This is a genomic window from Serpentinimonas maccroryi (assembly GCF_000828915.1).
GTDB classification, from domain to species: Bacteria; Pseudomonadota; Gammaproteobacteria; order Burkholderiales; family Burkholderiaceae_C; genus Serpentinimonas; species Serpentinimonas maccroryi.
On the sequence record NZ_AP014569.1, the window covers coordinates 1,632,390 to 1,745,605 of the forward strand.

A 113,216-nucleotide genomic window follows, 5' to 3' on the forward strand; every position below is an offset into this window, starting at 1 on the left:
AGCGCCTCGGCGCCAAGCCGCTGCAGATCGGCCTGCTGGGCGCAGTCGGCCACGATCCACTGCGCCTCGACCCCTTGCGCCTGGAGCCGCTGCGCCGCTTCGTCGAGTTCATCGCGCTTGCGCGCCACCAGCAGCACGCGCGCACCGGCCTCGCCTAGGGCTTGGGCCATTTGCAGCCCGAGGCCGCGCGAGCCCCCGGTTACCAGCGCCGTCTGGCCGCTGAGGTCGAACAGTTGTTGCACCGTGCGTGTCATGGGTGGAGTCTCCTGGGTCGTTGATCGAGGCTCCGACCCTAACCCAATCAGGCGCCGGAAGCTGACACCTGCACGACACGGCGCACCCGCACCTCGTCGATGCGGCGCCCATCGAGCCGCTGCACGGTGAATTGCCAGCCGGCCACCTGCACCGCTTCGCCCTCGTTGAGCAGCTCGCCGGCCACGGTCTGCATCAGGCCGCCGACGGTGTTGTAACGCTCTTTGTCCTCGTCGGGCAGCGCGTCGATGTCTAGGCGCACCTTGAGCTCGTGCGCCGGCATGGCGCCATCGACCAGCCACGAGCCGTCCGGCTGCGGCGTGGCCCAAGCCTTGAGCGGCGTCTCGGGCGAGAGCTCGCCGGTGATGGCTTCGAGCAAGTCCAGCGGCGTGAGCACGCCCTGCACCTCGCCATACTCATCGACCACAAAGGCCATGCGGGTGGCGCGCGCACGGAACTGCTCGAGCATTTCCATGCCGCTCAGGGTTTCGGGCACGAACACCGGCGCGCGCGCTTGGCTGGCCCAGTGCGGCGCCGCAGCAGTCGCACCAGCCGCACCCGCCGCAACGGCTTCATCCCCCCCCCCTCCAGCGCCCAAACCCAGCTCGGCGAAGGCCAGCGCCACCAGTTGCGGCAGGTGGATCACGCCCAGCACCTCGTGCAGGCCGCCGCGGCAGACCGGGTACCACGAATGGCCGCCGCGTTGCGCCGCATCGAGCGCTGCGGCCAGCGGCGCGGCCGCGTCGAGCCAGAGCACGTCCGGGCGCGGCACCATGATCGAGGTCAGTGGCCGGTCGTCGAGCAAAAAGACGTTGCGCACCATCTGGTGCTCGTTGACCTCGATGATGCCCGCCCCCACGCCCTCTTGCAGGCTGGCGTCGATCTCGGCCTCGGTGACTTGCTGCACGGCGGCGTTGTCGATGCGCAGCAGCTTGAGCGTGGCCTGGGTGGTGTGAGTGAGCAGCCAGACGAAGGGCTTGGTCGCTTGGGCCACCAGCGTCATCGGGCGCGCGATCCAGCGCGAAACGGTTTCGGGGTAGATTTGGCCGATGCGCTTGGGCACCAGTTCGCCAAAGACGATGGTGATGAAGGTGATGACCAAGACCACCAGCACCGTCGAGGTGACGCTGGCCGTGCCCTCGGACAAGCCCCAGCCGAGCAGGACGGCGGCCAAGTCGTCGCTGTACGCGGCCTCGCCCACGATGCCGTTGAGCATGCCGATCGAGGTGATGCCCACCTGCACCGAGGACAAAAACTGGGTCGGGTTGTCCATCAGGTTGAGCGCGGTCTGGGCGCCGCGGTCGCCGCTTTCGGCCAGCGCCAGCAGGCGCGCCTTGCGGCTCGAGGCCAAGGCCAGCTCCGACATGGCAAAAGCGCCATTGAGCAGAATCAAAAACAGGATCAGCAGGGCGTCCATAATCGCGGTTTATGCCTAATTACTTGATCGGCGACGTACAGGGCTGCGACGCCGCCTTGCAGCGCTTGCTGCACAAAATCGATTTTTCGCCCAGCCGCGACACGCTCTACCTGCTGGGCGATCTGGTCAACCGCGGCCCGGCCTCGCTGGCGGTGCTGCGGCGCCTGCGCGCCCTCGAAGGCGCCGCGCACTGCCTGCTGGGCAACCACGACCTGCACCTGCTGGCGGTGGCGCACGGGGTGCGACGCGCCAGCCGCCATGACAGCTTTGGCGACGTGCTGCAAGCCAGCGACGCGCTCGCCCTGCTGCACTGGCTGCGCCAACGCCCGCTGGCCCTGCAGGTGCAGGGCTGGCTGCTGGTGCACGCCGGCGTGCTGCCGCAGTGGACGGCGGCGCAGACGCTGGCCCTGGCCGCCGAAGTGGCGCAGCAGCTGGCCGGGCCCGAGTTCGGGCATTTTTTGCAGCACATGTACGGCGACCAGCCCGAGCGCTGGAGCGAGGGGCTGCAAGGCACTGAGCGCTGGCGCGTGGTGGTGAACGCGCTCACGCGGCTGCGCTTTTGCCGCGCCGACGGCAGCATGGAGTTCGCCAGCAAAGACAGCTCCGCCGCCGCGCCTGCCGGCTACCTGCCATGGTTCGAGGTGCCGGGCCGCCTGACGGCTGGCACCCCGATCGCTTTTGGTCATTGGTCCACGCTGGGGCCGCTGAAGCGGCCCGATTTGCTGGCGCTCGACACCGGCTGCGTCTGGGGCGGCTGCCTGAGCGCGGCCCGGTTGCCCGCAGCCGCTTCGACGCATACGCCGCAAATCATCAAGGTGCAATGCCCGCAGGAACAAAAGCCGGGGCGCTGAAAACCCGGCCGCTCAGGAAACCGGCTCGGGATTGGGCAGTTGCTCGCATGCAGCGCCAGACTCGACCACAACCGCAGCCTTGAACAAAGCCGCCACCTTGCGTTTGGAGCGGATGAACGGCGAACCGGTGCGCGCCCCCGTGCCTGCCTTGGCAGACTGCAGCTCCCACTCGGGCTTGGCCTCGGGTGCCAGCTTGGGCTGGTAGGGCTGCTCAAAGAACGGGTCGGCGGCCGGTCGCGCTGCCCGCTGCAGGCGCAGGGTGCGCACCTCGCTGCTGCCACGCGGGTCGTGCCAGAGGCGCTGGCCGTCGTTGATGCGGCCCGGCTCGCCACCGAAGCGGCGCCGGTCAGATTCGAGCTCCAGCGGCTCGATTTCGATCTTTTTTCCGAGCAGTTTTTCGATGTCGGCCAGCGACTTGGCATCGCGCCCACTGACAAAAGAAAAAGACTGCCCAGACGACCCAGCACGACCCGTGCGGCCAATGCGGTGCACGTAGTCTTCGGCGTTGAAGGGGATGTCGAAGTTGAACACCGCCGGCACGTCTTTGATGTCCAGCCCGCGTGCCGCCACATCGGTGCACACCAGCAGCTGCACCGCGCCGCTTTTGAAGGCCTCGAGCGCTTTGAGGCGCTCGTCTTGGCTCTTGTCGCCGTGCAGCGCCGTGGTCACGAAGCCGTCGCGCTCGAGTGTGCGCGCCAGCCGGGCACAGCCGAGCTTGCTGTTGACGAACACAAACGATTGGCCGATCTCGCGCTCGCGCAGCACCTGTTTGAGCGCCTGCAGCTTGTCGTTTTCTTCGATGCGGTAAAAGCGCTGCTCGATGGTGGCAGCGGTGGCGTTGGAGCGCGCGACCTCGATGGTCACCGGGTCTTGCAGGTAGCTCGAGGCCAAGCGCTTGATTTCGGTCGAGAAAGTGGCCGAGAACAACAAGGTGGTGCGCTGCTTGGGCAAATACGACAGGATGCGCTGCAAGTCGGGTAAAAAGCCGATGTCGAGCATGCGGTCGGCTTCGTCGAGCACCACGTATTCCACTTGGTTGAGCACGCAGTTTTTGGCCTCGATGTGGTCCAGCAGCCGCCCCGGCGTGGCCACCAGCACCTCGACGCCGCGCTTGAGTTCGGCGGTTTGCGGCTTCATGTCCATGCCACCAAACACCACCGTGCTGCGCAGATCGGTGTATTTGGCGTAGAGCTCAATCTGTTGCGCCACCTGCACCGCCAGCTCGCGCGTGGGCAGCAGCACCAGTGCGCGCACCGGGTGCCGCGCCGGCGACGTGGAGGCGCTGGCATGCTTGAGCAAGCGCTGCAGCAGCGGCAAGGAGAAGGCCGCCGTTTTACCGGTGCCGGTCTGGGCGGCGCCCATCACGTCGCGGCCTTGCAGCACCACCGGAATGGCCTGCGCCTGGATCGGCGTCATGGATGTGAAGCCGAGTTCGGCTACGGCACGGGCCAGCGGCTCGGCCAGCGAGAGTTCAGAAAAAGCAGGATTCATCTAAGGCGGATTGTCGCACCACATCGTGACAAAGCAAGAAACGCAAACGGGCGAGCTGTTGCGCGGCCGCAACGCGATAGGACGATCAATCCCAACCCAACCGGCACTGAGCCGCGCCAGAGAAGGGGCTCAAGAAAACGGCGGCTCGGCTCAAACGGCGTACGAAGGCGCCTGCGCGCTGGTCGGGCGGCCCTGGAAGTCGGTCCAGCAGCGCTGGGTGAAGTCGTAGAGCTTGCACTTGCGCGCGGTCTCGAAGTACCAGCGCCAGCTGAACTGCTGCACGATGATGCGCCCGGGCAGCATGTCTTCGAGCTTTTGCTGCGCCTCTTTGAGCTTGTACAGCGGCACGCTCATGTCCACATGGTGCGCGGTGTGCTCCATGATGTGGTGCACCAACGCACCGATTTGGTAGGGAAACTTCAGGTGCACGGTGGTTGAAACGAAGGGTGCGGCCTTGGCCCAGAGGTGTTTGTCGTCGTGCCACTGCACGCTGGTGTGGGTGTGGTGCACATAGACCACGAAGCCGATCATGGCGTTCCAAAACAGGAACGGCACCACGAAACCCATGACGACCAGCAGCCACACCGCCTGCCCGGTGGCCAGCGCCGCCCACACGAGGCCGGCGATCCACAGCAGCGCCACCGCCGAGACGAAGACCCCATCCCAAATGAACTCGCGCCGCTGCGTGCCCATGTAGGTTTTGCGCGGGAAAAACATGCGCAGCCACCACATTTCGATCAGGTAGTACAGCGCCGGGCCCCAGCCGCTGCGGTAGATGCGCTCGAGGGCGCGGCGGCCAGGCGAGAGCGCTTCGAACTCGGCTTTGGTCAGCGGCGCCCAGACGAAATCGACGCCCTTGAGGTTGGTGTAGCCATGGTGCACCACGTTGTGACCCACCTCCCACAGGCTGTAGGGGGTGAGCGAGGGGATCATGGCGATGCGCCCCAGCACCCGGTTCAGGCCGCGGTGCGGGGTGTAGCTCTGGTGGCAGGCATCGTGCCCGATGATGAACAGGCGCCCGATCACGAAACCCGCCGCCAGCGCGCACAGCAGCTTGGCCCACCAAGCCTGGAGCAAAATGGTGCCGGCGATCAGGGCAGCAAAAATGGCCCAATCGAGCACCAGCAGCGCCACCGCGATGGCGGTGCGGCGCTCGGCCAACGGCGTGATCCAGCCGCGGATGACCTTGCGGTGTGGCAGCGGAGCCCCGGCAGGAACCGGGCGCTCAGGGGCAGCAGAGGCTGCGGCTGGGTGCGGCTGCACGCCGCTCAAGGGGTCTGGTGTGGTGTGCATCGAGGACAGCAAGGGATAAAAATGTCAGCACGCAGGCCGTGCCAGACACATTTGCAGGCAGTCAAAAACTGCACCAGAATATTCTATCCTGCCCGCCCTTACAGCAGCTTGACCGCGATCAAAGACTGCAAAAAACAGCAGTCTATTCCTAGCCCCAAGCGGCGGCAGACGTCTATAATGCAGGGTTTTGCTGGCAACATCCACAAACAACCCAAGGAACCCACACATGGCCACCAAGCCGAAGAAAAAGAACCCCCGTCTGGCCTCAGGCCGCAAACGCGCGCGCCAGGACGTCAAACTCAACGCCGCCAACACCTCGCTGCGCTCCCAGTACCGCACCGCCGTCAAGAAGGTCGAAAAGGCCGTGCTGGCCGGCGACACGACCCAAGCCAGCGCGCTCTTTGCCCAGATGCAAAGCGTGGTGGACACGGTCGCCGACAAAGGCATTTTCCACAAAAACAAGGCCGCTCGCGACAAGAGCCGCCTGTCGGCCAAGGTCAAGGCCCTAGCCACCAGCGCCGCAGCGGCCTGAGCACCAGCCAGACCGACCGCCCAGGCTCGGGGGCTGCTTAACCCCCGCACAGCCTGCCGTTTGAACCGGGTGCGCTGCCAGCAAATCCCGATCTCAAAAATATAAACCGCCTCTCGGGGCGGTTTGTTGTTTTTGAACGAGCCTGCTCACCATAAGCCAACAGCGCTGAAGCACTCAAAACCAAGCTTATGGGGTTGAAGCACCTGGTGCAGGGTTGATCGAACCCCCATCGGGAAGCAAACACGCCTCCACCACCTCCAGCTCGTTGTCGCGTGCGAAACCGATCACGAAGTCCCAAGCCATGGGATCGTAGTCGCGCAAGGCGGTGTTGAGCACCACGCACTTGACGCCGTTGATCACCTTCGGATTGCACCAAGGCGAGTAGCCCAAGTGCGCACCCGGCATCCGCCCTGCTGGGTGAAAAGGGCTCATCACCCCGGACAAGCGCTCGGCCCAGTCGCTGGGGCGAAAGGGTTTGCCGCTGCGGGTGCGGCCCTGAATGAAGACTTCATTGGCGCTCGGGGAGACCATGGGGGTTCAGGCCTTAAAGGGTGGCTCGCCAGCGGCCGCCGAGGATCGCTCGCTGCACATGGTGAACCGGTAGAGACCGATGGGTGGATAAAGTATTCTATCTTATAGAAGACTTGCGCGCGGCTTCCCCGCCCCCGCCCCTCGAGCTGCGCCTACAATGTTCGCTTTAACCCTTGGCGGCGCCGAGGGTCAGACATCGCCCTTCTCCCTTCCCATCACCCACTTTTCGATCAGGACTCGATCCATGCTGCCAGCCGCCCCGGTGCAACCGCACGTCATGAACACCTACGGGCGCTTGCCGATCGAGCTCTCGCACGGCAAGGGTTGCCGCGTCTGGGACGTGCACGGCAAGGCCTACCTCGATGCGCTGGGCGGCATTGCCGTCAATACGCTCGGGCACGCGCACCCCAAGCTGGTGCCAGCCTTGCAAGAGCAGATCGGCACCCTGATGCACATCAGCAACTACTACCACCACCGCTACACCGAACAACTGGCGCAGCTGCTGGTCGAGCGCTCTGGTTTGAGCAATGTGTTTTTCTGCTCCAGCGGGCTCGAGGCCAACGAGGCCGCGCTCAAGCTGGCGCGCAAGTTTGGCCATAACAAAGGCATCGCACGGCCCGAGGTCGTGGTCTATGAAAAGGCTTTTCATGGACGCTCCATCGCCACGTTGAGCGCCACCGGCAACCCCAAGGTGCAGGCCGGCTTTGAACCGCTGGTCGAGGGCTTCATCCGCGTGCCGCTCAACGACGCCGAGGCCATCCGCCGCGCCACCGCTGGCAACCCGAACGTGGTGGCGGTGTTCCTCGAGGCCATTCAGGGCGAAGGCGGTGTGCACCCGGCCAGCGCCGACTACCTGCAGCAGGTGCGCGCCCTGTGCGACGCCAACGACTGGCTGCTGATGATCGACGAAGTGCAGTGCGGCATGGGGCGCACCGGCAAGTGGTTTGCGCACCAGTGGGCCGGCATATTGCCCGACGTCATGCCGCTGGCCAAGGGGTTGGGCTCGGGGGTGCCGATCGGCGCCGTGGTGGCGGGCCCCAAAGCCGCGCAGCTGTTCCAGCCCGGCAACCACGGCAGCACCTTTGGTGGCAACCCGCTGGCGCTGCGCGCCGGCATCGAGACCATCCGCATCATGGAAGAAGACGGCCTGCTCGAGCACGCGGCCAAGGTCGGTTTTCAGTTGCAGACCCTGCTCAGCACCCAGCTCATGCACGAGCCCGGCGTGCGCGCGGTGCGCGGCAAGGGGCTGATGGTCGGCATCGAGCTCGATCGCCCCTGCGCCGTGCTGGTCGAGCGCTGCGCCGAAGCCGGGCTGCTCATCAGCGTCACCGCCGAGCGCGTGGTGCGGCTGGTGCCGCCGCTGATTTTGAGCGGCGCCGAGGCCGACGAGATCGTGGCCCTGCTCGTGCCCCAGATCAAGCGACTGCTGGCTGAGCCCCTGGCCGCCTAAACCCACCCACCCTTCAGAGCGCCCTCCATGTCAGCCACCGCCATCAAGCACTACCTACAGTTCAAGGATTTCACGGCCGCCGAGTACGCCTACCTGTTTGAGCGCGCCTGGCTGATCAAGCACAAGTTCAAAACCTACCAAAAGCACCACAGCCTGTGCGACCGTACCCTGGCCATGATTTTCGAGAAGGCCAGCACGCGCACCCGCGTCAGTTTCGAGGCCGGCATGTACCAGCTGGGCGGCAGCGTGGTGCACCTGACCACCGGCGACAGCCAGCTTGGGCGCGCCGAGCCGATCGAAGACAGCGCGCGCGTCATCAGCCGCATGACCGACTTGGTGATGATCCGCACCTACGAGCAGAGCAAGATCGAGCGCTTTGCCGCGCACTCGCGCGTGCCGGTGATCAACGGCCTGACGAACGAATTCCACCCCTGCCAGATTCTGGCCGATCTGTTTACCTGGCTCGAGCACCGCGGCCGGCGCGCCGACGGCACGCTCGACGTGGGCGCGCTGCGCGGCATGACGGTGGCTTGGGTGGGCGACGGCAACAACATGGCCAACACCTGGCTGCAGGCGGCACAGATTCTGGGCTTTGGCGTGCGCGTGAGCACCCCCAGCGGCTACGAGGTCAAACCCGAAATCGCGGGCGTGGCCGCTGCGGCCAACTGCTGGCAGGTGTTTGACGACCCGCTGCAGGCCTGCGCCGGCGCCGATCTGGTGACCACCGACGTCTGGACCAGCATGGGTTTCGAAGCCGAAAACGCCGCCCGCCAGCACGCCTTTGGCGCTTGGTGCGTGACCCCACAGCTGATGGCGCAAGCCCACCCCGAGGCGCTGTTCATGCACTGCCTGCCCGCGCACCGCGGCGAAGAAGTGGCGGCCGAAGTGATCGACGGCCCGCAGAGCGTGGTTTGGGACGAGGCCGAAAACCGCATGCACGTACAAAAAGCCCTGATGGAATACCTGCTGCTGGGCCGGCAGTGAGCCCAAAGCCCGCGCACCCCCGACTGCTTGCATGACCCCGGTTTTTGACGTCGTCATCGTCGGCGCGGGCGCGGCGGGCCTGTTTTGCGCCGGCATCGCCGGCCAGCGCGGCTTGCGCGTGCTGCTGCTCGATCACGCGCCCAAGGTGGCCGAAAAAATCCGTATCTCGGGCGGCGGGCGCTGCAACTTCACCAACCGCGAGCTCGACCCGCGCCAGCCGCAGCGCCACTTCCTGAGCCAGAACCCGGCCTTTTGCCGCTCGGCGCTGGCGCGCTACACCCCGGCCGACTTCATCGCCTTGCTGCAGCGCCACGGCGTGGCCTTCGAAGAAAAACACAAAGGCCAGTTGTTTTGCAGCCGCTCGGCGCAAGACCTGATCGCTCTGCTGCTGCACGAATGCGGCGCCGGCGGCGTGACGCACTGGCAGCCCTGCGGCGTGCGCGCCGTGCACTGGCACGACGGCGCACCGGGCAGCGCCTCCTACCGGCTCGAAACCGAGCGCGGCGCGGTGGCTGCACACGCTGTGGTGGTGGCTACGGGCGGCCTGCCGGTGCCCAAGATCGGCGCCAGCGACTGGGGCTTGCGGCTGGCGCAGCAGTTTGGGCTGCCCATCGTCGCACCCCGGCCAGCGCTGGTGCCGCTCACCTTCGAACCCTCTGGCTGGGCCCCCTTCGCGCACTTGGCGGGCTTGGCGCTGCCGGTGCACATTGCAACCGGCAACAAAAAACAGGGCATGGCTTTTGACGAAGACCTGCTCTTTACCCACCGCGGTTTGAGCGGCCCGGCAGGGCTGCAAATCTCGAGCTACTGGAACCCCGGTCAGCCCTTGCGCATCGACCTGCACCCCCAAGCCCCGCTCGAAGCCACGCTGCTGGCGGCCAAGGCAGCGGGCGTGCGCAAACGGCTGCCCAACCAGCTGGCCCAGCAGCTGCCGCAGCGCCTGTGCGACACCTGGACCGAACACCGCCCCGACTGGCAGCGCCCCGTGAGCGATTGCAGCGACAAGGCGCTGGCGCAGCTGGCGGCCAGCCTGCACCAGTGGGCACCCACGCCCCACGGCGACGAGGGCTGGGCCAAGGCCGAAGTTATGCGTGGCGGCGTGGACACGCGCCAGCTGCGCTCGCAAAGCATGGAATCCACCCAACCCGGGCTGTACTTCATCGGCGAAGTGGTGGACGTGACCGGCTGGTTGGGCGGCTACAACTTCCAGTGGGCCTGGGCCAGCGCCCACGCCTGCGCACTGGCGTTGCCCCAAGCCAGCCACTGCAGCCCGTAGGGTTTTAGGCGCTGCAGAAAAACAGGAGCTGAGGGATAATCCGTCACTTTTCAAGCCTTCCCCTTGCCATCCCACCCACCCCCATGAGCGACACCCAACAACGCATCGACAGCCTAGTCAAAACGCACGACGTCGTGCTGTTCATGAAAGGCACCGCCACCTTTCCCATGTGCGGCTTTTCGGGCCGTGCGCTGCAAATTCTCAAAGCCTGCGGCGTCGAATCCAGCGCCGTCAAGGCCGTGAACGTGCTCGAAGACCCCGAAATCCGCCAAGGCATCAAGGACTACAGCAACTGGCCCACGATTCCGCAGCTGTTCGTGTGCGGCGAATTCATCGGCGGCTCCGACATCATGATGGAGATGTACGAATCGGGCGAACTGCAGCAGGTGCTTGCCGCCTCCAGCGCCTCCAAGGCCTGAAACCCGGCGGTTTAGTCCCAGCGCTTTTAACCGATCTGCCAGCGCCGCTGCGCCGCAAACACGGCGTTTGGGTAGGGGCTGCGCCCGCGGCTGCCGTTGTAGCGCCCCAGCGCCATAAACAGGTCGCCGCGTTCGCGGTCTAGGTAGTGGCGCATAATCACGCAGCCAAAGCGCAGGTTGGTTTTGAGGTGGAACAGGCCGCCCACGTCGCCATCGCCGATCAACCGCGCCCAAAAGGGCATGATCTGCATATAACCGCGAGCCCCCACGACCGAGATCGCAAACTGCCTGAAGCCGCTCTCGACCTGGATCAGGCCCAGCACCAGCGACTCATCGAGGCCGGCGCGGCGGCTCTCGTACCACACGGTCTGCAAAAACTCCACGCGCTGGTTCAAGTCGGGCTTGCGCCGCGCCAGCCGCGGGCTGATTTGCGTCAGCCAGCGCAGGTAGGCCATGCGCGCCTCGGTGCTGGCAAACTCGGGCTCGAGCGGGTCGGCGTGCTCGACCGCTGCGCGCAAGGCGTGGCGCACCGAATCGGCCAGCGGCTCCTCGAGCTGGCTGGCAGCCGCCGGGCGCGGCGGCCACGCGGCGGCTGTGGCTGCAGCAGCGCCAGCCATGGCCACCGTCCAGCGGCGGCGGCTCCAGCAGCCCTTGGCTTCGCACGCTGCCATCACCCGCTCACACCCCCAGCCGCTCGCGCAACCATGGCAATGCCTGCGCCAGCTCGAGCTTGCTCGCTTGCGCCTCGCGCCGGTGCTGGTACTCGATCTGGCCGTCTTTGAGGCCCTTGTCGCCCACCGTGATGCGGTGCGGCACACCGATCAGCTCCCAGTCGGCAAACATCGCCCCCGGGCGCTCGCCGCGGTCGTCGAGCAGCACATCGACCCCCAGCGCCTTGAGCTCGGCGTAGAGCCGCTCGGCCGCCTCGCGCACCGCCGGGCTGCGCTCCATGCCGATGGGGCAGATCACTGCCGTGAACGGCGCGATGGCGTCGGGCCAGATGATGCCGCGCTCGTCGTGGTTTTGCTCGATCGCCGCCGCCGGCAAGCGCGTGATGCCGATGCCGTAGCAGCCCATCTCGAACGGTTTGGGTTTGCCGTCTTCGTCTAGAAAAGTGGCGTTCATGGCGCGGCTGTACTTGGTGCCCAGATAGAACACATGCCCGACTTCGATGCCGCGCTCGATCAGCAGTTCCCCTGCGCCGTCGGGCGAAGGGTCGCCGGGCAGCACGTTGCGGATGTCGGCCACTAGGTCGGGCTCGGGCAAATCGCGGCCCCAGTTGACACCGGTGAGGTGGTGGTCGGCCTGGTTGGCGCCGCAGACCCAGTCGGCCATCAGCGCCACTTCGCGGTCGGCCAGCACCTGCACCGGCCGCTTGAGCCCGATCGGCCCTAGGTAGCCCGGGCGGGTGCCAAAGTGGGCCATGATTTCGGCCTCGGTGGCAAAGCGGTAGCCCAGGTTGAGCCCCGGCAGCTTGCCCACCTTGACCTCGTTCATGTCGTGGTCGCCGCGCAGCAGCAGCAGCCAGATGCGGCTGCCCACGAGTTCATCGCGCTCGTTGATCTCGTCGGTGGCCAGCACCAGCGATTTGACGGTGCGCGCCAGCGGCAGCCCGAGCAGCTCGGCCACGTCGGCGCAGGTGCTGCGGCCCGGCGTGGGCGTGAGCGTCAGCGGCTGGCTCGGGGCCGGGCGCGGGCCGGCTGGAGCCAGCGCCTCGGCTTTTTCGAGGTTGGCGGCGTAGTCGCTGTGCGGGCAATAGACGATCGCGTCTTCGCCGGTGGCGGCAATCACCTGAAACTCCTCGCTCAGGTCGCCGCCGATGGCGCCGCTGTCGGCGGCCACGGCGCGGTAGCGCAGCCCGAAGCGCTCAAATATGCGCCGGTACGCCGCCGCCATGGCCTGGTAGCTGGCCTGGGCCGCGTCGCGGTCGCGGTCGAAGCTGTAGGCGTCTTTCATGGTGAACTCGCGCCCGCGCATGAGGCCAAAGCGCGGCCGGCGCTCGTCGCGAAACTTGGTCTGAATCTGGTAGAAGTTTTTGGGCAGCTGCTTGTAGCTGCGCAGCTCTTGGCGCGCGAGGTCGGTCACCACCTCTTCGCTGGTGGGTTGCACCACAAAGTCGCGCTCGTGCCGGTCTTTGATGCGCAGCAGCTCGGGCCCCATCTTCTCGAAGCGCCCGGTTTCCTGCCAGAGCTCGGCCGGCTGCACCACCGGCATGGTGAGCTCGATCGCGCCAGCGGCGTCCATCTCCTCGCGCACGATGCGCTCGACCTTGCGGATCACGCGCAGCCCCATGGGCAGGTAGGTGTAGATACCGGCCCCGAGTTTTTTGATCAGCCCGGCGCGCAGCATCAGGCGGTGGCTGGCGACTTCGGCGTCGGTGGGGGCTTCTTTGAGGGTGGAGATAAAGAACTGAGAGGCTTTCATAGGCGTGCGTGCGTTCCCGACTGGCACCCGCAAGCCCACTGGGGCCACCCTGGGCGCCGCTGACGCTTGCGCCCAAGGCCGCAGAGACCCCACACGAGGCCCCCAAAAGGGCGCAGACCGTGCATAATCGGGACAGTTTAAAAATTGGGGTTGATTATGCTTGACAGAGACGGCTTTAGGCCGAATGTCGGCATCATTCTGCTCAACCAGAAAAACCAGGTGTTCTGGGGCAAACGCATACGCACCCATTCGTGGCAGTTTCCGCAAGGTGGCATCGACCGGGGCGAATCCCCCGAGCAAGCCATGTACCGCGAACTGCACGAAGAAGTCGGGCTCAAGCCCGAACACGTGAGCGTCGTGGCCCGCACGCGAGACTGGTTGCGCTACGAAGTGCCGGACCGCTACATCCGCCGCGATGCACGCGGCCACTACAAGGGCCAGAAACAGATCTGGTACCTGCTGCGCCTGCTCGGCGGCGACTGGCTGCTCAACCTGCGCGCCACCGCGCACCCCGAGTTCGACGCTTGGCGTTGGCACGACTACTGGGTGCCCCTAGACGTGGTGGTCGAGTTCAAGCGCGGCGTCTATGAAATGGCGCTCACCGAACTGGCACGCCACCTGCCCGCCGACACCCGCCACCGCAGTGGGCGGGGTTTGCTGCACCCGCGCCCCAGCTTGGCCAGCGTAGGCCGGCCCACCCCACCTAGCACGGCCAGCGGTGCCGGCGCGGCCTCGCACCCAATGCCCGTGCACATGCCTGTGAATATGCCCGCACACATGGAACTGCCCCCAGGCGCCACCTTCGAGCCCAATCCCCAGTTTGACACCGCGGTGCAAACGCCTGTTGCGCCTGCCACGCCGGCTCGCCCTACCCCCCCATGATCAAACTGCGCCCTTCAACCCCTGTTGCACGCCAGCTAGGCGCCCTGGCGCTGGCCGTGGCCCTGCACGCTGCCGTGGCACCCGCCACCGCGCAGTCCCTGTTTTTGACCGATGGCGAGCAGTGGCAGGAAGGGCCCGTCCCGGCGCCGCCGGCCTTCAGCACCCAGGGCCTGGTGCCCTTCGAGGTGGGCGTGGACTCGCCGCTGCGCTTTGCGCTCGTGCCCGCTACGCTGCAACTGGGGGCCGATGGCGTGATTCGCTTCGTGGTGGTGGCGCAAAGCGCCAGCGGTGCCGTGAACGTGATGCACCAAGGCCTGCGCTGCCGCAGCAACGAGTCGCGCACCTATGCGCGCTGGTCGCCGGCGCAACTGCCGCTGAACAACCCCTTCAACTCCGACGCCGGACTATGGATCAGCGCCGGCCAAACCCCCTGGCAAGACTGGCGCGACCACGCCGCCGGCCGCCCCGCGTGGGCGCTGGCCCGCGCCGGCCTATGCGACGGCGCCGCCCCCAACGGCAACCCAGCGCAGATGCTGCGCGCCCTGCGGGCGCAGGGGCAGCAGCGCTAGGGGCGGGTGGGTGTGTAGACTTGGCTGCTTGATGAAGCGACAAGTTGCTTGACATGTACCGGTTTTTGCTACAACCCAAGCAACGCCACGGCTGCGTCCATTTGCTCGTGTTCAAAGGCCGGGGCGAAGTCGTCCAGTTCTGCCGCAGCCAAGCCCACCTCTGCGCCAAGCGCCAGCTGACGCCAGCGCAGCACGGCGGCCACCACTTCGCCCAGCACGGCCAAGGCCTGTTGCGACTTGAGGGCGAAGCTTGATGAACGGGCCAGCAACTGGCGCACGTCGGTGATCGGGCCGTCCTGTTCGGACAACCAAGTTTTGGATTCGCGCTCCTTGTCGGGGAAGGGGTTGAGGTCAAAGGCGGGGGCGAGGCGCCACTGGCCATGCGCCACGTGCAAGAACCCGTGGTTGCGCAGATGGTCGTCCACGTTGGTGATCAGCAGGTTGAACACCAACCGGCGCCAGAGTTGCTGAAGGTCTGGGATTGGGGCTTGGCCGTGGGTGCGGATCGCGTCGGCGATCTCGGTGTAGCTGCGATCGTGCTCGCGTTGGGCTTGCAACAGCGAGGCCGCAGACTGGTAGGGGATGCGGCCCCCGGCCGCGTCGCGGTCGAAGCGCTGGATCACGGCCACCGGCACGTCGCTCCCACTTGGCCCCAAGCACACCAAGCGCGCTGGGGCGGCGTCGATTCCGGCCAGCGCCGCCAGCTTCAGAGCCAGCACTTCGCCGCGGCTAACGCTGCGCGCATCACCCACGCTCGGGAACTTGCCGATGGCCAGTTTGCCGTCTTCGTCCAGCAGCGTGCATTTGGGCCGCATACCGCCCAGCGAGGTGCCCTTGCCCTGCAGGTAGCGTAGGTCTTCGGCGGTCTCGAGGCCGCGCTCCACTGCGCGGCTGGCTTCAAACACGCGTTCCAGTTCGATCAGTGGTGGCGTGCTGCGCCGCCCAGCTTGGGCGCTGCCCTGCCAAGTGCCGTCGGCGTGGCGCAGGCGCAGCGCGCCCACGCGGCTAAAGTCGTCCACCGCCAGCAGGTAGTCCAGTTCGGTCAGGGCCGGCAGATGCGGGTCGAGCTGGCGACGCTTGGCGTGCTCGCGCGCGATCACGCGCCGGCCCCAGGCATCGGGCGCGGTATCGGCGATTGCACCGTGAAACACCGAATCGTGCGCCGAGGGGGCCTTGTGCGTCTGGTAGCCAGCCAGCAGTTGCAGATCGGCCGACACATTGAAGCCTGCCGGGCTGGCCAGCCAGCTTTCGGCGTAGGCGACCGCGCTGTACTCGCGCCGCCCTTGGCGCACGTACACCAGCGCCCCGACGGCCAGCCCGGCCTTGCCCAAGCACAGTTGCACCTGCTGGCGAAGCGGCATTGCAGCGGCCATCAGAGCGCCCCCGAGGTGCCGGGCTTGGTGCGAACGCGCTTGGGCAGGCGCGCGTCCATCAGCGTCAGGCCGATGTCGTCATGGGCGCTATCGAGCAGGTTCTCGAGTGCCTGGATCTCGCCAAAAACGTGCAAGGCCCGGGCGATAAAGTGGATAGGCACGCGCGCATCGCCTTTTTCGATGCGGCGTACGGTGCTCAGGGAGGCGCCCATGCGCTCGGCCAACGACGCCTGCGTGAAGTGGCGCCGACGACGCGCCAGCGAGATGTCGGCGCCGAGCTTGTGCATGGCACGCTGGACCGGAAGGGGCAACGGTGCGTCCATATAAAAGCTCCATGAGGATGTTTACGGAGTTTAAATGCTTTCGTCGGAGCTATTATATTTCCACAAGAGTGCGCCAGGGTACAAAAACCTGGGCCGGCCACACCTACCCATGCTTTCCCCACGCCGCCCTCACCCCCCGCGCTGCGTCAGCACCAGGTTGTCGCGGTGGATCATTTCGGGTTCGGCGGCGTAGCCGAGCAGGCGCTCGAAGTCGGCCGAGGCTTTGCGGCACAGCAGGCGCGCTTCGGCGGCGCTGTAGTTGGCCAAGCCGCGTGCGAGCTCGCTGCCATCGGGCCCGCGCAGGGCGATCACGTCGCCGCGTGCAAACTCGCCCTCGACCGCCGTCATGCCGATGGGCAGCAGGCTCTTGCCTTCCTGCACGATTTTGGCGGCGGCGCCGGCGTCTAGGCGCACCGCGCCGCGCAGCTGCAGGTGGTCGGCCATCCACTGCTTGCGCGCTTGCAGCTTGGGCGTGTCGGCCAACAGGCAGGTGCCGATGGGCTCGCCCGCGAGCAGGCGCAGCAGCGCATCGGGCTCGCGTCCCCAAGCGATCACGGTGCTGGCGCCCGAACTGGCGGCGCGCTTGGCGGCCAAAATTTTGGTGATCATGCCCCCGGTGCCGATGCGCGAGCCGGCCCCGCCGGCCATGGCTTCGAGCGCCGGGTCGCCGGCGCGCGCCGCCTGCACGAAGCGGGCTTGCGGGTCGCGGCGCGGGTCGGCGCTGTAGAGCCCTCTTTGGTCGGTGAGGATGACGAGCAAATCGGCCTCGACTAGGTTGGCCACCAGCGCGCCCAAGGTGTCGTTGTCGCCGAACTTGATCTCGTCGGTGACCACGGTGTCGTTTTCGTTGATCACCGGCAGCACCCGGTGTGCCAGCAGCGTGAGCAGGGTCGAGCGGGCGTTGAGGTAGCGCTCGCGGTCGGCCAAGTCGGCGTGGGTGAGCAGCACCTGCGCGCTGCCCAGCCCCAACTGGCGCAGCTTGGTTTCGTACATCTGCACCAGCCCCATCTGGCCCACGGCGGCGGCGGCCTGCAGCTCGTTGATGGCTTTGGGGCGCACGGCCCAGCCCAAGCGCTTCATGCCCTCGGCAATGGCGCCGCTGCTGACCACGATCGCCTCGCGCCCCTGCCCCACCAGCACGCTCAGCTGCGCGCTCCACTGCCCGATGGCGGCTTCGTCGAGGCCGCGTCCTTCGTTGGTGACCAGGCTGGAGCCGACCTTGACCACAATGCGCCGCGCCGCACGCAGCCGCTCGGCCACAGCGGCCTCGGGGACGCGCCATTCAGGCGCCAAGCTGGCTGGTTGATCCATGTGCAAAAAAAGGATGAGCGGGCAGGATGGGGCGGCGCAGCGCGACAGCTTTTAAGGCTCGAAGCGCGGATCGATCTCGGCTGGCGGCCGTTCGGCCTGCTGGCTGGCCGCGATGTGCTGGTAGATTTGCTGAACCAGTCGCTCGCAACCCTCGCGGGTGAGGGCCGAGATCTCAAACACCGGCCCCTTGTGGCGAAAGCGGCGCACAAAGTCGCGCACGCGCTGCGCCCGTTCGGCTTCGGGCACCATGTCGAGCTTGTTGAGCACCAGCCAGCGCGGCTTGGCGTGCAGCGCCGGGTCGTATTTTTTGAGTTCTTTGACGATCGCGCGCGCCTGCGCCACCGGATCGACCGCGTCGTCAAAGGGGGCCAGATCGACCACGTGCAGCAGCAGCCGGGTGCGCTGCAGATGACGCAAAAACAGGTGCCCCAGCCCAGCGCCTTCGGCCGCGCCTTCGATCAGGCCCGGCAGGTCGGCGATCACAAAGCTCTTTTCGGGCCCCACGCGCACCACGCCCAAATTGGGGTGCAAGGTGGTGAAGGGGTAGTCGGCGATCTTGGGCCGGGCGTTGGACACCGCGGTGATGAAGGTCGATTTGCCGGCGTTGGGCAGGCCCAGCAGGCCGACGTCGGCCAGCAGCTTGAGCTCGAGCTGCAGATTGAAGCGCTGCCCAGGGTGGCCTGGGGTTTTTTGGCGCGGGGCGCGGTTGATCGCGCTCTTGAAGCGCAGGTTGCCAAAGCCGCCGTCGCCGCCCTTGGCCAGCAGCACCAGTTGGCCCGGTTGCAGCAGCTCGTGCAACAGGGCACCGGTCTCGGCGTCGCGCACCAGGGTGCCAACCGGCATTTTGAGCACGATGTCCTCGCCCTTGTGGCCAAACATGTCGGAGCCCTTGCCGTGCTCGCCGCGCTGGGCCTCAAACTTGCGCGTGTAGCGAAAGTCCACCAGCGTGTTCAGGTTTTCGTCGGCCAAGGCATAGACGTGGCCGCCACGGCCGCCGTCGCCGCCGTCGGGGCCGCCGAATTCTTTGTACTTTTCGTGCCGGAACGAGGCGCAGCCACTGCCACCATCGCCCGCCGCCACCTCGATCGTGGTTTCGTCAACAAACTTCATGGGGGCAATTGTGAGGCCAATGTGGGGTCAACAGAGCCTAAGTAGGCAACATGATGGGCAAAAAACAAAGGCCCGCAAGCGGGCCTCTAGGTGGCTGTGGAGGGATTGCGAGTCAAATGCTGGCTGCAAGCCCGCCGTGGCCGTTGGCTTGATCCGATCAAGCCGATCAGGCCGTCTCGGGCGCTGCGGCGGCCTCGACGCTGATCACCTTGCGGTTCAAGGCGCCCTTGACGGCAAAACCCACCGTGCCATCGACAGTGGCAAAAATGGTGTGGTCTTTGCCGATGCCGGTGCCGGTGCCGGGGTGGAATTTGGTGCCGCGCTGGCGCACGATGATCGCACCGGCCGAGACTTCTTGGCCACCAAAGACCTTGACGCCCAGCATCTTGGGTTGTGAATCGCGGCCGTTGCGGGTTGAGCCGCCGCCTTTTTTCTGTGCCATGGTGTGCCGCTCCTTATGCCTGGATCGAGCCGATTTGCAGCTCGGTGAAGTTTTGCCGGTGGCCCTGGCGCTTCTGGTAGTGCTTGCGACGGCGCATCTTGAAGATGCGGATTTTGTCGCCACGACCGTGCGAGACCACGGTGGCTGTGACCGTTGCGCCGCTGACCAAGGGCGTGCCAACCTGGATGCTGTCGCCGCTGCCGACGGCCAACACCTGGTCGATCACGATTTCTTGGCCCACGTCCGCAGCAATCTGTTCTACTTTAAGTTTTTCGCCAACGGCAACGCGATACTGCTTGCCGCCGGTTTTTATGACCGCGTACATTGGAAACCTCAAATGGTGATTTCCTTGGGCTGATTCCCAAAGAATCGCGCATTGTACCAAAAACGGGGGTGATGGTGCCGCCTGTCAACCCAAAGTAGAAATGTCCCCTATTTGCACAAAGTAGAAATGTCCCCTTGCTGTGAGGCCAAGCGTGCTCAAGACTCAGCCGCTGGGGCAGGCTGGCGCAGGGCGTAGCCCGTAGCGGGCCTGCCCCAGCGGGGGCGGGCTGATGTGGGTGTCGGGCTGCAAGATGCCCTGCTGGCGCATGGCGTCTTGCATCTCGACTTGCGCCCTGACCTTAAGCGCTCTGCGATCCTCTGCGCTCAACGCATCCACACGCTGGTTGACCTCCTTGTCGTCGGCCACCTTCTTGTGGCGCAGGTGCTCGTGCACCAAGTAGCCTTGGTAAGCCAAGGGCTGGCCGCGGTAGAGCAGCTCCAGCCGCCCGTCGCCGTACTGGGCGATATCCACCTTGGCCTTGGCTTTGGGCGCATGGGCCTGCCCCGGGGTGATCCACAACTGACTGCCCTCGAACTGGCACGACAACTGCGCACTGAGCTGGCGCTGGTGGTGCCGCGCACATATGCGCGCCAACGCCTCTGGCGTCCCTGTATAGGGCCGGTGGGCGTCTTCAGGCGCTTGGGGCTGGATGGCAAAGCGTGCGTTGTGCTGGGCGATGTAACCACCCAGCCACGCATTGGCGTCTTGCATGGTGCTGATGCCCGCCAACCGCATGGCTTTGCACAACCGGTCTTGCAAGGTCTGGAACAACCGCTCCACGCGGCCTTTGGCCTGTGGGCTGTGGGCGCAGATGGGCTCGATGCGCAGTTGCAGCAGCGCACGCTCGAACTGGGTCGGGTCGGGGTCTTCGCTGTCGTGTTTGGGTGTTGATGCTGTGGCGGTCGCTGTAGTAGGCCAGCGGCGCACCCAAGGTGCCTACGTGCTCTTGCAGCAGCGCCAGGTACGCCTGCGTGGTCTCGGCCGCTGAAAAGCGCGCGGCCAGCACCCGCCCGGTGGCGTCGTCGATGAAGGCGATTAGGCAGCATTTGTCGCAGCGCCCCTCGAACCAGTCGTGGTGGCTGCCGTCGATTTGCACCAGCTCGCCTAGGCGCTCTCGGCGCGCACGTGGGCTGTGCTGGCGCACTGGCCGGCGCTGCTTGGCCCTCCACAAGCCCGCTTCGATCATCCAGCCTCTGAGGGTCTCGGCGCTGATGCGCTGGCTGTGCTGGCTGAGCAGGTACTCGCTGGTCAGCTGCGGGCCAAAATCAGCATAGTGCTCGTGCACCAAGCTCATGATGGCGTCTTTGCGCTCAGGACCTATGCGCCGCTTGCTGGGCTGTCCGCGCAGCTTGTTGACCACGGCCTGCACGCCTTGGCTGCGCACGCCTTGGCACAAGCGCTTGACTTGGCGCACCGATAAACCCAGCTGCTGCGCAGCCAAACCCTGCGTCAGCTCTCGCCCTAATACCCGCCGTATCACCAGCAACCGTTCGGCTTCCTGCACACTCATCATCACCCTCGCTTGCACCACCATCCGCTGCCCCTTCACACATGAAAGGGGACATTCTTATCTGGGGCAAAGGGGACATTACTACTTTGGGCTGGCAGGTGATGGTGCCGCCTGTCGGATTCGAACTGACGACCTACCGCTTACAAGGCGGTTGCTCTACCAACTGAGCTAAGGCGGCGATGGGTGCGTATTCTACTTCACGCGCTCTACTTCACGCGCTTGAGCACGGGCTGGCGCGGCTTGCTCGGCTTGGGGCCAGACGGGGGGGGGCCAGAACCCTCGCTGGGTGCAGCGCCTTCGGGCTCAGGCACAGACGAGGGCACCAGCTTGAGCCCGGACACCGAGCCTGCAGGTGCGGCTTGATCTTCGGGCTCAGGCTCGGGCGGATCAAAAGCCATCCCGCTGCCGTTTTCGCGCGCGTAAATCGCCAGCACGTGGTCGATCGGCACCCACACGTCGCGCGGCACCCCGCCAAAGCGGGCTTTGAACTCGATCGTGTCGTTGCCCAGTTGCAGGTGGCTGGTGGCCTCGTAGCTGGTGTTGAGCACGATCTGCCCGTCTTGCACAAACTCTTGCGGCACCCGCACCCTAGAGTCCACCGCCACCACCAGGTAGGGAGTGAAACCGTTGTCGCTGCACCACTCATGCAGGGCCCGAATCAGGTAGGGCCGGGTTGAGGGCAGCGGTGGGTTGTCCTGGCTCATAGCGAAGGGCGCTTACTTGCGCATCACTTTTTCGGAGGGCGTGAGCGCCTCGATGTAGGGCGGACGCGAAAAAATGCGCTCGGCGTACTTGAGCAGCGGCGCGGCATTTTTGCTCAGCTCGATGCCGTAGTGGTCCAGCCGCCACAGCAGCGGCGCGATCGCCACGTCGAGCATCGAGAAGTTGTCGCCGAGCATGAATTTGTTCTTGAGGAACACTGGGGCCAATTGGGTCAGGCGGTCGCGGATGTGGTTGCGGGCTTTGTCGATTGACTTGTCGCCCGCCTTGAGGCTGCGATTTTCGAGCACCAAGACGTGGCTGAACAGTTCTTTCTCGAAGTTGAGCAAAAACAGGCGCACACGCGCGCGCTCCACCGGGTCGCCGGGCATCAACTGCGGGTGTGGGAAGCGCTCGTCGATGTACTCATTGATGATGTTGGACTCGTACAGGATCAGGTCGCGCTCGACCAATATGGGCACCTGCGCGTAGGGGTTCATGAGTGCGATGTCTTCGGGCTTGTTGTACAGATCGACGTCACGGATCTCAAAGTCCATGCCCTTTTCGAACAACACGAAACGGCAGCGGTGAGAGAAAGGGCAGGTGGTGCCCGAGTACAAAACCATCATGGTTGTCAGCTCCTAGATACAAAAAACAAACAGTGGCGTGCCCGTTAAAGCCCCAAGGGGGCAAGGCAGACCACTGTCACAAGCAGGCCCGGCAGTGGGCGGCGTGCATTCAGGAGTTACTTGATGTCTTTCCAGTATTCCTTGTTCAGCTTCCACGCCAGAACGGTGAAGCCGGCGAGGAACAGCAGCACAAAAATCCCGAGCTGCTGGCGCTGGTCTTGGTGCGGCTCGGCCAACCAGTCGAGGAAGGCCACCAGTTCGGCTACCGAGCGATCGAACTCCTCGGGGCTCATGGTGCCGGGCGTGACCTGCTCCCAGCCGCGCAGCACTTGCGTGCTGCTGCCGTCGGCGTTGGCCACGGTTTCGATGATCGGACGGCGCTCGCCTTGCAGGTACCACAGCGGGTTGGGCATGGCGATGGTCGGGAAGGCGAGGTTGTTCGAACCATGGGCGATCATGTCGTCGCGGTAGTACGAACGCAGCAGGGTAAAGATGTAGTCGGTACCGCCCGAACCTGCGCGCGAGCGCGTGATCATGGTCAAGTCAGGGGCGGCTTTGCCCCAAAACACCTTGGCGTCGGCCGGGCTGATGGCGGCCTGCATCAAGTCGCCGACGCGGCCGTCGGTGAACAGGAAGTTCTCGCGAATCTGGCGCTCGGTCAGGCCCAGCTCTTTGAAGCGCTTGTAGCGCTCGAACGAGGCCGAATGGCAGCTCAGGCAGTAGTTGACGAACAATTTGCCGCCGCGTTGCAAGGCCTCGACGTCGTTGCTCAGGTCAGGGGCACGGTCCAGCGGAAAGGCACCTTTGGCCGCCACCGCACCCGAGACCAGACCAAACGCCAACAGGCCAGCCACAATCCATTTTTTCATATTCGTTGACTCCAGCGTATGCGTACGGATCGGCGGATCAGTGTGGGGTAAAGCTGACGCGGCTAGGCACCGGCTTGAACTCACCCAAGCGGCTCCACCACGGCATCAGCAAGAAAAAGCCGAGGTAGAACAAGGTGCCGAACTGCGAGAAGCGGGTGCTGATGACCGACGGCGGCAACACCCCAAAGTAGCCCATGATGGCAAAGTTGACGACAAAGGCGCCATACAGGTATTTGTTCCAGGTCGGGCGGTAGCGGATCGAGGCCACGGGCGAACGGTCGAACCAAGGCAAGAAACACAGGATCACCACCGCCGCGCCCATCACCACCACGCCCCAGAACATGGCGTCGAGGCCGAGCATGGCCAGCGTACCGACCACGGCGCCACCCAGCACCAAGCCCTTGCCCAGCGTGCCAAAGCCCGAGCGGAAGATGCCGATGAAGGCCGCCAACCAGACGCCGGCCACGAGCACGTACATGAACTCGGTGGTGACGGCGCGCAGCATCGAGTAGTAGGGCGCAAAGTACCAGACCGGAGCGATGTGCGCCGGCGTGACCAGCGGGTCGGCCGGGATCAGGTTGGTGTACTTGAGGAAGAAGCCGCCGCCCGAGGGCGCAAAGAACACCACGGCCGAGAAGATCATCAGGAACACGCCCACGCCCATCAGGTCGTGCACCGAGTAGTAGGGGTGAAACGGGATGCCGTCGAGCGGCTTGCCGTTGGCGTCTTTGTGCTTCTTGATCTCGATGCCGTCGGGGTTGTTGGAGCCGACTTCGTGCAGCGCGATGATGTGCGCCACCACCAAGCCCAGCAGCACCAGCGGCAGCGCGATCACGTGCAAGCTGAAGAAGCGGTTGAGGGTGGCGTCGCCGACCACGAAGTCGCCGCGGATGAGCAGCGCCAGATCGGGGCCGATGATGGGGATGGCGGCAAACAGGTTGACGATCACCGCCGCACCCCAGAACGACATCTGGCCCCAAGGCAGCAGGTAGCCGGTGAAGGCGATGGCCATCATCACCAGCAAAATGCCGCAGCCAAAGAGCCAGATCAGCTCGCGCGGCTTACGGTACGAGCCGTAGATCAGGCCACGGAACATGTGCATGTAGACCACGATGAAGAAGAACGAGGCCCCGGTGGAGTGGATGTAGCGGATCAGCCAGCCCCACTCGACTTCGCGCATGATGTACTCGACCGAGGCGAAGGCCACCGGCACCCCGGCGGCGTTGAGCGTGGCGTCGGGCTTGTAGTGCATCACCAAAAAGATGCCCGAGATGATCTGGATCACCAGCACCAGCAGCGCCAGCGAGCCAAAAAAGTACCAAAAATTGAGGTTTTTGGGCGCGTAGTATTCAGACAGGTGCTCTTTGTAGAGCTTGGTTAGCGGAAAGCGGTTGTCGATCCAGTTGAGCAACTGCTCGCCCGCCGGGGCGTTGGGGGAGATTTCTTTGTATTCGGCAGCCATGATCTTCCTTGTGCGCGCCTTCAGGCTTGTTGGTCTTCGCCCACCAAAATCATGGTGTCGCTCAGGTACATGTGGGGCGGGATTTCGAGGTTGTCGGGCGCCGGCATGTTGGCAAACACGCGCCCGGACAAATCAAAGGCCGAACCGTGGCAGGGGCAGAAAAAACCGCCCGGCCAATCGGCCGGCAACCCCGGCTGGTCGCCCGTGGCAAAACGCGAGGTGGGCGAACAGCCGAAGTGTGTGCACACGCCGACAGCCACCAGAAACTCGGGCTTGATCGAGCGGTGCCGGTTGAGTGCGTATTCGGGCGTGGGGAAGACGCGGCGCTCGGATTCGGGGTCGGCCAGACGCGGCTCGACGACCTCAAGCGAGGCGATCATTTCGGGCGTGCGGTGCAGCACCCAAACCGGGCGCCCACGCCACTCGACCACCATTTTTTCGCCCGGGGCCAAGCGGGAAATATCCACCTCAACCGAGGCCCCGGCCGCTCGCGCACGCGCAGAGGGTTGAAAGGAACTGACGAAGGGGACGGCGACCGCAGCTGCCCCCACGCCGCCCATGGCGCAGGTGGAAATCAGCCAAACACGGCGACCGTTGTCTACGGCGGCTTCGCTCATGGGAATCTTTCTGTGACGTGAGGACTCGGGAGTCGGGGCGAAAAACCAGCGCAGCCGCTTCAACGCCCCAAAACACACCGGATTGTAAGGGATTGAAACCAGCCCACACCCAAGACCCTTGGCAGCACTAGGTGACCGACCGCCTATGGCACGGCCCCGCCTACGGGAGGCCGTCTGGGTGCGCCAGCGCGGCGCGCAGCGCGGCCAGCAGGCTGGACGGGTCGGCGTTCCCATTGCCGGCCAAATCGAAGGCGGTGCCGTGGTCTGGGCTGGTGCGCAAAAAAGGCAAGCCCAAGGTGGTGTTGATGCCCTGCTCCAGCCCCAGGTACTTGACCGGGATCAGCCCTTGGTCGTGGTACATGGCCAGCACCACGTCGAACTCGCCACGGCGTGCGCGCATGTACACGGTGTCGGGGGCAAAGGGGCCTTGGGCGTCAATGCCCTCCGCCTGCGCGGCCGCGATGGCCGGCGCGATGTGCTCGATCTCTTCGCGCCCAAACAGCCCGCCCTCGCCCGCGTGTGGGTTCAGGCCCGCCACCGCGATGCGGCACCGCGGGCGAGACAGCACCTGCACAAAATGCCGGTGCGTGAGCTGCAGGGTTTGCAACACCTGCGCGTGGGTCACGGCGTCAATGGCGGCGCGCAAGGGCAGGTGCACGCTCACCAGCACGGTGTGCAGCTCGGCGTTGGAGAGCATCATGCGCACCGGCAGCTGCTCCACGGTGCAGCCCACATGCGCCGCCGCCAGCGCCTGCAGCATCTCGGTGTGGCCGGGGTGGTGGATGCCGGCGGCGTGCCACGCCCCTTTGTGGATGGGGGCGGTGACCAGCGCCGCCGCTTCGCCTTTCAACACCGCCGCCGTAGCCACTTCGACAGCGCTGGCCGCAGCGCGCCCGGCCGCAGCGCTCACTTGGCCCAAGGGCGGCAGTTCGGCCATGGCTGGCAAGGGCAGCAGCGGCACACAGCGCGGTGGCAGATCGGCCGCCTGCTGCCAGTGCTCCAGCACGGCCAGCGGCAACAGGCCACCGCTTTGGGCCACAGCGCGGCGCATCACGGCCAAGTCAGCCACCACCACGCAGCGGCTGGACCAGCTAGGCTGCAAGCGAAACACCTGAGCGATCAGCTCCGGCCCCACACCGGCCGGGTCGCCCATGCTGATGGCGATGGGGCGCGGCGCGTTCATGCCGGGTTGTCGATGTCGATGAACTGGTGCGTCAGGCCCAGCTCGGCCGCCACGGCCGCCCCCAGCGCCGGGGCGCCGTAACGCTCGGTGGCGTGGTGGCCGCATGCCAGATAGGCCACCCCGCACTCGCGCGCCAGGTGGGTTTGCGGCTCGGACAGTTCGCCGGTGATAAAGGCATCGGCCCCGGCGGCGATGGCCGCCTCGAAATAACTTTGCGCCCCGCCGCTGCACCACGCAATGCGGCGCAAGGGGCGACCGGGGGCGGCGTCGATGAGCGTCACGGGCCGCCCCAGTTGCTGCTGCACGTGTGCCGCCAAGGAAAGGGCGTCGGGGCAATCGGTGTGGCCCACAAAGCCCAGATCTTGTTCGCCAAAGCGGCCCCAGCCGTCGGCCAGGGGGCTAAAGCCCAAGCGCTGCGCCAACTGGGCGTTGTTGCCCAAGCTGGGGTGGGCGTCGAGCGGCAGGTGGTAGGCCAGCAGGCTCACGTCGTGCGCCAGCAGCAGCGCCAGCCGCTGCTTCATCCAGCCGGTGACGCAGGCGCTTTGGCCGCGCCAAAACAGGCCGTGATGCACCAGAATGGCGTCGGCCCCGGCCGCGATGGCGCGCTCAATCAACTCGCGGCTGGCCGTAACGCCACTCACCAAATGGCGCACCTGCGCCCGACCCTCGACCTGCAAGCCGTTGGGGCCGTAGTCTTGAAAGCGCTCGGGTTGCAGCGTGGCGTCGAGGCGCTGCAGCAACACGCTGCGCTCGACGGCCGGTGCAGCGCAAGCGCTGGGAGCTAAAGATGTAAGCATGGCGCAACCCGCTAGGACACACAAGGTGCCCGATTGTCGCACCAGCCGCGCACGGGCTTAAGACTGCCCAGACGGGCGGCCCAGCGGGCTTTGTTTTTGGCGCTGCTTTTCTTCGCGCTCCGACTCGTCCATCTTGGTGACAAAATAGCGGTAAAACCACGCCGCCATGACGATCACACCGACGATGGTGACGATGCTAAGCAAACCGTAGGTGGTAGAGAACAGTTCATTCCAAGCCTCCATGACCCCTCCTTTCATGCGGGATTAACAGACAGCTTCGATTGGAAGCCAGCTCGATCGCCGGCGCCTTGACGCAGGTCAAACTGTACGCAAAAGACAAACCGATTCCAATATGAAACAAACCTGGCTGTTGTTTTCCCAAACCGTGACCGTGCTGCTGGCGGCTTGGTTCGTGGTGGCCACCTTGCAGCCGCAGTGGTTGCAGGGCCAGGCGCAGCTACGCACCGTGCCGCTGCTCGAAGCCGCCCCCGGCGCGGCCCGCAGCGAAGCGGTGGCCGCTGCCAGCCTGAGCGCTGCGGCCCAACTGGCGGCGCCGGCGGTGGTGAGCATCAGCGCCCGTCAGGCCCCACAGCGCCACCCGCACGCCGACGACCCGTGGTTTCGCTTCTTTTTTGGCGAACAGGCGCCGCGCTCGCCCCAAACCGGGCTGGGCTCCGGGGTGATCGTCAGCAGTGCCGGCCACGTGCTCACCAACCACCACGTGATCGACGGGGCCGAGGAAATCGAAATCCAACTCAGCGACGGCCGCCAGGCTCTGGCGCGGGTGGTGGGCACCGACCCCGACACCGACTTGGCGGTGCTGCAGATCGATCTGCCCGAGCTGCCGGTGGCGGTGCTGGGCGACTCCGACGCGCTGCGCGTGGGCGATGCGGTGCTGGCGATCGGCAACCCCTTTGGCGTCGGGCAGACCGTGACCAGTGGCATCGTCAGCGCATTGGGGCGCACGCAACTGGGCATCAACATCTTCGAGGACTTCATCCAGACCGACGCCGCCATCAACCCCGGCAACTCGGGCGGCGCGCTGGTCGACGTGCAAGGCCACCTGATCGGCATCAACACCGCCATCTTCACGCGCTCGGGCGGGTTCATGGGCATCGGTTTTGCCATCCCCACCTCCACCGCGCGCGAGGTGCTCCAGGCGATTGTGCGCGACGGCGCGGTGACGCGCGGCTGGATCGGGGTCGAGCCGCAAGCCATCACGCCAGACTTGGCGCAGCACTTTGGCTTGCGGCACCAGCGCGGCGTGATCATCATCGGCGTGCTGCGCGATGCCCCTGCGGCGCAGGCCGGGATTCGACCCGGCGATGTGGTGTTGAGCGTGGCCGGTCAGCCCGTACCCGATGTCGCGGCCCTGCTGGCGGCGGTGGCCGCCTTGCCCCCGGGGCAGCCGGCGCAGTTGGAAATCGAGCGCCGGGGCGAGCGCCTGGCGCTGCAGGTGACGCCGGGGCGGCGCCCTCCACCGCCCGCTTCGAATGCACCGGACAATGCGCGCTAGCTGCGGCGCTCTAAGTACCGCTCGCTTGGTTCAAGTTTTGTCCGCCGCCTCGGGTTCTTCGGGCGCCCGGCTGAACCGGCTGAACCAGCTTGCCCCCCAAATGCCCACCTGATACAGCAGGCACATCGGTATGGCCAGCGCCAGTTGCGAGATCACGTCGGGCGGCGTGACGATGGCGGCGATGACGAAGGCCAAGACGATGAAGTAGCCGCGAAAATCCTTGAGCTGCTGAATGGTCGCGAGGTTGAAGCGCACCAGCAGCATGACCACCACCGGCACCTGAAACGCCAGCCCAAAGGCCAAGTAGAGCGACAAAATCGCCTGCACGTAGGAGGCGATGTCGGGCGTGGCGGCGACGCTGTCCGGGGTGAAGCCCTGGATGAAAAAGAACATCTGGTCGAGCACAAAAAACTGCACGAACGCGATGCCCACGTAGGCCAGCATGCTGCCGATGAAGATCAGCGGCAGGGCAAAGCGCTTTTCGTGGCTGTACAAACCCGGAGCCACAAAGGCCCACATCTGGTACATGAGCCAAGGCAAGGCGACGATCATGGCCGACATCAACAACACCTTGAGCGGCACAAAGAACGGGCTGAAGACGCCGACGGCGATCAGCTTGGCGTCGGGCGGCATGTGGTTGCGGATGGGAACGGCGATGAAGTCGATCAAGCCACCCGGTCCGGGCCAGATCGCCAGCCCGATGGCACACAGCACCACGCCGGCCAAGCCGTAGAGGATGCGGTCGCGCAACTCGACCAGGTGCTGCACGAAGGGTTGCTCGGTGCCGGCGAGCTCATCGGCCTTGGGTGTGGGGTCTGCCATGGGGTGCTCGAGTGGGATCAACGCGAGGGCGTCATGGCGCTGGGGGCGACTGGGTAGGTTTTGGGCCGGTGGCGCGCCACCCGCGCCGCGCCCGACTGCACGAAGCTGCGCTGGCCGGTGCGCGCCTTGTACCACTTGGGCACCGCTTGCTGGCGCAACCTGAAGCTCTTTTTGGGGCGCGAAAACGGCGGATAGACCGAGTGCCCGAGCGAGTAAGCGGTGTGGGGGTCGATGCGCGGCGTGGTCTCGGATGCTTCAGGCGCACCGGAGCCCTCGAGCCCCGCCGTGGCCTCCATCCAATCTTTCTCGAAGCTGCCGACGCCGGATTGCACCTCGCGCGCCGCACCCTCGACCGATTCTTTCATTTTTTTCAGCTCTTCGAGGTCCATCGAGCGGTTGACCTCGGCCTTGACATCAGCCACGTAGCGCTGCGCCTTGCCCAGCAGGGTGCCCACGGTGCGCGCCACGCGGGGCAGCTTTTCGGGCCCGATGACCACCAACGCCACGACCGCAATCAGGGCGAGCTCTGAAATTCCAAAATCCAGCATGCAGGGCTTTCAGTGCAGCCGGCCGCAGCCCCAAGCCGACGGCAGGCGCGGCGCTTTGATCAAAGCTTGGTCTTGGCTTCGACGTCGATGGTGTTTTTGTCGGTTGCAGCCGGGGCCTGCCCGACCTGCGCAGTGGTCGTCGAGGCGGCAGCGCCTGCCCCGTCTTCGGAGGCCGGCCCATCCGCCTGCTGCTGCTTCATGCCATCCTTGAAGCCTTTGACGGCCCCACCGAGGTCGGAACCGATGTTTTTGAGCTTTTTGGTGCCAAACACCAAGATCACCACCAGCAAAACGATCAGCCAGTGCCAAATCGACAAGGTACCCATAGCAAACTCCTGCGTCGGGGCCAAAAAATGCCCCGGATTTGATTGATTAGAAGGCCGGCCGATGGTTCACCACCGGCCCAAACGGCTATTGTCGCCGATCGGGGGCGACCAAGCCCAGACCACAAGGTCACACGGTGTAAATCTTAGCTGAATGCGCTGACGGTCGGAGCCCTGCTGCTCAACCCTTGCGCCAAGGGCGCGGCCCACCCATGACGTGCACGTGCAGGTGCTGCACCTCTTGCCCGCCCTCAGCGCCGTTGTTGCAGACAATGCGAAAGCCGCCTTCGGGCCAGGGGCGGCAGCCTTGCTCGAGCGCCAGCTTGGGGGCCAGACACATGATTCTGCCCATCAGGCGCTCGTGCTCGGGCCCGAGCTGGGCCATGGATGGCAGGTGCAGCTTGGGCACGATCAAGAAGTGCACCGGGGCCCAGGGGTGGATGTCGTGGAAGGCGTACAGGTCGTCGTCTTCATAGACCTTGCGGCTGGGGATCTGGCCGGCGATGATTTTGCAAAAAAGGCAGTTGGGGTCGTGGCTCATGGGGCTTGGGTGCAAAGGTGGGGCGTAGGCTTCAAAGCGGCAACGGTTTGCGGTCGTTCCAGTATAAAAGCCCTTTGACCAGCCGGTAAATAACCCAGACGGTGGCCACAAACAGGATGGCAAAACCCACCAACAACACCATCGTCAAAGCACCCAGCACGAACCAGAACAGGCCCCACCAGAAGGTGCGGATTTGCCAGCGGAAGTGGCTCTCGTACAGGGTGCCAAAGGTGTCTTCGCGCTTGACGTAGTTGATGACGATGGCGATGATCGCCGTCACCCCCAGCAACCACGACAGGGCGTAGAGGACGTAGATGATGAGCGTGAGCTGGCGCAGGCTGGCGAGCTCGTCTGGGGTTTTGCCGCCTGGGTGGCCGCTGGTTTCCAGACCAAAGGTGTCGTTCAAGCGGCTTCCCCTTCTTGCTGGCGTGCATCCTGCTGGCGCTGCTGCAGCTTGCGCAGCGCCTTTTCTTCTAGGCCGCTCAGGCCCTCGCGGCGCACCAGCTCGGCCGTCACATCGGCGGGTGAGAGGCCGAAATGCGCCAGCGCGATCAGGCTGTGAAACCACAGATCGGCCATTTCACCCACCAGCGCCTGCGCGCTGCCGTGGCCGTGCTGCAAGTCTTTGGCGGCCATGAGGGTTTCGCCGGCTTCTTCGGCGATTTTTTTCAAAATCGCATCCGGCCCCTGGTGCAGCAGGCGCGCCACGTAGCTGCGCGCCGGGTCGCCGCCGTGCGCGGGCTTGCGGGTCTCGATCAGGGCGGCCAAGCGCAGCAAGGTGTCGTCGGCGCCGGGGGCGGGGACTGGGCTTGGGTCGGCGAGGGCTGTGCTCATTTTTTCATGTTTTCGTGTTGTTAGCGGTAGATCGATTCGGGGTCTTTGAGCACCGGCTCCACCGTCAGCCAGCGCCCACCACCGCCCTGCCCGCCCGGCCCCGCGGGCTCTGGTGGCTCAGCCGCTTGCCAGCGCAGATAAAAACAACTGTGGCGGCCGGTGTGGCAAGCGATGCCGGGCTCGTGCCCGAGCTGGGTGACTTTGAGCAGCAGCACGTCGGCGTCGCAGTCGAGCCGGATTTCGTGCACTTGCTGCACGTGGCCCGATTCCTCGCCTTTGTACCAGAGTTTGCCGCGCGAGCGGCTGTAATACACGGCGCGCCCCAAGGCCGCGGTTTGCGCCAGCGCCTCGCGGTTCATCCAAGCCAGCATCAGCACGTCGCCGCTGCTGGCCTCTTGGGCAATCACCGGCACCAGCCCGTGGGCGTCCCAGCGCACGGCGTCGAGCCAATCGGTCATATACGCAAATCTCCGTTTCAAGGGGCCGCAGCCACGGTGGCGGGGGCGGCCGTGGCCCATTTTGGCACAGCCCGAGGAATCGGTGTTTTCCCTTGCCTGCGGCGCCAAAAACCACAAGATTGTGGGCTTGGGTGACCGATCCCCGAATTTCGCCGCTACACTAGCGCTAGTGTTTGGCTTGGCAGCAAACCACTACAGGTAGTGGCCACTACGCACCCAAGCACAGCCAGCCGCACGGCTGCACCCATTGCGCACCCACAAGGAACACCCATGTCCATTGCCCCTTTTGCTGCATCCATCGAGCGCCCCCATGTCGCCGCCCCCGAGGCCGCCCGCGAACCCCTAGGCACCAGCCTGCCGCACTACCAGATCATCCGCCGCAACGGTTCCGTCGTTCCTTTTGAGCCGAGCAAGATCGCGGTGGCACTGATGAAAGCCTTTTTGGCGGTGCGCGGGGCCCACGGCGCCGCCTCGGCCAGCGTGCGCGAGGACGTAGAGCAGCTCACCCAGGCCGTGGTGCGGGCGCTGCTGCGTTCGCGTCCGGCCGGCGGCACCTTTCACATCGAAGACGTGCAAGACCAGGTGGAGCTGGGGCTGATGCGCGCCGGTCAGCACGAAGTGGCGCGGGCTTATGTGCTCTACCGCGAGCGCCGCGCCCAAGAGCGTGCCGCCAAACAAGCCAGCGCCGCGCCAGCGGCCCCGGTGCTGAACGTGAGCATCGGCGGCCAGCGCCAGCCGCTCGACTTGGAGCGCTTGCGCACCCTGGTGGCCAACGCCTGCGCCGGGCTGGGCGAGGCGGTGCGGCCCGAGCCGATCGTGGCCGAAACGCTGCGCAACCTCTACGACGGCGTGCCGCTGGACGAGGTCTATAAAGCCACCATTCTGGCGGCGCGCACGCGCATCGAGTCCGACCCCGACTACACCTACGCCACCGCGCGGCTGCTGCTGCACACCATCGCCCTCGAGGTGCTGGGGCAGGATTTGACGCAATCCGAACTGGCCAGCCACTACCCCGACGCCTTCCCAGCTTGCATCCGGCTGGGGGTGCAGGCCGAGCTGCTCAACCCCGATCTGCTGCAATTCGATCTGGCGCGGCTGGCGGCGGCGCTCAAGCCCGAACGCGACCTGCAGTTTGACTACCTGGGCCTGCAAACCCTGTACGACCGCTACTTTTTGCACCAACACAAGCGCCGCATCGAGCTGCCGCAGGTGTTTTTTATGCGCGTGGCCATGGGGCTGGCGCTGAACGAAATCGAGCGCGAGGCGCGGGCGATCGAGTTCTACGAGGTGCTGTCGCGCTTTGACTTTATGAGCAGCACGCCAACGCTGTTCAACAGCGGCACCCGGCGCTCGCAACTGTCGAGCTGCTACCTGAGCACGGTGCCCGACGATCTCGAGGGCATCTTTGATGCAATCAAGGAAAACGCGCTGCTGTCCAAGTTTGCCGGTGGGCTGGGCAACGACTGGACGCGTGTGCGCGCCATGGGCAGCCACATCAAGGGCACCAATGGCGAATCGCAAGGGGTGGTGCCGTTTTTGAAAGTGGTCAACGACACCGCCGTGGCCGTGAACCAAGGCGGCAAGCGCAAGGGGGCGGTCTGCACCTACCTCGAGACCTGGCACCTAGACATCGAGGAGTTTCTGGAGCTGCGCAAAAACACCGGCGACGACCGGCGCCGCACGCACGACATGAACACCGCCAACTGGATACCCGATCTGTTCATGAAACGGGTGCTGGAAAAGGGCGACTGGAGCCTGTTTTCGCCCCACAGCGTGCCCGATCTGCACGAGCTGGTGGGCCCGGCCTTTGAGCGCGCCTACCTGGCCTATGAGGAAAAAGCCGCGCGCGGCGAGATCACGCCCTACAAAAAGCTGCCCGCCACCGACCTGTGGCGCAAGATGCTGTCGATGCTGTTCGAGACCGGGCACCCCTGGATCACCTTCAAAGACCCATGCAACCTGCGCAGCCCGCAGCAGCATGTGGGCGTGGTGCATTCGTCCAACCTGTGCACCGAAATCACGCTCAACACCAGCGACAGCGAAATCGCGGTCTGCAACCTCGGCTCGGTCAACCTGGCGCAACACCTCAAAGACGCCGCCGATGGCTCGGGTGCCCGGGTGCTCGACCACGACAAGCTGCGCCGCACCGTGGCCACCGCCATGCGCATGCTCGACAACGTGATCGACATCAACTACTACGCGGTGAAAAAAGCGCGCGACTCCAACCTGCGCCACCGCCCGGTTGGGCTGGGAATCATGGGCTTTCAAGACGCGCTCTACCAGATGCGCACGCCCTACGCCAGCCCAGCGGCGCTGGCCTTTGCCGACCAGAGCATGGAAGCCGTCTGCTACCACGCCTACTGGGCCAGCAGCGATTTGGCGGCCGAGCGCGGGCGCTATTCGAGCTACCAAGGCTCGCTGTGGCAGCGCGGCGTGCTGCCGCTGGACTCGCTCGAGCTGCTGGCGCAGGCACGCGGTGGCTACCTCGAAGTCGATCGCAGCCAGACGCTGGACTGGGACGCGCTGCGCGCCAAAATCGCCCGAGACGGCATGCGCAACGCCAACTGCGTGGCCATCGCCCCCACGGCCACGATCTCCAACATCGTCGGCGTCGATGCCTCGATCGAGCCCTGCTTTGGCAACCTGTCGGTCAAGAGCAACCTCTCGGGCGAGTTCACCATCGTCAACAGCTACCTGGTGCGCGACCTCAAGCGCCTCGGGCTCTGGGACGAGGTGATGCTGCTCGACCTGAAGCACTTCGATGGTTCGCTGCAGGCCATCGACCGGGTGCCGGCCGAACTCAAAAACCTCTACCGCACCGCCTTTGAAGTGGAGCCGGCGTGGTTGGTGGAGGCCGCCGCACGGCGCCAGAAGTGGATCGACCAGGCGCAAAGCCTGAACCTCTACATGGCCGGGGCTTCGGGCAAGAAGCTCGACGAGACCTACAAACTGGCGTGGCTGCGCGGGCTCAAAACCACCTACTACCTGCGCACCACCAGCGCCACCCAGGCCGAGAAATCGACCGGCCGCGTGGGCCAGCTCAACGCCGTGTCGAGCGCGGTGTCGATGCAGGCTGCGGGCGCGCACGGCAGCGGCCAAGCCTCCGAGCTGGGTGGCCCAAGCGCCTTGACTGCGGCCGGCCCGGCCACCGACGTCAAGTTCTGCGCCATCGACGACCCGGGCTGCGAAGCCTGCCAATGAGGCCGCCCATGCAGCCGCCGATGACAACGCCGATGCCCAGACCCCACACGGCGGCCTCGGTGGTGCACAAAAGCCGCGTTGGCGCTTGCTTTTTTCGCTCAACCTTTCATAATCCACCAAACAGGAAAACCCCATGCTGAACTGGGACGATCAACCCGAAGTGGCGCTGCAGCCGGTGCCATCCACCCCCATCAAGCCCGCCGTTCTGGCGGCGGCCAAAGCCAGCCTCTATGAAGCGGCGGTAGCCGCCGTGGCCGCGCAGCCCGCTGCCCCAAGCGAGCGCCCCACGCACCAGCGCATCAACGCCGCCGACAAGCGCATCATCAACGGCCAGACCGACGTCAACCAACTGGTGCCCTTCAAGTACAAATGGGCTTGGGAAAAGTACCTGGCCTCGTGCGCCAACCACTGGATGCCGCAAGAGGTCAACATGAGCCGCGACATCGCGCTCTGGAAAGACCCCAAGGGCCTGTCCGAAGACGAGCGCCGCATCATCAAGCGCAACTTGGGCTTTTTTGTCACCGCCGACTCGCTCGCCGCCAACAACATCGTGCTCGGCACCTACCGCCACATCACCGCGCCCGAGTGCCGCCAGTTTTTGCTGCGCCAGGCTTTCGAAGAGGCCATCCACACCCACGCCTACCAGTACATCGTCGAAAGCCTGGGGCTGGACGAGGGCGAGATTTTCAACGCCTACCACGAGGTGCCATCGATCCGCGCCAAGGACGAGTTCCTGCTGCCCTACATCGACACCATCATGGACCCGGCCTTCAGCACCGGCACGCCCGAGGCCGATCAGAAGCTGCTCAAGAGCTTGATCGTCTTTGCCTGCCTGATGGAGGGGCTGTTTTTCTACGTCGGTTTTGCCCAGATCCTGTCCATGGGGCGGCAAAACAAGATGACCGGTGCCGCCGAGCAGTACCAGTACATCCTGCGCGACGAATCCATGCACTGCAACTTTGGCATCGACCTGATCAACCAGCTCAAGCTGGAAAACCCGCACCTGTGGACGCCGGCCTTCAAGGCCGAGATCAAGGCGCTGTTCGAGCAAGCGGTGGAGCTCGAGTACCGCTACGCCGAAGACACCATGCCGCGCGGCGTGCTCGGGCTCAACGCCTCGATGTTCAAGGGCTACCTGCGCTACATCGCGAACCGGCGCGCGACCCAGATCGGACTCGATGCCCTCTACCCCAGCGAAGAAAACCCCTTCCCGTGGATGAGTGAAATGATAGACTTGAAGAAGGAGCGCAATTTCTTCGAGACGCGCGTGATCGAGTACCAGACGGGCGGCGCCCTGTCGTGGGATTGACGCCGCTTTAGCCCGCTGGCTGCGTCGGTTCGCCGCAGGCGCAGCGCCCTAGTCAAACGGCAATAAACCAAAGAGGAGTAAAGAATGGCCCCTGCAAAAAAGACCGCCGCTGCGGCACCCGAGGCACCTACTGCACCTGCGACCCCTGCGGCCAGCGCGCCGCGGCCAGCGCGCAAAACCGTGCCCAAAGCCAGCGTGGCAGCGGCACCCGCCACAACGGGGGCACTGGCTGCGGCAACCAGCAAAAAAACGGCCGCCAAGCCGGCGGCTGCACCCGCTCCAGCCAATCCAGCCGCAGCCCCGGCCGCCAAAACCAAAGCCAAGTCCGACAAGTCTGCCAAATCTGAAAAGGCGGAGAAAGTGGTCAAGGCGGCGCCAACCGAGCCCAAAGCTGAAAAAGCCTCGAAGGCCCCTAAAACACCCAAAGCAGAGCCGCTGGCCCAGCCGCCAGCACCCAACCCCAAGGCGGCTTGGCCCTTCCCCACCGGCAAGAAACCCTGAACGAGCGCTGAGAGGCGGGGAGGCGGCGCTCAGCTTCTCAGAGGCTGAAGCGGTAGTTCTGGCCGCCCCGGGAGGCGATTTTTTCGGCTCCCATGCGGTTGCCGAGTTCGGCGCTGCGGCGCAAGTCCCAGCCCTGCGCCAAGCCGTAGAGCAAGCCGGCGCGCAAGGCGTCGCCACAGCCGGTCGGGTCCAGCACCGCGCGCGCGGGCACCCCGGGTACGCGGCTGCACTGGCCCTGCTGCCACAGGTCGCAGCCCTGATCGGCCAGCGTGATCACGAGGCCGCGCAGCCGCTGCGACAGCTCGGCGTAACCCAGGCCGGTGCGCTCGCTCAACATGCGCGCTTCGTAGTCGTTGAGCGCGGCCCAGTCGGCCAGTTCGATGAAGCGCAGCAGCTCGGGGCCGTCGAACATCGGCAGCCCTTGGCCCGGGTCGAACACAAAGGGCACCCCGAGCGCGTGCAACTGCTCGGCGTGCTCGATCATGGCCTGGCGCCCATCGGGCGAGACGATGGCGATGCGCGCCTCGGGCGCGGCCACGATCGGGTTCTGGTGCGCCAGCGCCATGGCGCCGGGGTGAAAGGCGGTGATCTGGTTGTTGTCGCGGTCGGTCATGATCATGGCCTGCGCGGTGTAGTGCTGGCTCACCCATTGCACCGCGCCGGTGTCGATGCCCAGCTCCTGCATGCGCTCCAGATAATCTTGCCCGTCGTTGCCCAGCGCCGCCACCGGGCGCGCCTGCACCCCCAACTGGCGCAAGCCATAGGCGATGTTGCCGGCGCAGCCGCCGTACTCGCGCCGCAGCGCCGGCACCAGAAAGGAGACGTTGAGAATGTGCAACTGCTCGGGCAAGATCTGCTCGGCAAAGCGGCCCTCAAAGGTCATGATGGTGTCAAAGGCCAGCGAGCCGCAAATCAGAATGGTCATGGTGTAAGCAATGGAAGCCAGGGGGTGGGAGCAGAACAGCCGAGGGAAAGCAGACGGTATCAATCAGGGGTAGAACAAAATGGCGCGGTAGCCGGTCATGACGCGCCCTTCGATGCCATCAAAAGCGAGTTCGAATTGCAACGACCACTCCGCCCCGGCCGGCAGGGATGCGGTTGGGCGCGGCCATTCGTGCGGCAGCAGCACGCGGCGCACCAGCACCTGATCGTGGATGTCGGTCAAGGTGAGCTCGATCGCCGGGCTGGCCACTTCCAGCGCCGTCTGGTTGCGCAGCACCACATGAAAGCCGTACATACCCGGGCCCAGGCGCAGCAGCACCGAGCTGTCGATCACCACATCGTTGGGGTTGGTTGGCAGAGCCTGCTGGCAATCCAAGGTCTGGCACAAGGCTTCGAGCACGGGCTGCGTGGCGGGCACGGCACGCGTCAGCGGCGCCCGCCATTGTGTGGCGGCTTGCAGGCCCAACAACAGGGCCAGCGCGGCCACTGCGACCAGGAGCAACAGCCGCACTGCAGGCCGTCGCCACAGGGCCTGACGCTGCGCCTTGCGCACGAAAGATGGCGCCGTTTGAGCTGTATGCGCGAGAGGACTTGCACCTGCACCTGCATCTGCATCGACTGCCGGCCTGGGCTGCGGGTCTGTGGGCTGGTGTTGTGGATCGGGTTGGGGTTGCTGCTGCACCAGTGCCGGCTCGGCATCCCCTGGGGTTGGATGCGGCTGCGAGACCGTGGCGCATTGCACCTCTGGCTGCACCTGCGATGTTTGCTGATCCTGGACCTCTGGTTGCGGCTCTTGCGGGCCGTCAGGCTCTTGCGGTTCGGTCTGCGCTGGCGAAGGCGGCGGCACAACGGGCTGAGGCACCGACGCTGGCGTAGTGCGAGACTCGGGCTCGGGCTCGGGCACGGTTTCGTGTACCTGCGCTGCGGACTGTTGGCTCGGCTGGGGGGGCTGGGGGGCGGCTGGCTCCGGCCCCGGAGACCACGGCTGCAAATCGAGCGTGGCATTGAACACCTGCTGGCACTGGCCGCAGCGCACCCAACCATCGGAAATCTTGAGCTGGTCGGGCACCACCTTGAAGGCGGTGGCACAGGCCGGACAACGGGTGATGAAGCTCATGCTTCAATTATTGCAGTGCAGCGCCTCAAGGCGCGCGCGCCGTCATCAGAACCCAGCCGTCCTCGGCATCGCTGATTTGCAACGGCAACCACGGCGCGTAGGCGGCCTGCAACTCGCTGGCTTGGCGCTGCAAAATACCCGACAACACCAACTGCCCCCCTGGGCCCACGCGCTCACACAACAGCGGCGCCAGCAGCTTGAGCGGCGTGGCCAGAATGTTGGCCAGCACCACGTCGTAGGTGCCACAGGCCAGGTCGGGCAGCCCGGTTTGCAGTTGCACGCCGTTGTGCAAGGCGTTGCGCTGCGCCGTTTGCACCGCCACCGGGTCGATATCGACGGCCTCGATGCGCTGCGCCGCAAACTTGGCCGCTGCAATCGCCAAAATGCCCGAGCCGCAGCCGTAATCGAGCACGCTGCGGCCCGCCAGCGGCTGCTGCGCCAGCCAGCGCAGGCACATGCGGGTGGTGGGGTGGGTGCCGGTGCCAAAGGCCTGCCCGGGGTCGAGCCGGATCACCTGCTGCGCCGCAGGCGGCACCTCGTGCCAACTGGGCACGATCCAAAAAGTGGGCGTGATCGGCACCGGTTCGAATTGCGTCTGCGTCAGGCGCACCCAATCGGTGTCGGCCACCGGCCGCAGCGCGCAGACCTCGCAACCGGCGAAAAAATCTTGCGCTTGCAGCAGCTGCTGCGCTTCGTGCGCCGCCGCTGCGCTGGCAAACAGCGCCGTCAGGCGCGAGCGCGCCCAGCCCGCCTTGGGCGCAGGCAGGCCCGGCTCGCCAAACAGACCGCGCTCGGCGTCCGTGTCGGCGTCGGCGTCTTCGACCGACACGCTCAGGGCGTCGAGCGCCTCCAGCGCCTCGCTCAAGGGCTCGACTTGGCTCTCGGGGGCCAGCAGCAGCAGCTCGTGCAGCGCGCCCTGTGTGCCTCCGGGCTCGGCCCCGCCTTGGGGTTCGGCCCCAACCAGCGGTTCAGCGCTCACGCTGCGCCAACCAGGCTTCGAGGTAGTGGATGTTGGTGCCGCCGGCCTCGAAGTTGGCGTCCACCAAGATCTCGCGGTGCAGGGCGATGTTGGTCTTGATGCCCTCGATCACGGTCTCGGACAGGGCCGAGCGCATGCGCGCCAGCGCCTGCTCGCGCGTGTCGCCGTGGGTGATGAGCTTGCCGATCATCGAATCGTAGTTCGGCGGCACCAGGTAGTGGGTGTAAATGTGCGAATCGACCCGCACCCCCGGCCCGCCGGGCGCGTGCCAAGCGCTGATGCGCCCGGGCGAGGGGGTGAACTTGTAGGGGTCTTCGGCGTTGATGCGGCACTCGATGGCGTGGCCGCGCAGCTCGATCTGGCGCTGCGTGAAGGGCAGTTTTTCGCCGGCAGCGATGGCGATCTGCTGGCGCACGATGTCGATGCCGGTCACGGCCTCGGTCACCGGGTGTTCGACCTGCACCCGGGTGTTCATTTCGATGAAGTAGAACTCGCCGTTCTCGTACAAAAACTCGAAGGTGCCGGCGCCCCGGTAACCGATTTTTTTGCAAGCGGCGGCGCAGCGGTCGCCGATGCGGTCGATCAGGCGCCGCGCGATGCCCGGCGCCGGGGCTTCCTCGATCACCTTTTGGTGCCGCCGCTGCATCGAGCAGTCGCGCTCGTAGAGATAGACGGCGTTGCGAAAGTTGTCGGCCAGGATCTGGATTTCGATGTGGCGCGGGTTTTGCAAAAACTTTTCTAGATAGACCTCGGGGTTGCCAAAGGCGGCCCCGGCCTCGGCCTTGGTGGTTTGCACCGCGTGCAGCAGCGCCGCTTCGGTGTGCACCACGCGCATGCCGCGGCCACCGCCGCCGCCCGCGGCTTTGACGATCACCGGGTAGCCGATGGTGCGCGCGATGCGCTTGACCTCGGCCGCATCGTCGGGTAAGGCGCCTTCGGAGCCGGGCACGCAGGGCACACCGGCGCGGATCATGGCCTGCTTGGCCGCCACCTTGTCGCCCATGGTGCGGATCGCCCCGGGCGTGGGGCCGATGAACACGAAGCCGCTTTTTTCCACGCGCTCGGCAAAGTCGGCGTTTTCGCTCAAAAAACCGTAGCCGGGGTGGATGGCTTCGGCGTCGGTGACTTCGGCCGCCGAGATGATGGCCGGCATGTTGAGGTAGCTTTGCGCCGAAGGCGGCGGGCCGATGCACACGGCCTCGTCGGCGAGCTTGACGTATTTGGCATCGCGGTCGGCCTCGGAATAGACCATCACCGCCTTGACGCCCAGTTCGCGGCAGGCGCGCTGCACGCGCAAGGCGATCTCGCCGCGGTTGGCGATCAGGATTTTTTTGAACATGGCTGCTGCGCCCTCACTCGAGCACGAACAGGGGCTGGCCGTATTCCACCGCTTGGCCGTTTTCGGCCAAAATCTGCGTCACCGTGCCGGCGTGCTCGGCTTCGATTTCATTGAGGATTTTCATGGCTTCCACGATACACACCGGATCGCCCACCTTGACCACCTGCCCGAGCTCGACAAAGGGCTTGGCCCCCGGACTGGCAGAACGGTAAAAGGTGCCGACCATGGGTGATTTGAGCACCTGCCCCTTGGGCGCTGCGGGCGCTTCGGGCGCTGCAGCCGGCGCCGGCTGCACGACCGGCGGCGCACCCGCAGCAATCAACATAGCAGCGCTCTGGGCTGCAGGGGGCGTGGCCACGGCGGCGGGCGCTTGCATCATCGTTGCAGCCACCGGCGGGCTTTTGACGATGCGCACCTTGCCTTCGGCCTCGGTGATCTCGAGTTCGGATACATTCGACTCCGAGACGAGGTCGATCAGGGTCTTGAGTTTGCGCAAATCCATGTCAGCTCCTAAAACAGTACCCAAATGCGTCGAAGTGCGCGCATCAAGGCGAAAGCAGGCGCGAATATACACGAACTCGCCTCATGCGAGCGCCTTGGCCGCTGCCCGCCCGCGCCTACTTTGACCACCAAGCCAGCCAGCAACTGCCTCAGCCATGATTGACAGCGAAGCCCCCATCTCCAGCATGGCCCTGCCGGGCTTGGCGCGCGCACTGGTCGCCGCCGGCACCCTGAGCCAACAAAGCGCTGAAGGGCTGTACGCCAAAGCCCAAGCGCACAAAAGCAGCTTCATCGCCGAACTGGTGGGCAGCGGCGCCTTGAGCGCGCGCGAGTTGGCGCACACCATGTCGCGCACCTTTGCTGCGCCCTTGATCGATCTCGACGCCATCGACGTGCTGCGCCTGCCCAAAGGCGTGCTTGACCCCAAAATCGCCAAGCAGTTCCGGATTGTGGTGCTCAGCCGTCGCGGCAACCGCATCACGGTGGCCACCGCCGACCCCACCCACACCGACGTCGCCGAAAAAATCAAGTTCACCACCCAGCTCACGGTGGACTGGGTGATCGCCGAGCTCGACAAGCTAGGCAAATTGATCGATAGCACCAGCGCCAGCGCCAACGAAGCGATCGAGCACATCGTGGGCGGCGATTTTGAATTCGACGATGGTGCCATTGAGTTGGCCGCCGCCGAAAGCTCCGAGAAGGTGTCGGCCGAAGTCGAAGACGCGCCTGTGGTGCGGTTTTTGCACAAAATGCTGCTCGATGCCTACACGATGCGGGCATCCGACCTGCATTTCGAGCCCTACGAGCATTTTTATCGGGTGCGCTTTCGCATCGATGGCGAGTTGCGCGAAATCGCCTCGCCACCGGTGGCCCTGAAAGAAAAATTGGCTTCGCGCATCAAAGTCATCTCAAAACTCGACATCTCCGAAAAGCGCGTGCCGCAAGATGGCCGCATGAAGCTCAAGGTCGGGCCTGACAAAACGATCGATTTTCGGGTCAGCACCTTGCCCACGCTGTTTGGCGAAAAGATCGTGATCCGCATCCTAGACCCCAGCAGCGCGCAGATGGGTATCGATGCGCTGGGCTACGAAGCCGATGAAAAAGCCTTGTTGCTTGAGGCTATCAGCCGCCCTTATGGCATGGTGCTGGTGACCGGCCCAACGGGGTCGGGTAAAACGGTGTCGCTCTACACCTGCCTCAACATCTTGAACAAGCCCGGCGTCAACATCTCGACCGCCGAGGACCCGTCCGAAATCAACCTGCCCGGCGTGAATCAGGTCAATGTCAACGAAAAGGCGGGCCTGACCTTCGCTGCCGCGCTCAAGTCTTTTTTGCGCCAAGACCCCGACATCATCATGGTGGGCGAAATCCGCGACCTAGAGACCGCCGACATCGCCATCAAGGCCGCCCAGACCGGCCACTTGGTGCTCTCGACCCTGCACACCAACGACGCCCCTGGCACCCTCACACGCCTGATCAACATGGGCGTGTTGCCGTTCAACATCGCCTCCAGCGTCAATCTGGTCACTGCGCAGCGACTGGCGCGGCGCCTGTGCGCGCAGTGCAAGCAACCTTTCGAAGACGTACCCGATCAAGCGCTGCTCGACGCCGGGTTCAAGCCCGATGAGCTCGACGGCAGCTGGAGGCCGTGGCGCCCGGTGGGATGCAAAGCCTGCCACAACGGCTACAAGGGGCGGGTGGGCATCTATCAGGTGATGCCGATCAGCGAGGCGATGCAGCACATTATTCTGCGCGGCGGCAGCGCGCTCGAAATTCTTGCCCAATCGCGCACCGAAGGCGTTCGCACTTTGCGCGAATCGGGGCTGCGCAAGGTTAAACTGGGCCTCACTTCCCTTGAGGAAGTGTTGGGCTGCACCAACGATTGACCACACAGGCGTTTGGGCCTGATGCAAAACTGAAAGAGGGAATCATGGCGACGGCAACCACCAAGAGCATCAAAGAATACGTATTCGAGTGGGAAGGCAAAGACCGCAACGGCAAACCCGTGCGCGGCGAAGTGCGCGCCGCCGGTGAAAACCAGGTGCAGGCCACGCTGCGCCGCCAAGGCGTGCTGGTGCAAAAGGTCAAAAAACGCAAAACCGCCTCGGCTAGGCGCATCAAACCCAAAGACATCGCCATTTTTACGCGTCAGCTGGCCACCATGATGAAGGCCGGGGTGCCGCTGCTGCAAGCCTTTGACATCGTCGGGCGCGGCAACCCCAATCCGAGCGTAAGCAAGCTGCTCAACCAGGTGCGCACCGACGTCGAAACCGGCACCTCGCTCAGCGCCGCCTTTCGCAAACACCCGCTGTACTTCAATGCCCTGTATTGCAACCTGGTGGAAGCGGGCGAGGCCGCAGGCATCCTGGAAGAGCTGCTGGACCGCCTGGCCACGTACATGGAAAAAACCGAGGCCATCAAAAGCAAGGTCAAATCGGCCCTGATGTACCCGACGGCCGTGATCGTGGTCGCGTTTGTGGTCGTGGTGGTGATCATGATCTTTGTGATTCCGGCCTTCAAAGAGGTGTTTGACTCTTTTGGCGCCGACCTGCCTGCCCCGACGCTGCTGGTGATCGCCATCAGCGAGTTTTTCGTGGCTTACTGGTGGATTATTTTTGGCGCACTGGGCGGCGGTTTGTACTTTTTCATGCAGGCTTGGAAGCGCAACCTCAAGGTGCAGCGCGTCATGGACCGGGTGCTGCTCAAGCTGCCCGTGTTTGGTACGCTGGTGGAAAAATCCACCGTGGCGCGCTGGACCCGCACCATGTCCACCATGTTTGCCGCCGGGGTGCCGCTGGTGGATGCGCTGGACTCGGTCGGCGGGGCCTCAGGCAACAGCCTGTACGCCGACGCCACCTCGCAAATCCAGCGCGAAGTGGCCACCGGCACCAGCCTGACCATGGCCATGAACAACGCCCGCATCTTCCCCTCGATGGTGCTGCAAATGACCGCCATCGGCGAGGAATCGGGCTCGCTCGACCACATGCTGGGCAAGGCGGCCGACTTTTACGAGCAAGAGGTCGACGACATGGTGGCCGGCCTGTCGAGCCTGATGGAGCCGATCATCATCGTGGTGCTGGGCACCATCATCGGCGGCATTGTGGTGTCGATGTACCTGCCGATCTTCCAGCTCGGTCAGGTGGTCTGATAAGCGCAGACCCCTGATGTCGCGCCGATGTCGCGCCGATGTTGCGCCGGCGCGACAGTGAAGCTTGATTCACATCAAGTGCGCGACCTGTGCTTTAAACACTCTTGCGAATCGTTCGCATTGGTGTTTATAATGAAGCCATGTCTACGTCTGCCCACTCCTGCCCTGCCGCGAACGGGGCCACCCTCGTGCCCAACCCGAATCCGCGCGCGTTTAGGTTTACCGATCTGAGCGCCGGTCAGCGCACGCTGCTGATCGAACACGCCGGGCAGGTCTATCGCCTCAGCCTGACGGGACAAAACAAGCTCATCCTGACCAAGTGATGCGGCGCTGGACGCGCGCCCCGATTTAATTTCTCCATCCTCAGCCAGCCAGTCACCGCCTGAGGTGCCACGAGCCAGCCAGTGTTTCCATTCTTGCACTCGCCACTGGACCGACTCGTGAAAATACTTGCCCGAACCCCCGCTTCTTTTTTGCTGCACCCCATTGCGCTGGCCTGCCTGCTGGGCAGCGGCCTAGCCTGCGCGCAGAGCGCGCCCAGCGCACACACCGGCACAGCAAGCCCTGCCACCGGCAGCAGCGCGGCAGCCGCCCCCACCATTGGCGGCGGCACAACGACTGCCCAACTCGATGCCGTGGTGGTCACCGGCGCGCGCGCCGAGCGCGAGGTGGGCGACGTGCCGCAGCGCATCGACGTGCTCCAAGGCGCGGCACTAGACCCCACCCAAGCGCAAGACATCCGCGAACTGGTGCGCGATCTGCCCAACGTCGAGGTGCGCCGGGCGCCGCAGCGCTTCGGCGCCGTGCTGGGCTCTACCGGGCGCGATGGCAACGCCGGTTTTAATATCCGTGGCATGCAGGGCAACCGGGTGTTGCTCACCGTCGATGGCGTGCGCATGCCGCGCGAACTGGTCGCCGGCGTGCTGGGGTCGGCCGCCTTTGGCCGCGACTATTTCGACATGGGCCTGATCGAGCGCGTGGAACTGGTGCGCGGCGCCACCTCGGCGCTCTACGGCTCCGACGGCCTTGGTGGCATGGTAGCGATGTTCACGCTGCGCCCCGAAAGCCTGCTGCAGCCCGGCCAAACCCTGGGTGGCCGCCTGACACTGCGCGCCGACACCGAGGACGACAGCAGCGGCGTCGGTCTGACGCTGGCCGGCCTAGCCAGCCCCCAATGGCAGTGGCTGGGCAGCGTGCAAACCGGGCGCGCCGGCGCTCTCGACAACCAAGGCACCAACCAAGCCGCCAACACCACCCGCACCGCTCCCAACCCGCAGCGCGACCGCAACCACGCCCTGCTGGGGACAATGGTGTTTACCCCTGGCGGCGGGCAGCGCCACAGCTTCACCGCTGAATATGTAGAAAAATCCACCGACATCGATGCCCTGAGCGCGCGCCACGTCAACCCGGCGGCAGCCGGTGCCACGCGCGACTTGAAAGGCGAAATGGATTCGAGCCGAACGCGCCTGAGCTGGGACGGCCAGTTTCCGCTGCGCGCGGCTTGGGCCGACAGCCTGCGCGCCCACGTCGGATTTCAGCAAGCCGAAAAACGCGAAGTGGCGATCGAACAACGCACCCCAACGGGCGCCAATCCCGCCACGTTCCGCGTGCGCGACGTCACCTACTGGGAGGACATCTGGCAGGCCTCGCTGCAGGCCGAGCGCCGCCGCGACCTGGGCCACGGCTGGGCACAGCAGCTGGTTTATGGCGTCGAGCTCACGCGCACCGACATGGAAAACCTCACCACCGGCGTGGCGCCGCCGGCGGGCGACACCTTCCCCTTGCAGCGCTTCCCGACCACCCGCGAGACCACGCAGGCGCTGTTTGTGCAAAGCGAATTCATCAGCGAGCGCTGGAGCATCATCCCGGCGCTGCGCTACGACCGCTTCGACATCGACGCGCAGGAAAGCCCTCTGTTCCGGCGCGCACTGGCTGACCTTTCCGGTGATGCGCTCTCGCCCAAGCTGGGCCTGATTTTTAGGCCAGAAGCAAATTGGCAGATTTTCAGCAATCTGGCAGCGGGTTTTCGCGCCCCCGGCCCGCTGCAGCTCAACAACTTTTTTGAAAACTTGGTGGGGACTGCACCCTACCGCACGATCCCAAACCCGAACCTGCGCCCGGAAAAAAGCCGCACTTTCGAGCTCGGTACACGCGGCCAGCACGGCGCACTGCAGTGGCTGGCCACGGCATTCACCGGTCGCTACCGCGATTTCATCGAAGACCAAGTTGCCGTAGGCGGAACCGGAACAGTGGCTGATCCGCTCACCTTTCAGTCGGTCAACCGCGGCCGGGTGCGTCTGAACGGCTTTGAACTCGAAGGCCGCTGGGCCCTGAGCCCTGCCACCACGCTGCGCGCCAGCTACGGCCAGACCGAGGGCCGCGACACGGTGCTGAACCAGCCGTTGAACTCGGTCAACCCGGAGCGGCTGGTGCTGGGGCTGGAACACCGGCTGCAGCAGTGGACGCTGGGCGCGCGCCTAACGCACACCGCAGCCAAAGACCAAGCCGACATCCTGAATACCCTCACCGCCGGCGCGCAACAGTTTGCCCCGCCGAGCTGGACCACGCTAGACCTGAGCGCCAGCTGGCAGATCAACCGCAACATGCGCCTGAGCGCGGCGCTCAACAACCTCACCGACCGCAAATACTGGCAGTGGAGCAACGTGCAGGGCTTAGCCGGAAATTCGGCGGTGCTCGATGCCTTCAGCTCGCCGGGGCGCAGCCTTTCTTTGTCACTGGTCAGCAGTTTTTAATCGGAGCCACCACATGAACACCGCCGAAATCCGCCAAGCCTACCAAGCGGCACGAACCCAAGGCCTGCGCGCCCGCGACGCCGCCGAACACATCGGCTTGTCCGAAGGCGCTGCGCTGGCCGCGCACCTCGGAACCCATGAGCAAGCCACGCGCACTGTGGCGCTGCGCCCCGACTGGCTAGAGCTGCTCAAATCGCTTCAGCCCTGCGGCCCGCTGCTGGCGCTGACGCGCAACCGCAGCGTGGTGCACGAAAAAACCGGGGTCTACGAAAAGCTCTCGGCGCAAAACCAAGTCGGGCTGGCGCTGGGCAAAGAGATCGACTTGCGGCTGTTTTTCAAGCAGTGGCACGCCGGCATGGCGGTTACCGAGCTGAACCCGGACAGCGACAAACCGGCCAGCAGCAGCCTGCAATTCTTCGACCGGAACGGCGTGGCAGTGCACAAGATTTTCTTGCGCGAGGGCAGCGACCGCGCCGCTTGGCAGGCGGTGCTGGCGCAGTGGCAAGACCCTCTGGCAGCAGCGCCGGTGTTCGAGCCGCCCGCAACAGCCGAGCCCAAAGCAGCTGAACCTGTGGTTGACGCCCCCGCCTTTGCCCAGGCTTGGGCCGAGATGAGCGATGTGCATCAGTTTTTCCCGTTGCTGCGCGAATTTGGTGTGGAACGCCAGCACGGCTTGCGCCTGGTTGAGGGCCGCTTCACGCGTCGCGTCGCGCACGGCTCGGTGCGACAGATGCTGATGGAGGCCGCCTTTGACGACACCCCGATCATGGCTTTCGTGGGCAGCAGCGGCTGTATCCAGATCCACAGCGGGCCCATCAAGCGCGTCGAGCCGCTGGAAATGCGCGGCCAAGTGTGGCTGAATGTGCTCGACCCCGGCTTCAACCTGCACCTGCGCGAAGACCACATCGGCGACGTCTGGGTGGTGGAAAAGCCCAGCAGCGACGGCACCATCAGCTCGCTCGAGGTGTTCGATGCACACGGCGATCTCATGGCCTTGTTTTTTGGCGCACGCAAACCCGGCAAGCCCGAGCTGACCGAGTGGCGCCATTTGCTGGCGCACCTGTCGGGGGCTGAAGAAGGCGCGTCGGCATGAGCCAGCCCGTGCACCTGAGGGCAGCGGCTGATGCGGCTCCGGCACTGCGTCTGGCAGCATGCGCTGGATCCAACGCCGGCGCTTCTGCCGCCCCGGCCCTGACGCGGCGCGCCTGCGCCCTGGCCTTGGCGGCGCTGGCCACGGGCGCGGCGGCGGCCAGCGCGCGCAGCCCACGCCTGATCACGGTGGGTGGCAGCCTGACCGAAGCCGTGTTTGCGCTCGGGGCCGAGGCGCAACTGGTGGGCACCGACACCACCAGCCTGTACCCGGCGGCGGCGCAAGCCACGCCCAAGGTGGGTTATATGCGCCAGCTCTCGGCCGAAGGGCTGCTGGCGCTGCGCCCCGACGTGGTGCTGGCGCTGGCCGGCTCGGGGCCGCCGCTGGTGCTGCAGCAACTGCACTCGGCCCGGGTGCAAGTCGAGCTGATCGAGCGCCGCCACGAATGGGACGATGTGAGGCGCACCGTGCAAGCCGCCGGCCGCGCCACCGGGCGCGGCGCAGCGGCGCAAGACTTGCTGCGCCAACTCGAACAGGAATGGACCCGCGTGCGTGCCCAAGTGCAAGCCTACCGCGGCCCGACGCCGCGGGCGTTGTTCATCATGGCGCATGGCGGCAGCCCGCTGGTGGCCGGGGGCCAAACCGCCGCCCACGCCATGCTAACGCTGGCTGGCGCGCGCAACGTGGTTTCGGGCTTCAATGGCTTCAGACCCCTGACGGCGGAATCCATGGCCGCCGCTGCCCCAGATGTGATCGTCACCACCACGCAGAGCTTGCAGGCGGTGGGCGGTGCCGAGGGCTTTTGGCGGCGCCCCGAACTGGCACTCACGCCCGCCTGGCAGCGGCGCCACAGCGGTGCCGCGCTGTGGCACCAAGACGCGCTGGCGCTGCTGGGCTTTGGGCCCCGGCTGGCGCAGGTGCTCGAGGCCCTGCACCGCGGTCTGATCGCGGCATGAATACGCTGGTCTTGAAGCGCGCCGGGCTGGCTGGCTTGGCTGGGCTGCTGCTGCCGAGTTCGCGCCGTGGCCCTTGGGTGCTGCTGGGGCTAGGCGTGGCCCTGTTGGCCAGCCTGATCTGGTCCAGCGGTCAAGGGGCCTTTGGCCTGCCGCTGCGCGAACTGCCGGCCGTGCTGGCGGCGGCGTTCACCACGTATTGGTGGCCCGGTGCCGAACGCAGCGCGGCCGAGCTGGTGTTCTTCAACATCCGTCTGCCGCGCCTGGTGCTGGCCGTGGCCGCCGGGGCTGGCTTGGGCGTGGCCGGGGCCCTGATGCAGGGCTTGTTTCGCAACCCACTGGCCGATCCCGGCCTGATCGGCGTCAGCAGCGGCGCCGCGCTGGCAGCGGCCTTTGCCATCGTGCTCGGCAGCCTGTGGTGGCCCGAGGTGCCGCTGGCGCTGGGCACTTGGCCGCTGATGCTGATGGCCTTTTTGGGCGGGTTGCTGGTCACGGCGCTGATCTACACGCTGTCGCTGGGCGACGGCGGCACCCGGGTCGGGATCATGCTGCTGGCCGGCATTGCCATCAACGCGCTGGCCGGTGCCGGCATCGGCCTGCTGAGCTATCTGGCCACCGACGAGCAGTTGCGCAACCTGCAGTTCTGGATGTTGGGCAGCCTAGGCGGAGCGCGCTGGGAGGCGGTGCTGGTGGTGGGCCTGATCGCGCTGGCCACGGTGGTGCTGGCGCAGCGCTTGGCGCGCCCGCTCAACGCGCTGGCGCTGGGCGAGGCGCAGGCGGTGATGCTCGGGGTGCCGGTGGAACGCCTCAAGCTCGCTTGCATTTTGCTGACCGCGCTGGTGGTCGGGGCCGTGACCGCCACCACCGGCATCATCGGCTTCATCGGGCTGGTGGCGCCGCACATCGTGCGTCTGCTGGCCGGGCCCGATCACCGCTGGGTCTTGCCGGGTTCGGCCCTGCTCGGGGCGGTGCTGGTGCTGCTGGCCGACGCCTGGGCACGCACCGTGATCGCGCCGGCCGAGTTGCCGCTGGGCATCATCACCGCGCTGGTGGGGGTGCCGTTCTTTTTGCTTCTGCTGCGCAGCGCGCACGCGCGCACACTCTGAAAGCACCGCACCCATGAACGCTCGCCTGCCCGCCAGCGCCCTTCTGCCCAGCGTCAGCGCTGCAGCACAGCACAGCGGCCTGCTGGCCCGAGCCATCACGGTGCAGCAACATGGCCGCGCCCTGCTCGAGGGCATCGATTTGCAGCTCGCCGCAGGCCAAATCGGGGTCTTGCTGGGCCCCAACGGCGCCGGCAAATCGACCCTGCTCCACGTGCTCGGCGGCTTGCGCAGCCCACAGATAGGCCAGGTTTGGCTAGACGGCGAGGCGCTGCACAGCCGCAACGCCGCCGCGCTGGCGCGCCGGCGCGCTTTTTTGCCGCAGGAACTGGTGCCGGCCTTTGACTTCACGGCGCAGGAGGTGGTCGAGCTCGGACGCTACCCGCACCGCTTGCAGCCGCAGCCCGACGAAGAGCAAATCGTGCGCGCCGCGCTCGAGCATTGCGCGGTGGCGCACCTGGCGCAGCGCAGCATCCGCCAGCTCAGCGGTGGCGAACGCGCCCGGGTGCAACTGGCGCGCACGCTGGCCCAAGTCTGGCACCCCAGCGCCGATGGGCGCTCGAACTGGCTGCTGCTCGACGAACCCACCGCCGCGCTCGACCTGCAGCACCAGCATACCACCTTGAACACGCTGCGCCAGTGGAGCCGCCAGCGCGGCGCCGGCGTGCTGCTGGTGCTGCACGACCTGAATCTGGCGCTGCGCTACGCCGACTGCTGCTGGGTGCTGCAAGACGGCCGCCTAGTGGGCAGCGGCGCACCGGCCAGCGTGTTGCAGCCCGAGCTGGTGCACGCGGTCTGGCAGGTGCACACCCACGCCGTGCGCGACCCCTCGGGGGTCGCGCAGCTGCTGCTGGCCCCCTGAGCGCTCCCGCGACCGGGAGCTGCTGCGCTAGCGCCGCAGCGAATGCGGCCGTTCGCTGCGCTCCGGAATCAGGCCGTGCGGCCTAAAGCGCAACACCAGCAGCAAGATCATGCCCATCACCATCAGCCGGATGTGCGCCGCGCCTTCGAGCAGGTGCGCGCGCAGCCAGCTCTCGGCCGGCAGCGTGCCGGTGACGACGTCCATAAACCACAACCCGATCGGTTCGGCCTGCACCCAGAAGAACCAGATCAGGAAGCCGCCCAGAATGGCGCCCAGGTTGTTGCCCGAGCCGCCCACGATCACCATGACCCAGATCAGGAAGGTGAAGCGCAGCGGGTTGTAGGCGTTGGGCGTGAACTGGCCGTCGATGGTCACCAGCATGGCGCCGGCCACGCCGATGATGGCCGAGCCGAGCACGAACACCTGCAGGTGGCGGCCGGTCACGTCTTTGCCCATGGCCTCGGCGGCGGTTTCGTTGTCGCGGATGGCGCGCATCATGCGGCCCCAGGGCGAGTGGATCGCGCTTTGCGCCAGCCAGAATAGCAGCAGCAGCACCCCCAGCGCCAGGCCGAGGTAGCCGAGCTTGACCGTGATCGAGGCCAGATCGGGCACCGTGGTGCCCAGGCGCAGCGCCCACTCCTGCACCCAGGCGGTTTGCTGCAGGTCGATCTCTTGCGGCAGCGGGCGCGGCAGGCCGTTGACGTTGTTGACCCCGCGCGTGAGCCACTCCTCGAAGCGCAGCACCGACAGGATGATCTCGGCGATGCCCAGCGTGGCGATGGCCAGGTAGTCGGAGCGCAGCCCGAGCGTGATCTTGCCGATCAGCCACGCCGCCCCGGCAGCAAAAAAGCCACCCACCACCCACGAGAGCATGATCGGCAAGCCGGCCCCGCCGAGGTAGCCGGTGGCGGCCGGGTTCACGGCCTCGATCAGCTCCACCGCCGGGTCAAAGAACTGGCGCGTGATGAGGTAGCCGCCCAGCAAGATCAGCACCATGGCCCACATGCGCGCGCGGCCTCGGCGCATGCGCTGATAAACCAGCAGCGCCACGGCCAGCGTGGCCAGCGACAGCAGCACCGAAGCGATGATGCCCGAGCCCCCGGCCTGCCAGGCCTCGGGGGTGGGCGGCATCGAGACCAGCACGGCCGCGATCCCTCCCAGCGCCGCAAAACCCATCAGGCCGACGTTGAACAGGCCGGCGTAGCCCCACTGCACGTTCAGGCCCAGCGCCATGATGGCGCCGATGACGCAGTAGATGGCGATGGTCAGCGCCAGCGACCAACTCTGCAACACCCCCACCAGCACCAGCGCCAAGCCCATGAGGCCAAACAGCGTCGGCGCCCCGATGTAGCGATTCAACCAGGCGTTCATACCGATTTGCCTCCGAACAGGCCGGTGGGCCGTATCAGCAGCACCAGCACCAAAATGACGAACGAGACCGCAAACTTGTAGTCGGTCGAGAGCAGCTGCATCAAACCCACCGGCTCCCACGCTTCAGGGCCGAGGTAATCGAGCACCTGCCGGTAGGCGTAAGTCACCAGTACCTCGGAAAAGGCAACGATGAAGCCACCCGCAATCGCCCCCAGCGGGCTCCCCAAACCGCCGACGATGGCGGCAGCAAAGATGGGCAACAGCAACTGGAAGTAGGTGAAGGGCCTAAAGCCCTTGTCGAGCCCGTACAGCACCCCGGCCACGGTGGCCAGCGCCGCCGCCAGCACCCAGGTGATCAGCACCACCCGCTCTGGGTTGATGCCCGAGAGCAGCGCCAGGTTCTCGTTGTCGGAGTAGGCGCGCATCGACTTGCCGGTGCGGCTGCGCTCGAGAAACCAGAACAGCGCCACGACGATGACGAGCGCGCTCACCAGCGTCAGCGCCTGGCTGGTGCGAAAGGCGATGCCGCGCTCCAACCCGGTGAACTCGCGAAATTGCGCCACGGTAAAGATGAAGCGCTCGCCATCGACAAAGTGTTGTTCGCCCGGCCCGATGACGAAGCGCACGATGCCGTTGAGCAGGAACATCACCCCCACCGAGCAGATCAGGAACACCACCGCCGGGGCTTTCTTGACCCGGTGGTAGCGATAGACCCAGCGGTCCGAGAGCAGCGCGAAACCCACCGTGACCAGCACCGCCACCGGTATGGCCAGCAGCGCAGTGGGCAAAAAGCCCAGGCTCACGCCTTTGGCCTGCAGCCACCAAGTGAACAAAATGGCAATCATGGTACCAAAAGCCATGGTGTCGCCGTGGGCGAAGTTGGAAAAGCGCAAGATGCCATAGACCAGCGTCACGCCCAAAGCGCCGAGCGCGAGCTGGCTGCCGTAGACGGCTGCGGGCAGCAGCACGAAGTTGGTAAAAAGCGCCAAGGCGTTGAGGATATCGTCCATGTTTTTTTAACCTCCAAGGAAGGTGCGCCGCACCTCGGGGTTGGCCAGCAAGGCCGCGCCGCTGTCGGTGTAGCGGTTGCTGCCCTGCACCAGCACGTAGCCCTTGTCGGCGATGTTGAGCGCCTGGCGCGCGTTTTGCTCGACCATCAAAATCGCGATGCCGCTGCGCGCGACCTCGATGATGCGGTCAAACAGTTCGTCCATGACGATCGGCGACACGCCGGCCGTGGGTTCGTCGAGCATCAGCAGCTTGGGCTGGGTCATGAGGGCGCGCCCGACCGCCACCTGCTGGCGCTGCCCACCCGAGAGCTGGCCGGCCGGCTGGCGCCGCTTTTCCTTGAGCACCGGAAACAGCGCATAGACCTGCTCGAGCGAGTGCCGAATGTCGTCGCGCCGGATGAAAGCGCCCATCTCGAGGTTTTCTTCGACGCTCATCGAGGTAAACACGTTGTGCGTCTGCGGCACGAAGCCCATGCCCTTGAGCACGCGCTGCTGCGGGCTCAAAGCGCCGATGTCCTCGCCGTTGAAGCGCACCTGGCCGTGGCGCAGGTTGAGCAGTCCGAAGATGGCTTTCATGGCGGTTGATTTGCCGGCGCCGTTGGGCCCGACGATGACCGCGATCTGGCCTTGCTCTACAGCAATGGTGCAGTCGTGCAGGATGTCGCTGCCGCCGTAGCCGCCGGTCATGTGTTCTGCGATCAGAAAGCTCATGGCGCCGCCCCCGGTTTGTTCTTCAGGCCGCGGCCCAAGTAGGCTTCGATGACTTGCTCGTTGGCGATCACTTCGGCGGCGCTGCCCTGCGCCAGCACCCGGCCTTCGGCCATCACGATCACCGGGTCGCACAGGCGGCCGATGAAGTCCATGTCGTGCTCGATCATGCAAAAGGTGTAGCCGCGCTCGCGGTTCAGGCGCAAAATCGCGTCGCCCAAGGTGTTGAGCAGGGTGCGGTTGACGCCGGCCCCGACTTCGTCCAGAAACACGATCTTGGCCTCGGTCATCATGGTGCGCCCGAGCTCGAGCAGCTTTTTTTGCCCGCCCGAGAGGTTGCCGGCCAGTTCGTCGGCCACGGCTTCGATCTGCAAAAAGCGGATCACATCGTCGGCCTTGGCGCGCACCGCTGCTTCTTCGGCGCGCACCTGGCCCGGGCGCAACCAAGTGCCCAGCAGCGTCTCGCCGCTCTGGCGCGGAGGCACCATCATCAGGTTTTCGCGCACCGTCAGGGTGGCAAACTCGTGCGCGATCTGGAACGTGCGCAGCAAGCCCTTGGCAAACAACTGGTGCGGCGCCAGCCCGGTGATGTCGGCGCCGTCGAGCAGCACGCGCCCCGCCGTGGGCTGGTAATGCCCGGCGATGACGTTGAACAGCGTGGTCTTGCCGGCGCCGTTGGGGCCGATCAGGCCGGTGATGCGCCCGGCCTCGATGGTCAGCGACACGTCATCGACGGCGCGGATGCCACCAAACTGCATCCGTAGGTTTTGGACTTCTATCATGGCTACAAAACAAACGGCCCGCACCGATTGGGCGGACCGTTTTGTTGGGCGTGGACTAAAAGGGCGCCAGCGCCCCTTTGCAAGGGCGGCTGGCTGCGGATTAACGGTCAGCGAAAGCCCGTGGTTTCCATGCGGCCGTTGCGCACTTCGATGAGCCTAAAGCCACCGGCCGATTCGCCGGGGGGGATCAGGCGCACGGCCGAGGCCCCTTCGTAGTTGATGCGCCCGCCGGCCGCCAGAATGCGCAGCCCGCGCGCCAGATCACCGGCGTTGATGGTCTCGCCGGGGCCGTTGGCCACCGCCATGATGTGCTCGCGCACCCGTGCGCTGTCGGTCGAGTTGGCCGACTGCATGGCCAACAAAATCAGCGCAGCGGCATCATAAGACTCGTAGGTGTATGGGCCGATGCGGATATTGGCCGCGCGCGCCAGTGCCTCGAAGCGGGTGCCGCCGGGGCTTTCGGAGCCAGGCTTGGTACCGAAGGAGCCGTTCAGGCCCGCGCCGATGGCCGGTGGCAGGCTGTCGCCGATCATGCCGTCGGGCAGGAAGAAGCGGCTGAAGGCGCCGCTGTCGAGCGCCGAACGGATGATGCCGCGCCCGCCTTGATCGACGTAGCCCGCCACGATCAGGATTTCACCCCCGGCAGCGGCCAGCGCCGCCACTTCGGCGGTGTAGTCGCCCTTGCCGTCTTCGTGCGCAGCCGAAATGGTGATGCGCCCGCCCAAACGCTCGAAGTTGCTGCGGATGCTGCTCGACAAGCCGCGGCCGTAGTCGTTGTTGGTGAAGGTCATGGCGGCGCGCGTAATGCCGCGCTCGCGCAGCAGCTCAGCGATCACTTCGCCTTGGCGCGCATCCGACGGTGCGGTGCGGAAGAAGAAGTCGTTGTCGCGCACACCCGTGAGGGCCGGCGAGGTCGAGGACGGCGAGACCATCAGCACGCCGCGCGGCACGGCCACGTTTTGCAGCACGGCCGTGGTGGCACCCGAGCAGTCGGCGCCGACGATGGCGTTCACGCGCTCGGCCGTGATCAGGCGCTGCGCGGCGGCGGTGGCGGCGGCGGCATCGACGCAGGTCGAGTCGGCGCGCACCGCTTCCACGCGCGTGCCGCGCAGGAACAGGCCGCTGGCGTTGACCTCGCGGATCGCCAACTCGGCGCTGGCGGCCATGGCCGGGGTAAGCGACTCGATCGGGCCGGTAAAGCCCAACAGCACACCCAAGCGCACCGGGTTGGCGGTGGCGGCTGCAGCGGCAGCCGGTGCCGGGGTCTGGGCCTGGGCTGCAAAGCCCAAGCTGGCCGCCAAGGCGGCGATGGCAAAGATCTTTTTCAAGCAAAACTCCTTGTAGAGTGGAGGGTAAAGGTTAAGCAAAATGCCCATCAAAACAACCAGGGTGTCAATCTTAGCAGCAGTTGGTTCAGGCTTTCATGAAATTGACACGCTGCCATGGGAAAGCTGGAGCACAACAAGATGCAAATGTTTGCGCGCCAGACACCAACATCAAAAGCAATAAGTGTGCCTGGTATTGCGCTGCCCTGCTGCCCCAAATGGGTGCACGCCCGCCTCGGTTACAGTCGCTTTCAAATCCCGCCCGCCCTTTCATGAACCGGCCCCTTGCTCCGCCCCCGCCCGCTTCTGCGCCCAACCGTCCGCGCGCACTGCACCAGTCGGCGGCCTTGGTGGTCGATGGCAACCCGAGCACGCGCATGACTCTGGCCGGCCAGTTGCGCGGCATGGGCTTGCAGTCGGTGAGCCAAACCAGCCGCATCAGCGAGGCGCGGCGCGAACTGGAGCGCAACCCCTTCGACGTGGTGATCTGTGGCGACCAGTTCCCCAAGGGCGGCGGCAGCGGCCAAGAGCTGCTCGACGACCTGCGCCGCAGCGGGCTGCTGCCCTACGCCACGGTGTTTATTTTGCTTACCGACGAAGCCACTTACCTCAAAGTGAGCGAAGCCGCCGAGTCCTCGGTGGACAGCTACATCGTGCGCCCTTACTCGGCCGGCAGCCTGTACGACCGCATCGAGCAGGCGCGGCTGCGCAAGGCCGCGCTGCTGCCCATCTACCAAGCGCTGGAAGCACAGCAGCCCGAAGAAGCGGTGCGGCTGGCGCACGAACGCGTGGCCGCGCGCGGGCCGCAGTGGCAACAAGCGGGCCGCCTGGGGGCCGAGGTGCTGCTGCGGCTCGAGCGCATGGACGAGGCGCGCGCCTTGTTTCAACTGCTGTGGGACGCCGACCCCAAGCCCTGGGCCTTGCTCGGCGTGGCGCGCGCGCAGCTCGACGCTGGCGCCACCCACGCGGCCCTGCAGACCCTCAAGGCCTTGATCGAAGCCGCCCCCGACTACCCCGAGGCCTACGACGTGTTGGGCCGCGCCCAATTGGAGCTGGGCCAGTTTCAAGAGGCACTATCGACCCTGCACAAAGCGCTGACCCTCACCCCAATGGCCATCGGCCGCCAGCAGCGGCTGGGCATGCTGGCCTTTTTTTGCGGCGATCGCGAACGCGCTTTTGAGCTGCTGGAGCGCTCCACCTACCTCGGGCTGGATTCCAAAATGTTCGACAGCGAGTGCCTCCTGCTGTTGGCCCTGTCGGCCTATGCGCACCAGCAACCGGCGCAACTCGAGCGCCACCAAGCCGAGCTGCGCAAACGCCTGCGCGCCACCCCGCACGATCTGCGCTTGCAACGCTGCACCGACCTGATCGCCGCCTTGTCCCACGACCAACAAGGGCAGGTGGACAAAGCCCGCAACCTGATTGCCCAAGCGTGCCAGCAGATCGACGCACCGACCTTCGACATGGAGGCCGCCTGCAACCTGCTCTGCGCCTTGGCCTACCTAGGGCAGCGCCAAAGGGATCTGCTGCCAGACCCGAAAGCGATCGATCGCATGGGGCGCCGCTTTGCCACCAGCAAAGCCATGGGCGACCTCTTGGCCAACGCCGCCAGCGCCCACCCTCCGTTTGTCGAGCGCCTGCAGCAGGCTCAGGATCACATGGTGGAATTGATCGAGCGCACGCTCAAGGCCGCCAACGGCGGCGAGCCCAAAACTGCCTTTGCCGAGTTGCTGCGCACCGCCCAAGGCTCGTTAAACGCCCGAGCAGTAGAGACGGCCTGGCTGGTGCTGCAGCGCTATGGCAGCGACATTGCCGCCTCCGACAGCCAGCGCACGCAGCTGGCGCAACTGCGCGCCGACTATGGCACCGCGCGCAGCAAACCGGCGCTGGGCGACCCGCGGCTGCGTCCGGCGGGCGGAGTCAACCTAGGTGCAATGGACCGACCGCCAGCGCCCGAGTGACACACCCAGCCAAGGCCCCCAGCCCCGAACCACAATCAGGCCGTTTTTTGATCCGGACGGTCAGGCGTTTTTTTTCCAGCGCGGCGGCTCGCCGGTGCGCGGCAGCAAGGGCTGGTCGGCCAAGCGGCCGATCTCGGTGCGCAGCGACTCGGCCCAGGCGCGGCGGTCGCGCCCTTGCGCCGCATCGGGCTCGCCCCAGTGCAAGGTGGCTTGCAGGTCGCGGGCGCAAACGATGCGCCAGACCGACGCAAAAAGGTTGGTGTTGCCGCAGTACACCGGCGCCTCGTGGCGCGCCGCCTCGCCCAGCAGCGCCTGCCCGTGGCCGTGCAGATAGACCACGGCCACGGGCAGGATTGGGCAGTCGGCATCCACCGCCGCCTGCAACAGGGAGGCATGAAAGGGCAGAATGCCCTGCCCGTCGCCCGTGGTGCCCTCAGGGAACAGCGCCACCAGATCGCCCGCACGCAACGCGGCAGAAGCCTGCTGCGCCACGCGCAGCGCGTCGCTGCGCTTTTGGCGCTCGATGAACAAGGTGCCGGCGCGCTCGACCAAGGTGCCCAGCACCGGCCAGCGCCGCACCTCGGCCTTGGAGATAAAGCGGCACGGCTGGCTGGCGTTGATGATCAAAATATCGAGCCAGGAAATGTGGTTGCAGATCACCAACAAGGGCCCGGCGGAGGGCGGCTCGCACAGCACCTGCAGCCGCACCCCCATGATCGCCAGCGCCTGCTGCGTCCAAGCGCGCACAATGCGCTCGCGCTCGGGCGCCCCGAGCTTGGGGAAACGGTACAGCAGCAGGTACAGGGCCCAAAAGATATGGCCCGCCAGCCGCAGCAGGCGCCCGATGGCGCGCACGCGCTTCATGTATTAAGCCACCGCCGCATCAAGCCCGGCGCGGCTGCGCCGCGTCATAGACCACCTGCCCGCCCACCAGCGTGGCGCGCACGCTGGCCGGCAGCTCGCGTCCGTCGAAGGGGGTGGTGCGGCCTTGGCTGCGCAGCGCGCCGGCGGCCACCGTCCAAGGGCGCCGGGGGTCGATCAGGCACAGGTCGGCCACACCGCCTTCGCTGATGCGGCCCAAGCTGTCTTGCAGCGAGCCCAGGCTGCCCCCCAGCACCCGCGCCGGCCCGGCGGTGAGCACCTCGAGCGCGCGCAGCAGCGGCAGCCGCTCTTGTTCGGCCCACAGCAAGGCCAGACCCGCCAGCAGCTCAACCGCCGTGGCGCCCGGTTCGGCCTCGGCAAAGGGCAGCACCTTGGCGTCGGCCGCCACCGGGTTGTGGTCCGACACCAGCGCGTCGATGGTGCCGTCGGCCAGCGCGGCGCGCAGCGCGGCGCGGTCGCTGGGCTGGCGCAGCGGCGGCTGCAGGCGCGCGCGGGTGTCGTAGTGGCCGATGTCGGTGTCGCACAGGTGCAGGTTGTGCACGCTCACGTCGCAGCTCAGTGGCAAACCGGCCGCCTTGGCCTGACGCACCAGTTCGACCGCAGCGGCCGAACTGAGCCGGCACAGGTGCAGGCGCAGCCCCGGCCCGGATCTCGAGGCGCTGGCGTGCACGCCACGCAGCAGCTCCAGCGCGGTGTGCACCGCCAGCACCTCGGCCGCCACGGGTATGCCGCTCAAGCCCATGCGCGTAGCCAGCGGGCCGCTGGCCACCACGCCTTGGCCCAGCCAGAAGTCTTGCGGCCGCAGCCAAACGCTGTAGCCAAAGGTGGCGGCGTACTGGAAAGCGCGCTGCAACACCTGGGTGTTGACGATCGGCAGCTCGGCCTGCCCAAAGCCGATGCAGCCGGCCTGGCTGAGCTGCACCATCTCGGTCAGCGCCTCGCCCTTGAGGCCGCGCGTGAGCGCACCGAGCGGAAACACGCGCGCTTGGCGCAGCTTTTGCGCCCGCGCCTTGAGCATGTCCACCAGGCCGGACTCGTCGAGCACCGGGTCGGTGTCGGGCGGGCAGACCAGGCTGGTGACGCCGCCGGCCAGCGCCGCCCCCAGCTCGGACTCCAGCATGCCGGCGTGCTCCTGCCCCGGCTCGCGCAGGCGCAGGCACAGGTCCACCAGGCCGGGCACGACCAAGCAGCCGCTGGCGTCGAGCACCCGCTCGGGCGCAGAATCGGACGCAGATTCTGACGCAGTATTGGGCCACGCCGCGCCCGGCTCCGCGATGCGCACGATGCGCCCGCCGGCGATGGCCACGTCGGCCAGCCGATCGGTCTGGCTGGCCGGGTCGATCAGCCGCCCGCCCCGAATCAGTGTCTTCATGCTTGCTGCTCCGCTGTTCGTTTAGGCTTCATTGGCGGCGACGATGCCCATCACCGCCATGCGCACCGCGATGCCAAAGGTCACTTGCGCCAGCACCACGCTCTGCGCGCCATCGACCACGCTGGAGTCGATCTCGACGCCGCGGTTGACCGGCCCCGGGTGCATCACGATCGCGTCGGGCTTGGCCCAGCGCAGCCGCTCGGGCGTGAGGCCAAAGCATTGAAAATACTCTTGGCTCGAAGGCAGCAGGGCGCCGTTCATGCGCTCGTTTTGCAGCCGCAGTGCGATCACCACGTCGCAGCCGCGGATGCCCTGCTCCAGGTCGTGGCAGACGCGCACCCCCATCGAGGCCAGATCGGCGGGCACCAGCGTGCGCGGCCCGACCACGCGCACGTCGGGGCAGCCCAAGGTGCGCAGGGCGTGGATGTCGGAGCGCGCCACGCGCGAATGCAGCACGTCGCCGACGATGGCCACCGACAACTGGCTGAAGTCGCCCTTGTGGTGGCGGATGGTGTACATGTCCAGCAGCCCCTGCGTGGGGTGGGCGTGGCGCCCGTCGCCGGCGTTGATCACATGCACGTGCGGCGCCACGTGCTGCGCGATCAGGTAGGGCGCGCCCGATTCGCTGTGGCGCACGACAAAGATGTCGGCCGCCATGGCGCTCAGGTTGGCGATGGTGTCGAGCAGCGATTCGCCCTTGGCCGCCGAGCTGCGCCCGATGTCGAGGTTGATCACGTCGGCCGACAGGCGCGTGGCGGCGATCTCGAAGGTGGTGCGGGTGCGGGTGCTGTTCTCGAAAAACAGGTTGAACACGCTCTTGCCGCGCAGCAGCGGCACTTTTTTGACTTCGCGCTGGTGCACACCCACGAAATTGGCCGCCGTGTCGAGGATGTGCAGCAAAATCTCGCGCGGCAGCCCCTCGGTCGAGAGCAGGTGGACGAGTTCGCCGTGGCGGTTGAGTTGCGGGTTGGGGCTCATGTGGCGCTCCCCTTTAGGCTGCTGCCGGACATAGCGCTGGAAACAGGGCTGGCGGGGGCGACCTCGAAGTCGAAGCCGCCCTCGGCGCGGCGCACCAAGTCAAAGCGCAGCGCGCGGTCCAGCGGCAGCCGCACGGCGGCAAAGTCGGCCGCCAGCGGCAGCTCGCGCCCGCCGCGATCCACCAGCACCGCCAGCCGCACACAGGCTGGGCGACCGTAGTCGTAGAGCTCATTGATCACGGCGCGCAGCGTGCGGCCGGTGTAGAGCACGTCGTCGATCAGCAGCACCTCGGCGCCGCTCACCTCAAAGGGCAGGCTGGTTTGGCCGCCGCGCGCGCGCAGGCCGCGCTGGGCGTAGTCGTCGCGGTGCAGGGCCGACGAAATCACGCCGGCGCGGCCCGGCAAACCCAGCTCGGCGTGCAAGCGCTCGGCCAGCCAGGCCCCGCCGGTGGCCACCCCAACCAGGTGCGGCGTCGTGGCGCTGCCGGCCAGCAGGGTTTGCACGCCGCGCTTGAGCTCGGCGTACAGCTGTTCGGCATCGAGTAGCAAATGGCTCATGGCAGGCTCCTCAAAAACTGCTCCAAGATGATGCAGGCGGCGGCGGCATCGGCGTCACGCGCGCCCTGGCTGTGGGCTTCGGTGCTGCTGTAGCGCTCGTCCACCTCGTACACCGGCAAAGCAAAGCGGCCGCGCAACTGGCGCGCAAATTTTTGCGCCAGCGCCGTGTTGGCGTGTGCAGCGCCGTCGGGGTGGGTGGGAATGCCCACCACCAACGCATCGGGCTGCCATTCGCGCACGCGCGCTTCGATCAGCGGCCAGCGCGCCGCCCCTTCGGCGCGCAGCGTGGGCTGTGGGCTGGCGCTGCGCGTCAGGCGGTTGCCGCTCGCCACGCCGGTGCGCTTGAGCCCCCAGTCAAAGGCCAAAAACCGCTGCTGGCTGTCTGGTACGGACTGCAGCGGGCTGGGTGCCACGGCCGCAGCCAAAGCGGCGTCTGGCGGCGAGACCACGCTGACCGCCGTCATGCATGCCCCGCGCCCGGTGCCAGCATCCACGACTGCAGCCCCAGCAAGGCCATGGCTTTTTCGTAGCGCTGCGCCAGCGGGGTGTCGAAAATCAGGGCCGGGTCGGCGTCTACTGTCAGCCAGCTGTTCTCGCCGATCTCGGACTCGAGCTGGCCCTCGCCCCACGAGGCGTAACCGAGGGTAAACAACATTTTGCTGGGCCCAGCGCCGCAGGCCATGGCCTCGAGCACGTCGCGCGAGCTGGTCATCTCCAGCCCGCTGCCGGCGATTTTGAGGCTGGCCGCGTAGGCGCTGGGCAGCGCCGATGGCGCGCTGGCCTCAGATTGTGCGTCTGGCGGCGCGTCGGGTTGCACATTGGGATCGTCAACGGGCTGCTCGTTGCGCGCCGACGCATCGCGCTCGGGTTGCGCTGCGTCATCGGACTCGAGGCCGGCCAGCGCTTCGCGCAGGGCGCGCGCCACCGCCGGTGGGGTGTGGTCGCTGCCCACCGCCTGCACCGCCCCCATGGCCGGGTGCAGCACAAAGCCGCGGTCGGTTTGCAGCGGCCCGCCGAGCAACACCGGTTGCGGCGCCAGCTCGCTGCGGCGCAGCGGCAAATCGACCTTTTCGAACAACTCGCCCACGGTGAGATGGCTGGGTTTGTTGATGATCAAACCCATGGCCCCGCGCGGCGAGTGCTCGCACAAAAACACCACGCTTTTGCCAAAAAGCTCGTCTTTGAGGCCCGGCATGGCGATTAAAAAATGGTGTGTCAGGTCAGTGGGTGCAAAATCCGAATTCATGCCGTGCATTCTAAGCGCCCACCCACATGACCCTAGCCCCCAAAACCTACCCCAGCGGTCTGGTCTGGCTGCGCCGCGACCTGCGCAGCCACGACCACGCTGCACTGCATCAAGCGCTGCGCCAGTGCCAGCGCGTCTGGTGCGTCTTTGTGTTCGATACCGACATCTTGCAACCGCTGCTCGAGCGCGGCCTGCAGGCGGACCGGCGGGTCGAGTTCATCCACGAGTCGCTCATCGACCTCGACGAGCAGCTGCGCGCGCTCGGGCGCAGCAACGGCACCGAAGGCGTGGGGCTGCTGGTGTGCCACGGCCGCGCCATTGAGCAAATCCCGCGCCTGGCCGCGCAACTGGGCGTGCAGGCGGTGTACGCCAACCACGACCACGAGCCCGCCGCCCTAGCCCGCGATGCCCAGGTGCGCGGCGCGCTGGCGCACGAGGGCGTGCTGCTGCACACCTACAAAGACCAGGTGGTGTTTGAACGCCATGAAATCCTCAACCAAAGCGGGCACGCATTCACCGTGTTCACGCCTTACAAAAAAGCTTGGCTGCAATCGCTCACCCCCAGCCACACGCAGCCGCACCCCGTGGAGCGCTTTGCCGACGCGCTGGCGCCCTGCCCGCCCGGCTTGGCCACCGGGGTGCCGCCGTTGGAAGCGCTCGGCTTTGTGCCCAGCAACCTGCGCGAGCTCAAAATCCGCACCGGCAGCCGCGGCGCGCTGGCGCTGCTGGAAGATTTTTTGGCGCGCATCGAGCACTACGGCCAAACGCGCGACTTCCCCGCCCTCAAAGGCCCCAGCTACCTGAGCGTGCACCTGCGCTTTGGCACCTTGAGCATCCGCCAAGCGGTGCGGCTGGCGCACGATCTGCACCAACAAGGGGTGGCCGGCGCCAGCACTTGGCTCAGCGAGCTGATCTGGCGCGAGTTTTACCAGCAGATACTGGCCCACTTTCCGCACGTGGCCGAGCGCGCCTTCAAGCCCGTCTACGACCGCATCCGCTGGGAGCACGGCAAAACAGCGCAAGCCCACTTTGCCGCTTGGTGCGCGGGCCAGACCGGCTACCCGCTGGTGGATGCGGCCATGCACCAGCTCAACCAGAGCGGCTACATGCACAACCGCCTGCGCATGGTGGCCGCCAGCTTTTTGTGCAAAGACCTGGGGCTGGACTGGCGCTGGGGCGAGCGCTACTTTGCCGATCATTTGATCGACTTCGACCTTGCCGCCAACAACGGCGGCTGGCAGTGGTGCGCCTCCAGCGGCTGCGACGCGCAACCGTACTTCCGCATCTTCAACCCCGTGCTGCAAAGCGAAAAGTTCGACCCCCAAGGCAAATTCATCCGGCGCTATTTGCCGCCATTGGCCAGCCTGCCCGACGCGCAGCTGCACGCACCGTGGCGCGCATCAGCCCACGATCTGGCGGCAGCCGGCGTGGCGCTGGGGCGCAACTACCCGGCGCCGCTGGTGGACCACTTCGAGGCGCGCGCGCTCACGCTCGAGCGCTACGCCGTGGCGCGCACCGAAACCTAGGGCTGAGCGCTGCGCGCACAGGCTTCCCGCACCCAAGCCAGCAGTTCAAGCTCAGAATAGGGCTTGCCCAGGTAATGCTCGACCCCCAGTGTGCGTGCATGCTGGCGGTGCTTTTCAGCCAAGCGCGAGGTGATCATGATGGTCGGTAAATCGGCCCAGCGCGGGTCTAGGCGCATTCGATGCAGCAACTCGAACCCGTCCATGCGCGGCATTTCAATATCGCACAGCATCACTGCGGGCTGCTCGACTGCAAGACGCTGCAAGGCCTGCACACCGTCACTGGCCAGCGCCACGCGATAACCCTCGCGCTGCAGCAAACGCTGGGTGACGCGGCGCACCGTGATGGAGTCGTCTACCACCAGCACCAGCGGGGCCGCTGCAGGCCCGACGGGAGTGGCCTGCGTCGCTGCTGTTTTGCTGGTGGCGCCAGCGCGATGTTCGCGCACCCACTGGCGCGCCGCCTCGGCGCACAAGGCCGTCAGGGCGACCGGGTTGTAGATCAGGCACACGGCACCCGAGGCCAACGCAGTGGCCCCTGCCAAGCCTGGCAAGCCCACCAAAGGCGGGCCCAAGGGCTTGAGCACCACCTCTTGCACCTCAAGCACCTCGTCCACATGCCATGCCACGCGCTGACCCGCACTATAAAACTCAACCACCTGCCACTGCCGTGCCTGCTGCGAGGCCTCATCCGTGCTCTCGGCCGACAAGGCCAACAGTGCCCCAGCCCAATGAAAGGCGATCGGCCCTGCAGCCTCACTAGACCAGCGGCCTCGGACGTAGGCGGCTGTAAGGGCAGGGGCTTGCGCTTGGTGAACTTGCAGCACCAAGTCGGAAGGTACGCCAAAGACAAAATCACCCACACGCAGCATCTGAACCTGGCTAAAGCTGCTGCTGCGAGGCAACCAAAGCCGAAATGCACACCCCCCCGCTGGGGGTGCTAGGCAGTCGATGCGACCACCGAGCGCACGCACCTCGCTGCGCACGGCATCGAGCCCAATGCCACGCCCAGCCACTTGGGTGACCTCATCCGCTGTGCTCAAACCCACAGCAAAAACCAGCCGCTGGGCCTGCTCCAGACTCCATTGCCCGGCCTTCGGATGCAGCCCTAAGGCGATAGCGCGCTGATGTATGCGCTCGCTATCGAGCCCGGCGCCGTCGTCGCTCAAAGTAATGGACAGGTCTTTGTCGTGGGATTGCAGCGCAATCGAAATCCGGCCAGGCAGCGGCTTGCGCAACAGGTGGCGCTGCACATCGGTCTCCAGTCCGTGCACGACCGCGTTGCGCAACAAGTGTTCGAGCACTGGAACCAAACGCTCCAAGACGCTGCGCTCGAGCTCGAGTTCACCGTGTTCTAGGCGCAGTTCCGCCGTTTTTCCACAGTCCTCAGCCGCCAGCCGCACACAGCGCTGCAAGCGCTCGCCCAGCGAATCAAAAGCCACCAGTCGGCTGCGCAACAAATCCCGCTGCAAATCGCGCGTCTGGCGGGTCTGCGCTGCCAAGTTGCCCTCAGCAGACTGCATCGCCCGCTGCAATTGGTGCTGCACCACGGCTACGTCGTTGATCGCTTCAGCCATCAGGCGCGTAAGCTCCTGGGATCGGGTGTAGCGGTCAAGCTCGAGCGGGTCGAAGCGCGGATCGGGAGACGAACCTTGCACCACGGCAGGAGATCTCTGCGATTCGGTCTGCAGTTCAAGTTCGCGCAACTGGCTGCGCAGACGGGCCACGTTGGTGGCCATGTCCTCGAACGAGCGGCGCACACCCAACAAATCCGACTCGATGCGGGTGCGGCTCAGGCTGAGATCGGCGGCGTGCAGCACCAGCCGGTCGAGCCAGTCGGCGCGCACCCTCAGGGTACTGACCACTGGACTCGGTTGCAGCAACTCGGGCGCAAACTCTGCCACCGCATGGCTCGGCCGATGCGCAACTGGAACGTCGGCTTGCGCCTTGACTTTGGCTTGGGCGCTGCGGCGGCGCAGCTGTGCCAGGTCGGCTTCGACCTGCTCCAGCTCTGGCTCGAGCGCATGCAAAGCGGTGGACTCGGGCACATCAGGCAGTGCCAGCACCCGGCTTTCGAGTCGATGCAAGCGCTCTCCCAGCTGCATGGCGCCGGCCAGACGGGCGCTTCCCTTCAAGGTATGCAGATGGCGCAGCAACTCACTGCGTGCCACCCCGTGCTGTGGACGGGCTTTCCACTGACGCAAGGCGGCACCCAGCTGAGGCAACAACTGCTGCGCCTCGTCATCGAAAACGGCAAAAACAGCAGGGTCGAGTACAAGGTCGCTCAGAAAAGCGGGGGCCAACTCAGCCTCGGGCACGACCGTGGACTGCGGCGTTGACGTCACCTCGCCGGATCGATCCCCTGGCGCAGCCCCAGCCACCCGCAATGCACCAGATTCAGAGCGCGTTTCGCTTGATGGCACCAAGCCCGCCAGAGCAGCCAAGGTCTCGGGCTGAGGGTTGCGCAACACACCGGCAGCAAATTGGTGCAGGATTGCGCGCATCTGCTGCGCCGCTTCAATCAAGACCGCCTGCACCGGCTGCTGCAAGCGGGCACCCCCAGCAACCGGCAGCAACCGCTCCAGTGCTTGCTCCAAGGCACGCGCCAGCTGTGACAGACCCTCATGACCCACTGTGGCCGCGCCTCCAGCAAGCGCATGCGACCATTCAAAGAGCGGCGGTACAGTGGCCAGCTCCGGCTGCTCGAGCCCCTGCAGCAGACGGCGCGACCAGTCGTCGGCTTCGGCCAAAAAAACGTTGAACAGATCGAGTTCTATGCGCAGCGGCCCCACTTCCTTGACGGGCTGATCAAGCACGGGCGGCAATTGAAGCGCATCGCGCAGCAGCGGCACGCGCTCGGGGTCGGGCGGTGATTGGAGCGGCAACGAAGCCTCGGCAATCGGTGCAGCCGGGAGCTCGGGTCGCTTGAATTCGACTGTTGACGCCGCATCACTGGCTTGAGTCGATCCAAGGCCGAGAGCCTCGCGGATGCGTTCCAACGCGGTTGCGCACTGCTGCAACAAATCGGGGGTAGCCGGGAGGCGATCGGCCAGCCAGGTGTTGAGCACCTGCTCCACACCCCAGGCCAATTGACCCACCTGCGTCTGGCCCACCATGCGGGCGCTGCCTTTGAGGGTGTGAAAGGCGCGGCGCGTGGCCAGCAGGTTCGGCGCGCTGTCGGGCTGCAATTGCAACGCCGCCAACGATTGCGTGATTTGCTCCTGCAGGGCCTGCGCCTCGTCTAAAAACACCTCAAGCAAATCATCGGACTCGGACAACTCCGAAACAGAATCGGCGTCGGCCTTGGTGACACCGGCTGCATCCACCGCCGCATTGATTTGAGGCGCCGAAGTGGCCGCAGAAGCCACCGGGCGCAACGCCTGCAAGCGTTCGGTTGCAGGGTCAAACGCAAATGCCTCGCTAGCCAGTTCGGTTTGCTGCAACATGGCTTCCAGCAGCAACTCCAAGGCCGAAAAGTTGTCGGCCAACCATTGGGCCGATTCCAACTCTGCGCGCTGCGATGCGCTGGCTGTCTCCAGGGCCGCAAACCAACGCCGCATTGCTCCCAAAGTTGAAACCACAGGCTTCAAGTCCAGCCACTCGGCAATTTTGTACAGCGCATCGAAGCGTGGCCAGATCGCTTCGTCGGGCATGGCTGTCGGGACGCTTTGTTTGGCCTGCAACCAAGTCTCGAGCGCACGCTCGAGCTCGTTCAAATCGCTGCGCATCTGCCCGTACAGTGCGGCTTGGCTTTGGCGCTCGCTGAAGTTGCGGTAGCGCTCGCTCATCCAACTGGGAGCAGGCGGCAGCGGCAGTCCGTGGGCGCAGGCATGCAACCGTTGCAGCAGGTCCTGCTGGCGCTGGTACGCTGCGTTTGCATCAACCCGCTCGGTCGAGCGCGAGTCGGCAGAGTCGATCTGCGGGTGCGCATCGAAGTCATCGAGCTCGGCACCCAGGCACAACAGCGTGCTGGAGACTTCGAGCGCCAGCCCGGGTGGCCATGCAGCAGGGTCATGACTGAGGCCTTGCACCAGGTCGGTGCACACGCGGCCCCAGCTGGTTGCTCTGGATGGGTCTGAAGAGGGGGCAACCGCATCAGCCGACGGCTGAAGGGTCGAATCAGGCACCGCAGACTGGGGCAACCCCTGCCACAAGGCATCTAGGCTGCCACCCAAGCGCTGCATGGCTGCACCAAACTGATCGCCGCCCTCCCCGGCACTCCGGCGCTCCCAGGCCCGTTGGGCCGCATGCAACGCAGACTGTGCCTGTGCAAGCCGCAACGAATCGTCCTGCCCCAAATTTGACTCTGACTGCCCGAGCAAATCTGGTGGCTGCCAGCCATAAGTCTGCCGGATGGCCTGGACATGCAAACTGCCAATCCTGATGGCCGCAGCCGGCAAGTGGGCCACCAAGTACAGCAAGTCGTGGGTGTGGCGTGCCCATGGCTCGAATCGGCCTTGGGCCAGGGCGTTGTATTGCGTCAGCACGCCGGTAACGGCCCGCTTGACGTAGAGCGTGTCGGGCAGACAGCCCTCGGCCAAGGCCTCAAAGCAGGCCGCAGCAGCCAGCCAATACTGTGCCGCTTCGGGCACTGAGGCCCCGCGTGCCAAACCAGCGGTCAAGGGCACCAACGCCGCCGCTGCGGCGGCATCGCGGCTCTTGACCACCGCCAGCACATGGCGCTCGAGCCGGGTGCGCAACGCCGGTTCCGGGGTCAAGGCCGGCCCAGCGGGCAGGGGCACCATGCGCGGCTCGCAGGGCCACAAATCAGCCGGATGAATGCGCGCCGCACCGGCCAGTTGCTGCCATGCCAGATAGGTTGGGTACAGCGCTTGCGGCGACACCGGGCGCTGGCGCAGTTCGCGCCAGAGAAAGTCCAGCAACACCCGGCAGCCGGCGCTGACGGCGGCGGCTGCCGCCTCGGTGGCCAGGGCAGGCTTGGCGATCAGCTTGCCCACAGCCGCCTCCAAGGCGCGCAAGGTCTGAGCGGCTGCGGCCAACTCGACCAATTCCAGCGCCCCCACCGCCTGGTGCAAGCGCTGGCTAAGCAGCCGCAGCTCGCTGGCATCGATCTCGGCCAAGTCGCCGCTGCGAGCCGCCACATTGTCAGAGACAAAGCGCAGCAGCGTGGCATCGGCCTCTTGCAGACACTGGCGCAGCTCTTCGTAAACCCATCCCAGGGGCCCCATACTCACCGCTTCTGACGCAGCAAAGGGCTGCAATCCGGCTTCAAGCGCACTGTGCGGGTTGGTTTGCATGGGGGCGCTGGTTGGATCGGCAGGGGAGGCGCTCAAGGCAGCTTTCATGGGCGGCCTTGGGCTCAGGCAATCTTAAAGCGAGTCACCGACAGGCGCAACTCTTCGGCCAGTTGCGCCAATTCGCGCAACTGCAGCACCGTAGCGCGCGTGCCCTCGCTGGCTTGCTCGGTCACCAGAAAGCCGTGTTGGATCTGCTTCGCCACCGCCCCAGCCTGCTGCGCTTCGTGGGTTGCGGTGGTGGCAATTTGGGCAACCAGGTCAGCCACTTGCACCGACAAGCGATCGATCTCGGCAAGCGCCGCCCCCACGTTGTCGGAGCGCTTCGTGCCTTCAACCACCTCGCGCGTCGAGCCCTCCATGGCCTGCACCGCGTCTTGGGTATCGACCTGAATGGCGCGCACCCGCGCAGCAATCTGGCTGGTGGCATCGGCGCTGCGCTCTGCCAAACGTTGCACCTCCTCAGCCACCACCGAAAAGCCGCGTCCAGCTTCGCCCGCCGCCGCGGCTTGGATGGCGGCATTGAGCGCCAGAACTTGTGTCTGCTCGGTGATGTCGTCGATCAGTTCGGTGATCTCGCCAATCTCTTGTGTAGATTCCCCAAGTCGTTTGATGCGCTTGGAAGTCTCTTGCATCTGCTGGCGGATGCGGTTCATGCCCTCGATCGCCTCGTGCACCGCACGCGACCCAGTTTCGGCCGCCTGACGCGATTGCTGCGCCGCAGTTGCCGCACCTTGCGTTTGCTGCGACACGCGTCCAATGCGCACCGCCATATCAAGCACCGACTGCGCGGTTTGACGAATTTCGTGCAGCTGCTCAGACGACGCAGAGAGCAACTTATTGGAAGCGCTTTCAACCCGGCCAGAGGTTTCGCCCACCCGCTCCGTGGTCCGCTGCACTTGGGCCACCAGACTGCGCAGCTCCTCGACCGTGTAGTTGACCGTATCCGCAATGGCCCCGGTCACGTCTTCGCTCACCGTGGCTTGCTGCGTCAGGTCGCCCTCGGCCACGCGCTGGAGCTCGTTCATCAGGCGCAGGATGGCCGCTTGCGTGGCCTCGTTGATGCGCCGGGTTTCCTGCTCCTGTTCTCGCGCCAGCGTCTCGGATTTAACCAAGGCCTCTTGTTGCGCCAAGGCCGCCCGCTGCAACTGACCCATCATGGCGAGTGAGGACAACACCGCCAAAAATCCAAACCCAGCTGCAAACACGCTCCATGCTCCAGGGGGCAAATTGTGCGGCACCGCCCACTGTGGGTTGTACCACCCTTGCAACGCCGACAACACCATCAGCATGAGGAACAGCAGAAAAAACACCCACCAGTGGCTCGCACCCCACCACGACAGGTCGGCGGTAGCGATCACATCGATATCGGGGCGATCGGGGCGATCGGGAGTCGGGGCCACCTCGACATCGGGGCTCTCCAGGCGACCGGGAGTCGGATCGAGAGCGAGCGCCGCACTGTCGTTAGGGTTTAAGTCGCTCGTGGCTGCAGCGACAGGCTCGGTCGGCGTGCTGCCGGCCTTGGCAGAAAACATACGACGAAACACAGCAAACATGGACGACCTTAGCTAAGTAGGAGGCAAGGTGGGCTCGGAGCGAGAAAATCCTGAAAGCAACAAATTCTGAAACGCCGCCCGACTGCAAATTGCAGGCAAGTCGAGCTCCAGCCATTGCTGCCCTTGTGCATCTCGAGCCAGTCGTTGGACCCCGGAAGGATGGCCTGTGGCCGGAGCAAACTCCAAACTCTGTTCATAGCGCAAACCCAGCAAGCGGTCGGCACACAGCGCGGCACCAATGCCCAAGGCCGGACTCAACGACACCCAGTACTGGCCCGCCGCATCGAGCGCAGTTGGGGTGGCCTGCCCGGGTGCGGCGCAACCGAGCAACTGAGCCCAATCAAAAACCAACAAAATATTGCCACGCAAACCCGCCACGCCACACACCCAAGGTTGGCTGTGCGGTAAGCGCTGCAAAGGCGTCGGGGTAAAAATCTCACCCGCTTGGGCCAGCGGCACCAGGGCGAGGGCTCCTTGCCAGCCCAACGCCAACCATCCCGCTTGGGCACTGCGCCGACCCGACTCGGCCAGCTTGCGCTTCAATTCGGCTTCGTAAGATTTGCGGCTGGGTCGGCTGGAAGTCATCATGGTCAAGGGCGATGCTGCATTTTTAGCTCAGCGCCTCGATGTGCGCCAAAAGCGACTTGACGTCAATCGGTTTGGTGAAATACTCGCGCGCACCTTGGCGCAAGCCCCAAACCCGGTCCGACTCCAGATTTTTACTTGAACAAAGAAAAACCGGCACCTGACCGTACTGGGGGTGGCGCACCAATTGGCGTGTAAGGGCATAACCGTTGGTGCCAGGCATCACCACGTCCATCAGGATCAGGTCAGGCAACTCAACAGCCAACTCCTCTAGAGCCTGCTCGGCATTTTGGGCGACTCGCACCCGGTAGCCGTTGTTCCCGAGCAGCTTGCACAGGTGCAGCAATTCGGTACGCGAGTCGTCGATTACTAAGATATTTCGAACCATGGCATAAAACGTCTGTTAAGGCGCGCAAGGCGATCGCACCGCGTGTTGTTGCACCGCCTGCAGCAACTGCTCGCGGCCAAAGGGTTTGCCCAAATGGTCTTGGGCGCCCGCCAAACGGCCACGGGCCAAATCAAAAACGCCGTCTTTGGAGGATAGCATCAGCACCGGCACGTGGGCAAAGCGCGCGTTGCGGCGAATGATGGCGCAAGTTTGGTAGCCATCGAGGCGCGGCATCAGGATGTCGCAAAACACCAGATCGGGCATGAAGTCGTGCAGCAGCGCCAGCGCTTGGTAGCCGTCCTCGGCCAAAAGCACCTCGTGCCCCCCTTCACGCAGAAACCGTTGAGCGCTCATCCGCACGGTCTGGCTGTCATCCACCACCAGCACTTTACAAGGTATTTTGGAGCTTTCCTGCATGGCGTGCCTTTGTGACTCGATCGTAATTTAAGCTTGTACGCCGGGCGCACAAAGCAGCAACATCGCAGTCACAAGGCCACCATTTCAAAGTCCTCCTTGCGCCCGCCACATTCTGGGCAGGTCCAATTCATGGGCACATCCTCCCAGCGCGTGCCGGGGGGCAAGCCGTGCTCCGGCGAACCTGCCGCTTCGTCGTAAACCCAGCCGCAGATCAGGCACATCCAAGTTTTGTGGGCGCTCATGGTTGAAAAATGCTTGACATAGAATGAAGACATTGTATCCAGCGCCGCCTGCACCCACAGACCCCTTCTGCCCACCGCGACCCAGCCGCCCTGCATGAGCCCTGTTTTGCCTCCCCCTGCGCCCGCAACCGCCCCCCCCGAGGCCGCAGCCCATGCCAGCCCGCCCTGCGTGCTCAGCTTCAACGCCAACGACCCCAGCGGCGCCGGCGGCTTGTCGGCCGACCTCACCGCCATGAGCAGCGCCTCGTGCCACGTGCTGGCCATCGCCACCGGCTGCTACGTGCGCGACACGCGCAGCATCCACCACCACATCGCCCTCGACGACGAGCTGATCGACGACCAAGCCCGCTGCGTGCTCGAAGACATCACCCCGCAGGCGATCAAGGTCGGCTTCGTGGGCAATGCCGACAACCTCGGCACCATCGCCGAACTGCTGAGCGACTATGCCCACATCCCCGTGGTCTGCTACCTGCCCGACCTCACCTGGTGGGACGAAGTGGAGCGCGAAAACTACCTCGACGCGCTGGCCGAACGCGTGCTGCCGCAAACCAGCGTGCTGGTGGGCAACCACCACACCCTGAGCCGCTGGCTGCTGCCCGATTGGGCCCACGACCGCCCCCCTTTGGCGCGCGAAATCGCCGCCGCCGCCGCTGTGCACGGCGTGCCCTACACCCTGGTCACCGGCTTCAACGCCCCCGACCTCTACCTCGAGAGCCACCTCGCGGCCCCCGAAACGCTGCTCGCCAGCGCCCGCTTCGAGCGCTTCGACGCCACCTTCAGCGGCGCCGGCGACACCCTGTCGGCGGTGCTGTGCGCCCTGCTGGCCGGCGAGACCGACTTGCAAACCGCCTGCGCTGAAGCCCTCACCTACCTCGACCAGTGCCTAGTGGCCGGTTTTCAGCCCGGCATGGGCCACGCCATTCCCAACCGCCTGTTCTGGGCTCTGGATGATGACGAGCCCCCCGAAGGCGCAGCCGACCCCGACGACCCCACGGCCGGCCCGGCGCAGCAGCTCGAAGCCTTCCCCACCCCATCCCGCACCCACTGATTCCTTTTTTATCTCATTTATGCAAGCCACCGACCGCAACCTTGCCCTGCTGCAGCGCGCGCGCCAGCTCATCCCCGGCGGCGTGAATTCGCCCGTGCGCGCCTTCAAGGCCGTGGGCGGCACGCCGCGCTTCGTGCAGCGCGCCCAGGGCGCCTACTTCTGGGACGCCAACGGCCAGCGCTACATCGACTACATCGGCTCCTGGGGCCCGATGATCTTGGGCCACGGCCACCCGGCGGTGCTCGAAGCGGTGCAGCGCGCCGCCCTCGACGGCTTTAGCTTCGGTGCCCCGACCGAGCGCGAAATCGAGCTCGCCGAAGAAATCGTCAAGCTGCTGCCCAGCATCGAGATGCTGCGGCTGGTGAGCTCGGGCACCGAAGCCGGCATGAGCACCATCCGGCTCGCGCGCGGCGCCACCGGGCGCAGCAAAATCATCAAGTTTGAAGGCTGCTACCACGGCCACGCCGACGCGCTGCTGGTCAAGGCCGGATCGGGCCTAGCCACCTTCGGCCACCCCACCAGCGCCGGTGTGCCGCCCGAGGTGGTGCAGCACACGCTGGTGCTCGAGTACAACAACCTGCCCCAGCTCGAAGCCGCCTTTGCCGAGCACGGCCCCCAAGTGGCCTGCCTGATGATCGAGCCCATCGCCGGCAACATGAACTTCGTGCGCGCCAGCGTGCCCTTCATGCGCCGCTGCCGCGAACTGTGCACCCAGCACGGCGCGCTGCTGGCCTTCGACGAGGTGATGACTGGCTTTAGGGTCGCGCTCGGTGGCGCGCAAAGCCTGTACGCGCAGCACATCCCCGGCTTCGAGCCCGACCTCACGGTGCTGGGCAAGGTGATCGGCGGTGGCATGCCGCTGGCCGCTTTTGGCGGCAAACGCGCCATCATGGAGCAACTGGCGCCGCTGGGCGCGGTCTATCAGGCCGGCACCCTGAGCGGCAACCCCGTGGCCACCGCCTGCGGCCTGGCGACCCTGCGCGAACTGCAACGCCCCGGCTTCTACCAGGCCCTGAGCGCGCGCACGCGCAGCCTGACCGCAGGCCTAGCCCAAGCCGCCGCCCAAGCCGGCGTGCCCTTTTGCACCGACAGCGAAGGCGGCATGTTCGGCTTCTTCTTGCTCGAGCAACTGCCGCAAAACTACGCCGCCGTGCTGCGCACCGACAGCACCCGCTTCAACCACTTCTTCCACGCCATGCTCGAGCGCGGCGTCTATTTCGCCCCCGCCCTCTACGAAGCCGGCTTTGTGAGCGCCGCGCACTCCGAGGCTGATGTTGAGGCCACGGTGGCGGCGGCGCGGGGGGTGTGGGCGGGGGGGTAGGTCCGCTTATGCCTCTGACGCCATCCGCTTGCTGATGCTGCGCATTGCCGACGAGCGCCGGATGCCCTTCGATACCACCACGGCTGGCAGCACCACGGTGGCCAGCAGCACCAGCTGCAGCGACAGGCGCAGGCTGGGGCGCCAGCGCCAGCGTCCGGAGGCAACCGTGCGGTCGTTCATCGCGGCGCGGCGCCCCCGGGAGGTCGTGTGCCCATGCGGGCCAGGGCCTGGTCGATGGCCGCCAGCACGCTGTCCGGCACCGAGCGGCTGCAGTAGAGGTGGCGGGTCTGCCTAGAACCGGCTCTCCAGCCAGTGTTCCAGGGTTTCGAAAACCTCGGCCGGGTCGGATTCGTTGAAGATTTCGTGAAACAGCCCGTCGAAACACCGGCTGCTGACCACCGCGGGCGGCGCCGCGGCGGCAAAGTCGCGGCTGCCACGGGGGTTCACCAGCGCGTCGGCGTCGGCGTACATCAGCAAGGTGGGCACGGTCCAGCCGGGTGCGGCCGCGCGGGTGACGGCGCCTTCGGTGTCGATGAAGCGCGCCAGCCGCGCGGAAATGCGGTCGTGCACCAACCGGTCGGTCTGGTAGCGCTGGACCACCTCGGCGTCGTGGGAAATCTTGCGGGCATCCAGTCCGTTGCCCAGCGCGAGACCGGGTGCCAGCCGGTAGAGCAGCCCGATCAACGCGCGCTGCACCGGGTTCAGCCCGGCATCGAGCGCGGGCGAAGACAGCAGCAGCGCCTCCACCGGGCGCAAGCGGCCGGCCACGAGGCGGGCCGCCACCAGCCCACCCATGCTGTGCCCCAGCAGCAGCAGCGGGCAGGCCCAGCGGTTGCACAGCTGCTCGCGGGTGTCGTCCACCACCTCGGCCAGATCGGCCAGCAGGGCGTGATCGGCCGGCAGCACGCCGCGCGCGCCGCCCGATTCGCCGTGCCCGCGCTGGTCGTAGGCGCGCACCCAGAAACCCCAGGCATTGAGCCGGCGGGCCACGTGGTCGTAGCGCCAGGCGTGTTCACCCAGGCCGTGCACGATCAGCACCACACCGCGCGGGCGTACGGTGTCGGGCAGGGGCCAGCCGTAGAGGGCGAGGGTGAGGCCGTCGCGCAGGGTGAAAGGAGCCTGTGAGGTCGTCGTCATGTTCAGGGCATGCGAGCGATCACTTGCGCGACCGAGGCCGTCAGGCGCCGGGCGTACGCTAGGTGCAGGAACTCGTTGGGTCCGTGGGCGTTGCTCTTGGGGCCCAGCACGCCGCAGACCATCATCTGCGCGGTCGGAAAACCCTGGCTCAGCATGTTCATCAGCGGGATGGTGCCACCCTGGCCAATGGTGCCGTAGCCAGCGCCAGCAAAGCTGGCGCGCGAGGCCACCTGCAGCGCGTCCTCGAACCAGGGCGCGACGTTGGGTGCGTTCCAGCCGGTGGCGCCGCCTTCGGCCTCGAAGGTGACCCGGGCCTGGTAGGGCGCGTTGTCCTCCAGCAGGGTTTTCAGCTCCTGCACGGCCAACGCCGCATCCACCAGCGGCGGCAGGCGCAGGCTGAGCTTGAAGGCGGTGTAGGGGCGCAGCACGTTGCCGGCGTTCTTCAGCTCGGGGAAACCGTCGGCGCCGGTGACCGACAGCGTGGGCCGCCAGGTGCGGTTGAGCAGGGCTTCGACCGGGTCGGTGGTGGTGGGCAACGCGAACACGCTGGAGCCGCCACAGTCGTGGTGGGCCCAGGGGAAACGTTTGTAGACCTCCTCGCCCAGGATGGCGGCGGTGGCCCGAGCCTGGGCCACACGTTCGGCCGGCACCTCGCAATGAAAACTGGCGGGCAACAGGCGGCCGGTGGCGCTGTCTTCCAGGCGGTTCAGCACCTGACGCATGATGCGAAAACTCGACGGCACCAAGCCCGAGGCGTCGCCGGAGTGGATGCCTTCGGTCAGCACCTGCACCTTGAGCACGCCACTGGCCATGCCACGCAGGCTGGTAGTCAACCACAGCTGGTCGTAGTTGCCGGCGCCGCTGTCCAGGCAGATCACCAGGCCCACGTCGCCCAGGCGCGGGCGCAGCGCGTCCACGTAGGGCAACAGGTCGTGCGAGCCGCTTTCCTCGCAGGTCTCGATCAGGCCGACGATGCGCGGGTGCGCCACGCCCTGGTCCTTGAGCGCCTGCAGCGAGGCCACGCTGGCGTAGACGGCGTAGCCGTCGTCGGCGCCCCCGCGGCCGTAGAGCTTGCCGTCGTCGATCTTGGGCGTCCAGGGGCCAAGGTCGGAGCGCCAGCCGGTGAACTCCGGCTGTTTGTCGAGGTGGCCGTACATCAACACCGTCTGGCCGGATGCGGGCGCAGCGCCGCCGTGGCGGCCGTTGGAGGCGGGTACCTCGAAAAAGAGCACCGGGGTGCGGTCGCTGCCATCGGGCTTCTTCAGCCGCACCACCTCCAGCTGCAGACCCTCGACCTTCTGCGCGCGCACCCACTCGGCGGCGCGCTGCAGCACGGTTTCGAGGTGGCCGTTTCGGGCCCAGTCGGCATCGAACGAGGGCGACTTGGCCGGGATCTCGATGTAGCTTTTCAGCTCGGGGATAAGGGCCTGATCCCAGCGCTGGTCGACAAAAGCGGCCAGTGTGGCGGCGTCCAGTGCGGGGGTGGGCAAACGGGCGTTCATGGTCAATCTCCTTCAAAAGGGCCGGGCTGTCCAAACAGGTAGCCCTGGAAGGCCTTGCAGCCCATCCGTTCAAGGAACTGGCGCTGGCCTTCGGTTTCCACGCCTTCGGCCACCACGTCCAGGTCCAGGCTCTGGGCCAGCTGCAGGATGGTGCGCGCGATGGCGGCGTCGTTGGGGTCGGTCAGCAGGTCGCGCACGAACGACTGGTCGATCTTGAGCTGCGACAGCGGCAGGCGCTTGAGGTAGCTCAGGGACGAATAACCGGTGCCAAAGTCGTCGAGCGAGAAACGGATGCCCTGGTCCGCCAACTGCTGCAGTTTAAGGGCACTTCTATAAATCGCGTTTAAACGCCAGCGCTTCCCGGCCGGATTTCTTTTTTTGAAATTTCCGGACGGGAGTGAGATTTCCGCTTGTTTTTTGCACATCATGCGCCCGATACGGGCGATATTCCGCCAGATTTCATACGATTCCGCGCATTCCGGGCGCAACTATCCTGTCAAAGCTGAACATCTTCAAACGAATCAGCGTCTCGATACCGGGTGGCCGCCGCCAGCGATCTGCAGCAGGGTCTATCCCCGCTTGCGCGGGGGAACCTTCACTCCACCCGAGGGTCTATCCCCGCTTGCGCGGGGGAACCGCTGCAATTTGGAAATACTGGATGTCGCCGTTGGGTCTATCCCCGCTTGCGCGGGGCGGTACATGTCAAGCAACTTGTCGCGTCCTCAAGCAGCCATTGGCTGCGTAATGCTGCGCGTCAGGGCAGCGTTTTGCACCTCCGTTCGTTCAGGGTTGAGGGTGACGGTTTTGATGAGTGACCAGTCGCGCGTGGGGCCAGACCAGCGCCGCGGGTTGTCTTCGCGGGCTTGGGCGTAGAGGGCGTGGCGTGCTTGCAGAATCTCTTGGTCCAGTCCGGCATGGCGCTGCGCCGGCGTGACGTAGCGGATGCCACTGTGGCGGTGCTCATGGTTGTACCAATGCACGAAATCGCTCGCCCACTGGCGCGCAGCCTGCAAGTCGGCAAACCCTTTTTCAGGATACTGCGGCCTGTACTTGGCCGTGCGAAACAGGCTCTCCACAAAGGCGTTGTCGTCGCTGACGCGGGGCCGCGAGTACGAGGGCTTGACGCCCAGCCAGTGCAGCATCGCCAGCACGGTGGTGGCCTTGAGCGTGGCGCCGTTGTCGCCGTGCAGCACGGGCTTGTTGTCCAAGGCGTGGATGCCCTCGGCCAGCGCCGTGCGCTTGACCAACTGCGTGGCGTGCACGGAGTCGTCGCGCTCATGGACTTCAAAGCCCACGATCTTGCGGCTGTAGACGTCCAGAATCAGGTACAGATAGAACCAACGCCCAGTGACCTGCGCCGGCAGGTAGCTCATGTCCCAGCACCACAGTTGGCGCGGCGCCGTGGCCACGTGGGTGGTTGGCGCGCGGCTGGCGCGCGGCGCCTTGGCGCGCCCGCGGTGCTGCGTCTGACCATGCGCGCGCAGCACGCGCTGAAAGCTGGATTCGCTGGCCAGATACACGCCCTCGTCGGCCAAGGCCGGCACAATGCGCGCCGGGGGCATGTCGGCAAAGCGCGGCTGGTTGGCCACACGCAGGATCTGCTCACGCTCGACGGGGCTCAAGGCATGCCCGGGCGTAGGCCGCACGGCCTGTGGGCGGCCGTCGCCGCGTTGCAAGCCCGCACCGGCGCGCCAGCGCTGCAGGGTGCGCACGTCAATGCCGGCAACCTCGCAGGCCTTGTGCAGCCGTGCACCGGCTGCGTGAGCCGCTTGGATGTCTTGGGCCAAACTGCGGCGATCTTCGAGGCCGATCATTCGGCCGCGCCCTTGTGGAAGATCGCCTCGACTTTTTTTGACAGCACCAGCAGCGCTGCCGTCTCGGCCAGGGCCTTGTCCTTGCGGCGCAGCTCGCGTTCGAGCTCTTTGATGCGCCGCCGGTCTTCCTTGGTCTGCTGCGGGCTGGCGCGGGCCTCCTCGGGGCTGGCCAGGGCCTGCGCAGCGCTGCTGTGCCACTGCGCCAGATCGTGCGGGTACAGGCCGTGCTGGCGGCACCAGGCGCTGCGCGCTGCCTCGTCCAGCGCCGCTGTGCTGATCACCGCTTCGAGGCGCGCCGCCGCCGTCCAACTGCGCTGCTGCGCGGGCTGGGCCAAAGCGGCGCTGCGCCAGCGCTCTAGGGTGTCGGCGCTCACGCCAAACTCTTGTGCCAGCGCCGCCAGTGGGGCGCTCTCTGGTGGCAGCAGCCGGGCTACCACGCGGTTTTTGAATGCTTGTCCGTATCGAGCCACTTCGTTCTCTCTTCACTCGCCCCCGAGTGTGTGCTGTGCCACCCGGCGCCAGTGCAGGCTGTGGATTTGTGGACGATGCGCTGCGCGCACCGGTCGGCTGGCCGTGGACAACGCTGACGCGTTGCCCACCGCACCGACCTTCGACCACAAGCTCCACAGCCTCCTACCACCAAGGTTCATGACTTTGAAGTCAGGAACAGCCGGGTTCTATCGAGGCGACAAGTATTCTGACATGGGGGGCTTGCGCGGGGGAACCACCGTACCAGGCGGGGGCGCACCGGCAACCAAGGGTCTATCCCCGCTTGCGCGGGGGAACCACGTTGTTGAAGGTCACGGTTCCCGCCTCCAGGGGTCTATCCCCGCTTGCGCGGGGGAACCACGGTGCGGCGCCTGGCTTGGGAGCCGAGTCGGGGTCTATCCCCGCTTGCGCGGGGGAACCACCCGCACCCGGCTCAAGCGCACGCGCCCGCAGGGTCTATCCCCGCTTGCGCGGGGGAACCATCGACACGCCGCCCGCTTCCACCAGCGAACGGGGTCTATCCCCGCTTGCGCGGGGGAACCACTTCCACGCAGTCGCCGTTGTAGATGCTGAAGGGTCTATCCCCGCTTGCGCGGGGGAACCGAACGCGGCCTGTGCCTTAGCCACAAGCTGCGGGGTCTATCCCCGCTTGCGCGGGGGAACCTTCATTGCCCGCGCCACATCTGCCTCATGTGAAGGTCTATCCCCGCTTGCGCGGGGGAACCGCCACCAGCGAAACCCACGCCATGCGTCGGCGGGGTCTATCCCCGCTTGCGCGGGGGAACCCAAGTGGGTGCCTGTGGCCACGACAGCAGCACGGGTCTATCCCCGCTTGCGCGGGGGAACCAGCGTCGAATACCCGGCCATCGGGCAAGTGCAGGGTCTATCCCCGCTTGCGCGGGGGAACCAGATCCACCGGGCGGCGCTTGATTTGCGCAGTGGGTCTATCCCCGCTTGCGCGGGGGAACCCAAGCCGACCAAGGAAGCAGCCGAAGGCTCCAGGGTCTATCCCCGCTTGCGCGGGGGAACCGGTGGTGGGCGGCAATTTGCTGTCAATTCCCGGGGTCTATCCCCGCTTGCGCGGGGGAACCTTGAGCAGAAGTAAATCGCGTGCCAGACTTCGGGGTCTATCCCCGCTTGCGCGGGGGAACCCGGGGCGGATTGGGTCAGGGTAGGCGGATCGCGGGTCTATCCCCGCTTGCGCGGGGGAACCGAGCTGGCAGGCTCTATTTGCCTCACAGATCAGGGTCTATCCCCGCTTGCGCGGGGGAACCTGCGCTGCAGAGGCCCCTAGGCTTTGTCGCTTGGGTCTATCCCCGCTTGCGCGGGGGAACCGGCCTGCCGGGCCGTGGCCGCATCCAAGTGAGGGGTCTATCCCCGCTTGCGCGGGGGAACCTCCGGGACGGCGGTCGAAGCGATGGAAGGCCAGGGTCTATCCCCGCTTGCGCGGGGGAACCCACATCCGGCACCGCCGTGCCCCATTCCCAAGGGGTCTATCCCCGCTTGCGCGGGGGAACCGCAGCAGTCCGCGCTTTCGCAGCGGGTGGAGCGGGTCTATCCCCGCTTGCGCGGGGGAACCCGCTTCCAGGCGGTGTTCGAGCAGCAAGTGAGGGGTCTATCCCCGCTTGCGCGGGGGAACCGCGTCTGCTGTGGTGACGGCGCGGCTGCGCAAGGGTCTATCCCCGCTTGCGCGGGGGAACCAGCACCGCGCAGCGCCGTAATCTCTTGTGTCAGGGTCTATCCCCGCTTGCGCGGGGGAACCAAGCAACCAGACGGGTCGCCGTGGCGCCATTGGGGTCTATCCCCGCTTGCGCGGGGGAACCCGGGGGCGCATCAACCACAGGCTGGTGCATCACGGTCTATCCCCGCTTGCGCGGGGGAACCGCGGTCATGGCGGCGCGATTGGCCGAGCTTGAGGGTCTATCCCCGCTTGCGCGGGGGAACCCCACAGGTTGACGGCTTTCTGATGGTGCTGCGGGGTCTATCCCCGCTTGCGCGGGGGAACCGGCATGCCCTGTTCGGTGACAGTGCGCAGGCTGGGTCTATCCCCGCTTGCGCGGGGGAACCTCGTCAGAGTGTCATAAACGCCTGGTTTCATGGGGTCTATCCCCGCTTGCGCGGGGGAACCATAGCCTGGCTGTGGCTTACACCCACCCAGCAGGGTCTATCCCCGCTTGCGCGGGGGAACCGACGAGCGCGGCTGAACCGCGCCGCGCCTGCTGTTTCATCTTGCTGAAAATACTCAAAGCGCGACCGCCCCACCTGCGCGGCGGGGCGGATGGCGCGGATCGGATCAGCGGGCGATCATTTCCGACTGGCGCACGATCACCTCGGCCTGTTTGATCGAGGCGATGTCCACAAGGCGGCCCTTGTAGACGGTGGCGCCTTCGCCGCGGGCCTTGGCGGCGTCCATGGCGGCGAGGATTTCGCGGGCCTCGGCCACGGCCTCGTCCGAGGGGGTGAAGACCTCGTTCGCAAGGGCCACCTGCTTGGGGTGGATCGCCCATTTGCCGACCATGCCCAGCGTGGCCGAGCGCAGCGCCTGGGCGCGGAAGCCCTCATCATCGCTGAAATCGCCGAAGGGACCATCGACGGGCAGGATGCCATGAGTGCGGCAGGCGGCGACGATGGCGGTCTGCGCCCAATGCCAGGGGTCGGACCAGTATTTCGCGCCTTCGTGCAGCATGTAGTAATTGGCCTGCGTGCCGCCGATGCCCGTGGTCTGCATCCCCATGGAGGCGGCGAAATCGGCAGCCCCGAGGCTCATCGCTTGCAGGCGGGGGCTGGAGGCGGCGATGGCCTCGACATGGGCGATGCCGGCGGCGGATTCGATGATCACCTCGAAGGTGATCGGGGTCTTGCGGCCGGTGGCGCGTTCGATCGCTGTCACCAGCGCATCGACGGCATAGACATCCTCGGCGCAGCCGACCTTGGGGATCATGATCTGGTTCAGCCGTTCGCCGCCCTGTTCCAGCAGGTCCACCACGTCGCGATACCACCAGGGTGTATCCAGCCCGTTGATGCGGACGGAGAGGTATTTGGTGCCCCAGTCCATCTCGTTGATCGCCTTGATGACATTGGCGCGGGCCGTTTCCTTGTCCGAGGGGGCCACGGAATCCTCGAGGTCGATGTTGATGACATCCGCGGCGCTGGTGGCCATTTTCTCGAAGATCGCGGGGCGCGAGCCGGGGCCGAACAGCTGGCAGCGGTTCGGGCGGGCGGGGGCGGCGGGCTGGAGGCGGAAGCTCATGGGCTTGGACCTTTCGGGTAAGGATATTGCTTATTTCTGGCGTCATTGGGTATGAAATTGCGCGGGCGGGTGCAAGCGGCTTTTGCAGGCGCGGCATGATTGCCGCAACGCCGCATCCGTGGCGCGTGCCGGGGTGATCCGGTGAAGATCCTGCTGCGAAAATGGACAACCTGCGGAGGATCTTGTGCAAAAAGGCGAAAGCCGCGCGGATTTGCAATGCATTCCCGCGTCAAATCCGTAACGCTGCCGCAAACTGACATGAAAGGGCATTCCGATGATCGAGACTCCGTATCTTCTGTTTCTGGGCGATGCGCCCGATGCGCTGGCGGCCAAGGTGGCGCAGGGGATCAGGGACTGGCGGCCGCAGAATGCCGTGGGCCAGTTCCGGATGGAGGGCTGCCGCGCGGATATGCGCCTGCCCGACATGACGCTGGAGGAGGCGCGGGCGGCGGGGGCGAAGACGCTGGTGATCGGCGTGGCGAACCGGGGCGGCGTGATTTCGGCCGCGTGGAAGAAGGTTCTGGTGCAGGCTTTGGAGGAAGGGTTCGATCTGGCCTCGGGCCTGCACAACCTGTTGCGGGACGAGCCGGATCTGGTGGCGGTGGCCAAGGCAACGGGGCGGCAGTTGCATGATGTGCGCGTGCCGTCGGTCCAGTATCCGATTGCGAACGGGGTGAAGCGGTCCGGCAAGCGGTGCCTGGCCGTGGGGACGGATTGTTCCGTGGGCAAGATGTATACGGCGCTATGCATGGACCGCGAGATGAAGGCGCGCGGGTTGAAGTCGAGTTTCCGTGCCACGGGGCAGACGGGCATCCTGATCACCGGCGATGGCGTGCCGCTGGATGCGGTGATCGCGGATTTCATGGCCGGGTCCATCGAATGGCTGACGCCCGATAACGATGCGGATCACTGGGATATGATCGAAGGTCAGGGAAGTTTGTTCCATGTCTCCTATTCCGGGGTCACGCTGGCGCTGATCCATGGCGGGCAGCCCGATGCGCTGGTGGTGTGCCACGAACCCACGCGGGAGCATATGCGGGGGCTGCCGGGCTACAAGCTGCCGAGCCTTGAGCAGGTGCGGGACATGGCCTTGGAACTGGCCAAGGTGGCCAATCCCGCCTGTCAGGTGATCGGCTATGCGATCAACACCCAACACATGAGCGAGGATGCGGCGCAGGCCTATCTGGCGGATGTCGAGGCGCGGCTGGGCCTGCCCGCGACGGACCCTTACCGCTATGGCGCGGACAAGCTGGTGGACGCGCTGGCGGCGATCTGAGAGGGTTTTGGCGATATCTCCCGGTGCGCTGCGCCGCGCCGGGGGAATGAGTATTTATGGCAAGATGAAGCGGGGGGCGGCGATGCGGATCACGGTTGAGCGGGATGTGTTCAAGCTGGCGCAGGTGTTCACCATCAGTCGCGGGTCACGGACCGAGGCAAAGGTGCTGACGGTGCGGATCACGGATGGGGATGTGACCGGCTGGGGGGAATGTGTGCCTTATGCGCGGTATGACGAGACTTTGGACAGCGTGACCGCTGAGATCGAAGGGTTGCCGGGGGCGCTGACGCGTGAGGCGCTGTATGACCTGTTGCCCGCAGGCGCGGCGCGGAATGCGGTGGATTGCGCGCTCTGGGATCTGGAGGCGAAGCGGAGCGGCAGGAGAGTCTGGGAACTGGCGGGTTTGGCGAAGCCGGGGCCGGAGGTGACGGCCTATACGCTGTCGCTGGCGGAGCCTGCCGAGATGGAGGCGCAGGCGGCGAAACATGCGTTTCGGCCTTTGTTGAAGATCAAGCTGGGCACGCCCGACGATATGCCCCGGTTGGAGGCTGTGCGGCGCGGCGCGCCGAAATCGACGATCATCGTGGATGCCAATGAGGGATGGTCGGCGGCGGTCTATGCGGATCTGGCGCCGCATCTGGTGCGGTTGGGCGTGGCGCTGGTCGAGCAACCCCTGCCCGCGTCCGAGGATGAGGCGCTGATCGGGATGGAGCGGCCGGTGCCGGTTTGCGCCGATGAAAGCTGCCATGACCGGACGAGCCTGCCGCATCTGGCCGGGAAATATGATGTGGTGAACATCAAGCTGGACAAGACCGGGGGCCTGACCGAGGCGCTGGCGCTGCGCGATGCGGCGCGGGCTGCGGGGTTCAAGGTGATGGTGGGCTGCATGGTCGGAAGTTCATTGGCCATGGCGCCTGCGACATTGGTGGCGCAGGGCGCGATGGTGACGGATCTTGACGGGCCGCTGCTTCTGGCCGAAGACCGCGAGGCACCGCTTCTGTTTGACGAGGCGGGCGTGCATCCGCCCGAACCGGGCCTTTGGGGCTGACCCGCAGCAAGGAGAGAAGATCATGCGCACCGTCTATGTGAACGGAGACTACCTGCCCGAGAATGAGGCGAAAGTGTCGATCTTTGATCGCGGCTTCCTGATGGCCGATGGCGTCTATGAGGTGACGAGCGTGCTGGGCGGCAAGCTGATCGACTTTGGCGGGCATCTGGCGCGGCTGGAGCGGTCCCTGGCAGAGCTGGACATGGACAAGCCCGAGGGGTTTGACGACCTGCTGGAGATCCACCGCGAACTGGTGCGGTTGAACGGGATCGAGGAGGGGATGATCTATTTGCAGGTGACGCGGGGCGCGCCGGGGGGCCGGGATTTCGCCTTTCCCGACCCGGAGGTGACAAAGCCGACACTGGTGCTGTTCACCCAGAACAAGCCCGGTCTTGCCGCCAATCCGGTGGCCAAGAAGGGGATCAAGGTCATCAGCATCGAGGATATTCGCTGGGGTCGGCGCGACATCAAGACGGTGCAACTGCTCTATCCATCCATGGGCAAGATGATGGCCAAGAAGGCGGGCTGCGACGATGCCTGGATGGTGCAGGACGGGGCGGTGACGGAAGGGACCAGCAACAACGCCTATATCGTCAAGGGCAACAAGATCATCACGCGGCAGTTGAGCCATGACATCCTGCACGGGATCACCCGCGCGGCCGTGCTGCGCTTCGCGCAGGAGGCGCAGATGGAGGTCGAGGAGCGCGCCTTCACCATCGCCGAGGCGCAGGCGGCGGATGAGGCCTTCATCACATCCGCCTCGACCTTTGTGATGCCGGTGGTGGAGATCGACGGGGCCAAGGTGGGCACCGGCGCGCCCGGCAATGTGGCGGCGCGGCTGCGCGAGATCTATCTGGATGAGAGCCTGAAGGCGGCGGTCTGAGGTTGCGGGGACGGGTGGGGGTTTCACCCCCACACCCCCAGGATAGTTGAAGCAAGAAGAAACGTGAGACGCGTCGGGGGTTGCTCCGGCGCTTTTTTCGTGACGCATTCCGTGCAGGCCGGTGCCTGGCGGCATTCCGAGGGAGAACCCTTCGGGGACGTGGCGCGCGACGGGCGGTCCTGTCAGGTCAGCCCCTCGATCGCCAGATCAACGGCGATGGGCGGGGTCAGGCCCAGACCGGCGAGCTTGACCATGACCTGACCGTTCACCAGAACCTCCAGCCCGCTGCCATCGGCGGCGAGGCGTTGTTGCAGCGTGAGGGTGGCGGGATCGGTGCCACTGACGCCATCAACGACGATTCTGAGGGAATCGCTGGCGGGATCGAAATCGGTGATGAGTGTCGCGTCATCGCCCAGATCGTAGGTAGTGAAGGAATCCTCGCCTGCGCCGCCGGTCAGGCTGTCCTGACGGTCGCCGACCAGCCAGTCATTGCCATCCTCGCCGAAGAGTTGGGCGCCCTGCGGATCGAAGCGCCCGGCGACATAGCCCAGGAACGCATCGCTGCCGCCGCCGCCGCGCAGGGTATCCTCGCCCTCGTAATCCTCGAGTATGTCGGAGCCTGTGCCGCCGTCGAGCAGGTCATTGCCGGCACCGCCGCGCAGGATGTCATCGCCCGTGCCGCCGCGCAGCGTGTCATCGCCGAATTGGCCCAGAAGTGTATCCTCGCCCGTGTCGCCGGTGATCAGGTCATCGCCGCCGTTGCCCTCAAGGCTGTCATTGCCGTCGCCGCCCGACAGGGCGTCGGCACCTGCCCCGCCCGTCAGGAGATCGTCGCCGGCACCGCCCAGCAGCAGGTCGGTGCCCGGACCGCCCGCGAGCGTGTCGTTGCCATCGAGGCCGGAGAGGGTGTCATCGCCCGCCTGCCCGTCGAGGCTGTCATTGGCCAAGGTGCCGGTCAGCAGGTCATCGGTGGGCGGCGGGGTGATGTCCTGATCCGGCGGGGTTTCGGGCGTGGCGGGGTCGCCATCATCGTCATCCGCGCCGATGCCATCCACCAGAAGGCCGCCCAGCATGAGCATGGGGAGAAACAGCAGCACCAGAACACTCATCACACCACCTGCACACAAGCCCAGACGCCGCGGAACACAAAGGGGCGCGGAATGAGTGTTCACGACTCCGTGAGTCGTGTCCAGCCCTGACGAGGGGGCGTTGTCAGGTCAGGGTTTGCCGACGTTGCGGGCGAAGGCGTCCTTGAAGGCGGCCTGTTTTTCGGGGCTGGCCTCGGCCTGCCGGGCGCGCCAGTCGTCATAGGGCATACCGTAGAAGATCTCGCGGGCTTCGTCCTTGGTCATGGGGATGTCGCGGGCGTTCGCGGCCTCCTGATACCAGCGGCTGAGGCAGTTGCGGCAGAAGCCGGCGAGGTTCATGAGGTCGATGTTCTGCACATCGGGGCGCTGCACCATCAGGTGATCGCGCAGGGCGCGGAAGGCGGCGGCCTCGAGTTCGAGGCGGGTCTGGTCGTCCATCGTCGGTCTCCTTCTACTGGCCGGTGTCGGCGAGTGCCTGTTGCAGGATCGGGGCGAGGCGCGCGGCCCAGTGCACCTGTTGGTCGGGGGTTGCGATGAGGTCGTTGCGGACCTCGATCAGCGCGTTGAGGCGTTGCCATGCAATCGCGTGGCGGGCGATGGCGTCGCCGGGCAGGTGGCCACCATAGGGTTCATTCTCGCCGATGCAAAGATCAGGTTCGGCGCGCAGGCGGGCGAGCAAGGGTTTCGCAAAGCGGGTGTCGGCGGCGTAGAGCACACCGACATGCCAGGGGCGCGGCGGGCGGCCCATCAGGGTCTATCCCCGCTTGCGCGGGGGAACCTCAAGGATGATGCGGCGCTGCTCGTCCGTCAACGGTCTATCCCCGCTTGCGCGGGGGAACCGGTGTTGCCGTGCGTTTTGCTGTGGGCTGCGGGGGTCTATCCCCGCTTGCGCGGGGGAACCATTTCCTTCGTCCATGGCGACAGGCCGTACTGGGGTCTATCCCCGCTTGCGCGGGGGAACCAACCCCATCACACCCGCTGGCGGGCCTGCTCGGGGTCTATCCCCGCTTGCGCGGGGGAACCTGCTGGTGGCCGGGGCGGGCGCAGCGGCAGAAGGGTCTATCCCCGCTTGCGCGGGGGAACCTGATTGACGCCGGCCATATCGCACCCGGAATCGGGTCTATCCCCGCTTGCGCGGGGGAACCCGCATCAGGCAAGCGGCGAGCCTAACCGCTCACGGTCTATCCCCGCTTGCGCGGGGGAACCCGCATGATGGCTAGCCTACCCTTGGCCGGATGGGGTCTATCCCCGCTTGCGCGGGGGAACCTGGCCCGCAAGCATGGGCGGCTCATTTGGATCGGGTCTATCCCCGCTTGCGCGGGGGAACCGCGCCCGAGAGCTCGGACACAAACGCGCGCGAGGGTCTATCCCCGCTTGCGCGGGGGAACCTTGCCCTCAACACCGTCACCCTGAGCGCGGCGGGGTCTATCCCCGCTTGCGCGGGGGAACCGTGACGTCTGAGCGGATTATGGGGTAGTCGTCGGGTCTATCCCCGCTTGCGCGGGGGAACCACGACACGCTGGGCCCCACTGCCTGGCGCGCAGGGTCTATCCCCGCTTGCGCGGGGGAACCGAAACATTGGGTGGCTTGATGGACAAAAGTCAGGGTCTATCCCCGCTTGCGCGGGGGAACCTTCTTGTTCGGCAGGAACGGAAACCCGCCGTAGGGTCTATCCCCGCTTGCGCGGGGGAACCACCATCACCGCCGTGGCCGTGCCGCCCTACGAGGGTCTATCCCCGCTTGCGCGGGGGAACCGACTTGGCCCCGCTGCCGATGGCCTCGAACATGGGTCTATCCCCGCTTGCGCGGGGGAACCGCCGATGTTGACGAACAGACATGGCAAGACTGGGGTCTATCCCCGCTTGCGCGGGGGAACCCGCCAGGTACTGCGCCGCCTATCCCACCTGCAAGGGTCTATCCCCGCTTGCGCGGGGGAACCCCGTGCAATCTGCACGCGCCAGCCGCTCTTGAGGGTCTATCCCCGCTTGCGCGGGGGAACCAGCCCGCGCTTGGATATGCCGCGATCCTCCCAGGGTCTATCCCCGCTTGCGCGGGGGAACCGGGTGGAGAAGATTTTCCGCAAGCTCACGCTCGGGTCTATCCCCGCTTGCGCGGGGGAACCGCCACGCCGATCAGGTTGATCACCAGATTAAGGGGTCTATCCCCGCTTGCGCGGGGGAACCCGCCAGTGCCCGCGTTGTTGTACGGGGCCAGCGGGTCTATCCCCGCTTGCGCGGGGGAACCCCTTGCAGGTCACGAATCCAAGAGCCGAAGCGGGGTCTATCCCCGCTTGCGCGGGGGAACCATAGACGCCGTGCATTTTTGTCACGCGCTCGGGGGTCTATCCCCGCTTGCGCGGGGGAACCGGATGAAGCGCCCTGAACTTTGGGGAAAACATGGGTCTATCCCCGCTTGCGCGGGGGAACCAGGATCGCTGGCTGCTCAACACCCCGGGTGGCGGGTCTATCCCCGCTTGCGCGGGGGAACCGCGCTGTTTGGCGCACGCAACCAGATGGTCGAGGGTCTATCCCCGCTTGCGCGGGGGAACCTCCATTATGGCCTGGTTGCTCCGGGCACTACGGGGTCTATCCCCGCTTGCGCGGGGGAACCCATTGCGGGCCGCTGTGCAGGCCGTTGATGCCGGGTCTATCCCCGCTTGCGCGGGGGAACCCCGAAAAGGCTGGGGCGTGACATGGGCCTTCAGGGTCTATCCCCGCTTGCGCGGGGGAACCCAGGGGGCAATGCTCCAAAACAGAATCGGCAACGGTCTATCCCCGCTTGCGCGGGGGAACCAGGTGGCGCGTATGCGAGGCATAGTCGCCAATGGGTCTATCCCCGCTTGCGCGGGGGAACCCCCGTTTTTGACCATCTCATCGAGGCCGATGGGGGTCTATCCCCGCTTGCGCGGGGGAACCTCAAAGACGGCGATCCCGTGCTGTCGTTTTCAGGGTCTATCCCCGCTTGCGCGGGGGAACCGAGCCAATCGGCGAGGTGCTTCAATGCCAGCGGGGTCTATCCCCGCTTGCGCGGGGGAACCTCTAGCACCCAACTTCTTGAGTTGCCAGAGAAAACAAGAAAATACATCTAATTTTTTAAAGAGCGCTTGCAGGCTTGCTGCGACGGGTCAACCACATGCCATCCATCTCGACCAGCTCCCGGGGTGGCGTTCCAAGATGGGCCAAACCAACCCCACCCACCTCGTTCAAATCACGCCAGACCATCACCAAACTGCCTCTCGGTTCCTGCCCATGCCAGTCAGAGACAACGCTCCATGTGCGCTCCCGAACGCCCTTGTTCATCCGGGGTGCGACAAATACGTTTGGGGCAACTTCCAGCATGACGGAAGCAAGGAACCCGTGGAATCGGTCTGCCACGTCACGAGTCACGATCATCACCAGCGCCATTGTCCCCCTCCATGCGCAGTACCTGCTTGATTTTGTCGATCATCGATGGAATGACTTGCTGTTTTCGAAACACCTGAGCCGCCTGACGACGCACTAGGCGGTCAACCGTGTCCTCAGCCCCTTTGTCCACCTGCTTGGCAGCCGAAAAAGCGATTTGCAACGTGACCGCTTCTCGAAACAAGTCAGCGATGTCCAGCACAAACGACTGCCCCGAGTCCTCATGAATGAAACCCAGCGGTGGCAACGCCGCCAGAGACTGAACAGCAATCGCCGCCGCAGCTTGAACAGCAGTAGCCGCATGGTTCAACGCCTGATTTGGAATATCAGCAGCCATCGGATTGGCTCGGTCGTAGTGGCGGCCATTCCATTCAATACCGTGCTTGTCGGCCATCAGCTTGTACATGACCTTCACGCGCGACCCCTCAATACCGCGCAGTGTGTCCAGATCGCGATGTGGCAGGATTTCGCCCAAACGCAAGGCGTACATATGGCGAGCCACGCTCACGCGCCGACGAGGGCTGCCCCACAACTCGGCTTGCCTTCTAGCGACATCTGAACGGTCCGGCATCAAAGGCGGCGCCGTATAGGTGCGCACACCGTCCACCCCTACAGCGGCCATCAGTGTGCCGTGGCGGGCAAGCAAGCGCAAGGCATCGTGCGTCACGCTGCTGCCAGGCCCCAGCAAAATCATGGACACCGATTGATGCGGGATCTGATCCATCTGTGGGGTCAAAGAGTTGCTGCCCCGCATGAAATGCAAGCAACCGTCAACAACGCACAATTCACCGCGCTCCAACCACAGCAGTCCATGGCGATCAGCGTGCGGAAACCGGGCTGTCTCCAGCCCTAGGCGACCTTTCAGCACTTCGGCGTCACCATCACGTCAATCTCTGGCAGGGCGCAGCAAAAGCATGCCAAAACCGAACGCGCGATGTCGCCCAACTCCTTGTGTCAACAACTGCGCGAATGCCTGCGGATTGGTCACGCGCAATTGCCCTGTCAGCACTGCATCGGGGCCATAAACAAGACGGCTCTGGCGCTCATTGCCAGCACCCCCTTTCTGGCTCTTTCGCGTAACGCCCAGCTGCTGATAGCGAATCACACTGGCATCCACCAGCTCCGCACCGCCCTGCCGGGCGAACAGCTCGCGCAGCCACTGCACATATACTTCACCACGGTTCAACTCGCCATCAGCAGTTTTCTCGACAACCGCCAAAAACGCATCTCTCTCGCGACCGGTCTTTCCTTCGCGAATGATGGGGCGCACGCGCACCTCAAACCCAAGTGCATGCCCCGTCGCCCACTGCGTTGGGAACGGCCGCGCGTTCATGCCACCGTGTCGCGATGTCTGGCCCAGCCCCAGCGCAGCCGCCGCATCAGGGTCAGCCAGAGCAGCAAGCTGTGCCAATTCGGCAGCACTCCGTTGGGTGTAGGCCAACAAGCCCTGTTCGGCATCAAGGTAGCGAAATGGCTGAGGCGCATGTTCGCCAAAGGCGGCGTGCAACAGCGCGTGAAGCGCGTAGCCCAGATCGCCTTGCGAGCCCAACAAGCAGTGGCGTGCTGCCCACACTGCCAACCGTTGCGGATCGGGCTGGGTGTGCAGCAAATACAGAGGATCAAAACTCATGACTTTTTTCCTGCATTCTTGATGAGGCCTTCTCGCACCGGACGCCAGCCACCATGCACGCCGCTGGTCCAATTGCGTTCATCGCAAACATCCACCAAACGATCACGCGGCAATTGCCCTTCGCCTTCTGGCCACTGGGCTCGCAAGCCCTCCAGGCCACCGGTCAATGGCGCGAGTTGCAGGGCTTGCAAAACCGAATCTGCATCAATCCATCCGGCCACCAGCCGCCCCACAGGCAGACAAGGTTTGCGTCCGATGAACAGTGGACGTTGGGGCCGGTCCAGCCCTTGGGACACTTCATCCAGCGTAGGCGACTCGTCAGCAGGATCAAGCCGCAAAGCAAGAAGAGCTATGAGGTCGGCGTGGTAGTCGCGGTACCGCAGATGAGGGCTTTCATATGCAGCGGCGCCACCTCTGCGCTCCTCCACCGTGCCCCACGTGGTCCAGGCCTTGTCATTGGCACCCAACTGCGCAGTTTGAAAGTCGGTCAAGCGTGCCCCCTGCGCCTCCAGTCGGGTACCCACTCGCAACCGTTCTTGCAGCCGGTTGTGCAAAACGTCATCGCCTCGATCCCAACCCAAGGCATTGGCAATCAACCCCGTGACCATGGAAAGCGCAGGGAAGTCGCGAATGACGCCGTAGTTGTCAATGGTTTCACCCCCAAACGCTATGAGCGGGGACGACAACCTGATCAGCAGATGGCGCGCCATATCAGGCCGCCTGCGCTGGCGCTGCGCCTTGGGTGATGTAGGCCTGCACCCACGTTGCAAGGTCATTGAGGGGCAGGCGATGTGCGTTCGGCACGGCCACTGTGTCCAAGGCCAGGAAACGCCGATCCAGCGTGGCCCCATAGGCCACGTCCAGCTTGCCAATTTCGTCCGCCAGCATCTGCACGGCCGTTTCACGCAACGCTGTGTGGTCGGTAGGCAAAGCATTCTGGAATGCACCTGCGAGGCTGCGCGGCTGCCAGTCCCCCACCTCCACCAACATGAACTTGGCCCAGTCAAACGGTGCGGTCGATCCACGCTTCGCTCCGGGGCTGACCGTGGCAATCAGGTGCAAAAGGTGCCGCACCACACGGCCTGCCAGTTCACGTTTCTCCGCGGGCAAGGTGACCCAGTCTTTGGCTGCTTCACCCTCCAGGTTGGCAATCAGTTGCGGCACGTCCACCACCACGTAGCCGTAGTACAGGCCGGAGGCCAGTTCGGTATCGAAGATGCCAGCGGAACCCAGCTCACCCGCTTCACGCAGCAGGTCGTCCACCACGGTGAAGTAGTCGTTCTCCACTTGAGCTTCGTGCACCGTGAAGGCGTGTGCCACGTACACAGCAGCATCGCGGCTGGCTAGTACGTCAGACGTGACCATGCGACCGAACAAGGCCGATTCCAGGCCACTGCCGTGTTTCAGTGCTTCGATGTTTTTCTTCTCATCTTTCAAAAACTTGGCAATAGCTGCCTTGAGCGTCTTTGCCTCGGTGTTTTCCTGCGCTAGTTCGGCACAGCGTTTGACGAGGTAGTCAATCTCCGCATAGCCCATCAAAACCGCTTGACCTGTTTCAAGCGCGTCTTTGCCTTTTGATTCCTTGCCGCCTTTGTCCAGAAGACCCGCGTCTCGCAGTCCTTCGCCTGCGGACTGCGCCAAGTCCTCGGACAGGCCAGATTGAATCAATTTTTTCCGAATCAGGTCCAGCGTCTCCCTGGAACGCACGGCCATGGGTACACCCAGATTCGCCAGCGAAAAATGGTCCTCAGCCACCCGCCAGTGGCGCTTCAAACACTGAGACGAAATGCGCGTGCGTATGGCGTCGCCATAAGGCAGGCGCTTGGCCAGGCCCGCATCGTCGCGGTTCAGCAGTGCGCCGGGGTAGTTGTGCAGGGTGTGGATTTGGATAAAACGGGGCAGATTCATGAAAACTCCTTGAGTGATGGTTTGTTATGACTTGGATTCGGTTCGGGCCAGCGACGAAAAATAGAGGCCTGCGATGTGGAGACGTATTTTCTCGGCTTCTGCTTGGCTGCTGCGCAGACTGCTGCCTTCTTTGAGCACCAGTTCGCCCAGTTCGCGCCAGTTGGGAGCCACGCCTTTGCTGGCCAACAGCCGCAGAACACGAGGCAGTAGCTGTGTGAAGGCGTCGCCTCGTGAAGTGAGCAGTTTGGTGACGCGGGATTCAGACACACCGGCGGTGGCCAACTGCCTGCCCAACTTCTGTTTGCCGTCATGCCCCGCCAGCGCCATGCCATGTGCAATCAAAGCCCAACGCGGCCAAGTGTCTGCATGCCATTGCTCGGGGGCCAAGCCTGCCGCTGACAAGGCTCGTGCCAACGCAGCCAACTGGTGGGGCTGGAGCGCTTCTGGTTTCAGCCGGGCCAGTGCCGCGCGGTCGCCGGTGCTGGCGCGCTTGATGTAGGCAGCCAGCGCCCCAAAGGGCTCGCGGTACGTGGCGGCAGCCTCCGGTGGGGCGTGCTCTTCCAAGGTGGGTTCAAGCGTGGTCACTGGTTTCCTCCTGATGTTTGGCGGTTTGTTGGCGGTAGTAATTCACGAGGTCGGGTATCCGAAACTTGTCACTGCGAAGTCCGCCGTGAAAGCGTGACAAGGCCGCAGATTGGGCTCGATATTTTTGAATGCCGTTGCGCGGGCCCGCATCAAACGCCATCTTCAAAATGGCTTCCGCGCGCTCAACCAACCCCAAAAACCATCCCAGTCGTTGTGCGGAAGGATCAGCAGCTTCAATTTCTTCATAGAGGTCTGAGAAGAAGCGTGCGTCTTCGGCTTCTTCAAATGGTGCGGAAAACTTGCTCACCTTCGCCTCATGGACCTTGTTCGCTTGCCGCCTGTCCTTGACATCGCCGCTTTCAAACAGCACCACCAATGCATATCTAAGCAAACCGCGCATCTCGCTGATTGCCGTTATGCGCTGCCCGGCAATGAGCTCCAGATCAGCTTTCTGGTTCTTCTTCAAAAGCCCCTGCACCTTGGGTGATACAGGTACACGACGCTCGTGGTAGCCCTTCGTTTCCCCTTTCCCCCGAGTGACCCCCTGAGTGACAAAAACCAAGCTATCGCCGTTGGTTGAGTGGTCAAAGTGTTGAGCAGCCGGTGCCTGATATTTACCGCTGAACATCAGCTCCGAAACCAATTTGTAGGTGAACCCATTGGCGGTGATCGTGAGTGCCTTACCGCCTTCCACGTCAATGGGTGTCCATGCATCACCCGTCAACCCGTTTAGTTTTTTCGCAGCAATGCGCGCCGCTTTGCTGCCGGCCCCAACAGACATGATTTCACCGTCAACACACCGCAAGCGAATACGACGACAAATCTCGATGTAGAAGGGGTCGAGTTTGGAAAACAACAGGCTATCGAGCCCATCCCAAGGAGCAAGCCAGACCAGTGCCAAGCCGTCATCCCCTTGCAAATCATGTTCTTTCACCGTTTGGTCGCGTCTCTTGAGCAACGCAGCAATGTCTCGCATCCAACGGCCTCCGGGGAAACCGGCAGCAGCCACACCCACACCCGGCTTGCTGGCGAAGCCTCCGTTCATGCGAGAAATTCCGTAGTTGCCAGCGCCCAAAAATCCCTCCTGAGTTTGCAAGCTCAACAAAGCGAACAGCCAGTCTTCGGGTTGCGAGCGTCGAGCGCGACTGCCTTTGAGATCATGGTTCTTGGATGTGACCAGCATGTCAATTTCGTCAGCAGCAAATGACTCAGATTTCCAATCCGAGACACTTTCACCAACGACGGCGGCCTGCAACAGCGCTGGTCGATTCGGTGGCGATACCAGACACCACGCCGCCCCGTCCGGGTCATCCGGCGTGAGGGCCAACAACACATCACGCCACTCCTGGGTGGTTTCAAAAGCCGCTGTCCTTTTTGCTTTATGCAAGGCGATGGCGGCCAGCTGAACCAGGAATGCGTGCCAGGGGTGTCGCTGATGCGGGCGCAAAGCCGGGTAGTCGCGCACTTCGTCAGCGGCAAGCGCTACGAACAATTCAGGCAAGTTGGCACAAACGGTCTTCCCATCGCTCGCACGGCGATAGCGAATGAGAGGCTCGGTGAGCAAGCAGAACTGCAGCTCCGGGGCAATCGTCATATGGGTCCTCCCTATGTGGGTTTGTTTTCGTCGAGGGCTTTCAAGCGCTCAAGCCCAAAACGGTTGTAACGATACCGCGCGGAGCCCAAGGTGAACTCAAAACCTGCGCCCGCAGGCAATACGGCGATGTCTACTGGCAGCGCGTCAGGACTGACCCCCTCGGGGATCTGATGGTGACGCAGCGCCAATTGCTTCACGGCCTGCTGAAACGGGCCAGGTTGGGGTGGGTCAAAAATCACCAGACGATCAGCAGCTCCAAGACGGGTGGCAATTTTTTGATCGCCGTCGGGGAACATAACGTCGCTAAAGGCTTCATCATACGGCAATGTGTGCAGATGTCCCACACCTCTGCGAGCACTGGTATCACCCTCAATGGCCTGTCCCAGTTTCTGCCAGTCGGGCCCAAGATCGTTTTCGATCCCCTGCAGAGCTTCGATGTGCGTGGCGTGTTCAACCAGCATGCGGTTGTCTGCTGGTATCTGGCGGCTGGGCTGTGCCCGAATCAATCGCTTGGTAGCTTCAACCATGCGCAGGTCGGGGTACACACCGCCTCCATCGCGGAAACGGCCTAGGCCATGGCGAGCACGCTTGAGCATGGGTGTGAGGTCGTTGCCTGCGGGGGTGAGCACCCAAGCATGCGGCAGGCGGTAGCCCTCTGGTCGCTCTGCGTCGGGTCGGGCATGTCGGTGCATGCGACCCAGGCGCTGTAGCAACACGTCCATGGGGCACAGGTCGGTGATGAGCAAGTCGGCATCAATGTCCAAGCTTTGCTCCAATGTTTGCGTGCCGATGATGACGCGGCCCTTTGTGTCTTGCCGCGTTTTTCCCAGTTGCGCTTCGACTGCCTGATCCAGCAAAGGACGGTCCTGTCGGCTGTAGCGACTGTGGTGGACGGTGCTCACGCCGTTGACCTTGAACAGCCAGTCGCCGCCTTGGGCCAGAGTGAGCCCTTCCAGCGCTTTCAGTGTGGCGACGGCAGCAGGCACTGTATTACGCACCACCAGCACGCGCGCGCCTTGTGCAGCGGCTTGCGCGGCGAGCAACGCAACTTGTTTGGGTTCGTCCATCATATCCCGTGTCTCCCAATACACGGTTTTATGCAGTGGATTGCCAGCCACGGCTTGCAAGCAAATACCGGAAGGCTTACGGAAGCTGACTGCCGGATAAGCCGCCGCGCATGCATCGGCCAGCGATGGCGGCGCGAGCTTCTTCCCATGGCCGATGCTGATGTAGCGCGTGCGGGCCGTGGCGCCCAAGGTAGCGGAGAGCAACATGGCTTGGCCACCAGCTTTGATGTGCGCTTGGAGCAATTTCTCCAACAGCACGGTCATGTACGCATCGGATGCATGCACCTCATCAACGACCAACAAGCTGCGAGCCAACAAGGCGTGGCGCATGTGGGCGTGCTTGACCTTGAGCGCGCCGAGCAAAGCCTGATCGATGGTGCCGACCGCGATAGTGGCCGCCAGAAAGCGCTTGGGTGATTCAGCCACCCAACGTTGATGCGCTTTTGCATCGTCAGGGCGATCTGGCCAAAGGACTTTGAAATCTGGCAAGCTGATTTTTTCTTGATCGTCCGCAGCCTCGTAACCTGGCAGCGCACGCACAACAACTGGTGGGTCTTGGGGCCACAGCCGCGCCACCAGCGCCAGTACGCGTTGATAGAGCTGCGTTGCAGCGACCCGTGTGGGCAAAGCAAAGTACAGGCTATCGACCTTATCGGCCTCGAACAACTGGACAAAGCGCCACAACGCTGCCTCGGTCTTGCCACTGCCGGTTTCTGCTTCCAGCACGACGATGTTGCCCAAAGACAGGTCAGCAGCGGCCACCTGCATAGGGCGTGCTTCGGGCACATCAAATGCGGCGCTGAAAGTGGGCGGTTGACCGTGCAGGGCATTCTTCCAAACAGATACATCCAGACCAATGGATTTCACTGCGTAAGCCGCACGAGCGGCAGCCGTCTGGGTTCGATCCTCACCGGGTGCTGTGTACGGGAAGAATTTCTCACGGGTGTCAGAACCCAGCCAGTCAGCCATCTGAACCAGCCCGGCAAATAGATGAACAAACGCGTGCTCATCTGGTAGAGGCTGCTGGCATTCTCCGAAGGCCAGCGGATAGTCTTTCTTCAAGCGCTCGCCCATGCTGGTCAGGGTAGCTGCTGGATCGTAGAGCACAGCCCCGCGCTGATCCAATACAGGTTTCCAGATGCACTCTGTTTGGTTTCCGGGGCTTACGCCCAGAGGGCGACCATGGTGGCTGATGCTTGCCTGGAGCAACTCGCTGACAGCGCCATCACCCCAAAGCACAATTTCCGCTATGGGCAACCCTGACGCGTAGTGTTCGGCGTTCGGTACGCGCCCGGCAATCAGTTCCCAGCCTTCGGATCCATGTCCAAGTGGGGTAGTGGGCCAAAGCGCTGGCGGTCGTTCGGGTGTTTTCCATCGCTGAGACTGAAAGCCAGCGTTGGCTTTGCCTACATCGTGCAGAAAAACCAAGACAGCCAGTCGCTGTAAATCTGCTTCGTCAAGAGGTCGGCCCGCAGCCAACTCCAGAGATCGTCGGATGCCCGCGCACTCAGCCAAGGCCAAAAAGCACGCGGCAACATCGGTCATGTGGTCGAGCAATGAATGCGTACCGGTCAGACGATCGGCCTCATCTCGCGACAACTTACCCCAAGCTACTTGCTTGGTGTGCGCGGTCGGCATAGGTCCAATCGCCGGATTCTCTAGATTCGCCACGTCTGTTTTCTCCCTGAAGGCCTTTCGCTGCACATCGATCTGGTGAAAAATCAGGTTGCACCAAGGGAAACCCTACAAAGACACTCCCAGCAGTGTGCGGGCTGTAGGCCTCTAGATAAAGGGTTGGAAAGCCTGCGGCACGCGCTGGAATCCGCCACCGGCTAGAAGCAGTTCAGTTCGATTCACGCTTCGAAGAGAAGTCGGCCTATCGACCGTCTCGCAGATCGAGCTTATCCAGATCCTCGAGTGTCTGAATGACTGACTCGACCAACTCGCTGTCAAAATCATCTCGATCGGCCTCCTCATGCGTTCCCTTGTTGAGATACGTCCAAACAAGATTCTGTTCGGGAATGCCAAGAATCCGGCCATAAGCCTGTTTCAGCGGTTCTTTGTTGCCATGATTGAATGTTACCGCCTCGTTCAGTTTCTTTAGCAGCGAATCGCATAGAGTTCTTAGCTGCGGGTCGTTATTTGGACCGAAGATTTGCAGACTCAATGCCCCCTGATCATGACTCGCCAGCCAGCGCCAGGTTTTCTGAGACAACATCTCAAGCGCTTGGCGAGCTGCGGCTAGGGCTCCACGATCATTCAAGATCTCCCGTTCGGCTTTCGCCTTGGCGATATAGTTCGCGCTCGGGATGTTATTGATGACTTTGGGGTGGTAATCGCCATCGTGATGACGCAGCAAATACACTTTGCTGTTATTTCTCCGACCCACAGGCAGATGCTGCTGAATATCCTTGATGAACTCGTTGCTGTGGCATGTCACGACGACCTGAATCTCGGCAAAATGGTCGCTCTCGAATATGGTTTCGCGGATTCCCCCTCTATGGTCGTGATCGATGGCATTGATTGCATCGTCGAAGACGATCAACGGGCATTTGATGCTTTTCGCCTTGGCTAATAGGATCGCAAGCCCCAAGCACCGAACGTGTCCCTCGCTTAGCACATGAAGGGCATCGACGCGGCTGTTGGGTTTACCCCGGAAAGAAATCTCGATTTTCCCGTCGCCGGTTAATGGCAGATGGAGGGTAGCGAGTTTGTCTTCGTCTCTGTCATTCCGATTAAACGAGTTGTAGAGTTCCTTCGCTGAGTCATTCAGTCCAGCCATAAGCTGGGCCGGAAGTTGATCCCTATAACTTCGCAGCTCGAGGAGGAAGTTGTCGTAGAGGGACTTCAACGGCCTGTCCCTTTCTATGCCTACCTTCTCTTGGGCAGCCTGCTCTATCAATACTGCATTGTTCTCGTTAAATAACGAGATCCTCTGATTCGCCGCCTCGACGTTCTCGCGCAGTTGTTGCCGCTTCAAATCTTGAGCTTGCACCTTGAGTTGGAAATCAATCAGACGCTGTCGTTCTGCATTGCGTAGTTGCCGCTCCTCCTGAGCTCGTCTCGATGCCTCGTCCTGAGTGGCAATGCGATCGGCGAGAGACAATAACTGTTCAAGCATTGGAGTTGGAGGCTGATCCTTGAGCGGCTGCGGATATATTTCAGCCCACCAGTTCCTGGCTGGCTCAGCCGGCAACTCCTCCAAGTAGCGGCCAATCGGCGTCTCTCGCTCACTCTGAGCGACGACATAATCCCTGATGACACCTAGAATCCGCCATATCTCACGAGACGCATTGTTCTCTTCTGAGTTGGCAATCTTTTGCCGTTCTTGCAGCACCCCCAGTTCTTGAAGTCTTTTTAAGCCTTCGGCTGCCTTATCATAAGGATTGACCGCGACTTGTGATGGACCGTCCAGCGGGGTATCGCATGCGGGACATCGATCTCCGACCGACTGCTGCAGCGCGAGGACGGATTCATACAGCCCTTTGAAGGAGACCTGATCGCTTTTGGCAAGAAGAGCGGCCTTAATCTCGTTTAGTTCGACGGCGCATCCGTGCGCTGTTTCAAATGCCGCCAAAACCCCTGCGCGGGTTATACCTATCGCGACGGGTGGCACAGACCCCAGAATCGCATCAAGCTCCTCAAGACGCCCGGGCGAATCCGCTGTCCCGAACAACAGTTTGAGACCCGCATAGGTGGTGCCGGGAGCGAATGACTCCGCCAACGCCACCTCCTCGTCATGCAGGCTCTGCGACGCGACACCCTCCCCTTTGACGGTATTCTGGTCAACAGCCAATGCGGCTTGACGCGCTGCGAGAGCGGCCTGTTTCTCTCCGATCAGTGTGAGCTGACCGTCGATGCTTTCATTGAAGTGGCTGACGAACTCGCTGAACTGATCCATGCCGAAAAGCGTCGCTACCAACTCGGTTCGTTGCGCGTTGGGTTTCGCCGCGATGCGGGAAAACGCATCGATTCTGTTTTTTTCAATGAAACAGAATCGATATGTATCTGGATTGGCGGCAACATCGATTTCGCGACCTTTGTGATCTGTCGCTTTAAGGATCGGGGGTTCAAAGCGCCTGGCATGAATGTTCTTCAGATAAGTCTGAGGGGCGATACGCTTTGCGCTCGCCTCCTCGACATCTCCCAGCAGCGCATACTCTAGACCTTCGCACAGGCTGGTTTTCCCCGTGCCGTTGCGTCCATAGAACAGGATGACTTGCTTGGTCAGGTCAAATGATTCCGGCGTCCGAAACCCGCGGAATGGTCCTAGAGTAAAACTCCGCAATCGAGTCCAAGGCCAGACACCATCTGGATTATCGCCATCTTGAGCGGGAGCCTCATCGGCAACGCCAGCAAGCGCTTGACGCATCAACCCCGCGATATAGACGGACCTCTGACTTCGCTGGCGAGAGGTCCCCGAGAGATCATCGAAGTTGGCCAGAAGGAGATTCGCGAACCGACGAACGTCGGCGGAGCTTCGCCTATCCTGGCCATAAAGCCACCTCACGAACCGTTCAAAATCCTGTTTTGCAGACGCCATAGCCGCTCCTCTCATTTGTCATTCTACAGCGGCAGAAACGAGTCTAGTAGGCTACAGCGACGGGAATGACCACCAAGAACGATTCATCACCCCGCACCTGGCCATTTCAACTTCCTGACAGGACGTTGTGGGTGAGCACGAATAGCCTCGGCACTCGGCGAAGGCTTGTGACCTGCTCCCCACCAGTCGTACCACGGTAAACGAGAGAGGTCCGTCAACCCAGGAGAATGACGGACATGAAGAAGAGCAGATTCAGCGAAGAACAAATCATTGGATTCCTGCGCCAGGCCGAGGCAGGCATGGCCATCCCCGAGCTGTGCCTCCGGAACGTGTCAATGATTTTGCGACACCCGGGGACGTTAATTTAGTGTGCAGGTGACGGGCTCACTGGTGGGTGTTTTCTCCTCAGGTGGCGGGTTGATCCATACGGCGCTCGGCATCGGTGGGAGCTGGGGTCGCTTGTTTTTGAAGCGGTTGGGGTTGGCCAGAAATGCGCCATCCAGGGTGTCTTGGCGAGTGAGACGCATGTCGGCGGCCAAGCCGTAGTGCACGCTGTGCGGGGTCATATGGCCGATGCCGCTGTGGCAGTGCTGGTCGTTGTACCAGGCAAAGAAGGTTTGACAGTGGGCCCGCGCGTCCTCGATACAGCCGAAACGTTGCGGGAATGCGGGCCGGTACTTCATGGTCTTGAACTGCGACTCCGAGAACGGGTTGTCGTCCGAGACGTGAGGCCGGCTGTGGCTCTTGGCCACATCGAGGTCGACCAGCAGGCTGGCCACCGTCTTGGAGCGCATGGCCGCCCCCCGGTCGGCGTGCAGGGTCAGCATGCCGGGCTGGACGTTGTGGCGCGAGACCGTGTCGGCGATGAGCTGCTGGGCCAGCTCGGAGCACTCGCGCGGGGCGATGAGCCAGCCCAAGACGAAGCGGCTGAAGATGTCCAGGATCACGTAGAGATGGAAACAGGTCCACTTCGCGGGCCCCTTGAGCTTGGTGATATCCCAGGACCAAACTTGGTTGGGGGCCGTGGCCAGCAGTTCGGGTTTGGTGTAGACCGGGTGGGTGAGCTGGTTGCGCCGCTCGCGGCTGGCGCCGTTGGCCGCCAATAGGCGGTACATGGTGCGCACCGAGCCGAGGTAGATACCCTCGCCAAGCAGCGTGGCGTGCACAGCCGCTGGCGCGGTGTCGGCAAAGCGTTCGCTGTTGAGGGTATCGAGCACCGTCTGTCGTTCATTGGCATCCAGGGCCAGGGGTGGGCCAGGACGCGGCGCCTGCGGCCGGGGCGGACCCATCACCGTGCGGCGGTGCACGTGGGCCTTCTGGCGTGCAGGCACGCCACGCCACAGACCCATGGCGCGACACGCCGCGCCGGCGCCCAGCGTGGGGGTGAGCTCCAACGCGGCGGCCATCAGGTGTTCCCGCGCTTGTCCGTGACTGCAAGCAGATCGAGCAGTGCCATAACTTTTTTTTGGACCTCGATCACCAACTGCGCCTTGTCCAGTTCGACGCGCAGCTTGTCGCGCTCGCGGGTGAGCTGGGCAATCTGCAGTGCGTCGATGCGCGCAGCAGCATCCACTTTTGGGCCGCGCTTTTGCGGCGCCAGTGCCGCCAGATCGGCAGCCTCGCGTTGGCGCCGCCAGGTGCTCAGGGACGATGAGTACACGCCCTCGCGGCGCATCAGCGCGCCGACTTCTCCGGGCAGGGTGCACAGATCGGCGGCCTGCAGAATGCGGCGCTTGTCGGCGTTGGTGAAGGTGCGGCGACGCGCGCGCGGCACCACCTCGGAGTCGCTGCCGGGGGGGATCGACGGCGGCGCCGATCCGGGCGCATCTTCAGTCGCCCTTCGGGCTCCTTGCAATGCGCCCGGATCAGAAGAAACCTCTACTGCGTGCATGGGGACCTTGGACTGCTGGTTGCTGTTCATACCTACCTCTTTACTCACTGATCTCTCGGGGGTAGGTGTCGCAGCTCATATTGGCACAGGGGGGGAGGTGCCCAGGTCGGCCCCATATTGGGGAAGGCGGGCAGGATGATGTTGGCGGCCAAAGATCCCAGGGCGGCCAGGCCGGCGAGCAGGAGCAGCAACTCGGCCGTCAACTGGGGTTGGAGCTCAGAGACTGAGAGTTTTTCTCCAAAGTCCTCAAGCTGGCACGCAACTGGCTTACGGATGAAGGATGACGACACGAACTCAACGCGACGAGGAGGAGGTAAAGGCAGGTCTGTTCGAGGACATGCCCCAGCCGCCTGCCGAGCAGACGCGGCATGCCCAGGCGAAGGCGGCGCTCAAGCCAGAAGGAGCGCCCAGGCTGCTGCAGCCCAACCGCTCGCAAATCGAGCTGCGAGCCTCGGACCTGGAGTCCTTGCTGCCCCCGGACCATCGGGCAAGACTGGTGTGGGGCTACGTGCAGCGCCAGAACCTGAGCCAGTTGCTCCAGGAGATCAAGGCCCGCGGCAGCAACGCAGGGCGTGCGGCGATCGACCCCCACATCCTGTTCGCGCTGTGGCTCTACGCCACGCTGGACGGCGTGGGCAGCGGACGCGAAGTCGCGCGGCTGAGCCAGGAGCACGATGCGTACCGGTAGATTTGCGGCGGTGTCACGGTGAACTACCACGCACTCAACGACTTCCGTGCGGGCAACGACAAACTGATGGACGAGCTGCTCACCGACAACGTGGCCGCCCTGGCCGCGGCCGGTGCGATCCGTCTGCAGCGGGTGGCGCAGGACGGCATGCGCGTGCGAGCCGATGCGGGTGCGGCCTCGTTCCGTCGCCGGGCCAGCCTGGACGAACACCTCAAAGAGGCCAGCGAGTTGGTGCAAACGCTCAAGACGCAGGCCCAGAGTGACCCCGGTCTGGCCAAGCGCCAGGCGCAGGCGGCCCAGCTGCGCGCGGCCCAACAGCGCGAAGAACGGATCACAGAGGCCCTCAAGCAACTGCCCGAAGTGGCCGCGACCAAGAAGCGCAACGGCGGTAAGACCGAAGACGCCAGGGTGAGCACCACCGATGCCGACGCGCGCGTCATGAAGATGGGTGACGGCGGTTTCCGACCGGCCTTCAATGTGCAGTTCGCCATCACCTGCGAAGAGCAGGGGAACGTGGGCATGGCGGTGCTCAACATCGGCAGCGACATGGCCCAGCTCTCCCCCATGGTCGAGCAAGTCCAGCAGCGTGTGGGGCGCAGCCCCGATGAGTGGCTGGTCGATGGCGGCTTCCCCGCGCACGAGCAGATCGACGCAGTGGCCGAGAAGACCGAGGTCTATGCGCCGGTGCCCGAACCCGGGGGGAAGAAAGACGACAAGGGCAACGAGGTCGAACAGGACAAGGACAAGCACCAGCCCAAGGCCGGGGACTCCGAGGCGGTTGCCCGATGGCGAGCGCGCATGGACAGCGAGCAGGCCAAGGAGATCTACAAACAGTGCGCGGCCACGGCCGAATGCGTCAACGCACAAGCGCGCAACCGGGGAATGCAGCAAATGCCGGTGCGTGGATTGCCCAAGGTGCGATCGGTGGTGGGCTTGTTCGTGTTGGCGCACAACCTGTTGCGCATGGCAGCGCTGGCGCCACAGCTCATTGGCTGGAGGAGCGGTGCGCCTGCGGTGCGCGCGCAGGCGGCATGAGAGGGGGAAAAAAGGCCCTGCAGACCCCAACAAGCCCTTTGCGTCAGGCGTCCAACCCCATCAAGGGAGCTGGAGGCGCTGTCGGATCTCGTCCGCAGCGCTTGCGCTCCAAAGCAGCGACCGCCATGGCGCTTGCGTTGGTTTCTGAAAAACTCTCAGCCTCTCAGGTGGCGGCTGCATCGTCGGCGTCGTCATTGAGGCATTCGATGCAAGCATCCAGTAGCTCATGCGGCGCGGCCACGCGCTCCAACCCCAAGCGCTCGTTCAGCGCGGTTTGCGCCGCCTTCCAGGCATGCTGTCCTTCGACACGCTTCGCATGGCCCACAGCGGTCGCTTCGACCAGCCGGCTGCGTGCATCTTCGCCCGCACCGACCGTCAGCCATCCCTGTGCCGCCAGCAGTTGCAGATTGCGCGTGAGCGTCGACGCATCCATCTGCATGCGCTTGGCCAGATTACTCGGCCGGATCGGGCCGAGTTTGACGACATGCGAGAGCAGCGCGTACTGCGTGTTCTTCAAGCCAACCTCGGCAACGTAGCGGTCGTAGTGCCGCGTCACCATGCGATCAACCTGACGCAGCTTCAGATTGGTACAACCCTGCGGCTTGATGACGTTCTTCATGTGATATATTGTATCTACAACTATTGCAGATACAAGTTTATGCAAGAAAGGAGTTGTCAATGACGGTCGATCAGGTCATCGAGCGTTGGAAAGCAGACGAAGCCACGGTGCGAGCCCGCTTGCGAGAACCCGATGCAGCACCTCAGGAGCAGGTCGCCGGGCTATCGGGTATGGAGGTTTTCGAGGCGATCTTTGCCGGCGAACTTCCACCGGCGCCGATCGGCGACACGCTCGACTTCGTGCCGATCCACATGGCGCCTGGCGAGGCGGTGTTCCAGGGGCGACCGCAACGCCGGCACTACAACCCCTTGGGCACGGTGCACGGCGGCTGGTTTGCGACCCTGCTCGACTCAGCCGTTGGCTGCGCGATACACGCCACCTTGCCTGCGGGCAAGGGCTTCACCACGCTGGAACTCAAGGTGAACATGGTTCGGCCCCTCAACGACGGCGTTCCGCTCGTGCGTGCCGAGGGCAAGGTGATTCATGCGGGGCGCCAAGTCGCCACGGCCGAGGGCCGCATCGTCGGCCCTGACGGCAAGTTGTACGCCCATGCGACCACGACCTGCCTGATCTTCAACCATCCCACCCTCACCGCAAGGAGCAATCATGAGTAAGCCTGAAATCGTCCTTTGTGCACCGGTCCGCACGCCGATCGGTACCTATGGCGGCGCGCTGAAGGACACTCCGGCGACCGAGCTGGGGGCAGCCGTAGTGCGCGAGACCCTCCGACGCGCCGGGCTGTCGCCCGAGGCCGTCGATACCGTGGTGCTGGGCCACGTGATCCAGGCCGGGGCCAAAATGAACCCGGCGCGACAAGCTGCCATTGGCGGCGGCCTGCCGGTGCGGGTACCTGCGCTAACCGTAAACCGTGTCTGCGGCTCGGGCGCGCAAGCCATCGCCAGTGCTGCGCTGGAGGTGGCTGCGGGCCACGCCAAGGCGGCAATCGCCGGAGGCATGGAGAACATGGACCAGGCCCCTTACCTCGTGCCGAGTGGGCGCTGGGGCAATCGAATGGGCGACGCGGCAATGCTGGACAGCCTGCTGCGCGATGGTCTCAACGATGCCTTCAGCGGACAGCACTCGGGCTGGCATACCGAGGATCTGGTCAGCCAGCGCGGCATCACCCGCGAAGACCAGGACCGCTGGGCGGCGCGCTCGCAACAGCGGTTCAGTGCAGCGCAGGCGGCAGGCAAGTTCGATGAGGAAATCGTTGCGATCGAACTGGCTGGCCGCAAGGGGCCGGTGAGATTCGACCGCGACGAATCCAACCGTCCGGAGACGACCATCGAGACGCTGGCCAAGCTCAAACCCGCTTTCCGCAAGGACGGCAGCATCACCGCCGGCAACGCGCCTGGACTCAACAGCGGCGCAGCCGCCCTGATCGTGGCGGAACGCGGCTTTGCCGAGCAGCACGGGCTGCAGCCTTGGGCGCGGCTAGTCGCGCAGGGCGTGGCTGCGGTCGAGCCAGGCATGTTCGGCATCGGCCCGGTGCCTGCGGTCAAGCTCGCCCTGGAGCGCGCTGGGTGGAAGCACAGCGACATCGAGCGCATCGAAATCAACGAGGCCTTCGCCGCGATCACGCTGGCCTGCCTGCGCGAACTGGATCTGGCGGAAGACATCGTCAACGTCGAAGGTGGCTCCATTGCGCATGGCCATGCCATCGGTGCCACCGGTGCCGTGCTGACCACCCGCCTGCTGCATTCAATGCGCCGCGACGGCCTGAAACGGGGTGTTGTCACGCTGTGCATCGGTGGCGGCCAGGGCATCGCATTGGCGCTCGAAGCGCTCTGATCACGGGTTCGATCATGGGCATCCTCTATCTCGAAGACTTCGCGCCGGGGCAGCGCTTCTCTGGCAACACGCGCATCCGCATTGAGGAGAACCGAGTCAAGACATTCGCCTCGGAGTTCGATCCTCAACCCTTTCATCTCGACGAAGCTGCTGCGAGTGCCTCGCTCTTCCGCGGCCTGGCCGCCAGTGGCTGGCACACCGCCGCGGTGACCATGCGCTTGCTCGTGGACAGCGCGTTCCAGCCGGCAGGCGGCATCGTCGGCGCCGGCTTCGACGAACTGCGCTGGCCGCGGCCGGTGCGGCCGGGCGACGAGTTGCACGTGGAAAGCGAGGTGTTGGAAGTTCGGCCGTCGAAGTCTCGACCGGAACAGGGCTTGATCAAGGTGCGCACGAACACCCTCAATCAGAACGGGGAAGTCGTCCAGACCTCCGTGGGCAATCTAGTGGTTCTGTGTCGACCAGCATTCGCGTAGGTTTTAACACGGAGGTGTTCCTGCTTACAGGCAGTACAGGCAGCCATGACTGGGTTTGAAACACCGGCATCACGCTGGCGGCGGGCGCTGCACTGATCCCCGCCTGACCCGGCAACTCGACATCAAGGCTGCGCCGGCCCTTTGCGGTTGCGCCCGCCAAGCTTGGGCAGCAGCATGCCCACCTGCTGCCGGTAGACGCGGTAGCGGTCGCCGAACTGCGCCACCAGGTCGCGCTCTTCGAACCAGATGCCGATCAGGATGTAGCCAGTGCAGGCCGCGGCGAACAGCAGGTGGCCGGCCGTCATGTGCGGCGTGGCCCAGAAGCCGAGCAAGAAGCCCAGATAGAGGGGGTGGCGCACGTGGCGGTAGAAGAGCGGCGTGTGGAACACCGGCTCGGGCAGTTTCTGGCCGCGCAAGTTGGCCCACACCTGGCGCAGGCCGAAAAGTTCGAAGTGGTTGATCAGGAAGGTGCTGATCAGCAGCACCGCCCACCCGAGGCCAAAGACGGCGAGCAACACACCGCGGCCGAGCGGGTCGGTGACCGACCACACCACCGGCTCGGCGATCGGCCGCCATTGCCACAGCAGCAAGGCGAGCACTGCGGTGGACGCCAGCACGAAGGTGCTTCGTTCGACCGATTCCGGCACGATGCGGGTCCACCAGCGCTTGAAGCCGCGCCGCGCCATCACGCTGTGCTGTACGGCAAAGAGGCCGAGCAGCCCGAGGTTGACCAGCACCGCTTCGAGCAGCGGCGCGGCGGCACCGCTGTCGATGGTCTTGGGCAACAGCGGCAGGTTGCCGACGAAGCCGATGGCGTAGGTGAAGGTGGCCAGAAAGAAAACGTAGGAGGCCAATCCGTAGAGGGCTGAAGGTGATGCCGAGCTCCCCGGCTTCTTTGGCCTCGTGGATCACCTTGGCGGCGTGCAGGAGCGCCTTGCTCGGGATGCAGCCGCGGTTGAGGCAGACGCCCCCGAGCCTTGCCCCTTCGTCCACGAGGGTGACTCTGAGGCCGCGGTCGGCGGCGTGGAGGGCGGCCGGGTAGCCGCCGGGGCCCCCGCCGATGACGAGCAATTGCGTTTCGCGAACGTCGGACATGCCAGCACTCCCCGGGTGGATCTTCCCACAGGCGTCATCGACGAGGTGGCAGAGATCGGAATCTTCCGCCGCCGCAGTGCCCACAGCGTGCCTCTTTCTTTCCTCAGAAGGCCGATCCACGTTTGCGAGTCCGCGGCAACGTGCTCATTGGGCTGGCCGACGTGCCTCTCTGACGCTGGTCTTCCTGTTCCTGAACCACGACGGTTGCCTGCCGCCGCTCGTGGCCGCTGAGATACCCCAGCACGTGCCACTTCTGTCGGCGACAGGTCGCTACGACCATCAACATGCGTCGGAACCGCTCCCGATGCGCGTGTGAAGATCGACCACGGCATCCGGCCGATCAAGCGGTAAGAAGTGTCCGCCGTTCTCCACGGTTTCCACCTGGGCCGTCGGAATCAGGCTGGAATCGTGCTCGCGCTCGCCGGGCCGAGCCCAATCCTTGTTGCCCCAGACGAGGAGCACCGGCAGGTTGATGTTTTTGTACGATCCGGTCGCCGCTTCCCAGCTCGCCGACTGACGGAGCAGGCGGATGAAGGCTCGGGAGTGGCCGGGCCGATTGCCAACCCGGTACATTTCCTTGAGGAGTGCGGGCGGGATGCTCTCGCGATTCGCGACGCCACCCCGGAGAACGGCCCGCATGATCACGAAGTTCCTGAGCCGCATGACCGTTTCACCGATCAGGGGGATGCCCGAGGTGACTGTGATCAGCCAGCCCAACGGAGAGCTGCGCGCCATCCCGCGACCCTTGGCGTAGTCGTACGGGTTGATTGCCACGACCCTGACAATTCGCGGGTTCCGCCGGCCGGCCAGGATCAGGGCGATCGCGCCGCCGATGGACACGCCGCTGAGCGTCACCTCGTGAAGGTCGAGGGCGTCGAGGAACTTCGCGACGGACTCGGCGAAGAATTCGGCATCGTATCGGGCCTCGGGGATGTCCGAATAACCGTGGCCGGGATAATCGAGCGCGTAGACCGTGAACCGCCCCGCCAGTTCCGGCACGACCTTCTCGAAGAGGTCGAGTTGGGTGCGCAGGGTGTGGAGGAGCACGAGATTCGGCCCCCGCCCGGCCTTGATGTAACGAAGCTTGCAGCCGCCGATGTCGACGTAGCCGATCGGGATATCCGGTGCCCAGCGCAGGGTTTTGGGCGTTTGCGGGACCGGGCGCAACGCTTCCGTGATCTGGGATACGAGCCACAGTCCGACGACCGGGCCGACGAACGCTGCGGCGAATAATTCGAAACCCATGAGCGACCCCCTTAAGTTAAGCGTCGACTTCGACGTCGCCCTGGATCTTGGCCTGGCAGGCCAGGATGTAACCCTCTGCCCGGTCTTGATCGGTCAGCGCATCCTCGGCGGCCATTGTTACCCGGCCCGAGACCAGCTTCACGCGACAGGAGGCGCACGTGCCGGAACGGCAGGCGTTGTCGATGGGGACACCGGCCGTATCGGCGGCGTCGAGGATCGTCGCATCGACCGGGACGGGCGCGGTCACGCCGGAAGCCAGGAAGAGAGCCCTGCCCGCGATCTCCGTTGATGTGGTCTCCTTTCCAGACGGACTGCGTTTGACCGTCCCGAACGCCTCCCGCTTGATTTGGGCAGGGGGGACACCGAGGGAGCCGAGTGCGGCGATGATCGCGTCCATCATCGGCAGCGGGCCGCACACGTGAACCTGTTGGGCGGCGAGGTTGGGCACGGCCGACGCGAGCAGGGCCGCATCGATTCGGCCGACGCGGCCGGACCACGGCTCGTCCCCCGGGGCGCTCATGGTGACGGTGACGGCGAGGTTGGGGTGGCGCGCCTGGAGCGCGGCCAGCTCCTCGCGGAAAATGAAGTCGCGCGGCGACCGGAACCCGAGGACGAGGTGCACCTCGCCCGGCCAGCACGTCTCGGCGAGGTAACGCACCGCGCTCATCAGTGGCGTGATTCCCACCCCGCCGCCGATCAGTACCACCCGGCCTGCCTCCTGGCCGCTGAAAAAGAACGTGCCGTTCGGCGCTTCGACCTCGACCTCGTCCCCGACC

102 protein-coding genes, 1 tRNA gene, 7 pseudogenes and 2 CRISPR repeat arrays (2 of these 112 cut by a window edge) are annotated in these 113,216 nt (G+C 65.0%); of the genes and pseudogenes, 32 read left to right on the forward strand and 78 right to left on the reverse strand.

Annotation, left to right across the window (positions count from 1 at the left end; all coding sequences use genetic code 11):
* Positions 1–254 carry the start of an SDR family oxidoreductase gene (locus SMCB_RS07495; protein ID WP_045535994.1) on the reverse strand. 538 nt of this gene lie to the left of the window's left edge, so 254 of the gene's 792 nt are visible here — the first part of the coding sequence; its start codon is at positions 252–254; its stop codon lies beyond the left edge, outside the window.
* Between the two features lie 47 nt (positions 255–301).
* Positions 302–1,669, reverse strand: coding sequence for a hemolysin family protein (locus tag SMCB_RS07500; RefSeq protein ID WP_045535996.1), 1,368 nt, complete (start codon positions 1,667–1,669; stop codon positions 302–304).
* Positions 1,670–1,680: 11 nt separating this feature from the next.
* Here SMCB_RS07500 and SMCB_RS07505 point away from each other — a divergent pair, with 11 nt between their 5' ends.
* A complete protein-coding gene (locus SMCB_RS07505) occupies positions 1,681–2,520 on the forward strand; it encodes a symmetrical bis(5'-nucleosyl)-tetraphosphatase (RefSeq protein WP_045535998.1) in 840 nt (279 codons plus the stop codon).
* A gap of 12 nt (positions 2,521–2,532) precedes the next feature.
* On the opposite strand, the gene SMCB_RS07510 is transcribed toward SMCB_RS07505, so the two are convergent.
* Both SMCB_RS07510 and SMCB_RS07515 read right to left on the reverse strand, forming a co-directional pair.
* Entirely contained in the window at positions 2,533–4,011 is a 1,479-nt protein-coding gene (locus tag SMCB_RS07510; RefSeq protein WP_045536000.1) for a DEAD/DEAH box helicase, read from the reverse strand.
* Positions 4,012–4,161: 150 nt separating this feature from the next.
* Positions 4,162–5,304, reverse strand: a complete 1,143-nt coding sequence (locus tag SMCB_RS07515; RefSeq protein WP_045536002.1) for a fatty acid desaturase — start codon at positions 5,302–5,304, stop codon at positions 4,162–4,164.
* 226 nt (positions 5,305–5,530) lie between these two features.
* Here SMCB_RS07515 and rpsT point away from each other — a divergent pair, with 226 nt between their 5' ends.
* The gene (gene rpsT / locus SMCB_RS07520; protein ID WP_045536004.1) at positions 5,531–5,836 is read left to right on the forward strand and encodes a 30S ribosomal protein S20; all 306 of its coding nucleotides are present in this window, start codon (positions 5,531–5,533) and stop codon (positions 5,834–5,836) included.
* 186 nt (positions 5,837–6,022) lie between these two features.
* Here rpsT and SMCB_RS07525 read toward each other — a convergent pair whose 3' ends face one another.
* Entirely contained in the window at positions 6,023–6,367 is a 345-nt protein-coding gene (locus SMCB_RS07525; protein WP_045536006.1) for a DUF3579 domain-containing protein, read from the reverse strand.
* A 244-nt stretch (positions 6,368–6,611) separates the two neighbouring features.
* Between SMCB_RS07525 and SMCB_RS07530 the strand changes: the two genes are divergently transcribed.
* From SMCB_RS07530 to grxD, 4 genes are all read left to right on the forward strand, one after another.
* Positions 6,612–7,817 carry an aspartate aminotransferase family protein gene (locus SMCB_RS07530; RefSeq protein WP_045536008.1) on the forward strand — a complete coding sequence of 402 codons (1,206 nt, stop codon included), beginning with the start codon at positions 6,612–6,614 and terminating at the stop codon, positions 7,815–7,817.
* Positions 7,818–7,844: 27 nt separating this feature from the next.
* Positions 7,845–8,801 carry an ornithine carbamoyltransferase gene (argF, locus tag SMCB_RS07535; protein WP_045536010.1) on the forward strand — a complete coding sequence of 319 codons (957 nt, stop codon included), beginning with the start codon at positions 7,845–7,847 and terminating at the stop codon, positions 8,799–8,801.
* 31 nt (positions 8,802–8,832) lie between these two features.
* A complete protein-coding gene (locus SMCB_RS07540) occupies positions 8,833–10,077 on the forward strand; it encodes a BaiN/RdsA family NAD(P)/FAD-dependent oxidoreductase (protein ID WP_045536012.1) in 1,245 nt (414 codons plus the stop codon).
* A gap of 83 nt (positions 10,078–10,160) precedes the next feature.
* Positions 10,161–10,496 (forward strand): Grx4 family monothiol glutaredoxin, encoded by a 336-nt coding sequence (grxD, locus tag SMCB_RS07545; RefSeq protein WP_045536014.1) that lies wholly within the window; start codon positions 10,161–10,163, stop codon positions 10,494–10,496.
* Positions 10,497–10,522: 26 nt separating this feature from the next.
* On the opposite strand, the gene SMCB_RS07550 is transcribed toward grxD, so the two are convergent.
* A complete protein-coding gene (locus SMCB_RS07550; protein ID WP_045537831.1) occupies positions 10,523–11,113 on the reverse strand; it encodes a lytic transglycosylase domain-containing protein in 591 nt (196 codons plus the stop codon).
* Between the two features lie 61 nt (positions 11,114–11,174).
* Positions 11,175–12,920 carry a proline--tRNA ligase gene (locus SMCB_RS07555; RefSeq protein WP_045536016.1) on the reverse strand — a complete coding sequence of 582 codons (1,746 nt, stop codon included), beginning with the start codon at positions 12,918–12,920 and terminating at the stop codon, positions 11,175–11,177.
* 156 nt (positions 12,921–13,076) lie between these two features.
* Between SMCB_RS07555 and SMCB_RS07560 the strand changes: the two genes are divergently transcribed.
* Both SMCB_RS07560 and SMCB_RS12175 read left to right on the forward strand, forming a co-directional pair.
* Entirely contained in the window at positions 13,077–13,802 is a 726-nt protein-coding gene (locus SMCB_RS07560) for an RNA pyrophosphohydrolase (RefSeq protein ID WP_045536018.1), read from the forward strand.
* Positions 13,799–14,371: a CNP1-like family protein gene (locus SMCB_RS12175; RefSeq protein WP_052468451.1), complete on the forward strand. Its 573-nt coding sequence runs from the start codon at positions 13,799–13,801 to the stop codon at positions 14,369–14,371. The genes SMCB_RS07560 and SMCB_RS12175 overlap by 4 nt, the downstream gene beginning before the upstream one ends.
* A gap of 68 nt (positions 14,372–14,439) precedes the next feature.
* Here the strand turns inward: SMCB_RS12175 and SMCB_RS07570 are convergent, their stop codons facing one another.
* The 17 genes and pseudogenes from SMCB_RS07570 to SMCB_RS07645 form a co-directional block, all read right to left on the reverse strand.
* The gene (locus SMCB_RS07570; protein ID WP_045536020.1) at positions 14,440–15,744 is read right to left on the reverse strand and encodes a type II toxin-antitoxin system HipA family toxin; all 1,305 of its coding nucleotides are present in this window, start codon (positions 15,742–15,744) and stop codon (positions 14,440–14,442) included.
* Positions 15,744–16,055: a helix-turn-helix domain-containing protein gene (locus SMCB_RS07575; protein WP_420834889.1), complete on the reverse strand. Its 312-nt coding sequence runs from the start codon at positions 16,053–16,055 to the stop codon at positions 15,744–15,746. The genes SMCB_RS07570 and SMCB_RS07575 overlap by 1 nt, the downstream gene beginning before the upstream one ends.
* Positions 16,056–16,196: 141 nt before the next feature.
* Positions 16,197–17,378 (reverse strand): glutamate 5-kinase, encoded by a 1,182-nt coding sequence (gene proB / locus SMCB_RS07580; protein ID WP_045536024.1) that lies wholly within the window; start codon positions 17,376–17,378, stop codon positions 16,197–16,199.
* A 51-nt stretch (positions 17,379–17,429) separates the two neighbouring features.
* Positions 17,430–18,488: an Obg family GTPase CgtA gene (gene cgtA / locus SMCB_RS07585; RefSeq protein ID WP_045536027.1), complete on the reverse strand. Its 1,059-nt coding sequence runs from the start codon at positions 18,486–18,488 to the stop codon at positions 17,430–17,432.
* 166 nt (positions 18,489–18,654) lie between these two features.
* Complete coding sequence (gene rpmA, locus SMCB_RS07590; RefSeq protein ID WP_045536029.1) at positions 18,655–18,930, reverse strand: 50S ribosomal protein L27; 276 nt, start codon at positions 18,928–18,930, stop codon at positions 18,655–18,657.
* Between the two features lie 13 nt (positions 18,931–18,943).
* Entirely contained in the window at positions 18,944–19,255 is a 312-nt protein-coding gene (gene rplU / locus SMCB_RS07595) for a 50S ribosomal protein L21 (RefSeq protein WP_029462341.1), read from the reverse strand.
* A gap of 162 nt (positions 19,256–19,417) precedes the next feature.
* The gene (locus SMCB_RS12180; RefSeq protein WP_052468359.1) at positions 19,418–20,182 is read right to left on the reverse strand and encodes a hypothetical protein; all 765 of its coding nucleotides are present in this window, start codon (positions 20,180–20,182) and stop codon (positions 19,418–19,420) included.
* 466 nt (positions 20,183–20,648) lie between these two features.
* Positions 20,649–20,789 (reverse strand): annotated as a pseudogene (locus SMCB_RS13300) (hypothetical protein); the annotation flags it as partial.
* A gap of 78 nt (positions 20,790–20,867) precedes the next feature.
* Positions 20,868–20,943, reverse strand: a tRNA-Thr gene (locus SMCB_RS07605).
* 28 nt (positions 20,944–20,971) lie between these two features.
* Positions 20,972–21,469 (reverse strand): ClpXP protease specificity-enhancing factor, encoded by a 498-nt coding sequence (locus SMCB_RS07610; RefSeq protein ID WP_045536031.1) that lies wholly within the window; start codon positions 21,467–21,469, stop codon positions 20,972–20,974.
* A gap of 12 nt (positions 21,470–21,481) precedes the next feature.
* Entirely contained in the window at positions 21,482–22,093 is a 612-nt protein-coding gene (locus SMCB_RS07615) for a glutathione S-transferase N-terminal domain-containing protein (RefSeq protein ID WP_045536033.1), read from the reverse strand.
* Positions 22,094–22,209: 116 nt separating this feature from the next.
* Positions 22,210–22,962: a cytochrome c1 gene (locus SMCB_RS07620; RefSeq protein WP_045536035.1), complete on the reverse strand. Its 753-nt coding sequence runs from the start codon at positions 22,960–22,962 to the stop codon at positions 22,210–22,212.
* Between the two features lie 37 nt (positions 22,963–22,999).
* Entirely contained in the window at positions 23,000–24,424 is a 1,425-nt protein-coding gene (locus SMCB_RS07625; protein ID WP_045536037.1) for a cytochrome b, read from the reverse strand.
* 20 nt (positions 24,425–24,444) lie between these two features.
* Complete coding sequence (petA, locus tag SMCB_RS07630) at positions 24,445–25,041, reverse strand: ubiquinol-cytochrome c reductase iron-sulfur subunit (protein ID WP_045536039.1); 597 nt, start codon at positions 25,039–25,041, stop codon at positions 24,445–24,447.
* 160 nt (positions 25,042–25,201) lie between these two features.
* Positions 25,202–26,224, reverse strand: coding sequence for a 4-hydroxythreonine-4-phosphate dehydrogenase PdxA (gene pdxA / locus SMCB_RS07635; protein ID WP_045536041.1), 1,023 nt, complete (start codon positions 26,222–26,224; stop codon positions 25,202–25,204).
* Positions 26,221–27,021 carry a Nif3-like dinuclear metal center hexameric protein gene (locus SMCB_RS07640; RefSeq protein ID WP_045536043.1) on the reverse strand — a complete coding sequence of 267 codons (801 nt, stop codon included), beginning with the start codon at positions 27,019–27,021 and terminating at the stop codon, positions 26,221–26,223. The genes pdxA and SMCB_RS07640 overlap by 4 nt, the downstream gene beginning before the upstream one ends.
* 57 nt (positions 27,022–27,078) lie before the next feature.
* Positions 27,079–27,264: a DUF3149 domain-containing protein gene (locus SMCB_RS07645; RefSeq protein ID WP_045536045.1), complete on the reverse strand. Its 186-nt coding sequence runs from the start codon at positions 27,262–27,264 to the stop codon at positions 27,079–27,081.
* A gap of 109 nt (positions 27,265–27,373) precedes the next feature.
* On the opposite strand from SMCB_RS07645, the gene SMCB_RS07650 reads away from it, so the two are divergent.
* On the forward strand, positions 27,374–28,537 hold the full coding sequence (locus tag SMCB_RS07650) for a S1C family serine protease (RefSeq protein ID WP_045536047.1): 1,164 nt from the start codon (positions 27,374–27,376) through the stop codon (positions 28,535–28,537).
* Between the two features lie 30 nt (positions 28,538–28,567).
* On the opposite strand, the gene tatC is transcribed toward SMCB_RS07650, so the two are convergent.
* From tatC to hisI, 7 genes are all read right to left on the reverse strand, one after another.
* A complete protein-coding gene (gene tatC / locus SMCB_RS07655) occupies positions 28,568–29,359 on the reverse strand; it encodes a twin-arginine translocase subunit TatC (protein ID WP_045536048.1) in 792 nt (263 codons plus the stop codon).
* Between the two features lie 17 nt (positions 29,360–29,376).
* Positions 29,377–29,907: a Sec-independent protein translocase protein TatB gene (tatB, locus tag SMCB_RS07660; RefSeq protein WP_045536051.1), complete on the reverse strand. Its 531-nt coding sequence runs from the start codon at positions 29,905–29,907 to the stop codon at positions 29,377–29,379.
* Positions 29,908–29,966: 59 nt separating this feature from the next.
* Positions 29,967–30,233, reverse strand: coding sequence for a Sec-independent protein translocase subunit TatA (tatA, locus tag SMCB_RS07665; RefSeq protein ID WP_045536053.1), 267 nt, complete (start codon positions 30,231–30,233; stop codon positions 29,967–29,969).
* 178 nt (positions 30,234–30,411) lie between these two features.
* Positions 30,412–30,771 (reverse strand): histidine triad nucleotide-binding protein, encoded by a 360-nt coding sequence (locus SMCB_RS07670; RefSeq protein WP_045536055.1) that lies wholly within the window; start codon positions 30,769–30,771, stop codon positions 30,412–30,414.
* A gap of 31 nt (positions 30,772–30,802) precedes the next feature.
* On the reverse strand, positions 30,803–31,177 hold the full coding sequence (locus tag SMCB_RS07675; RefSeq protein ID WP_231851181.1) for a DUF4870 family protein: 375 nt from the start codon (positions 31,175–31,177) through the stop codon (positions 30,803–30,805).
* The gene (locus SMCB_RS07680; protein WP_045536057.1) at positions 31,174–31,605 is read right to left on the reverse strand and encodes a phosphoribosyl-ATP diphosphatase; all 432 of its coding nucleotides are present in this window, start codon (positions 31,603–31,605) and stop codon (positions 31,174–31,176) included. Before SMCB_RS07680 ends, SMCB_RS07675 begins: the two co-directional genes overlap by 4 nt.
* 20 nt (positions 31,606–31,625) lie before the next feature.
* Positions 31,626–32,063 carry a phosphoribosyl-AMP cyclohydrolase gene (hisI, locus tag SMCB_RS07685; RefSeq protein WP_082027301.1) on the reverse strand — a complete coding sequence of 146 codons (438 nt, stop codon included), beginning with the start codon at positions 32,061–32,063 and terminating at the stop codon, positions 31,626–31,628.
* Positions 32,064–32,333: 270 nt separating this feature from the next.
* Here hisI and SMCB_RS07690 point away from each other — a divergent pair, with 270 nt between their 5' ends.
* From SMCB_RS07690 to SMCB_RS07700, 3 genes are all read left to right on the forward strand, one after another.
* A complete protein-coding gene (locus SMCB_RS07690) occupies positions 32,334–35,264 on the forward strand; it encodes a ribonucleoside-diphosphate reductase subunit alpha (protein WP_052468453.1) in 2,931 nt (976 codons plus the stop codon).
* Positions 35,265–35,397: 133 nt separating this feature from the next.
* Positions 35,398–36,573 (forward strand): ribonucleotide-diphosphate reductase subunit beta, encoded by a 1,176-nt coding sequence (locus SMCB_RS07695; RefSeq protein ID WP_045536058.1) that lies wholly within the window; start codon positions 35,398–35,400, stop codon positions 36,571–36,573.
* An 84-nt stretch (positions 36,574–36,657) separates the two neighbouring features.
* Positions 36,658–37,074, forward strand: coding sequence for a hypothetical protein (locus SMCB_RS07700; protein ID WP_052468454.1), 417 nt, complete (start codon positions 36,658–36,660; stop codon positions 37,072–37,074).
* Between the two features lie 37 nt (positions 37,075–37,111).
* Here SMCB_RS07700 and SMCB_RS07705 read toward each other — a convergent pair whose 3' ends face one another.
* The 6 genes and pseudogenes from SMCB_RS07705 to accB all read right to left on the reverse strand — a co-directional run bounded on the left by SMCB_RS07705 (position 37,112) and on the right by accB (position 41,953).
* The gene (locus SMCB_RS07705) at positions 37,112–37,999 is read right to left on the reverse strand and encodes a carbohydrate kinase family protein (RefSeq protein WP_045536060.1); all 888 of its coding nucleotides are present in this window, start codon (positions 37,997–37,999) and stop codon (positions 37,112–37,114) included.
* 63 nt (positions 38,000–38,062) lie between these two features.
* On the reverse strand, positions 38,063–38,518 hold the full coding sequence (locus SMCB_RS12850) for a DUF3426 domain-containing protein (RefSeq protein ID WP_171820263.1): 456 nt from the start codon (positions 38,516–38,518) through the stop codon (positions 38,063–38,065).
* A 549-nt stretch (positions 38,519–39,067) separates the two neighbouring features.
* A pseudogene (locus SMCB_RS13305) lies at positions 39,068–39,133 on the reverse strand (zinc-ribbon domain-containing protein); the annotation flags it as partial.
* 25 nt (positions 39,134–39,158) lie between these two features.
* Positions 39,159–40,043, reverse strand: a complete 885-nt coding sequence (gene prmA / locus SMCB_RS07715; protein ID WP_045537842.1) for a 50S ribosomal protein L11 methyltransferase — start codon at positions 40,041–40,043, stop codon at positions 39,159–39,161.
* A gap of 58 nt (positions 40,044–40,101) precedes the next feature.
* The gene (gene accC / locus SMCB_RS07720; protein ID WP_045536064.1) at positions 40,102–41,451 is read right to left on the reverse strand and encodes an acetyl-CoA carboxylase biotin carboxylase subunit; all 1,350 of its coding nucleotides are present in this window, start codon (positions 41,449–41,451) and stop codon (positions 40,102–40,104) included.
* 13 nt (positions 41,452–41,464) lie between these two features.
* The gene (accB, locus tag SMCB_RS07725) at positions 41,465–41,953 is read right to left on the reverse strand and encodes an acetyl-CoA carboxylase biotin carboxyl carrier protein (RefSeq protein ID WP_045536066.1); all 489 of its coding nucleotides are present in this window, start codon (positions 41,951–41,953) and stop codon (positions 41,465–41,467) included.
* 154 nt (positions 41,954–42,107) lie between these two features.
* Here accB and pilB point away from each other — a divergent pair, with 154 nt between their 5' ends.
* The 8 genes from pilB (at position 42,108) to SMCB_RS07765 (ending at position 51,861) form a co-directional block, all read left to right on the forward strand.
* Positions 42,108–43,838 (forward strand): type IV-A pilus assembly ATPase PilB, encoded by a 1,731-nt coding sequence (gene pilB / locus SMCB_RS07730; protein ID WP_045536068.1) that lies wholly within the window; start codon positions 42,108–42,110, stop codon positions 43,836–43,838.
* Between the two features lie 44 nt (positions 43,839–43,882).
* A complete protein-coding gene (locus SMCB_RS07735; protein WP_045536070.1) occupies positions 43,883–45,100 on the forward strand; it encodes a type II secretion system F family protein in 1,218 nt (405 codons plus the stop codon).
* Between the two features lie 140 nt (positions 45,101–45,240).
* Complete coding sequence (gene hemP, locus SMCB_RS07740) at positions 45,241–45,423, forward strand: hemin uptake protein HemP (RefSeq protein ID WP_034109471.1); 183 nt, start codon at positions 45,241–45,243, stop codon at positions 45,421–45,423.
* Positions 45,424–45,573: 150 nt separating this feature from the next.
* Positions 45,574–47,853 (forward strand): TonB-dependent hemoglobin/transferrin/lactoferrin family receptor, encoded by a 2,280-nt coding sequence (locus SMCB_RS07745; RefSeq protein WP_052468455.1) that lies wholly within the window; start codon positions 45,574–45,576, stop codon positions 47,851–47,853.
* 13 nt (positions 47,854–47,866) lie between these two features.
* Complete coding sequence (locus SMCB_RS07750; protein WP_045536072.1) at positions 47,867–48,946, forward strand: hemin-degrading factor; 1,080 nt, start codon at positions 47,867–47,869, stop codon at positions 48,944–48,946.
* Positions 48,943–49,899, forward strand: a complete 957-nt coding sequence (locus SMCB_RS07755; protein ID WP_082027303.1) for a heme/hemin ABC transporter substrate-binding protein — start codon at positions 48,943–48,945, stop codon at positions 49,897–49,899. The genes SMCB_RS07750 and SMCB_RS07755 overlap by 4 nt, the downstream gene beginning before the upstream one ends.
* Positions 49,896–51,002, forward strand: coding sequence for a FecCD family ABC transporter permease (locus SMCB_RS07760; RefSeq protein ID WP_045536074.1), 1,107 nt, complete (start codon positions 49,896–49,898; stop codon positions 51,000–51,002). Before SMCB_RS07755 ends, SMCB_RS07760 begins: the two co-directional genes overlap by 4 nt.
* 13 nt (positions 51,003–51,015) lie before the next feature.
* On the forward strand, positions 51,016–51,861 hold the full coding sequence (locus SMCB_RS07765; RefSeq protein ID WP_082027304.1) for a heme ABC transporter ATP-binding protein: 846 nt from the start codon (positions 51,016–51,018) through the stop codon (positions 51,859–51,861).
* Between the two features lie 27 nt (positions 51,862–51,888).
* On the opposite strand, the gene SMCB_RS07770 is transcribed toward SMCB_RS07765, so the two are convergent.
* The 5 genes from SMCB_RS07770 to SMCB_RS07790 form a co-directional block, all read right to left on the reverse strand.
* The gene (locus SMCB_RS07770) at positions 51,889–53,232 is read right to left on the reverse strand and encodes a branched-chain amino acid ABC transporter permease (RefSeq protein ID WP_045536076.1); all 1,344 of its coding nucleotides are present in this window, start codon (positions 53,230–53,232) and stop codon (positions 51,889–51,891) included.
* Positions 53,229–54,242 (reverse strand): branched-chain amino acid ABC transporter permease, encoded by a 1,014-nt coding sequence (locus tag SMCB_RS07775; RefSeq protein WP_045536078.1) that lies wholly within the window; start codon positions 54,240–54,242, stop codon positions 53,229–53,231. Before SMCB_RS07775 ends, SMCB_RS07770 begins: the two co-directional genes overlap by 4 nt.
* Before the next feature lie 6 nt (positions 54,243–54,248).
* Positions 54,249–54,953: an ABC transporter ATP-binding protein gene (locus SMCB_RS07780; protein WP_045536081.1), complete on the reverse strand. Its 705-nt coding sequence runs from the start codon at positions 54,951–54,953 to the stop codon at positions 54,249–54,251.
* Complete coding sequence (locus SMCB_RS07785) at positions 54,950–55,732, reverse strand: ABC transporter ATP-binding protein (protein ID WP_045536083.1); 783 nt, start codon at positions 55,730–55,732, stop codon at positions 54,950–54,952. Before SMCB_RS07785 ends, SMCB_RS07780 begins: the two co-directional genes overlap by 4 nt.
* Positions 55,733–55,839: 107 nt before the next feature.
* Positions 55,840–57,060, reverse strand: coding sequence for an ABC transporter substrate-binding protein (locus tag SMCB_RS07790; RefSeq protein WP_197539292.1), 1,221 nt, complete (start codon positions 57,058–57,060; stop codon positions 55,840–55,842).
* 269 nt (positions 57,061–57,329) lie between these two features.
* On the opposite strand from SMCB_RS07790, the gene SMCB_RS07795 reads away from it, so the two are divergent.
* Positions 57,330–59,018 carry a tetratricopeptide repeat protein gene (locus tag SMCB_RS07795; protein WP_052468456.1) on the forward strand — a complete coding sequence of 563 codons (1,689 nt, stop codon included), beginning with the start codon at positions 57,330–57,332 and terminating at the stop codon, positions 59,016–59,018.
* Positions 59,019–59,078: 60 nt separating this feature from the next.
* Here the strand turns inward: SMCB_RS07795 and SMCB_RS07800 are convergent, their stop codons facing one another.
* Genes SMCB_RS07800 through SMCB_RS07825 form a run of 6 tightly spaced genes read right to left on the reverse strand, consistent with a single transcriptional unit; the run spans position 59,079 to position 64,053 of the window.
* On the reverse strand, positions 59,079–59,882 hold the full coding sequence (locus tag SMCB_RS07800; protein ID WP_045536085.1) for a lysophospholipid acyltransferase family protein: 804 nt from the start codon (positions 59,880–59,882) through the stop codon (positions 59,079–59,081).
* A 19-nt stretch (positions 59,883–59,901) separates the two neighbouring features.
* Positions 59,902–61,272 carry a dihydroorotase gene (locus SMCB_RS07805; RefSeq protein WP_045536087.1) on the reverse strand — a complete coding sequence of 457 codons (1,371 nt, stop codon included), beginning with the start codon at positions 61,270–61,272 and terminating at the stop codon, positions 59,902–59,904.
* A gap of 21 nt (positions 61,273–61,293) precedes the next feature.
* The gene (locus SMCB_RS07810; protein ID WP_045536089.1) at positions 61,294–62,250 is read right to left on the reverse strand and encodes an aspartate carbamoyltransferase catalytic subunit; all 957 of its coding nucleotides are present in this window, start codon (positions 62,248–62,250) and stop codon (positions 61,294–61,296) included.
* Positions 62,247–62,807 (reverse strand): bifunctional pyr operon transcriptional regulator/uracil phosphoribosyltransferase PyrR, encoded by a 561-nt coding sequence (gene pyrR, locus SMCB_RS07815; RefSeq protein ID WP_082027307.1) that lies wholly within the window; start codon positions 62,805–62,807, stop codon positions 62,247–62,249. Before pyrR ends, SMCB_RS07810 begins: the two co-directional genes overlap by 4 nt.
* Positions 62,804–63,271 carry a Holliday junction resolvase RuvX gene (gene ruvX / locus SMCB_RS07820; RefSeq protein WP_045536091.1) on the reverse strand — a complete coding sequence of 156 codons (468 nt, stop codon included), beginning with the start codon at positions 63,269–63,271 and terminating at the stop codon, positions 62,804–62,806. Before ruvX ends, pyrR begins: the two co-directional genes overlap by 4 nt.
* Positions 63,268–64,053 carry a YqgE/AlgH family protein gene (locus SMCB_RS07825; RefSeq protein ID WP_045537855.1) on the reverse strand — a complete coding sequence of 262 codons (786 nt, stop codon included), beginning with the start codon at positions 64,051–64,053 and terminating at the stop codon, positions 63,268–63,270. Before SMCB_RS07825 ends, ruvX begins: the two co-directional genes overlap by 4 nt.
* Positions 64,054–64,079: 26 nt before the next feature.
* On the opposite strand from SMCB_RS07825, the gene SMCB_RS07830 reads away from it, so the two are divergent.
* Positions 64,080–65,579, forward strand: a complete 1,500-nt coding sequence (locus tag SMCB_RS07830) for a cryptochrome/photolyase family protein (protein ID WP_045536093.1) — start codon at positions 64,080–64,082, stop codon at positions 65,577–65,579.
* Here the strand turns inward: SMCB_RS07830 and SMCB_RS12190 are convergent.
* The 6 genes and pseudogenes from SMCB_RS12190 to SMCB_RS07855 form a co-directional block, all read right to left on the reverse strand.
* Positions 65,576–70,834, reverse strand: a complete 5,259-nt coding sequence (locus SMCB_RS12190; RefSeq protein ID WP_231851182.1) for a hybrid sensor histidine kinase/response regulator — start codon at positions 70,832–70,834, stop codon at positions 65,576–65,578. The genes SMCB_RS07830 and SMCB_RS12190 overlap by 4 nt on opposite strands.
* A 62-nt stretch (positions 70,835–70,896) precedes the next feature.
* Positions 70,897–72,012 (reverse strand): annotated as a pseudogene (locus SMCB_RS07840) (methyl-accepting chemotaxis protein); the annotation flags it as partial.
* 387 nt (positions 72,013–72,399) lie between these two features.
* Positions 72,400–72,975 (reverse strand): chemotaxis protein CheW, encoded by a 576-nt coding sequence (locus tag SMCB_RS12485; protein WP_082027309.1) that lies wholly within the window; start codon positions 72,973–72,975, stop codon positions 72,400–72,402.
* 22 nt (positions 72,976–72,997) lie between these two features.
* Positions 72,998–73,360 (reverse strand): response regulator, encoded by a 363-nt coding sequence (locus tag SMCB_RS07845; protein ID WP_034109681.1) that lies wholly within the window; start codon positions 73,358–73,360, stop codon positions 72,998–73,000.
* A gap of 15 nt (positions 73,361–73,375) precedes the next feature.
* Complete coding sequence (locus SMCB_RS07850) at positions 73,376–73,777, reverse strand: response regulator (protein WP_045536095.1); 402 nt, start codon at positions 73,775–73,777, stop codon at positions 73,376–73,378.
* 68 nt (positions 73,778–73,845) lie between these two features.
* On the reverse strand, positions 73,846–74,019 hold the full coding sequence (locus SMCB_RS07855; protein WP_045537861.1) for a rubredoxin: 174 nt from the start codon (positions 74,017–74,019) through the stop codon (positions 73,846–73,848).
* Positions 74,020–74,113: 94 nt separating this feature from the next.
* Between SMCB_RS07855 and thiD the strand changes: the two genes are divergently transcribed.
* Entirely contained in the window at positions 74,114–75,067 is a 954-nt protein-coding gene (gene thiD, locus SMCB_RS07860) for a bifunctional hydroxymethylpyrimidine kinase/phosphomethylpyrimidine kinase (RefSeq protein WP_045536097.1), read from the forward strand.
* A gap of 19 nt (positions 75,068–75,086) precedes the next feature.
* The gene (hemL, locus tag SMCB_RS07865; RefSeq protein WP_045536099.1) at positions 75,087–76,388 is read left to right on the forward strand and encodes a glutamate-1-semialdehyde 2,1-aminomutase; all 1,302 of its coding nucleotides are present in this window, start codon (positions 75,087–75,089) and stop codon (positions 76,386–76,388) included.
* Between the two features lie 6 nt (positions 76,389–76,394).
* Here the strand turns inward: hemL and SMCB_RS13385 are convergent, their stop codons facing one another.
* The 6 genes and pseudogenes from SMCB_RS13385 to SMCB_RS07895 all read right to left on the reverse strand — a co-directional run bounded on the left by SMCB_RS13385 (position 76,395) and on the right by SMCB_RS07895 (position 84,580).
* Complete coding sequence (locus tag SMCB_RS13385) at positions 76,395–76,568, reverse strand: hypothetical protein (protein WP_171820292.1); 174 nt, start codon at positions 76,566–76,568, stop codon at positions 76,395–76,397.
* Between the two features lie 111 nt (positions 76,569–76,679).
* Positions 76,680–77,525, reverse strand: a complete 846-nt coding sequence (locus SMCB_RS07870) for an alpha/beta hydrolase (RefSeq protein ID WP_045536101.1) — start codon at positions 77,523–77,525, stop codon at positions 76,680–76,682.
* Positions 77,526–77,527: 2 nt separating this feature from the next.
* Positions 77,528–79,027 (reverse strand): M20/M25/M40 family metallo-hydrolase, encoded by a 1,500-nt coding sequence (locus tag SMCB_RS07875; protein WP_045536103.1) that lies wholly within the window; start codon positions 79,025–79,027, stop codon positions 77,528–77,530.
* Between the two features lie 2 nt (positions 79,028–79,029).
* A pseudogene (locus SMCB_RS07880) lies at positions 79,030–79,317 on the reverse strand (EAL domain-containing protein); the annotation flags it as partial.
* Between the two features lie 432 nt (positions 79,318–79,749).
* Positions 79,750–81,311 (reverse strand): IS3 family transposase gene (locus SMCB_RS07885; RefSeq protein WP_144400224.1). Its coding sequence is split into 2 segments (ribosomal slippage): positions 79,750–80,873 and positions 80,873–81,311, totalling 1,563 coding nucleotides; the frame shifts between segments, so codons are not numbered across the junction.
* Positions 81,312–81,599: 288 nt separating this feature from the next.
* Positions 81,600–83,519: direct repeats of the CRISPR family, unit length 29 nt; unit sequence GGGTCTATCCCCGCTTGCGCGGGGGAACC.
* 104 nt (positions 83,520–83,623) lie between these two features.
* Positions 83,624–84,580, reverse strand: coding sequence for an L-malyl-CoA/beta-methylmalyl-CoA lyase (locus tag SMCB_RS07895; protein WP_045536105.1), 957 nt, complete (start codon positions 84,578–84,580; stop codon positions 83,624–83,626).
* Between the two features lie 274 nt (positions 84,581–84,854).
* Between SMCB_RS07895 and dgcN the strand changes: the two genes are divergently transcribed.
* Genes dgcN through SMCB_RS07910 form a run of 3 tightly spaced genes read left to right on the forward strand, consistent with a single transcriptional unit; the run spans position 84,855 to position 87,787 of the window.
* The gene (dgcN, locus tag SMCB_RS07900) at positions 84,855–85,856 is read left to right on the forward strand and encodes an N-acetyltransferase DgcN (RefSeq protein ID WP_045536107.1); all 1,002 of its coding nucleotides are present in this window, start codon (positions 84,855–84,857) and stop codon (positions 85,854–85,856) included.
* 7 nt (positions 85,857–85,863) lie between these two features.
* Positions 85,864–86,904, forward strand: coding sequence for an N-acetyl-D-Glu racemase DgcA (gene dgcA / locus SMCB_RS07905; RefSeq protein WP_231851183.1), 1,041 nt, complete (start codon positions 85,864–85,866; stop codon positions 86,902–86,904).
* Between the two features lie 22 nt (positions 86,905–86,926).
* The gene (locus tag SMCB_RS07910; RefSeq protein ID WP_045536109.1) at positions 86,927–87,787 is read left to right on the forward strand and encodes a D-amino-acid transaminase; all 861 of its coding nucleotides are present in this window, start codon (positions 86,927–86,929) and stop codon (positions 87,785–87,787) included.
* Between the two features lie 182 nt (positions 87,788–87,969).
* Here SMCB_RS07910 and SMCB_RS07915 read toward each other — a convergent pair whose 3' ends face one another.
* The 12 genes from SMCB_RS07915 to SMCB_RS07970 all read right to left on the reverse strand — a co-directional run bounded on the left by SMCB_RS07915 (position 87,970) and on the right by SMCB_RS07970 (position 103,603).
* Positions 87,970–88,896 (reverse strand): calcium-binding protein, encoded by a 927-nt coding sequence (locus SMCB_RS07915; RefSeq protein ID WP_052468459.1) that lies wholly within the window; start codon positions 88,894–88,896, stop codon positions 87,970–87,972.
* Positions 88,897–89,004: 108 nt separating this feature from the next.
* Complete coding sequence (locus SMCB_RS07920; protein WP_045536110.1) at positions 89,005–89,313, reverse strand: DUF1244 domain-containing protein; 309 nt, start codon at positions 89,311–89,313, stop codon at positions 89,005–89,007.
* Positions 89,314–89,326: 13 nt separating this feature from the next.
* The gene (locus SMCB_RS07925) at positions 89,327–89,590 is read right to left on the reverse strand and encodes a hypothetical protein (RefSeq protein WP_231851184.1); all 264 of its coding nucleotides are present in this window, start codon (positions 89,588–89,590) and stop codon (positions 89,327–89,329) included.
* A 35-nt stretch (positions 89,591–89,625) separates the two neighbouring features.
* A CRISPR array of direct repeats spans positions 89,626–91,912; the repeat unit is 29 nt; unit sequence GGGTCTATCCCCGCTTGCGCGGGGGAACC.
* 55 nt (positions 91,913–91,967) lie between these two features.
* Positions 91,968–92,279, reverse strand: coding sequence for a type I-E CRISPR-associated endoribonuclease Cas2e (gene cas2e, locus SMCB_RS07930; RefSeq protein ID WP_045536112.1), 312 nt, complete (start codon positions 92,277–92,279; stop codon positions 91,968–91,970).
* Positions 92,251–93,144, reverse strand: a complete 894-nt coding sequence (cas1e, locus tag SMCB_RS07935; RefSeq protein ID WP_045536114.1) for a type I-E CRISPR-associated endonuclease Cas1e — start codon at positions 93,142–93,144, stop codon at positions 92,251–92,253. The genes cas2e and cas1e overlap by 29 nt, the downstream gene beginning before the upstream one ends.
* An 18-nt stretch (positions 93,145–93,162) precedes the next feature.
* Complete coding sequence (gene cas6e / locus SMCB_RS07940; RefSeq protein WP_045536116.1) at positions 93,163–93,906, reverse strand: type I-E CRISPR-associated protein Cas6/Cse3/CasE; 744 nt, start codon at positions 93,904–93,906, stop codon at positions 93,163–93,165.
* Positions 93,903–94,616, reverse strand: a complete 714-nt coding sequence (cas5e, locus tag SMCB_RS12490) for a type I-E CRISPR-associated protein Cas5/CasD (RefSeq protein WP_082027311.1) — start codon at positions 94,614–94,616, stop codon at positions 93,903–93,905. The genes cas6e and cas5e overlap by 4 nt, the downstream gene beginning before the upstream one ends.
* A gap of 1 nt (position 94,617) precedes the next feature.
* A complete protein-coding gene (gene cas7e, locus SMCB_RS07950) occupies positions 94,618–95,814 on the reverse strand; it encodes a type I-E CRISPR-associated protein Cas7/Cse4/CasC (protein WP_045536120.1) in 1,197 nt (398 codons plus the stop codon).
* A gap of 24 nt (positions 95,815–95,838) precedes the next feature.
* A complete protein-coding gene (casB, locus tag SMCB_RS07955) occupies positions 95,839–96,399 on the reverse strand; it encodes a type I-E CRISPR-associated protein Cse2/CasB (protein WP_197539294.1) in 561 nt (186 codons plus the stop codon).
* Positions 96,386–97,993: a type I-E CRISPR-associated protein Cse1/CasA gene (gene casA, locus SMCB_RS07960; RefSeq protein ID WP_045536122.1), complete on the reverse strand. Its 1,608-nt coding sequence runs from the start codon at positions 97,991–97,993 to the stop codon at positions 96,386–96,388. The genes casB and casA overlap by 14 nt, the downstream gene beginning before the upstream one ends.
* Before the next feature lie 11 nt (positions 97,994–98,004).
* The gene (locus tag SMCB_RS07965; protein ID WP_052468578.1) at positions 98,005–100,698 is read right to left on the reverse strand and encodes a CRISPR-associated helicase/endonuclease Cas3; all 2,694 of its coding nucleotides are present in this window, start codon (positions 100,696–100,698) and stop codon (positions 98,005–98,007) included.
* A 238-nt stretch (positions 100,699–100,936) separates the two neighbouring features.
* Positions 100,937–103,603, reverse strand: coding sequence for an ATP-binding protein (locus SMCB_RS07970; RefSeq protein ID WP_045536124.1), 2,667 nt, complete (start codon positions 103,601–103,603; stop codon positions 100,937–100,939).
* Positions 103,604–103,839: 236 nt separating this feature from the next.
* Between SMCB_RS07970 and SMCB_RS13255 the strand changes: the two are divergent.
* Positions 103,840–103,932, forward strand: a pseudogene (locus SMCB_RS13255) (transposase); the annotation flags it as partial.
* 30 nt (positions 103,933–103,962) lie between these two features.
* Here the strand turns inward: SMCB_RS13255 and SMCB_RS07975 are convergent.
* A protein-coding gene (locus tag SMCB_RS07975; protein ID WP_420834906.1) for an IS3 family transposase occupies positions 103,963–105,404 on the reverse strand; the annotation gives its coding sequence in 2 pieces (ribosomal slippage) (positions 103,963–105,032 and positions 105,032–105,404; 1,443 coding nt in all).
* A 427-nt stretch (positions 105,405–105,831) separates the two neighbouring features.
* Here SMCB_RS07975 and SMCB_RS07990 point away from each other — a divergent pair.
* Positions 105,832–107,217: pseudogene (locus tag SMCB_RS07990) on the forward strand (IS1182 family transposase).
* A gap of 163 nt (positions 107,218–107,380) precedes the next feature.
* On the opposite strand, the gene SMCB_RS07995 reads toward SMCB_RS07990, so the two are convergent.
* A complete protein-coding gene (locus SMCB_RS07995) occupies positions 107,381–107,836 on the reverse strand; it encodes a MarR family winged helix-turn-helix transcriptional regulator (protein ID WP_045536136.1) in 456 nt (151 codons plus the stop codon).
* Between the two features lie 59 nt (positions 107,837–107,895).
* Between SMCB_RS07995 and SMCB_RS08000 the strand changes: the two genes are divergently transcribed.
* Genes SMCB_RS08000 through SMCB_RS08010 form a run of 3 tightly spaced genes read left to right on the forward strand, consistent with a single transcriptional unit; the run spans position 107,896 to position 110,100 of the window.
* A complete protein-coding gene (locus SMCB_RS08000) occupies positions 107,896–108,450 on the forward strand; it encodes a PaaI family thioesterase (RefSeq protein ID WP_045536138.1) in 555 nt (184 codons plus the stop codon).
* The gene (locus SMCB_RS08005) at positions 108,443–109,627 is read left to right on the forward strand and encodes a thiolase family protein (protein WP_045536140.1); all 1,185 of its coding nucleotides are present in this window, start codon (positions 108,443–108,445) and stop codon (positions 109,625–109,627) included. The genes SMCB_RS08000 and SMCB_RS08005 overlap by 8 nt, the downstream gene beginning before the upstream one ends.
* A gap of 14 nt (positions 109,628–109,641) precedes the next feature.
* Positions 109,642–110,100 (forward strand): MaoC family dehydratase, encoded by a 459-nt coding sequence (locus tag SMCB_RS08010; protein ID WP_045536142.1) that lies wholly within the window; start codon positions 109,642–109,644, stop codon positions 110,098–110,100.
* A 122-nt stretch (positions 110,101–110,222) separates the two neighbouring features.
* On the opposite strand, the gene mddA is transcribed toward SMCB_RS08010, so the two are convergent.
* The 4 genes and pseudogenes from mddA to SMCB_RS12495 form a co-directional block, all read right to left on the reverse strand.
* The gene (gene mddA, locus SMCB_RS08015; protein ID WP_045536145.1) at positions 110,223–110,954 is read right to left on the reverse strand and encodes a methanethiol S-methyltransferase; all 732 of its coding nucleotides are present in this window, start codon (positions 110,952–110,954) and stop codon (positions 110,223–110,225) included.
* A gap of 79 nt (positions 110,955–111,033) precedes the next feature.
* A pseudogene (locus SMCB_RS12715) lies at positions 111,034–111,195 on the reverse strand (FAD-dependent oxidoreductase); the annotation flags it as partial.
* Positions 111,196–111,474: 279 nt separating this feature from the next.
* Positions 111,475–112,440 carry an alpha/beta fold hydrolase gene (locus SMCB_RS08020; RefSeq protein WP_052468462.1) on the reverse strand — a complete coding sequence of 322 codons (966 nt, stop codon included), beginning with the start codon at positions 112,438–112,440 and terminating at the stop codon, positions 111,475–111,477.
* 16 nt (positions 112,441–112,456) lie between these two features.
* Positions 112,457–113,216: the 3' portion of a 2Fe-2S iron-sulfur cluster-binding protein gene (locus SMCB_RS12495; RefSeq protein WP_144400306.1), read on the reverse strand. 1,703 nt of this gene lie beyond the right edge of the window; 760 of the gene's 2,463 nt are visible here — the last part of the coding sequence; its start codon lies beyond the right edge, outside the window; it ends in the stop codon at positions 112,457–112,459.

Coding starts and splice junctions, on each gene's coding strand:
- SMCB_RS07500 (WP_045535996.1), bottom strand. CDS start 1,669: ATGGACGCCCTGCTGATCCTGTTTTTGATTCTGCTCAATGGCGCTTTT.
- SMCB_RS07505 (WP_045535998.1), top strand. CDS start 1,681: ATGCCTAATTACTTGATCGGCGACGTACAGGGCTGCGACGCCGCCTTG.
- SMCB_RS07510 (WP_045536000.1), bottom strand. CDS start 4,011: ATGAATCCTGCTTTTTCTGAACTCTCGCTGGCCGAGCCGCTGGCCCGT.
- SMCB_RS07515 (WP_045536002.1), bottom strand. CDS start 5,304: ATGCACACCACACCAGACCCCTTGAGCGGCGTGCAGCCGCACCCAGCC.
- rpsT (WP_045536004.1), top strand. CDS start 5,531: ATGGCCACCAAGCCGAAGAAAAAGAACCCCCGTCTGGCCTCAGGCCGC.
- SMCB_RS07525 (WP_045536006.1), bottom strand. CDS start 6,367: ATGGTCTCCCCGAGCGCCAATGAAGTCTTCATTCAGGGCCGCACCCGC.
- SMCB_RS07530 (WP_045536008.1), top strand. CDS start 6,612: ATGCTGCCAGCCGCCCCGGTGCAACCGCACGTCATGAACACCTACGGG.
- argF (WP_045536010.1), top strand. CDS start 7,845: ATGTCAGCCACCGCCATCAAGCACTACCTACAGTTCAAGGATTTCACG.
- SMCB_RS07540 (WP_045536012.1), top strand. CDS start 8,833: ATGACCCCGGTTTTTGACGTCGTCATCGTCGGCGCGGGCGCGGCGGGC.
- grxD (WP_045536014.1), top strand. CDS start 10,161: ATGAGCGACACCCAACAACGCATCGACAGCCTAGTCAAAACGCACGAC.
- SMCB_RS07550 (WP_045537831.1), bottom strand. CDS start 11,113: ATGGCTGGCGCTGCTGCAGCCACAGCCGCCGCGTGGCCGCCGCGCCCG.
- SMCB_RS07555 (WP_045536016.1), bottom strand. CDS start 12,920: ATGAAAGCCTCTCAGTTCTTTATCTCCACCCTCAAAGAAGCCCCCACC.
- SMCB_RS07560 (WP_045536018.1), top strand. CDS start 13,077: ATGCTTGACAGAGACGGCTTTAGGCCGAATGTCGGCATCATTCTGCTC.
- SMCB_RS12175 (WP_052468451.1), top strand. CDS start 13,799: ATGATCAAACTGCGCCCTTCAACCCCTGTTGCACGCCAGCTAGGCGCC.
- SMCB_RS07570 (WP_045536020.1), bottom strand. CDS start 15,744: ATGGCCGCTGCAATGCCGCTTCGCCAGCAGGTGCAACTGTGCTTGGGC.
- proB (WP_045536024.1), bottom strand. CDS start 17,378: ATGGATCAACCAGCCAGCTTGGCGCCTGAATGGCGCGTCCCCGAGGCC.
- cgtA (WP_045536027.1), bottom strand. CDS start 18,488: ATGAAGTTTGTTGACGAAACCACGATCGAGGTGGCGGCGGGCGATGGT.
- rpmA (WP_045536029.1), bottom strand. CDS start 18,930: ATGGCACAGAAAAAAGGCGGCGGCTCAACCCGCAACGGCCGCGATTCA.
- rplU (WP_029462341.1), bottom strand. CDS start 19,255: ATGTACGCGGTCATAAAAACCGGCGGCAAGCAGTATCGCGTTGCCGTT.
- SMCB_RS07610 (WP_045536031.1), bottom strand. CDS start 21,469: ATGAGCCAGGACAACCCACCGCTGCCCTCAACCCGGCCCTACCTGATT.
- SMCB_RS07615 (WP_045536033.1), bottom strand. CDS start 22,093: ATGATGGTTTTGTACTCGGGCACCACCTGCCCTTTCTCTCACCGCTGC.
- SMCB_RS07620 (WP_045536035.1), bottom strand. CDS start 22,962: ATGAAAAAATGGATTGTGGCTGGCCTGTTGGCGTTTGGTCTGGTCTCG.
- SMCB_RS07625 (WP_045536037.1), bottom strand. CDS start 24,424: ATGGCTGCCGAATACAAAGAAATCTCCCCCAACGCCCCGGCGGGCGAG.
- petA (WP_045536039.1), bottom strand. CDS start 25,041: ATGAGCGAAGCCGCCGTAGACAACGGTCGCCGTGTTTGGCTGATTTCC.
- pdxA (WP_045536041.1), bottom strand. CDS start 26,224: ATGAACGCGCCGCGCCCCATCGCCATCAGCATGGGCGACCCGGCCGGT.
- SMCB_RS07640 (WP_045536043.1), bottom strand. CDS start 27,021: ATGCTTACATCTTTAGCTCCCAGCGCTTGCGCTGCACCGGCCGTCGAG.
- SMCB_RS07645 (WP_045536045.1), bottom strand. CDS start 27,264: ATGGAGGCTTGGAATGAACTGTTCTCTACCACCTACGGTTTGCTTAGC.
- SMCB_RS07650 (WP_045536047.1), top strand. CDS start 27,374: ATGAAACAAACCTGGCTGTTGTTTTCCCAAACCGTGACCGTGCTGCTG.
- tatC (WP_045536048.1), bottom strand. CDS start 29,359: ATGGCAGACCCCACACCCAAGGCCGATGAGCTCGCCGGCACCGAGCAA.
- tatB (WP_045536051.1), bottom strand. CDS start 29,907: ATGCTGGATTTTGGAATTTCAGAGCTCGCCCTGATTGCGGTCGTGGCG.
- tatA (WP_045536053.1), bottom strand. CDS start 30,233: ATGGGTACCTTGTCGATTTGGCACTGGCTGATCGTTTTGCTGGTGGTG.
- SMCB_RS07670 (WP_045536055.1), bottom strand. CDS start 30,771: ATGAGCCACGACCCCAACTGCCTTTTTTGCAAAATCATCGCCGGCCAG.
- SMCB_RS07680 (WP_045536057.1), bottom strand. CDS start 31,605: ATGAGCACAGCCCTCGCCGACCCAAGCCCAGTCCCCGCCCCCGGCGCC.
- hisI (WP_082027301.1), bottom strand. CDS start 32,063: ATGACCGATTGGCTCGACGCCGTGCGCTGGGACGCCCACGGGCTGGTG.
- SMCB_RS07690 (WP_052468453.1), top strand. CDS start 32,334: ATGTCCATTGCCCCTTTTGCTGCATCCATCGAGCGCCCCCATGTCGCC.
- SMCB_RS07695 (WP_045536058.1), top strand. CDS start 35,398: ATGCTGAACTGGGACGATCAACCCGAAGTGGCGCTGCAGCCGGTGCCA.
- SMCB_RS07700 (WP_052468454.1), top strand. CDS start 36,658: ATGGCCCCTGCAAAAAAGACCGCCGCTGCGGCACCCGAGGCACCTACT.
- SMCB_RS07705 (WP_045536060.1), bottom strand. CDS start 37,999: ATGACCATTCTGATTTGCGGCTCGCTGGCCTTTGACACCATCATGACC.
- accC (WP_045536064.1), bottom strand. CDS start 41,451: ATGTTCAAAAAAATCCTGATCGCCAACCGCGGCGAGATCGCCTTGCGC.
- accB (WP_045536066.1), bottom strand. CDS start 41,953: ATGGATTTGCGCAAACTCAAGACCCTGATCGACCTCGTCTCGGAGTCG.
- pilB (WP_045536068.1), top strand. CDS start 42,108: ATGATTGACAGCGAAGCCCCCATCTCCAGCATGGCCCTGCCGGGCTTG.
- SMCB_RS07735 (WP_045536070.1), top strand. CDS start 43,883: ATGGCGACGGCAACCACCAAGAGCATCAAAGAATACGTATTCGAGTGG.
- hemP (WP_034109471.1), top strand. CDS start 45,241: ATGTCTACGTCTGCCCACTCCTGCCCTGCCGCGAACGGGGCCACCCTC.
- SMCB_RS07750 (WP_045536072.1), top strand. CDS start 47,867: ATGAACACCGCCGAAATCCGCCAAGCCTACCAAGCGGCACGAACCCAA.
- SMCB_RS07755 (WP_082027303.1), top strand. CDS start 48,943: ATGAGCCAGCCCGTGCACCTGAGGGCAGCGGCTGATGCGGCTCCGGCA.
- SMCB_RS07760 (WP_045536074.1), top strand. CDS start 49,896: ATGAATACGCTGGTCTTGAAGCGCGCCGGGCTGGCTGGCTTGGCTGGG.
- SMCB_RS07765 (WP_082027304.1), top strand. CDS start 51,016: ATGAACGCTCGCCTGCCCGCCAGCGCCCTTCTGCCCAGCGTCAGCGCT.
- SMCB_RS07770 (WP_045536076.1), bottom strand. CDS start 53,232: ATGAACGCCTGGTTGAATCGCTACATCGGGGCGCCGACGCTGTTTGGC.
- SMCB_RS07775 (WP_045536078.1), bottom strand. CDS start 54,242: ATGGACGATATCCTCAACGCCTTGGCGCTTTTTACCAACTTCGTGCTG.
- SMCB_RS07780 (WP_045536081.1), bottom strand. CDS start 54,953: ATGAGCTTTCTGATCGCAGAACACATGACCGGCGGCTACGGCGGCAGC.
- SMCB_RS07785 (WP_045536083.1), bottom strand. CDS start 55,732: ATGATAGAAGTCCAAAACCTACGGATGCAGTTTGGTGGCATCCGCGCC.
- SMCB_RS07795 (WP_052468456.1), top strand. CDS start 57,330: ATGAACCGGCCCCTTGCTCCGCCCCCGCCCGCTTCTGCGCCCAACCGT.
- SMCB_RS07800 (WP_045536085.1), bottom strand. CDS start 59,882: ATGAAGCGCGTGCGCGCCATCGGGCGCCTGCTGCGGCTGGCGGGCCAT.
- SMCB_RS07805 (WP_045536087.1), bottom strand. CDS start 61,272: ATGAAGACACTGATTCGGGGCGGGCGGCTGATCGACCCGGCCAGCCAG.
- SMCB_RS07810 (WP_045536089.1), bottom strand. CDS start 62,250: ATGAGCCCCAACCCGCAACTCAACCGCCACGGCGAACTCGTCCACCTG.
- pyrR (WP_082027307.1), bottom strand. CDS start 62,807: ATGAGCCATTTGCTACTCGATGCCGAACAGCTGTACGCCGAGCTCAAG.
- ruvX (WP_045536091.1), bottom strand. CDS start 63,271: ATGACGGCGGTCAGCGTGGTCTCGCCGCCAGACGCCGCTTTGGCTGCG.
- SMCB_RS07825 (WP_045537855.1), bottom strand. CDS start 64,053: ATGAATTCGGATTTTGCACCCACTGACCTGACACACCATTTTTTAATC.
- SMCB_RS07830 (WP_045536093.1), top strand. CDS start 64,080: ATGACCCTAGCCCCCAAAACCTACCCCAGCGGTCTGGTCTGGCTGCGC.
- SMCB_RS12190 (WP_231851182.1), bottom strand. CDS start 70,834: ATGCAAACCAACCCGCACAGTGCGCTTGAAGCCGGATTGCAGCCCTTT.
- SMCB_RS12485 (WP_082027309.1), bottom strand. CDS start 72,975: ATGATGACTTCCAGCCGACCCAGCCGCAAATCTTACGAAGCCGAATTG.
- SMCB_RS07845 (WP_034109681.1), bottom strand. CDS start 73,360: ATGGTTCGAAATATCTTAGTAATCGACGACTCGCGTACCGAATTGCTG.
- SMCB_RS07850 (WP_045536095.1), bottom strand. CDS start 73,777: ATGCAGGAAAGCTCCAAAATACCTTGTAAAGTGCTGGTGGTGGATGAC.
- SMCB_RS07855 (WP_045537861.1), bottom strand. CDS start 74,019: ATGAGCGCCCACAAAACTTGGATGTGCCTGATCTGCGGCTGGGTTTAC.
- thiD (WP_045536097.1), top strand. CDS start 74,114: ATGAGCCCTGTTTTGCCTCCCCCTGCGCCCGCAACCGCCCCCCCCGAG.
- hemL (WP_045536099.1), top strand. CDS start 75,087: ATGCAAGCCACCGACCGCAACCTTGCCCTGCTGCAGCGCGCGCGCCAG.
- SMCB_RS13385 (WP_171820292.1), bottom strand. CDS start 76,568: ATGAACGACCGCACGGTTGCCTCCGGACGCTGGCGCTGGCGCCCCAGC.
- SMCB_RS07870 (WP_045536101.1), bottom strand. CDS start 77,525: ATGACGACGACCTCACAGGCTCCTTTCACCCTGCGCGACGGCCTCACC.
- SMCB_RS07875 (WP_045536103.1), bottom strand. CDS start 79,027: ATGAACGCCCGTTTGCCCACCCCCGCACTGGACGCCGCCACACTGGCC.
- SMCB_RS07895 (WP_045536105.1), bottom strand. CDS start 84,580: ATGAGCTTCCGCCTCCAGCCCGCCGCCCCCGCCCGCCCGAACCGCTGC.
- dgcN (WP_045536107.1), top strand. CDS start 84,855: ATGATCGAGACTCCGTATCTTCTGTTTCTGGGCGATGCGCCCGATGCG.
- SMCB_RS07910 (WP_045536109.1), top strand. CDS start 86,927: ATGCGCACCGTCTATGTGAACGGAGACTACCTGCCCGAGAATGAGGCG.
- SMCB_RS07915 (WP_052468459.1), bottom strand. CDS start 88,896: ATGAGTGTTCTGGTGCTGCTGTTTCTCCCCATGCTCATGCTGGGCGGC.
- SMCB_RS07920 (WP_045536110.1), bottom strand. CDS start 89,313: ATGGACGACCAGACCCGCCTCGAACTCGAGGCCGCCGCCTTCCGCGCC.
- cas2e (WP_045536112.1), bottom strand. CDS start 92,279: ATGGCGCTGGTGATGATCGTGACTCGTGACGTGGCAGACCGATTCCAC.
- cas6e (WP_045536116.1), bottom strand. CDS start 93,906: ATGAGTTTTGATCCTCTGTATTTGCTGCACACCCAGCCCGATCCGCAA.
- cas5e (WP_082027311.1), bottom strand. CDS start 94,616: ATGGCGCGCCATCTGCTGATCAGGTTGTCGTCCCCGCTCATAGCGTTT.
- cas7e (WP_045536120.1), bottom strand. CDS start 95,814: ATGAATCTGCCCCGTTTTATCCAAATCCACACCCTGCACAACTACCCC.
- casA (WP_045536122.1), bottom strand. CDS start 97,993: ATGACGATTGCCCCGGAGCTGCAGTTCTGCTTGCTCACCGAGCCTCTC.
- SMCB_RS07965 (WP_052468578.1), bottom strand. CDS start 100,698: ATGCCGACCGCGCACACCAAGCAAGTAGCTTGGGGTAAGTTGTCGCGA.
- SMCB_RS07970 (WP_045536124.1), bottom strand. CDS start 103,603: ATGGCGTCTGCAAAACAGGATTTTGAACGGTTCGTGAGGTGGCTTTAT.
- SMCB_RS07995 (WP_045536136.1), bottom strand. CDS start 107,836: ATGAAGAACGTCATCAAGCCGCAGGGTTGTACCAATCTGAAGCTGCGT.
- SMCB_RS08000 (WP_045536138.1), top strand. CDS start 107,896: ATGACGGTCGATCAGGTCATCGAGCGTTGGAAAGCAGACGAAGCCACG.
- SMCB_RS08005 (WP_045536140.1), top strand. CDS start 108,443: ATGAGTAAGCCTGAAATCGTCCTTTGTGCACCGGTCCGCACGCCGATC.
- SMCB_RS08010 (WP_045536142.1), top strand. CDS start 109,642: ATGGGCATCCTCTATCTCGAAGACTTCGCGCCGGGGCAGCGCTTCTCT.
- SMCB_RS08020 (WP_052468462.1), bottom strand. CDS start 112,440: ATGGGTTTCGAATTATTCGCCGCAGCGTTCGTCGGCCCGGTCGTCGGA.